This is a genomic window from Streptomyces sp. bgisy100 (assembly GCF_057709105.1).
Map to the genome: position 1 here is coordinate 56,016 of NZ_JBYITE010000004.1, position 112,720 is coordinate 168,735.

Annotated in this window: 100 protein-coding genes and 3 pseudogenes (1 of these 103 running past the window's edge); 35 read left to right on the plus strand and 68 right to left on the minus strand. The window is 71.4% G+C overall.

The genetic code is table 11. The annotated features are described in order from the left end of the window. Nucleotides 1-714: the end of a CocE/NonD family hydrolase gene (locus AC3EQ1_RS04270; protein WP_432092879.1), read on the plus strand. It extends 903 nt beyond the left edge of the window; the window shows 714 of its 1,617 coding nt (coding positions 904-1,617); the start codon falls outside the window, past its left edge; its stop codon occupies nt 712-714. A gap of 39 nt (nt 715-753) precedes the next feature. Here AC3EQ1_RS04270 and AC3EQ1_RS04275 read toward each other — a convergent pair whose 3' ends face one another. The 5 genes from AC3EQ1_RS04275 to AC3EQ1_RS04295 all read right to left on the minus strand — a co-directional run bounded on the left by AC3EQ1_RS04275 (nt 754) and on the right by AC3EQ1_RS04295 (nt 4,619). Next, nucleotides 754-1,611, minus strand: coding sequence for an amino acid ABC transporter permease (locus AC3EQ1_RS04275; protein WP_432092880.1), 858 nt, complete (start codon nt 1,609-1,611; stop codon nt 754-756). Beyond that, complete coding sequence (locus AC3EQ1_RS04280; RefSeq protein ID WP_432092881.1) at nt 1,608-2,252, minus strand: amino acid ABC transporter permease; 645 nt, start codon at nt 2,250-2,252, stop codon at nt 1,608-1,610. The genes AC3EQ1_RS04275 and AC3EQ1_RS04280 overlap by 4 nt, the downstream gene beginning before the upstream one ends. Before the next feature lie 12 nt (nt 2,253-2,264). Further along, nucleotides 2,265-3,176 (minus strand): glutamate ABC transporter substrate-binding protein, encoded by a 912-nt coding sequence (locus AC3EQ1_RS04285; RefSeq protein WP_432092882.1) that lies wholly within the window; start codon nt 3,174-3,176, stop codon nt 2,265-2,267. Nucleotides 3,177-3,195: 19 nt separating this feature from the next. After that, entirely contained in the window at nt 3,196-3,966 is a 771-nt protein-coding gene (locus AC3EQ1_RS04290; RefSeq protein WP_432092883.1) for an amino acid ABC transporter ATP-binding protein, read from the minus strand. A 212-nt stretch (nt 3,967-4,178) separates the two neighbouring features. After that, entirely contained in the window at nt 4,179-4,619 is a 441-nt protein-coding gene (locus tag AC3EQ1_RS04295) for a DUF6278 family protein (protein ID WP_432092884.1), read from the minus strand. A gap of 181 nt (nt 4,620-4,800) precedes the next feature. On the opposite strand from AC3EQ1_RS04295, the gene AC3EQ1_RS04300 reads away from it, so the two are divergent. Beyond that, nucleotides 4,801-6,609 carry an SGNH/GDSL hydrolase family protein gene (locus AC3EQ1_RS04300; RefSeq protein WP_432092885.1) on the plus strand — a complete coding sequence of 603 codons (1,809 nt, stop codon included), beginning with the start codon at nt 4,801-4,803 and terminating at the stop codon, nt 6,607-6,609. 78 nt (nt 6,610-6,687) lie between these two features. On the opposite strand, the gene AC3EQ1_RS04305 is transcribed toward AC3EQ1_RS04300, so the two are convergent. The 11 genes from AC3EQ1_RS04305 to AC3EQ1_RS04355 all read right to left on the minus strand — a co-directional run bounded on the left by AC3EQ1_RS04305 (nt 6,688) and on the right by AC3EQ1_RS04355 (nt 18,044). Further along, the gene (locus AC3EQ1_RS04305; protein ID WP_432092886.1) at nt 6,688-7,467 is read right to left on the minus strand and encodes an exodeoxyribonuclease III; all 780 of its coding nucleotides are present in this window, start codon (nt 7,465-7,467) and stop codon (nt 6,688-6,690) included. Between the two features lie 91 nt (nt 7,468-7,558). Next, complete coding sequence (locus AC3EQ1_RS04310) at nt 7,559-8,203, minus strand: MBL fold metallo-hydrolase (protein ID WP_432092887.1); 645 nt, start codon at nt 8,201-8,203, stop codon at nt 7,559-7,561. 41 nt (nt 8,204-8,244) lie between these two features. Then, nucleotides 8,245-9,609, minus strand: coding sequence for a bifunctional 3-oxoadipate enol-lactonase/4-carboxymuconolactone decarboxylase PcaDC (pcaDC, locus tag AC3EQ1_RS04315; RefSeq protein ID WP_432092888.1), 1,365 nt, complete (start codon nt 9,607-9,609; stop codon nt 8,245-8,247). Between the two features lie 373 nt (nt 9,610-9,982). After that, nucleotides 9,983-10,840 carry an alpha/beta hydrolase family protein gene (locus AC3EQ1_RS04320; RefSeq protein ID WP_432092889.1) on the minus strand — a complete coding sequence of 286 codons (858 nt, stop codon included), beginning with the start codon at nt 10,838-10,840 and terminating at the stop codon, nt 9,983-9,985. After that, complete coding sequence (locus tag AC3EQ1_RS04325) at nt 10,837-11,811, minus strand: VlmB-like protein (RefSeq protein ID WP_432092890.1); 975 nt, start codon at nt 11,809-11,811, stop codon at nt 10,837-10,839. Before AC3EQ1_RS04325 ends, AC3EQ1_RS04320 begins: the two co-directional genes overlap by 4 nt. A gap of 54 nt (nt 11,812-11,865) precedes the next feature. Then, entirely contained in the window at nt 11,866-12,858 is a 993-nt protein-coding gene (locus AC3EQ1_RS04330) for a phosphatidylglycerol lysyltransferase domain-containing protein (RefSeq protein WP_432092891.1), read from the minus strand. Further along, nucleotides 12,855-13,367, minus strand: a complete 513-nt coding sequence (locus AC3EQ1_RS04335; protein ID WP_432092892.1) for a hypothetical protein — start codon at nt 13,365-13,367, stop codon at nt 12,855-12,857. The genes AC3EQ1_RS04330 and AC3EQ1_RS04335 overlap by 4 nt, the downstream gene beginning before the upstream one ends. Beyond that, nucleotides 13,367-13,843 carry a type II toxin-antitoxin system RatA family toxin gene (locus AC3EQ1_RS04340; protein ID WP_432092893.1) on the minus strand — a complete coding sequence of 159 codons (477 nt, stop codon included), beginning with the start codon at nt 13,841-13,843 and terminating at the stop codon, nt 13,367-13,369. Before AC3EQ1_RS04340 ends, AC3EQ1_RS04335 begins: the two co-directional genes overlap by 1 nt. 14 nt (nt 13,844-13,857) lie before the next feature. Next, on the minus strand, nt 13,858-15,060 hold the full coding sequence (locus AC3EQ1_RS04345; RefSeq protein WP_432093033.1) for an aspartate aminotransferase family protein: 1,203 nt from the start codon (nt 15,058-15,060) through the stop codon (nt 13,858-13,860). Nucleotides 15,061-15,300: 240 nt separating this feature from the next. Next, nucleotides 15,301-16,440: an acyl-CoA dehydrogenase family protein gene (locus AC3EQ1_RS04350; protein ID WP_432092894.1), complete on the minus strand. Its 1,140-nt coding sequence runs from the start codon at nt 16,438-16,440 to the stop codon at nt 15,301-15,303. Further along, entirely contained in the window at nt 16,437-18,044 is a 1,608-nt protein-coding gene (locus AC3EQ1_RS04355) for an aldehyde dehydrogenase family protein (protein ID WP_432092895.1), read from the minus strand. Before AC3EQ1_RS04355 ends, AC3EQ1_RS04350 begins: the two co-directional genes overlap by 4 nt. A 345-nt stretch (nt 18,045-18,389) precedes the next feature. On the opposite strand from AC3EQ1_RS04355, the gene AC3EQ1_RS04360 reads away from it, so the two are divergent. After that, nucleotides 18,390-18,869 carry an SRPBCC family protein gene (locus tag AC3EQ1_RS04360; RefSeq protein WP_432092896.1) on the plus strand — a complete coding sequence of 160 codons (480 nt, stop codon included), beginning with the start codon at nt 18,390-18,392 and terminating at the stop codon, nt 18,867-18,869. Between the two features lie 79 nt (nt 18,870-18,948). Beyond that, entirely contained in the window at nt 18,949-19,581 is a 633-nt protein-coding gene (locus AC3EQ1_RS04365; protein WP_432092897.1) for a TetR family transcriptional regulator, read from the plus strand. A 29-nt stretch (nt 19,582-19,610) separates the two neighbouring features. Here AC3EQ1_RS04365 and AC3EQ1_RS04370 read toward each other — a convergent pair whose 3' ends face one another. Continuing rightward, complete coding sequence (locus AC3EQ1_RS04370; protein ID WP_432092898.1) at nt 19,611-20,408, minus strand: alpha/beta fold hydrolase; 798 nt, start codon at nt 20,406-20,408, stop codon at nt 19,611-19,613. A gap of 131 nt (nt 20,409-20,539) precedes the next feature. Here AC3EQ1_RS04370 and AC3EQ1_RS04375 point away from each other — a divergent pair, with 131 nt between their 5' ends. After that, complete coding sequence (locus tag AC3EQ1_RS04375) at nt 20,540-21,301, plus strand: SDR family NAD(P)-dependent oxidoreductase (RefSeq protein WP_432092899.1); 762 nt, start codon at nt 20,540-20,542, stop codon at nt 21,299-21,301. 67 nt (nt 21,302-21,368) lie between these two features. Here the strand turns inward: AC3EQ1_RS04375 and AC3EQ1_RS04380 are convergent, their stop codons facing one another. The 3 genes from AC3EQ1_RS04380 to AC3EQ1_RS04390 all read right to left on the minus strand — a co-directional run bounded on the left by AC3EQ1_RS04380 (nt 21,369) and on the right by AC3EQ1_RS04390 (nt 25,312). After that, complete coding sequence (locus AC3EQ1_RS04380; RefSeq protein WP_432092900.1) at nt 21,369-22,346, minus strand: zinc-binding dehydrogenase; 978 nt, start codon at nt 22,344-22,346, stop codon at nt 21,369-21,371. 2 nt (nt 22,347-22,348) lie between these two features. Beyond that, nucleotides 22,349-23,404, minus strand: a complete 1,056-nt coding sequence (locus AC3EQ1_RS04385; RefSeq protein WP_432092901.1) for a 3-oxoacyl-ACP synthase III family protein — start codon at nt 23,402-23,404, stop codon at nt 22,349-22,351. A gap of 927 nt (nt 23,405-24,331) precedes the next feature. Continuing rightward, on the minus strand, nt 24,332-25,312 hold the full coding sequence (locus AC3EQ1_RS04390) for a streptomycin biosynthesis protein (RefSeq protein WP_488187140.1): 981 nt from the start codon (nt 25,310-25,312) through the stop codon (nt 24,332-24,334). Between the two features lie 969 nt (nt 25,313-26,281). Between AC3EQ1_RS04390 and AC3EQ1_RS04395 the strand changes: the two genes are divergently transcribed. From AC3EQ1_RS04395 to AC3EQ1_RS04405, 3 genes are all read left to right on the plus strand, one after another. Continuing rightward, a complete protein-coding gene (locus AC3EQ1_RS04395) occupies nt 26,282-29,383 on the plus strand; it encodes a non-ribosomal peptide synthetase (protein WP_432092903.1) in 3,102 nt (1,033 codons plus the stop codon). Then, complete coding sequence (locus AC3EQ1_RS04400; RefSeq protein ID WP_432092904.1) at nt 29,380-32,229, plus strand: beta-ketoacyl synthase N-terminal-like domain-containing protein; 2,850 nt, start codon at nt 29,380-29,382, stop codon at nt 32,227-32,229. Before AC3EQ1_RS04395 ends, AC3EQ1_RS04400 begins: the two co-directional genes overlap by 4 nt. 257 nt (nt 32,230-32,486) lie before the next feature. Next, nucleotides 32,487-33,140, plus strand: coding sequence for a TetR/AcrR family transcriptional regulator (locus AC3EQ1_RS04405; RefSeq protein ID WP_432092905.1), 654 nt, complete (start codon nt 32,487-32,489; stop codon nt 33,138-33,140). Nucleotides 33,141-33,430: 290 nt separating this feature from the next. On the opposite strand, the gene AC3EQ1_RS04410 is transcribed toward AC3EQ1_RS04405, so the two are convergent. The 10 genes and pseudogenes from AC3EQ1_RS04410 to AC3EQ1_RS04455 all read right to left on the minus strand — a co-directional run bounded on the left by AC3EQ1_RS04410 (nt 33,431) and on the right by AC3EQ1_RS04455 (nt 45,545). Further along, complete coding sequence (locus AC3EQ1_RS04410) at nt 33,431-34,033, minus strand: hypothetical protein (protein WP_432092906.1); 603 nt, start codon at nt 34,031-34,033, stop codon at nt 33,431-33,433. Beyond that, on the minus strand, nt 34,030-35,169 hold the full coding sequence (locus AC3EQ1_RS04415; RefSeq protein ID WP_432092907.1) for an ROK family glucokinase: 1,140 nt from the start codon (nt 35,167-35,169) through the stop codon (nt 34,030-34,032). Before AC3EQ1_RS04415 ends, AC3EQ1_RS04410 begins: the two co-directional genes overlap by 4 nt. A gap of 167 nt (nt 35,170-35,336) precedes the next feature. Continuing rightward, nucleotides 35,337-36,149 (minus strand): ATP-binding cassette domain-containing protein, encoded by an 813-nt coding sequence (locus AC3EQ1_RS04420; RefSeq protein WP_432092908.1) that lies wholly within the window; start codon nt 36,147-36,149, stop codon nt 35,337-35,339. Between the two features lie 62 nt (nt 36,150-36,211). After that, nucleotides 36,212-37,258, minus strand: coding sequence for an ABC transporter permease (locus AC3EQ1_RS04425; protein ID WP_432092909.1), 1,047 nt, complete (start codon nt 37,256-37,258; stop codon nt 36,212-36,214). Further along, nucleotides 37,255-38,265 carry a sugar ABC transporter substrate-binding protein gene (locus AC3EQ1_RS04430; protein WP_432092910.1) on the minus strand — a complete coding sequence of 337 codons (1,011 nt, stop codon included), beginning with the start codon at nt 38,263-38,265 and terminating at the stop codon, nt 37,255-37,257. The genes AC3EQ1_RS04425 and AC3EQ1_RS04430 overlap by 4 nt, the downstream gene beginning before the upstream one ends. Before the next feature lie 991 nt (nt 38,266-39,256). Further along, complete coding sequence (locus AC3EQ1_RS04435; RefSeq protein WP_432093034.1) at nt 39,257-39,976, minus strand: GntR family transcriptional regulator; 720 nt, start codon at nt 39,974-39,976, stop codon at nt 39,257-39,259. A 406-nt stretch (nt 39,977-40,382) separates the two neighbouring features. After that, on the minus strand, nt 40,383-41,579 hold the full coding sequence (locus tag AC3EQ1_RS04440) for a cytochrome P450 family protein (RefSeq protein WP_432093035.1): 1,197 nt from the start codon (nt 41,577-41,579) through the stop codon (nt 40,383-40,385). 185 nt (nt 41,580-41,764) lie between these two features. Further along, nucleotides 41,765-42,406, minus strand: a complete 642-nt coding sequence (locus AC3EQ1_RS04445) for a bifunctional 4-hydroxy-2-oxoglutarate aldolase/2-dehydro-3-deoxy-phosphogluconate aldolase (protein ID WP_432092911.1) — start codon at nt 42,404-42,406, stop codon at nt 41,765-41,767. A gap of 855 nt (nt 42,407-43,261) precedes the next feature. Beyond that, a complete protein-coding gene (locus AC3EQ1_RS04450) occupies nt 43,262-43,870 on the minus strand; it encodes a response regulator (RefSeq protein WP_432093036.1) in 609 nt (202 codons plus the stop codon). 368 nt (nt 43,871-44,238) lie between these two features. Beyond that, nucleotides 44,239-45,545, minus strand: a pseudogene (locus AC3EQ1_RS04455) (sensor histidine kinase). Nucleotides 45,546-45,724: 179 nt separating this feature from the next. Here AC3EQ1_RS04455 and AC3EQ1_RS04460 point away from each other — a divergent pair. After that, on the plus strand, nt 45,725-45,940 hold the full coding sequence (locus AC3EQ1_RS04460) for a hypothetical protein (RefSeq protein WP_432092912.1): 216 nt from the start codon (nt 45,725-45,727) through the stop codon (nt 45,938-45,940). Nucleotides 45,941-46,127: 187 nt separating this feature from the next. Here AC3EQ1_RS04460 and AC3EQ1_RS04465 read toward each other — a convergent pair whose 3' ends face one another. After that, nucleotides 46,128-46,595, minus strand: coding sequence for a guanyl-specific ribonuclease (locus tag AC3EQ1_RS04465; RefSeq protein WP_432092913.1), 468 nt, complete (start codon nt 46,593-46,595; stop codon nt 46,128-46,130). 426 nt (nt 46,596-47,021) lie between these two features. Here AC3EQ1_RS04465 and AC3EQ1_RS04470 point away from each other — a divergent pair, with 426 nt between their 5' ends. Continuing rightward, nucleotides 47,022-47,711, plus strand: a complete 690-nt coding sequence (locus AC3EQ1_RS04470) for a formylglycine-generating enzyme family protein (RefSeq protein ID WP_432092914.1) — start codon at nt 47,022-47,024, stop codon at nt 47,709-47,711. A 312-nt stretch (nt 47,712-48,023) separates the two neighbouring features. On the opposite strand, the gene AC3EQ1_RS04475 is transcribed toward AC3EQ1_RS04470, so the two are convergent. Next, nucleotides 48,024-48,743, minus strand: coding sequence for a YqeB family protein (locus AC3EQ1_RS04475; RefSeq protein WP_432092915.1), 720 nt, complete (start codon nt 48,741-48,743; stop codon nt 48,024-48,026). A gap of 117 nt (nt 48,744-48,860) precedes the next feature. Here AC3EQ1_RS04475 and AC3EQ1_RS04480 point away from each other — a divergent pair, with 117 nt between their 5' ends. Next, nucleotides 48,861-49,487, plus strand: coding sequence for a TetR/AcrR family transcriptional regulator (locus tag AC3EQ1_RS04480; RefSeq protein WP_432092916.1), 627 nt, complete (start codon nt 48,861-48,863; stop codon nt 49,485-49,487). Here AC3EQ1_RS04480 and AC3EQ1_RS04485 read toward each other — a convergent pair. The 3 genes from AC3EQ1_RS04485 to allB all read right to left on the minus strand — a co-directional run bounded on the left by AC3EQ1_RS04485 (nt 49,415) and on the right by allB (nt 52,645). Continuing rightward, nucleotides 49,415-49,963: a helix-turn-helix domain-containing protein gene (locus AC3EQ1_RS04485; protein WP_432092917.1), complete on the minus strand. Its 549-nt coding sequence runs from the start codon at nt 49,961-49,963 to the stop codon at nt 49,415-49,417. The genes AC3EQ1_RS04480 and AC3EQ1_RS04485 overlap by 73 nt on opposite strands. A 166-nt stretch (nt 49,964-50,129) precedes the next feature. Continuing rightward, nucleotides 50,130-51,296, minus strand: coding sequence for an allantoicase (gene alc, locus AC3EQ1_RS04490; RefSeq protein WP_432092918.1), 1,167 nt, complete (start codon nt 51,294-51,296; stop codon nt 50,130-50,132). Next, the gene (gene allB / locus AC3EQ1_RS04495; RefSeq protein WP_432092919.1) at nt 51,293-52,645 is read right to left on the minus strand and encodes an allantoinase AllB; all 1,353 of its coding nucleotides are present in this window, start codon (nt 52,643-52,645) and stop codon (nt 51,293-51,295) included. The genes alc and allB overlap by 4 nt, the downstream gene beginning before the upstream one ends. A 711-nt stretch (nt 52,646-53,356) precedes the next feature. Here allB and AC3EQ1_RS04500 point away from each other — a divergent pair. Next, a complete protein-coding gene (locus tag AC3EQ1_RS04500; RefSeq protein WP_432092920.1) occupies nt 53,357-54,172 on the plus strand; it encodes an IclR family transcriptional regulator in 816 nt (271 codons plus the stop codon). 408 nt (nt 54,173-54,580) lie between these two features. Here AC3EQ1_RS04500 and AC3EQ1_RS04505 read toward each other — a convergent pair whose 3' ends face one another. Next, complete coding sequence (locus AC3EQ1_RS04505; protein WP_432092921.1) at nt 54,581-54,910, minus strand: DUF5955 family protein; 330 nt, start codon at nt 54,908-54,910, stop codon at nt 54,581-54,583. A 233-nt stretch (nt 54,911-55,143) separates the two neighbouring features. Between AC3EQ1_RS04505 and AC3EQ1_RS04510 the strand changes: the two genes are divergently transcribed. The 3 genes from AC3EQ1_RS04510 (at nt 55,144) to AC3EQ1_RS04520 (ending at nt 59,020) form a co-directional block, all read left to right on the plus strand. Continuing rightward, on the plus strand, nt 55,144-55,761 hold the full coding sequence (locus AC3EQ1_RS04510) for a nucleotidyltransferase family protein (protein ID WP_432092922.1): 618 nt from the start codon (nt 55,144-55,146) through the stop codon (nt 55,759-55,761). A gap of 313 nt (nt 55,762-56,074) precedes the next feature. Then, entirely contained in the window at nt 56,075-57,688 is a 1,614-nt protein-coding gene (gene aceB / locus AC3EQ1_RS04515; RefSeq protein WP_432092923.1) for a malate synthase A, read from the plus strand. 504 nt (nt 57,689-58,192) lie between these two features. Further along, entirely contained in the window at nt 58,193-59,020 is an 828-nt protein-coding gene (locus tag AC3EQ1_RS04520; RefSeq protein WP_432092924.1) for a chitosanase, read from the plus strand. A 44-nt stretch (nt 59,021-59,064) separates the two neighbouring features. Here the strand turns inward: AC3EQ1_RS04520 and AC3EQ1_RS04525 are convergent, their stop codons facing one another. The 7 genes from AC3EQ1_RS04525 to AC3EQ1_RS04555 form a co-directional block, all read right to left on the minus strand. Beyond that, on the minus strand, nt 59,065-60,480 hold the full coding sequence (locus tag AC3EQ1_RS04525) for a nucleobase:cation symporter-2 family protein (RefSeq protein ID WP_432092925.1): 1,416 nt from the start codon (nt 60,478-60,480) through the stop codon (nt 59,065-59,067). A 227-nt stretch (nt 60,481-60,707) separates the two neighbouring features. Continuing rightward, nucleotides 60,708-62,081 (minus strand): 8-oxoguanine deaminase, encoded by a 1,374-nt coding sequence (locus tag AC3EQ1_RS04530; protein WP_432092926.1) that lies wholly within the window; start codon nt 62,079-62,081, stop codon nt 60,708-60,710. A 212-nt stretch (nt 62,082-62,293) separates the two neighbouring features. Then, a complete protein-coding gene (gene pucL, locus AC3EQ1_RS04535) occupies nt 62,294-63,250 on the minus strand; it encodes a factor-independent urate hydroxylase (protein WP_432092927.1) in 957 nt (318 codons plus the stop codon). Nucleotides 63,251-63,257: 7 nt separating this feature from the next. Beyond that, nucleotides 63,258-63,683: a hydroxyisourate hydrolase gene (locus AC3EQ1_RS04540; protein WP_432092928.1), complete on the minus strand. Its 426-nt coding sequence runs from the start codon at nt 63,681-63,683 to the stop codon at nt 63,258-63,260. Further along, entirely contained in the window at nt 63,680-64,195 is a 516-nt protein-coding gene (uraD, locus tag AC3EQ1_RS04545) for a 2-oxo-4-hydroxy-4-carboxy-5-ureidoimidazoline decarboxylase (RefSeq protein WP_432092929.1), read from the minus strand. Before uraD ends, AC3EQ1_RS04540 begins: the two co-directional genes overlap by 4 nt. Nucleotides 64,196-64,451: 256 nt before the next feature. Next, entirely contained in the window at nt 64,452-64,832 is a 381-nt protein-coding gene (locus AC3EQ1_RS04550) for a helix-turn-helix domain-containing protein (protein WP_432092930.1), read from the minus strand. Further along, complete coding sequence (locus AC3EQ1_RS04555) at nt 64,829-65,080, minus strand: hypothetical protein (RefSeq protein ID WP_351513668.1); 252 nt, start codon at nt 65,078-65,080, stop codon at nt 64,829-64,831. The genes AC3EQ1_RS04550 and AC3EQ1_RS04555 overlap by 4 nt, the downstream gene beginning before the upstream one ends. Nucleotides 65,081-65,385: 305 nt before the next feature. Between AC3EQ1_RS04555 and AC3EQ1_RS04560 the strand changes: the two genes are divergently transcribed. The 3 genes from AC3EQ1_RS04560 (at nt 65,386) to gcl (ending at nt 69,256) form a co-directional block, all read left to right on the plus strand. After that, nucleotides 65,386-66,276, plus strand: coding sequence for a TIM barrel protein (locus AC3EQ1_RS04560; RefSeq protein WP_432092931.1), 891 nt, complete (start codon nt 65,386-65,388; stop codon nt 66,274-66,276). 240 nt (nt 66,277-66,516) lie between these two features. Further along, a complete protein-coding gene (locus tag AC3EQ1_RS04565) occupies nt 66,517-67,470 on the plus strand; it encodes a 2-hydroxy-3-oxopropionate reductase (protein WP_432092932.1) in 954 nt (317 codons plus the stop codon). Nucleotides 67,471-67,549: 79 nt separating this feature from the next. Continuing rightward, nucleotides 67,550-69,256, plus strand: a complete 1,707-nt coding sequence (gcl, locus tag AC3EQ1_RS04570; RefSeq protein WP_432093037.1) for a glyoxylate carboligase — start codon at nt 67,550-67,552, stop codon at nt 69,254-69,256. A gap of 266 nt (nt 69,257-69,522) precedes the next feature. Here the strand turns inward: gcl and AC3EQ1_RS04575 are convergent, their stop codons facing one another. Both AC3EQ1_RS04575 and AC3EQ1_RS04580 read right to left on the minus strand, forming a co-directional pair. Continuing rightward, the gene (locus AC3EQ1_RS04575; RefSeq protein WP_432092933.1) at nt 69,523-70,017 is read right to left on the minus strand and encodes a lamin tail domain-containing protein; all 495 of its coding nucleotides are present in this window, start codon (nt 70,015-70,017) and stop codon (nt 69,523-69,525) included. A gap of 420 nt (nt 70,018-70,437) precedes the next feature. Continuing rightward, the gene (locus AC3EQ1_RS04580) at nt 70,438-71,196 is read right to left on the minus strand and encodes a GntR family transcriptional regulator (protein ID WP_432092934.1); all 759 of its coding nucleotides are present in this window, start codon (nt 71,194-71,196) and stop codon (nt 70,438-70,440) included. 169 nt (nt 71,197-71,365) lie between these two features. On the opposite strand from AC3EQ1_RS04580, the gene AC3EQ1_RS04585 reads away from it, so the two are divergent. The 5 genes and pseudogenes from AC3EQ1_RS04585 to AC3EQ1_RS04605 all read left to right on the plus strand — a co-directional run bounded on the left by AC3EQ1_RS04585 (nt 71,366) and on the right by AC3EQ1_RS04605 (nt 73,860). Then, the gene (locus AC3EQ1_RS04585) at nt 71,366-71,806 is read left to right on the plus strand and encodes an ATP-binding protein (protein WP_432092935.1); all 441 of its coding nucleotides are present in this window, start codon (nt 71,366-71,368) and stop codon (nt 71,804-71,806) included. Nucleotides 71,807-72,062: 256 nt separating this feature from the next. Then, on the plus strand, nt 72,063-72,725 hold the full coding sequence (locus AC3EQ1_RS04590) for a hypothetical protein (protein ID WP_432092936.1): 663 nt from the start codon (nt 72,063-72,065) through the stop codon (nt 72,723-72,725). Between the two features lie 170 nt (nt 72,726-72,895). Continuing rightward, nucleotides 72,896-73,102 (plus strand): annotated as a pseudogene (locus tag AC3EQ1_RS04595) (transposase); the annotation flags it as partial. Nucleotides 73,103-73,121: 19 nt separating this feature from the next. Further along, nucleotides 73,122-73,349, plus strand: coding sequence for a hypothetical protein (locus tag AC3EQ1_RS04600; protein ID WP_432093044.1), 228 nt, complete (start codon nt 73,122-73,124; stop codon nt 73,347-73,349). 259 nt (nt 73,350-73,608) lie between these two features. Beyond that, nucleotides 73,609-73,860, plus strand: a complete 252-nt coding sequence (locus AC3EQ1_RS04605) for an SCO4226 family nickel-binding protein (RefSeq protein ID WP_432092937.1) — start codon at nt 73,609-73,611, stop codon at nt 73,858-73,860. 381 nt (nt 73,861-74,241) lie between these two features. On the opposite strand, the pseudogene AC3EQ1_RS04610 reads toward AC3EQ1_RS04605, so the two are convergent. Continuing rightward, a pseudogene (locus AC3EQ1_RS04610) lies at nt 74,242-74,793 on the minus strand (TerD family protein); the annotation flags it as partial. 112 nt (nt 74,794-74,905) lie between these two features. Here AC3EQ1_RS04610 and AC3EQ1_RS04615 point away from each other — a divergent pair. Next, nucleotides 74,906-76,363 carry a catalase gene (locus AC3EQ1_RS04615; protein ID WP_432092938.1) on the plus strand — a complete coding sequence of 486 codons (1,458 nt, stop codon included), beginning with the start codon at nt 74,906-74,908 and terminating at the stop codon, nt 76,361-76,363. A 305-nt stretch (nt 76,364-76,668) separates the two neighbouring features. Then, nucleotides 76,669-77,415 (plus strand): hypothetical protein, encoded by a 747-nt coding sequence (locus AC3EQ1_RS04620; protein WP_432092939.1) that lies wholly within the window; start codon nt 76,669-76,671, stop codon nt 77,413-77,415. Between the two features lie 98 nt (nt 77,416-77,513). On the opposite strand, the gene AC3EQ1_RS04625 is transcribed toward AC3EQ1_RS04620, so the two are convergent. Both AC3EQ1_RS04625 and AC3EQ1_RS04630 read right to left on the minus strand, forming a co-directional pair. Further along, nucleotides 77,514-79,136, minus strand: coding sequence for an AMP-binding protein (locus AC3EQ1_RS04625; RefSeq protein ID WP_432092940.1), 1,623 nt, complete (start codon nt 79,134-79,136; stop codon nt 77,514-77,516). Continuing rightward, nucleotides 79,133-80,806: an AMP-binding protein gene (locus AC3EQ1_RS04630; RefSeq protein ID WP_432092941.1), complete on the minus strand. Its 1,674-nt coding sequence runs from the start codon at nt 80,804-80,806 to the stop codon at nt 79,133-79,135. The genes AC3EQ1_RS04625 and AC3EQ1_RS04630 overlap by 4 nt, the downstream gene beginning before the upstream one ends. 90 nt (nt 80,807-80,896) lie before the next feature. Between AC3EQ1_RS04630 and AC3EQ1_RS04635 the strand changes: the two genes are divergently transcribed. Then, nucleotides 80,897-81,769 (plus strand): helix-turn-helix transcriptional regulator, encoded by an 873-nt coding sequence (locus AC3EQ1_RS04635; protein WP_432092942.1) that lies wholly within the window; start codon nt 80,897-80,899, stop codon nt 81,767-81,769. A gap of 190 nt (nt 81,770-81,959) precedes the next feature. On the opposite strand, the gene AC3EQ1_RS04640 is transcribed toward AC3EQ1_RS04635, so the two are convergent. Continuing rightward, nucleotides 81,960-83,093, minus strand: a complete 1,134-nt coding sequence (locus AC3EQ1_RS04640; RefSeq protein WP_432092943.1) for a winged helix DNA-binding domain-containing protein — start codon at nt 83,091-83,093, stop codon at nt 81,960-81,962. Nucleotides 83,094-83,280: 187 nt separating this feature from the next. Further along, the gene (locus AC3EQ1_RS04645) at nt 83,281-84,021 is read right to left on the minus strand and encodes a PP2C family protein-serine/threonine phosphatase (protein WP_432092944.1); all 741 of its coding nucleotides are present in this window, start codon (nt 84,019-84,021) and stop codon (nt 83,281-83,283) included. A gap of 593 nt (nt 84,022-84,614) precedes the next feature. Between AC3EQ1_RS04645 and AC3EQ1_RS04650 the strand changes: the two genes are divergently transcribed. Continuing rightward, nucleotides 84,615-85,781: a magnesium and cobalt transport protein CorA gene (locus AC3EQ1_RS04650; protein ID WP_432092945.1), complete on the plus strand. Its 1,167-nt coding sequence runs from the start codon at nt 84,615-84,617 to the stop codon at nt 85,779-85,781. Nucleotides 85,782-86,016: 235 nt separating this feature from the next. Here the strand turns inward: AC3EQ1_RS04650 and AC3EQ1_RS04655 are convergent, their stop codons facing one another. Beyond that, nucleotides 86,017-87,174 (minus strand): Dyp-type peroxidase, encoded by a 1,158-nt coding sequence (locus tag AC3EQ1_RS04655; RefSeq protein ID WP_432092946.1) that lies wholly within the window; start codon nt 87,172-87,174, stop codon nt 86,017-86,019. Nucleotides 87,175-87,394: 220 nt separating this feature from the next. Here AC3EQ1_RS04655 and AC3EQ1_RS04660 point away from each other — a divergent pair, with 220 nt between their 5' ends. Further along, nucleotides 87,395-88,606, plus strand: coding sequence for a right-handed parallel beta-helix repeat-containing protein (locus AC3EQ1_RS04660; RefSeq protein ID WP_488187141.1), 1,212 nt, complete (start codon nt 87,395-87,397; stop codon nt 88,604-88,606). 7 nt (nt 88,607-88,613) lie between these two features. Here the strand turns inward: AC3EQ1_RS04660 and AC3EQ1_RS04665 are convergent, their stop codons facing one another. Both AC3EQ1_RS04665 and AC3EQ1_RS04670 read right to left on the minus strand, forming a co-directional pair. Then, nucleotides 88,614-89,294: a hypothetical protein gene (locus tag AC3EQ1_RS04665; RefSeq protein WP_432093038.1), complete on the minus strand. Its 681-nt coding sequence runs from the start codon at nt 89,292-89,294 to the stop codon at nt 88,614-88,616. A 302-nt stretch (nt 89,295-89,596) separates the two neighbouring features. Further along, nucleotides 89,597-92,155 carry an SdrD B-like domain-containing protein gene (locus tag AC3EQ1_RS04670; protein WP_432092948.1) on the minus strand — a complete coding sequence of 853 codons (2,559 nt, stop codon included), beginning with the start codon at nt 92,153-92,155 and terminating at the stop codon, nt 89,597-89,599. A 1,230-nt stretch (nt 92,156-93,385) separates the two neighbouring features. Between AC3EQ1_RS04670 and AC3EQ1_RS04675 the strand changes: the two genes are divergently transcribed. Beyond that, nucleotides 93,386-93,937 (plus strand): hypothetical protein, encoded by a 552-nt coding sequence (locus AC3EQ1_RS04675; RefSeq protein WP_432092949.1) that lies wholly within the window; start codon nt 93,386-93,388, stop codon nt 93,935-93,937. A gap of 63 nt (nt 93,938-94,000) precedes the next feature. On the opposite strand, the gene AC3EQ1_RS04680 is transcribed toward AC3EQ1_RS04675, so the two are convergent. From AC3EQ1_RS04680 to AC3EQ1_RS04705, 6 genes are all read right to left on the minus strand, one after another. Continuing rightward, the gene (locus tag AC3EQ1_RS04680) at nt 94,001-94,645 is read right to left on the minus strand and encodes a TetR/AcrR family transcriptional regulator (RefSeq protein ID WP_432092950.1); all 645 of its coding nucleotides are present in this window, start codon (nt 94,643-94,645) and stop codon (nt 94,001-94,003) included. Then, the gene (locus tag AC3EQ1_RS04685; protein ID WP_432092951.1) at nt 94,642-95,322 is read right to left on the minus strand and encodes a DUF4166 domain-containing protein; all 681 of its coding nucleotides are present in this window, start codon (nt 95,320-95,322) and stop codon (nt 94,642-94,644) included. Before AC3EQ1_RS04685 ends, AC3EQ1_RS04680 begins: the two co-directional genes overlap by 4 nt. Next, on the minus strand, nt 95,319-96,044 hold the full coding sequence (locus AC3EQ1_RS04690; protein WP_432092952.1) for a hypothetical protein: 726 nt from the start codon (nt 96,042-96,044) through the stop codon (nt 95,319-95,321). Before AC3EQ1_RS04690 ends, AC3EQ1_RS04685 begins: the two co-directional genes overlap by 4 nt. 430 nt (nt 96,045-96,474) lie before the next feature. Continuing rightward, entirely contained in the window at nt 96,475-96,888 is a 414-nt protein-coding gene (locus AC3EQ1_RS04695) for a hypothetical protein (RefSeq protein ID WP_432093039.1), read from the minus strand. A gap of 573 nt (nt 96,889-97,461) precedes the next feature. Further along, the gene (locus AC3EQ1_RS04700; RefSeq protein ID WP_432092953.1) at nt 97,462-98,418 is read right to left on the minus strand and encodes an NAD(P)-dependent alcohol dehydrogenase; all 957 of its coding nucleotides are present in this window, start codon (nt 98,416-98,418) and stop codon (nt 97,462-97,464) included. 193 nt (nt 98,419-98,611) lie between these two features. After that, entirely contained in the window at nt 98,612-99,520 is a 909-nt protein-coding gene (locus tag AC3EQ1_RS04705) for an NADP-dependent oxidoreductase (protein WP_432092954.1), read from the minus strand. 174 nt (nt 99,521-99,694) lie between these two features. On the opposite strand from AC3EQ1_RS04705, the gene AC3EQ1_RS04710 reads away from it, so the two are divergent. Next, nucleotides 99,695-100,297 carry a TetR/AcrR family transcriptional regulator gene (locus tag AC3EQ1_RS04710; RefSeq protein WP_432092955.1) on the plus strand — a complete coding sequence of 201 codons (603 nt, stop codon included), beginning with the start codon at nt 99,695-99,697 and terminating at the stop codon, nt 100,295-100,297. A 204-nt stretch (nt 100,298-100,501) separates the two neighbouring features. Here the strand turns inward: AC3EQ1_RS04710 and AC3EQ1_RS04715 are convergent, their stop codons facing one another. The 4 genes from AC3EQ1_RS04715 to AC3EQ1_RS04730 form a co-directional block, all read right to left on the minus strand. Next, nucleotides 100,502-101,041, minus strand: coding sequence for a MarR family winged helix-turn-helix transcriptional regulator (locus tag AC3EQ1_RS04715; RefSeq protein WP_432092956.1), 540 nt, complete (start codon nt 101,039-101,041; stop codon nt 100,502-100,504). 672 nt (nt 101,042-101,713) lie between these two features. Further along, nucleotides 101,714-102,436 carry a DUF4142 domain-containing protein gene (locus AC3EQ1_RS04720; RefSeq protein ID WP_432092957.1) on the minus strand — a complete coding sequence of 241 codons (723 nt, stop codon included), beginning with the start codon at nt 102,434-102,436 and terminating at the stop codon, nt 101,714-101,716. A gap of 225 nt (nt 102,437-102,661) precedes the next feature. Further along, nucleotides 102,662-103,498, minus strand: coding sequence for an ABC transporter permease (locus tag AC3EQ1_RS04725; RefSeq protein WP_432092958.1), 837 nt, complete (start codon nt 103,496-103,498; stop codon nt 102,662-102,664). Then, nucleotides 103,495-104,463 (minus strand): ATP-binding cassette domain-containing protein, encoded by a 969-nt coding sequence (locus tag AC3EQ1_RS04730; RefSeq protein WP_432092959.1) that lies wholly within the window; start codon nt 104,461-104,463, stop codon nt 103,495-103,497. The genes AC3EQ1_RS04725 and AC3EQ1_RS04730 overlap by 4 nt, the downstream gene beginning before the upstream one ends. An 89-nt stretch (nt 104,464-104,552) precedes the next feature. On the opposite strand from AC3EQ1_RS04730, the gene AC3EQ1_RS04735 reads away from it, so the two are divergent. Beyond that, complete coding sequence (locus tag AC3EQ1_RS04735) at nt 104,553-105,290, plus strand: TetR/AcrR family transcriptional regulator (RefSeq protein WP_432092960.1); 738 nt, start codon at nt 104,553-104,555, stop codon at nt 105,288-105,290. Nucleotides 105,291-105,440: 150 nt separating this feature from the next. Then, nucleotides 105,441-105,935, plus strand: coding sequence for a hypothetical protein (locus tag AC3EQ1_RS04740; protein WP_432092961.1), 495 nt, complete (start codon nt 105,441-105,443; stop codon nt 105,933-105,935). 202 nt (nt 105,936-106,137) lie between these two features. Here AC3EQ1_RS04740 and AC3EQ1_RS04745 read toward each other — a convergent pair whose 3' ends face one another. Continuing rightward, entirely contained in the window at nt 106,138-106,734 is a 597-nt protein-coding gene (locus AC3EQ1_RS04745; protein ID WP_432093040.1) for a TetR/AcrR family transcriptional regulator, read from the minus strand. 166 nt (nt 106,735-106,900) lie between these two features. On the opposite strand from AC3EQ1_RS04745, the gene AC3EQ1_RS04750 reads away from it, so the two are divergent. Next, a complete protein-coding gene (locus AC3EQ1_RS04750) occupies nt 106,901-107,866 on the plus strand; it encodes an alpha/beta hydrolase family protein (RefSeq protein ID WP_432092962.1) in 966 nt (321 codons plus the stop codon). Between the two features lie 175 nt (nt 107,867-108,041). Here the strand turns inward: AC3EQ1_RS04750 and AC3EQ1_RS04755 are convergent, their stop codons facing one another. From AC3EQ1_RS04755 to AC3EQ1_RS04770, 4 genes are all read right to left on the minus strand, one after another. Beyond that, nucleotides 108,042-108,944 (minus strand): YwqG family protein, encoded by a 903-nt coding sequence (locus AC3EQ1_RS04755; RefSeq protein WP_432092963.1) that lies wholly within the window; start codon nt 108,942-108,944, stop codon nt 108,042-108,044. 213 nt (nt 108,945-109,157) lie between these two features. Beyond that, entirely contained in the window at nt 109,158-109,757 is a 600-nt protein-coding gene (locus AC3EQ1_RS04760) for a hypothetical protein (RefSeq protein WP_432092964.1), read from the minus strand. Nucleotides 109,758-109,988: 231 nt separating this feature from the next. Beyond that, entirely contained in the window at nt 109,989-110,741 is a 753-nt protein-coding gene (locus tag AC3EQ1_RS04765; protein WP_432092965.1) for an ABC transporter permease, read from the minus strand. Nucleotides 110,742-110,902: 161 nt separating this feature from the next. Further along, entirely contained in the window at nt 110,903-111,682 is a 780-nt protein-coding gene (locus tag AC3EQ1_RS04770; RefSeq protein WP_432092966.1) for an ABC transporter ATP-binding protein, read from the minus strand. Nucleotides 111,683-111,756: 74 nt separating this feature from the next. Here AC3EQ1_RS04770 and AC3EQ1_RS04775 point away from each other — a divergent pair, with 74 nt between their 5' ends. Beyond that, nucleotides 111,757-112,395 carry a TetR/AcrR family transcriptional regulator gene (locus tag AC3EQ1_RS04775; RefSeq protein WP_432092967.1) on the plus strand — a complete coding sequence of 213 codons (639 nt, stop codon included), beginning with the start codon at nt 111,757-111,759 and terminating at the stop codon, nt 112,393-112,395. Between the two features lie 2 nt (nt 112,396-112,397). After that, nucleotides 112,398-112,703 carry a DUF6204 family protein gene (locus AC3EQ1_RS04780; RefSeq protein ID WP_432092968.1) on the plus strand — a complete coding sequence of 102 codons (306 nt, stop codon included), beginning with the start codon at nt 112,398-112,400 and terminating at the stop codon, nt 112,701-112,703. Nucleotides 112,704-112,720: the final 17 nt, after the last annotated feature.

Here is a 112,720-nt window from a genome sequence, read left to right on the forward strand (position 1 = left end):
CACGCCACCGCCGAGGGGCTGGGCCTGCTCGGCCTGCCCAACGACACCTGGACGAACACCCGGCGCTGGTTCGACCACTACCTCCGGGGCGAGGACAACGGCATCGACAAGGAGCAGCCCGTCCAGCTCAAGTCCCGCTCCTCGGAGGGGTACGAGGGCTACCCGGACTGGAAGGCCGTGCCGTCCACGACCCGGCGGATCCCGCTGGAGGGCGACAAGCGGATCTTCGCGAACGTCGACTCCGGCGCCAACGGCGGCATCGCCATCCTTTCGAACGCCCTGGAGCAGTTCCTCAAGATCCCGCCGATGGCCTCGGTGCCGCTGCTGCCCCGCGCCTTCGCGTCCGTCTGGCAGTCCGAGCGGTACGACACCCCGCAGCGGATCCGGGGCACCGCGAAGCTGCACACCACGGTGACCAGCACGCACGAGAGCGGCACCGCCGTGGCCTACCTCTACGACGTGGGCCCGCTCGGCATGGGCAAGCTGGTCAGCCACGCCCCGTTCACCTTCCACGGGCGGACGCCTGGCACGCCGTTCGGGGTGGATCTGGACCTCTTCTCCACCGCGTACGACGTGAAGGCCGGGCACCGGCTCGCGGTGGTCGTCGACACCGTGGACCCGCTCTACATCGAGCACAACCCGAGCTGGGCGAAGCTCAGCTTCTCCTCCCCGGCCGAGGATCCCTCGTACCTCGAGGTGCCGCTGCGGAAGTAGTCCGGGCGGACGGACCGACGGCGGACGGGGCCGGCGGGGTCAGGGCTTGACGCCCGGCACCATCGGCCCCGGCTCCGCCTTCGCCACCTGCGCGCCCCGGGTCTTCACACTGCGCCGCTCCCGCTTGGCCACCCAGTTGGCGAACCAGGACAGCAGCATGCACATCCCGATGTAGATGGGCGAGATCACCAGCACCACGGGGATGAACGGCAGGTCGTAGTTGAGGTTGGTGGCGATCAGCTTGCCGGCCTGGAGGAACTCCTCGTAGGTGATGAGGAAGCCGAGGGAGGTGTCCTTCAGCGCCACCACGAGCTGGCTGATGATGGCCGGCAGCATCGCCCGCACCCCCTGCGGCACCAGGACGTGTGTCATGACCTGTGACTTGAGCATCCCCAGGGAGTAGGCCGCCTCGCGCTGTCCGCGGTCGACCGCGAGGACGCCGGCCCGGAACACCTCGGCCAGCACCGAGCCGTTGTAGAGGGTCAGTCCGGCGACGAGCGCGGGCAGCGGCTGGACCTTCAGCGCCACGAAGATGAAGAAGATCATCACCAGCACCGGCATGGCGCGGAAGAACTCCACGCACAGGGTCGCGGCCCAGCGGAGCGGCCGGTGCTCCGAGAGGCGGCCGGCGGCGAGGACCGCGCCGAGCGCGAGGGAGAGCACCGCCGCCAGGCCGAAGGCCTTGAGGGTATTGCCCAGGCCCTCCAGCAGCAGCCGCTGGATGCCCTCGTACTCGAAGGGGCGCCACTTCTCCGCCTCGAACTGGCCGGTGTCGACGAGGAGATAGCAGACCCAGGCGATGAGTCCGGCGATGACGAGGGACGCGGCGACGCCGTAGAGACGGTGCCGGCTGCGCGCCCTGGGCCCCGGGACGTCGTAGAGAACGGTATCGGTCACCGGGCCACTCCCCAGCGCTTCTCCAGCAGATGGAACAGGGCACTGATGGCGAGCGTGACGATCAGATAGCCGACGGCGATCCAGACGAACGCCCAGATGATGCTGTACCCCATCTCGTTGAGGGGCTTGTAGACCCCCAGCAGCTCGGTGACGCTGAACGACCCGGCGATCGCGGAGTTCTTGGCCAGAGCGATCAGCGTGGAACCGACCGGTGGGATGACGCTGCGGAAGGCCTGGGGCAGCACGATCAGGCCGAGGGCCTGGGGGAAGCTCATGCCCAGGCTGCGCGCCGCCTCCCCCTGGCCGACCGGGACGGTGTTGATGCCCGACCGCACGACCTCGCAGATGAAGGCCGAGGTGTAGCAGCCCAGGGCGAGGATCGCGAAGGTCTGGAAGGGCAGCACCACACCGAAGCGCGGGAGGCCCAGCAGCACCGCGAAGAACAGCAGGGTGAGCGGAGTGTTCCGCAGCACGGTCACCCAGGCGGTGCCGAAGGAGCGCAGCGACCGGACCGGCGCGACCCGGAACGCCGCCATGACGACGCCGAGGCCGAGGGCGAGCAGCGAGGCGAAGATCGTCAACTGCACGGTGCCCCAGAAGCCCTCGCCGTAGAGGGACCAGTTGTCGAGGAGAACGTCCATGGCCGGCCCGGCTCAGTTCGCCGGATAGCGGTCAATGGGCGGCGGCGCGGGCGCGGGGACCCCGGACTGGCCGAGTGTCGCCTGGTACGCCTTATTCCAGTTGCCGTTCTTCTCGTTGGCCTCCAGCGCGTCGTCGATCGCGAACCGCAGCGCGTTGTCGCTGCGGATCACGCCGATGCCGTACGGCTCCTTGGAGAAGGCCTTGCCGACGACCCGCAGCTCGTCGGGGACCTTGGCGGCGTAGCCGAGCAGGATGGTGTCGTCGGTGGTGACCGCGTCCACCTGCAGCGTCAGGAGGTTGTCGACGCAGACCGAGTAGGTGTCGTACGCGATGGCCTCGGCCTGCGGGTAGTCCTCCTGGATGCGCTGCAGCGGGGTCGAGCCGGAGGCCGAGCAGACCTTCTTGCCGGCCAGGTCCTGCGGACCGCGGATGGAGCGCTCGTCGGCGCGGACGAGCAGCCGCTGGCCCGCCACGTAGTACGGACCGGCGAAGCCGACCAGCTTCTTGCGCATGTCGTTGATGGTGTAGGTGCCGACGTAGTAGTCGATCTGCCCGTTCTGCAGGGCGGTCTCCCGGTTGGCGGAGGCGATGGTCCGGAAGTCGACCGTGTCGGGCGCGAAGCCCAGGGAGGCGGACGTCATCTTGGCGATCTCGATGTCGAAGCCCGAGTAGGCCCCGGTGGCGGGGTCCTTCTCGCCCAGGTAGGGCTGGTCGTCCTTGACGCCCACCACCAGGTTTCCGCGGGACTTCGCCTTCTTCCAGGTCGGGGAGGAGGGCAGGGAGAAGTTCTCGTCGACTTGGTAGACCGGCAGTTGGTCGGGCTGCGGGCCCTTGATCGGAGGGCTGCCCTCCTTGCCGCACCCGGCGGCGAGGAACGCCAGCCCTCCGAGGGCGAGTGCGGCGATCGTACGGTGCAGGCGCATCAGGTCCCCGTTTCCCTGCTCAGTGCTTGAGGATTTTGGACAGGAAGTCCTTGGCCCGGTCGCTCTCGGGCTCGGTGAAGAAGCCCTCGGGGGTGCGGTCCTCGACGATGCGGCCGTCGGCCATGAACACCACCCGGTTCGCGGCCGAGCGCGCGAAGCCCATCTCGTGGGTGATGACGACCATGGTCATGCCGTCCCGGGCGAGCTGCCGCATCACCTCCAGCACCTCGTTGATCATCTCCGGGTCGAGGGCCGAGGTGGGCTCGTCGAAGAGCATCACCTTCGGGTCCATCGCCAGCGCGCGGGCGATCGCGACGCGCTGCTGCTGGCCGCCCGAGAGCTGCGCGGGGTACTTCGGCGCCTGCGACGCCAGGCCCACCCGGTCGAGGAGTTCCCGGGCGCGCCGCTCGGCCTCGTCCTTGCGGCGTCCGCGCACCTTGGTGGGCGCCAGCATCACGTTCTCCAGCACCGTCTTGTGCGCGAAGAGGTTGAACGACTGGAACACCATCCCGACGTCGGCGCGCAGCTTCGCGAGGGCGCGCCCCTCCTCGGGCAACGGGCTGCCGTCCACGGTGATCCGGCCGGAGTCGATGGTCTCCAGCCGGTTGATGGTCCGGCACAGCGTCGATTTCCCGCCGCCGGAGGGGCCGATGACCACCACGACCTCACCGCGGTCCACGGTGAGGTCGATGTTCTGGAGGACGTGCAGCTGTCCGAAGTACTTGTTGACGTCGCGCAGCTCGATCAACGGATCGGCTGCGGAGACGGTCCCGGCTCCGTCGACCACCATGCCCGGCCCACCGCCTTTCCCCGGTTGTCGCGCGTGCAGCGCAAACTATCCAGCGAATTGCGGTGCTTCGCCCCGACACGCACCACTGCGGAAATAACCGTATTTTGCCCCTGGCGACGGGGGGTGGGGTGGCGCGGTGGGGTGGCGGGCGCGCCAGGTGACGCGCCCCGGGAGCGCGGAGCGTCCCCGGCGCGGCGTCCTGCGCGGCCCGGTCAGTCCTCCGAGGCCTCCGCGTAGATCTGGGACAGCTCGGGGGCGCCACTGACCGCCCAGTCCAGGCCCGCCTCCACCACATTGATCTCCCGGCCGGAGGGGAGCCGCACGACGGGCTGGCCGTTCGGCCACACCTGCCAGGCGGCCTCCGGCACGGTGCGGACGATCACCGTGCCGAGGTAGAGGCCGGCGTCGTTGCCGAGCCAGGGCAACTCCTCGGGGTCGTCGCGCCAGCGGGGCAGCAGTTGGTCGAGCGCTTCCAAGGACCGTGGGGAGTCGTCGAGTTCCAGTCCCGCGGACGCCGCCTGGTCACGGAGGAGTGCGCATTCGGAGAGGAGTTCGGCCACCCCTTCGGGATCGTCCTGGGAGGGGCCCAGGACGGCGACTCCGTGTGCCGCCCCGTGCCGCTTGCGCCAGTTGTCCAGGAAAGGGATGTGCATACCGTTCAGGGTGGCATCCCGACCGGGCACCGCACCACAGGGACGCGCGACCAGGTCCTGACCGTTCCGGTCGGGCGGGAATTCAACCGCAGTTCGGGCGGGGATCATTGACGCTCCGCAGTCGACTCCCTACGTTCATGCCGCACCCGTCGGACCAGCTCGGATGCGGGAGGGACCAGCCATGCCAGGCGGAGGACGCAGGACAGCTGCGGGAACGGTCGCGGGAGGCGTGCTGCTGGCGCTCGCCGCGGCCATCACGCCCGCGCTCGCCGAGACGCACCGTACGGAGCCGCTCCCCCTGGAGCGGCTCTTCGACAACCGGGCGGTCAGCGACGACGCCCGGCCCGGGGAGGCCGACTTCGACGGGGCCGGCCGGTCGCTGTCCGCGCAGGCGCTGGCCGCGGCGGGCTGGACCCCCGGGCGCCGGATCGGGCTCGACGGCGCCCGGCTGAGCTGGCCTCGGTCCGCCGCCGGGCGACCCGACAACGTCCGCGCCGACGGCCAGCAGGTGCGGCTGAGCGGTCGCGGCGACGCGGTGTCCTTCCTGGTCGCGGGGGTCGGCGGGACGGCGGTCGGCACCGGCACCGTGCACTACCGGGACGGCTCCCGCAGCACGTACACCCTCACCGCGCCCGACTGGCGCACCGGTCCGCTGAGCACCAAGGCGGTGGCCCTGCCGCACCTCAACACACCGGACGGGCCGCTCGCGGAGACCGCCCGGCTGTACGCGGTCGCCGTGCCGGTGGCCCGGGGCCGGGAGATCAGCTCCGTGACGCTTCCCGCGGACCCCGGCCCCGGCGCCGACCTGCACGTCTTCGCCGCGGCGGTGCGGGAACCGGCGGGCGGCTGGACGGGCAGCTGGTCGGCGCCCGCCTCGGGGTACACCGCGGTCGGGCCGTGGACGGACCGGACGCTGCGGCTCGTCGTGCACACCAGCACGGGCGGCCCCCGGGTCCGTATCCGGCTCGCCAACACCTTCGCGCGGACACCGGCCCGCATCGGGCACGCCTCGGTGGCGGTGCAGGGGTCCGGGGCCGCCGCGGCGGCCCGGCCGGTGCCGCTGCGCTTCGGCGGGCGGCCGGGCACCGCGATCCCCGCGGGCGCCGAGGCGTACAGCGACCCGCTCGGGTTCCGGGTGCCGCCGGATGCGAACCTGCTGGTCAGCATCCACCTTCCGGGCACCGTGACGGAGGTACCGGTGCACAGCCGGGCCAACCAGCGCTCGTTCCTCAGCGCTCCGGGCAGCGGCGACCGCACCGGGGACCTCGACGGCGGCACCTTCACCGAGTCGCTCACCACGTGGCCGCTGCTCACCGGGGTCGACACCGGGGGCGGGCCGGGTTCGGTGGTGACGCTCGGCGACTCCATCACCGATGGCGACAAGTCGACCGTGGACGCCAACCGGCGCTGGCCGGACGTGCTGGCCGGGCGGCTGCGGGAGCAGAGCGCCGTGCCCCGCTACGGGGTGCTCAACGCGGGGATCTCCGCGAACCGCGTGGTCACCGACCGGTACCCGGGCGACGGGGTGAGCACCGACACCGGCGGGGTGAGCGCCCAGCACCGGCTGGACCGCGATGTGCTCGCCGCGACCGGGGCGCGGACGGTCGTCGTCTTCCAGGGGATCAACGACGTCCGCTGGGGCACCCCGGCGGAGGAGGTCGTCGCCGGGCTGCGGGCGGTCGCGGAGCGGGCGCGGGCGCGGGGGCTGCGGGTGGTGGCGGCGACGATCGCGCCCTGCGAGGGCTACCCGGGCTGCTCGGCGGAGGTCGAGGCCCGGCGGGCGGCCGTCAACACCTGGCTGCGTCAGGAGGGCGCCCGGAACGGCGCCGGGGTGTTCGGCGCCGTGCTGGACTTCGACGCGGTGATCCGGGACCCCGCCCGGCCCACACGGATGCTGCCGGCGTACGACAGCGGCGACCATCTGCACCCCGGGGACGCGGGGCTGCGAGCGCTCGCCGAGTCGGTGGATCTGCGCACGCTGGTGCCCTGACCCCAACGGCCGGGACCTGCACCGGGGCCGGAACCGGGCCAGGGCCCTGACCGGCGGCGAGAGGTCCCGGCCCGGCGGCTACAGCTCCAGGTCCACGACCACCGGGGCGTGGTCGGAGGCGCCCTTGCCCTTGCGCTCCTCGCGGTCCACGTACGCGTCCTTCACCGCCCGGGTGAAGGGGCCGTTCGCGTACACCAGGTCGATGCGCATGCCGCGGTTCTTCGGGAAGCAGAGCTGGCGGTAGTCCCAGTAGGTGAACGGCACGTCGTACTTCAGCGGGCGCGGGACCACGTCCGACAGACCCGTCCCGCGCAGGGCGGCGAGCGCCTCGCGCTCGGCCGGGGTGACGTGCGTCAGTCCCTCGAAGACGGACGGGTCGTGGACGTCCTCGTCGGTGGGGGCGATGTTGTAGTCACCGAGGACCGCGAACGGCCGCTCCCCCGCCGCATCCTCCGAGACCGCCTTGGTCAGCGCCTCCAGCCAGGCCAGCTTGTACGCGTAGTGGGCGTGGTCGACCTCCCGGCCGTTCGGCACGTACACCGACCAGACGCGGACGCCGCCGCAGGTCGCGGAGAGGGCGCGGGGCTCCTGGGCGCCGTCGTAGTCGGGGCCGCCCGGGAGGCCGGGGCGGACGTCCTCCAGGCCGACCCGGGACAGCAGTGCCACGCCGTTCCACCGGCCGTCGGCGTTGACCGCGGCCTCGTAGCCCAGCTCCCGGAGCTGCTCGCGCGGGAACTGCTCGTCGGTGCACTTGGTCTCCTGGATGCACAGCACGTCGGTGCCGCTGCTCTCCAGCCAGGCCAGCAGCCGGGGGAGCCGGGCGGTGATCGAATTGACGTTCCAGGTCGCGATGCGCATGGACCCGAATGTACCGCCCGGCTCGGACAGCGGGCCCCGCCCGGCCCCGGGACGGGCGAGAGCCCCAGGGGCCCGCGGCCGGGACCGGGGTTCAGAGCGGGCTGCTCTCCCCCGGGGTCATCCGCCGGTGCTCCGTGCCGCCGACACCGGGACCGTCCGGGCCGAGCATCCGGTCGTAGACGGGCCGGGCGAGATCGGTCAGCAGCGCGTCGTGGATGTCGATCGCCCGCTGCGGCTTCACCTCGCGGACGTAGTCGATGACCTCGGACACCTTGTTCCACGGGGCGTGCACCGGCAGCATCAGCGTGTCCACCGGGCGGCCGGGGACGGTCAGCGCGTCTCCGGGGTGGAAGACCGATCCGTCCAGGAAATAGCCGACGTTGGTGACGCGGGGGATGTCGGGGTGGATCACGGCGTGCAGTTCGCCGTGCACCTCCACCTCGAAGCCCGCCGCGGTGAAGGTGTCACCGTGGCCGACGGTGTGCACCCGGCCCGGGAACGCCGCGGCGAGCTGGTCGGCGACGCTGCGCAGGGTCCAGATCTCGGCCGACGGCTCGGCCTCCAGGGCGGCGCGCAGCCGGCCCTCGTGGAAGTGGTCGAGGTGTTCGTGGGTCACCAGCACGGCGGTGGCCCCGACCGCCGCGTCCTCCTCGCTGAAGGCTCCGGGGTCGATGACGAGCACCTGGCCGTCCTTCTCCAGCCGGATGCAGGCGTGGCCCTTCTTGGTCAGCTCCATGGGTCCTCCCGGTCCACTGATCCGTTACGGGGCCCATATTGCTACGCCTCGGGGGTGGTCTCCTGCCGGATGACCTCCTGCGCCACCTTGAACGCGGAGTTGGCGGCCGGAACACCGCAGTAGACGGCGGTGTGCAGCAGAACTTCCCCGATCTCGGCGGGAGTCAGACCGTTGCGCAGCGCGGCGCGGGTGTGGAAGGCGAGTTCGTCGAGGTGACCGCCGGACACCAGGGCGGTCAGGGTGATGACGCTGCGGGTGCGGCGGTCGATGCCGGGTCTGGTCCACACCTCGCCCCAGGCGTAGCGCGTGATGAACTCCTGGAAGTCACCGGTGAAGGCGTCGGCGGCGGCCGCGGCGCGGTCGACGTGCGCGTCGCCCAGCACCGCGCGGCGGACCTGCATGCCCGCGTCGTAGGGGTCCGGGCGGGGGCCGGACGGCACCTGGGGCGGCGCCTCGGCGGCGATCTCGGCGACCGGGCCGGGCTGCGGGGTCGGAGCGGGGGCGGCCTGCGGCGCCGGAGTCGGTGCGGGCGTGGGTGTGGGCGCGGGCGTGGACGTGGACGAAGGCGTCGGGGCGGGCGTGGCGACGGGCTTGGGCACCGGCGCCATGATCGTCGTGGGCGAGTCCTGCCAGGAGGTCGTGAAGTGGCGCACCAGCAGGTCGGTGACGGCGCCGGGCTGCTCGACGGGCGCCAGGTGGGACGTGCCGGGGACCAGCGCGAGGCGGGCGTCGGGTATGCCGGCAACGAGGACCCGGGCGTCCGCGGGCGAGGTCACCTGGTCCTCGGCGCCCGCGAGGACCAGCGTCGGGACGGCGAGCCGGCCGAGGTCACCGCGGATGTCGAACGCGGCGAGGGCCTCGCAGCACGCGATGTAGCAGCCCGGGTCGGTGGTGCGCACCATCTGCACGGACCAGTCGACGATCGCCTGCTGGGCGGTGGCGAAGGCCGGGGTGAACCAGCGCTCCGGCACGGAGCGGGCGATGGGGTCCAGACCGTTGGTGCGGACGATCACGCCGCGCTGCCGGTACTCGTCCGCGGTGCCGAAGCGGCCCGCGGAGGAGACGAGCGCGAGGGCGGCGACGCGCCGGGGGTGCCGCAGGGCCACATCGGCACCGATGGCGCCGCCGATGGAGCAGCCCGCGTAGCCGAAGCGCTCGATGCCGAGCTCGTCCAGGGTGGCGAGGAGACGGTCGGCGAGGTCCGTCACGGCCGGTGCGGGGTAGGCGGGCGCGCCGCCGTGGCCGGGCAGGTCGAAGCGCAGGACACGCCAGTGCCGGGTCAGCTCGGGGACCTGCCGGTCCCACATGTGCCAGGTGGTGCCCAGGGCGGGGCCCAGCACCAGCACCGGGGCCTGTTCCGGCCCGTCAACGCGGTATTGCAGGGTCTTCGGCGTCGTCTCGCTCACCGGCTCACGTTCCCACATCTCACAAAATCTCACCGCCGGGGGTTGCGGTCTCCACCGGGCCACCCCAGACTTCCAGCTGCCGGACGAAGATCGTCCACGCCCGGCTTCCCGTACCCCGTCGCCTTCACGCGGGTATGTCCCACCCGAGGGGCCAGGATGTGATCCGGGACACCGCTCTTCGCGACGTACGTCAAATCTGACGCCCGCGTATCGTACAAGCGGCTCCTTCGAGGACCGTTCCCGTCCGTGATCTGTGCGCCGTGCTGCGTGGAAGCTGAAGCGGTCCGCCCGCTGCCCCGGGGTGACGGTCGGGAACAGCGGGCGGCAGCGCTCATCCGCACTCGGGCGGAGCCCGCCGGCGAACGGCCGGCGGTCATCCGGTGGGCGCGGCCGCCGCCCAGTCGCCGATCCGGTCGGCGATCGCCCCGGAGTCCCGCACCCATCGGAAGTGATCGAGCCGACGGCCTGCGCCGGTGCCGTGGTGGTGACGTTGCACGGTCGCCGCGGGCATCTTCGCGCAGAGGCGGTCCACGGCCGAACCCGGCGCCATGTCGTCTCCTTCGACCGACACGGCCAGCACCGGCAGAGTCAGCCCCGCGAGCAGGGACTCGTAGTCGACGTCGGCATCCGTCGGCTCGAAGCGGCCCGTGCGGCATATCCGGGCCCAGTCCCTCACCAGCACCGCCGACTGACGTCCGGCGAAGCCGAGGCGGTCGCCGGGCCAGTAGCCGAAGGCGGTACCGACACCGGCGACGAGATGGGTGGCCGCGAACACCCGCAGGGCACCGGCGCCCGGGAAGCCGCGGTGGTCGACCGACCCAGCGGCCACGAGCACCACACCGTCGACCGAGTCCGGGGCGGACGCCGCGTGCAGGACCGACACCTGACCACCGAGGCTGTGCCCCAGCGTGTAGCAGGGAATCCCGGCGTACCTCCGGCGCACCACCTCCAGCACCGCCGGCCAGTCCCGGGTCGCCAGCTCGTGATAGCCGTGACGGGCCGACCGGCCGACCCGCGGCCTGCTCCCTCCCTGCCCGCGCAGGTCGACACAGACCACGGCGAAGCCCTTGCGGACGAGTTCGGTGCAGAACGGCCCGTAGTACGAGCCCTTGACCCCGAGTGCGGGCCACAGCACCACCACCGCGGCCGGACCCTGTTCGGGCTCCATGAGCGTTGCGGCCAGCGTGACGTCCCGGCCCGGTACCGGAATGGCAAGCTCGGCCGACGTCATCGGGCCGTCTCCTCGAGGAGCATGTGTTCCAGGCGGACCTGTTGCGTCTCCTGTGACCAGCGTTCGGCGACGGTCAGCCGCTCCTCGGGCGTGGTGTCCACCAAGAGGCGTCCCGGCCAGACCTCGTACTGCCCGGCCGACGCACCGTGCTCCTGCAGTCCCTGCTGGAAGAGTGTCTCGCGCTTCATGAGCATCTCCTGCATGGGCAGCTTCTCCCACAGTTCACGGCCCCTGCCGATGACGTCGAGCAGCCGGTCCCGCTCCTCGGGACGGTCCGTCAGGTGACGCCGGATCACCGAACTGCCGACGGTGAGATGACGGATCTCGTCGACGTTCGCGGCCCGCTCGATCAGCGCGGCGGCGGGGTCGAAGCACCGCCACTTGCGTTCACTGAGCTCGGCGGCGGGGGCCAGAACGCCCTCCACCAGGATGGTGAGCACGAGCACGCCACCGTAGAAGTCGCCGTTGTCACGGAGCACGGTGAGGCCGAAGTCCTCCAGTGGGTCCAGCACCGCGGCACGGTCCGCCGCGGCCACCCGGTCCACGGTGGCGGCGAGTTCGTCCGCCGGGACGCCGATGCGCAGCAGGTGGTCGCGGAAGGCGCGGGCGTGCCTGGCCTCGTCGATCAGCTGGGTCGAGAAGAACTCGAGACATGCGTCGTCCGGCGCGTGGAAGACCAGCTGGGTCAGCGCCCTGGTCGCCTTGGCCTCGGCCAGGTGGCGGAAGGAGAACTCCGTGAGCAGGGCGTCCCGCAGCGGGCCGGGCTCCAGCACCGCAGGGGTCGGCTCGGGATCGGGAATCGTGCCGTCCCGCAACTGGCGCAGCATCCCGCCCGCGACATGGTCGAACCAGTAGACGAGGTCACAGGTCTCCGGTGTCAGTTCCAGGTTCCGGGCGCCCTCCAGGACACCGGGAGCCTCCCGGAGGTCGACCTCTGCGGGCAGGGCGGGCGAGACAGGGCTCGTGGTCATGATTGCTCCATCGGGGAGGGTGGTTCGGAGGCGGGATCTGCGGGGAGGGGCCGGTCAGAGGGCTCGGACGACCCGGAGAAGGTTCCAGACGGCTCCGGGAGTGGCGCCTCCCTCGAAGGCGGCGTACTCCGGTTCGATGACGTGGGGCGCCCACTTGAGCTTGAAGGCTTCCTGACTGCGCGCCGGGTAGACGGCCTTGCCGCGCTCCGCGAGCAGGGTGACGGCCCGGTCCAGCAGGCGACTGGCACAGGGCGGGCTGTGCTCGGGGGCCAGGCCGGCGAATGGGGTCAGGCCCAGGTGGAGCCAGGCCGCACCCTCGGACCGGAATCGCTGCAGGGCGGTGAGGTTGATCAGCTCGACGGTACCCACCGGGCTGCCGGGCAGCCGGCGGGTCAGGTCGTAGAGCCAGCCGGGGCGGGCGCCGTACGCCGGCGAATAGGTGATGTACCCGATGGTCTGCCCCCGGAGCCGGGCGACGAAGGTGCGCCGCAGCGGGGCTCCCGGGCCTCCGCGTTCGCCCACGAGGAAGTCGAGCTTCTTGACGTGGCGGCCCTTGTCCCGCAGCCACGCCTCGTCGATGGCCGCGAGTTCCGCATTCCGCGGAGAGGGGTTGCGCTCATCGACTTCGACGACCGTCACGCCGTCGCGCCGCGCACGGGAGGTGTTCTGGCGTGCCTTGGCCAGCGCTTTGCCGCGGGTGGTGAACTGCGTCAGGTCGATGCTGTAGGAGGTCCCCATCTGGTTGATCGCGAACCCGCGTTCCGCGTAGAGCGGGATGTCGGCCGCCCGGAGCTGGGCCACGGTCAGACGGGCGTCGAGGGCGGAGCGGAACTCCGTCAGCAGCTGGGCCCGGCTCTGCACCGGGGCGAAGGGACCACCGAACTGGACAACGTGCCGCCCTCTGGTCGTGTACGCGATCAGGCCGGGTGCCCGCACCCCGTGGAAGTGCCGCGTCCTCGCGTTGAGGGCGAGGAAGGCGCTGGGATGATCCGCGTGAACGCGGAGGGTTTCCGCCGCGGAGGGCTCGGCCACGGCCTGGAGGCTCATACCCGCTCCCCCGGCACCTGCGCCCCCCGCGTCCGCACGGGCTCCGGGCGGACGTACTGGACGGCGCGCTCGTCGGCGAGCCGCCGGGTGAAGCCGACGAACGCCGGGTGGGGGGCGGGCTCGAACGGCACGCTGAAGGGTTTGAGGAAGTTGCCGAGAAGTCCCCGGTCTCCGCAGAGGTGGAACGGGATGGCCAGCAGCGCCCACTCGGGCTCGACCAGCCACGCCCACAGGGCAGCGACGACACCGGCGGTGAGCCAGCTGTGCATGGTGTTGTACAGCACGTAATACGTCCGGGATATACGTCCTCCCTTGGCACGGTGGTGGGCCAGGGTGCCGGGGAGATATCCGATCACGTCGATGTACGCGAACAGCGCGATGGCGTGCAGCCACCGCACCTCGTCGTAGTGGGCTGCCAGCAGTCCTGCGGAGAGCAGGAAGCCCACCAGGTACTCGGCGCGCAGAAGCCGGTAGGTGGTCAGGGTCTCGAAGCGGTTGGCGTGATCCATCACGCCTCGACTCGGGGGCCGGGGACCGTGGCGGCTGCGGACTGAGCACCGTTCAGCAGCCCGTCGAGAATGGCCAGGATGTTCTCCCGCAGGACCCGTTCGGCCACTGGTTCGACGATGCCGGCCAGGCTGGGGAGTCCGAAGTCGAACGTCGCCTCGAACCGGACCAGGCATCCGTCACCGTCGGCCTCCACCTGCCACCGGCCGGTGAAGGACTCGAAATCACCACTGGTCTGTTCGAAGGTGATGGCCTGGTGATCGTCGTCGAAGGTGTCCGCCTCGGACCAGCTGAGCACACCGTTGCGGAAGTCCACCTCCCAGTCGCTGTGGAGCGGTTCGGGGGGCGTCCCGGGGTGGACGGTCACCTGACGGACGGCGGCTACGAGCGAGGGATACCGCTCGAAGTCCGCGATCCGTGCGTAGGCGTCCTGCGGCTGAACGCCCTCGAAGCCGACCTCCAACTGCACTGCTCTCATGTTCTGTTTCTCCTTCACTGGTGGGGCGGCTGGGACGGTTCTGTGACAGGGAGGGGGGCCCGGGCGCCGAGGGCACGCGCCGCCGCTTCGACGGCGGTCGCCAGGCGCTCGAGATCGCCTTCGGTGAGAATCGCGGGCGGGGTGAATCTGGCCACCGCGTGGGCGTTGAGTGAGTGGTTGACCACCACCCCGTGGTCCAGGAGGTCCAGAATGAACTCCCCGACCAGGCCGGCATCCCGGAACTCCACTGCGATCAGCAGGCCCCGGCCCCTGACCTCGCGCACCAGGTGCGGGCAGTGGGTGGTGAGGATGTCGGTCAGCAGGGCGAGGATGCGGGCGCCCGACCGCTGGGCCCGGCCGACCAGGCCCTCCTCCTCGATGACCTCGATCGAGGCTCGTGCGGCTGCCATCGCGACGGGAGCCGCGGAGAACGTCGACGTGTGCAGGAAAGGGTCGCGGTCGAACGCGGCGAATGCCTCGTCGGTGGCGATGGCGGCCGCCACCGGGACCACACCGCCGCTCAGCGCCTTGCCGACGAGCAGAACATCGGGGGTGACCTCCTCACGGTCGGCGCCCCACCAGGTGCCGAGGCGGCCGAGGCCGGTCATCACCTCGTCCACCACGAGGAAGGCACCGGTGCGGCGGCACAGCTGCTCCACCTGCTTGAGGTAGCCGTCCGGCGGAATCACCACGCCCGCCTCGCCCTGGACCGGCTCGACGACGACACAGGTGTCGGAGGCGTCGCTGCCCAGTGCCTCGGCGAGCGCAGCCGGGTCGCCGAAGGGTACGTGTACCGCGTCCGGCAGCAGCGGGCGGAACGGATCCTGGTAGAGCGGCTTCGCGGTCACCGTCAGCGCGCCCAGAGTCTTTCCGTGGAAACCGTTGACCATGGACACCAGCCGTCGGCGGCCCTGGCTCCTTGCCAGCTTCAGGGCGGTCTCGACCGCCTCGGCGCCGGAACCGGTGAAGTGCACCCGTTCGAGGCCGGGGGGTGCGACGCGGGCGAGGGCGGCCGCCGCATGCGCGGCGGAGGGTTCGAGCAGAAGTCTGGTGGAGAGCGGATGGGTGCGGACCTGTTGTTCCACGGCCCGGACCACCCGGGGGTGGCAGGCGCCGGCCAGAAAGACGCCGTAGCCACCGCAGTTGAGGAATTCACGGCCGTCCGAGGTCCGTACGACGGCTCCGGCGGAGGACGCCTCGATCTGGCCGCCGAACATCTCACCGAGCTTTCCGCGGCCGCGGCTGAGATGAGCACGATAGAGGGCTGCGATGTCGTCCGGACCGCTCCCGTCCGTGCGGGACGAGAACGCCGGATCCAAGGCCTGTACCACTGCCGAGCGGTCCTTCCTGATGATGGAGCGAAGACGGAGAAACGTGCGCAGATCGTCGGAGGTGCGGGCCGGCGACGTACGGCCGGCCTCGGCAGGGGTCCGAGGCCGGCCGCACGTGCCGGTCGGTCAGGACAGCCTGAGTGGCCGGCCCGCTTGATGGTCGAGAAGCGCCTGCGCGCTGCTGGACCGGGAGGGCGGGTGGAAGGCGAGCGCCCGGCTCACGGCGAGCAGGTAGCCGATGTCCGCCGAGGTGATGTAGGCCATGCCGCCGAGCAGTTCGGCCGCGCGGTCCGCGGTGTCCACCAGCAGGTCCTGGGCGGCGAACCGGGCCGTCAGGACAGCGGCGAGGTCGTCCTCCCCGACCTCGCCCTCCAGGGCGGCCCTGGCCCGGTTCTCCATCAGCGCGACAGCTGCCTCCAGCCCGGTGACCAGTGCCGCGCGGTCGGTGACACTGCCGCGTCCGCCGGACAGGGCCTGCTCGACCAGCCGCCCCACCACCCCGGTGTACGCCGATGTCACCAGCATCTCGAACCAGACGAAAGCGACGGTCTGCAGGGTGTCGAGGCCACCGCCGAGTTCCGCCTTCGGCTTGAGCATCAGCTCGTCGGGCACCTCCACCTCATCGAGCCGGAGTTCGTCGCTCTCGGCGCCCGCGAGGTAGGGACTGGTCCAGAACGGGTGCCGGGTGATCCCCGGGGAGGCCGCCGGAATGAGCGCCACCCCCAGTTCACTGCCCCCGTCCGGCAACGGCACCGTGACGCTGGCCGTGAGCAGGTCCATCGAGCGGGAGAGGCTGCAGGGCTTCTTCGACCCGGTCACGCGGTACCCGCCGTCGACCCGGTGGGCCGTCATGACGGCGCTGAGAATTCCCTGGCCCGCCCTGCCCTCGGCGAATCCGGACGCCACCAGCAGACGGTCCCGGGCGATGCCTTCGACGAGGAGCCACTCCAGGCCCCCGGCGTCGGCCGAGCCGACCAGGGCGACCAGGCTGGCCACCGAGAAGTTGTGCATCGTCGCGGCCACTGCGAGGGAGGGCGAGAGCGCGCCCAGCGCCCGGGCCACCCGGACCGCCTCCAGCGCGTTGGCACCAGCTCCGCTGTACTGGGCCGGCACCAGCAGGCCCGGTCCCCCCGCGCGGCGGAACGCCTCCAGCCCCGGGCTGGTATGCGACTCCAGTACGTCCAGCGGCACAGCGGACAGATCTGCCGTCAGTCCGGGCAGGAAGGTGTCGCAGGCCTCGCGGGCCAGGTCCATCGAGCGCGTCATACCGCTGTCTCCGCCTCGCTCATCGCGTCGAACACCGCGTCCCGCGGACGCACACCCTGCGCAACGCTCACGCCCTGCAGGCGCGAGGTGCGGAGCATGGGGTAGTTGGCCTCTCCGCCGGGCCCCCCGGTCATGCCGTTCCCTCCGTGGGACGGCAGAAGCCGCAGGAACCCGATGTGCGAGTCGTTGACCTTGAGCAGACCCGCGTTGCCGACACCGGCGACGAACCGCTCCACGACCGACTCGTCCCCGGTCCACAGCGAGTTGCGCAGCCCGTACTCATTGGCCTCGACGAAGTCGATGACGGAATCGAGGAGTTCGGCGTCGGGGGCGTGCTCGGGCACGATCACCGGCAGCAGGGGGAAGAAGGTCTCGTGGCGGACGGCATCGATGTCGGCCGCCGCCTTCAGACCGTCGACCCGCAGCACCGTGGGTTCGAGGAAGAGCCCGATGTCGTCGGCGCGGCCGTCCACGTCGATCCGGCGACCGCCGCAGACCAACTCGGCTCCACCGGCCAGCGCCTGCTCCAGGACGGTGAAGTAGGACTCGGGCCGCAGCACGGGGGACAGCAGGACACCGGGGGTCTCCGGGTAGCCCGGCCGCAGCTGTGCTGCTCGCACGCGCAGCCGCTCGAGCAGTTCGTCCGCGATCGCGGGGTGCACGACCGCACGGTTCGGCACCATGCAGATCTGCCCGGAGCCGTAGAACGCTTCCGCAAGCGCGTCGGCCGCGTGGTCCGGGTCGGCGTCGTGCCAGACGACGGCGGTGTCGTTGCCGGCCAGCTCCAGCACCGGCTTCTTTCCGTGTGCCACACAGTCGGCGCCGAAGGCGAGGCCCTTGTCGCTGCCCCCGAAGTACATGATGTCGTCGACCAGCGGGCTGTCCAGCCAGTGACCGAGGGTCTCACCGGCGTCCGCACAGATGATGTTGAGGACGCCCGGCGGGGCACCGACGCGCTCGAGTGCGGGGATCACCAACCGGTGCATGGCGTGCAGGACACCGAGCGGTGCACTGCGGGGGGCACGCACGACCAGGGCGTTGCCCGCCGCCAGGGCCCAGACACCGAGCATGGAGTTGGCGACGGTGGCGTTCTGCGGCGGATTGAGGCACACGACTCCGTCGGCGACCCGACGGATGGTCATCGTTCGGGGACCGACCACTTGCCGGCTCTCCATCTGTGCCGCCAGCCACTCCCTGGTCTCCGGACTGGTGTTGGCGAGCAGCCCGGTCAGCTCCCAGTGGGCGAGCGACCTCGGATGCCCCTCGGCGACCATCAGGTCGGTGATTTCCTCGTACTTCTCGAGGACGAGCGCCCGGAACTCCTCGACCATCCGCATACGGGTGGCCAGCGGGACCAGCCGCCATTCCCGTGCGGCGGCGGAGGCCGCGACCAGCGCGGCCTCCCTGTCGAGCGCATCAGCAGTCGAACATCGGCCCACCACCTGCTCGGGGGCCTGATCCGGGGACAAGGTCCCTTTCTCCAGACCGCGCTTGAGCGTCAGCGATCCGAAGAAGTCACGCAGCATTGCGGAGGACCGCACGGTGTACACCCAGTCGGTGCCGGGCCGGTCCTGGCCGGCTATGTACGACCCATAGCTCAGCATTACGTCACGCTCCATTGGTTCGAAAGGAGGGCCTTGTCCAGGGCAGGTGCCAGGGCGCACTGCGGGTCGAGGGGTCGCCGGAGTACATGGCAGACCGTGAGCCGGCCGTAGAAGGGGTTGCTCACGTGTCACGGTTGCGGCCTGTCAGAACGGGCCGTCTCGACTTAAGCTATGGATCGGTGGTCGCCGCGTCAAGCGTCATTCCTGTCCGCCCAACAGGCTTGCTACAGCGCCTAGTTGGCGCTAGGGGGCACCCCCGTGGCGGTGGGTACGCCGACCGGCCCTCCCTCTGCCTCGCACGGCAGGGGCCACCTGAAGAGTCAGCCCGCAGCGCAGGAGGTCCGCATGAACCGACAGTGGTCCGTCGAGGAGAGCCTTTGGATCGGCGCCCCTCCCCAGACCGTGTACAGCGCCGTCAGCGACGTACGGCGGATGGGAGAGTGGAGCCCCGAATGCAGGGCCGTCTGGGCGGGTCGCGGCCCTGTCGGCACGGGCATGTCCTTCATCGGATTCAACCGGCGGAAGGCGGCCCTGTGGTTCACCTCATGCCGGGTCACCAGCGCGGAGCCGGGCCGGGAGTTCTCTTTCCGGGTGAGCATCTTCGGGCTCCCCGTGGCGTTGTGGGGGTACCGCCTCGCACCGGCACCGGAGGGCGGCACGACCGTCACCGAGCACTGGCAGGACCTTCGCAGAGGGCGCGGGGCCCGGTTCACCGAGCTGTTGGGACTGCTCTTCACGGGCACGCGACCGGTCGACCGCGCGAGGGTCAACCGGATGGGCATGCGCACTACGCTGACCCGCCTGAAACTTGCCGTCGAGGGCTGAGTACGGCTGCCCCCGGCGTCGGCCGGGGGCAGCCGTACTCAGCTCACCTCCTGCCGACCTCCCAGCGAACAGGCCACATATGAACCAGGTCCCCGAGCCCGGCGCCGGCTCCGAACTGCGCGACAGGATCCTCGACGCCGCGTACCACTTGGTGACGACGGCGGGCTGGGCCAGGCTCCGCATGTCGCACATAGCCAAGGCCGCGGATGTCACCCGGGCCGCCGTGCACGACACCTTCCCGTCGCTCGACGCGGTGGGACGTGGGCTCATCGAGCGCGAGACGGAGCGCTTCCTGCACGGCATCGTCGCCGAGTTGAGCAAACACCGGGACGACCTGGGCAGGAGCACCGCCGCGGGTGTGGGTTTCGCCCTGCGCCTCGCCGCGGAGAATCCGCTGCTGAAGTCCCTCATCGCCAGTGACACGGGGCAGAACCGGGCACTTCTCACTCATCTCACGACCCGGTCCGAAGCAGTCTTCGACAGCGCGTACAACGTCGTCGCGGCCTATGTGGAAGAGGCATGGCCCGGTGTCACCCCCGAACGGCGGCGCCTCATGGTGGATGCCGTCGTCCGCATGACGATCAGCCACATCGTCGCCCCCTCGCTGCCGCCCTCGGCCGCCACGGACGACATCGCCGCGATCGCGGTGTACATCGCCGGAACACGGGGCGGCGACCCCGGCCCGCGGACGGCCGGCACCGTGCGGCCGTAGCCGTCCGGACAGCCACGAGTGGCGTTCACTCACCCGCGGGATCCGGCCATGGACAGCAGTTCCTCACAGGCCCGCTCCAGCACGCGCGCGAAGACCATCGGATCGGTGAGGGACAGCAGGTGCGGGCCCGGGACGTGTACGAGGCGGACGGGAGCGCCCGAACGACGAGCACTGTGCAGGAACTGCCGCTCCTGGACGCGGAAGAGAGGGTCGCCCAGCCCGTTGGCGAGGATCAGGGGCGTGGTGATGCCGGACACCACGCTCAGCATGTCCTGACGGGAGATGGCGGCCATGGCCTGCGTGAACCCATGCGGGGAGAGGCCACCTGACATGACCGCCCGGTAACTCTCGTCCGGCAGCGACCCGCGCAACAGCCGGCTGTGGACACGCTGGGACCGACGCGCCCCGAGCCAGCGCATCAGCTGCGCGGCACAGCGGTGCGGGCCCAGCAGCGGCCCGTCGGTGCGCAGCGTGGCTCCGTGGGCGAACAGACCGGCGGCGCCACCGTGCCGCCCCGCCCCGTAGGCGAGCGTGGCGAGCCCGCCCAGGGACGTGCCGGCGACGACCGGCTTACGGCCGGTGGCCCGGACGGCCTCGTCGACGGCGGAGGTGACCTGCCGGACCGCTCCCTCAACGGTGAACGGCCGGCCGGCCAGAGCGCCGTGACCCGGCAGGTCACAGGCGGTGATCCGGTACGTCTCCGCGAGTCGCGCGGCCACCGGGCTCCACATATGGGCCGACAGCCGGACTCCGTGAACGAGAACCAGCGGAAGGCCGTTGTCCGGCCCGGCGATCCACAGACCGGGTTCCCCTGCATGACGAAACACGATGCTTTCCCTTCGGAATTGCCGGAGGGCGACGGCCCCCGGCTGCACAGTAAATGTTCCGGAATTTGAGCTTATGATCGGGCGCCGCGGCACCGACGTACAAGAGCGCTCAATGGAGGGGACGAACACAGGTGGATATCGCTGGAAGCGTGGCCTTGGTGACCGGAGGCAGCTCGGGACTGGGACTGGCCACCGCCAGGAGACTGGTCCGGGCCGGGGCGAGCGTCGTCATCACCGGCCGGTCCTCCGAACGGGGCGCGGAGGTCGCGCGGGCCCTGGGTGACCGGGCGGTCTTCGTGGCCGCGGACGTCACGAGCGAGACGGAGACGAAAGCCGCCCTGGACGCAGCACGTGCGCTGGGTGACCTGCGTGCGGTCATCAGCTGCGCCGGTGTGGCGAGCGCCGTGAAAACCATGGGAAAGCGCGGACCGTTCCCACTCGCGGAATTCCAGCAGGTGCTCGCGGTGAATCTGATCGGCACTTTCAATGTGATACGCCTGGCGGCGCAGTACATGAGCGAAGCGGACGAAGTGCGCGGCGAACGCGGCGTCATCGTCGCTACGTCATCCGTCGCCGCATACGACGGACAGGCGGGGCAGGCGGCATACGCGGCCTCCAAAGCCGGCATCGTGGGAATGACGCTGCCGGTCGCCCGTGACCTCGCGCCCCTGAAGATACGCATGGCCACCATTGCCCCGGGGCTCTTCGACACACCGCTGCTGGGCGGCTTCTCCGAGGAGGCGAGGTCCACGCTCGGCGCACAGGTACCGCATCCGGCACGGCTGGGCGACCCCGACGAGTTCGCGGCCCTGGCTCTGCACATCGTGGAGAATCCTCTGCTCAACGGTGAGACCATCCGCCTCGACGGCGCCCTGCGCCTGTCCCCGCGCTGATCCGTCGCCGAGCCGGGCCCGGCCGCGAACGGTCGGGCCCGGCTCGGCAAGCAGGTCAGCGGGCAGGTCAGCCCGACAGCGGAGTGAGGACGGCCTTGCCGAAGACCTCCCCGTCCCGCAGGGCCCGGAACGCCTCGTGGGCCCGCTCCAGCGGCAGCACCCGGTCGATGACCGGGGCCAGCCGGTGCACGGCGCAGAAGCGTGCCAGGTCCCGCAGTTCGTCCCGGGTGCCGAGTGTGGAACCGACCACGGTCAGCTGGCGGAAGAAGATGTGCGCGAGGTCGGCGCCCGGCATGGATCCCGTCGTCGCACCGCTGACGACGACGTGCCCGCCCGGCCGCACACTGCGCAGCGAGTGTGCCCAGGTGGCCTCGCCGACGGTCTCCATCACGGCATCGACCCGTGCGGGCAGCCGTGCCCCGGCCGGGAAGACGGCGTCCGCGCCGAGGCGCAACGCACGCGCGCGGCGTTCCGGGCTGCGCCCGGTGACCCAGACGCGCAGTCCGGCGGCGGAGCCGAGCACGACCAGCGCCGTGGACACTCCCCCACCGGCGCCCTGGACCAGGACGGTGTCACCCGGCCCGACAGCCGCCCGGTGGAAGAGCATGCGGTAGGCGGTCAGCCAGGCTCCGGGCAGGCAGGCCGCCTCCTCGAACGACAGCTCCGGCGGCTTGGCCACCAGGTTGCGCCGGGGTACCACCACACGCTCCGCGAACGTGCCGTCGTGCTCGTCCCCGAGCAGGGTCCTGTCCGGGTCGAGCGTCTCGTCCCCCCGGCCGGCCGCGGGGTCACCGATCACCGAGTGAACGATGACCTCATTGCCCTGCTCGTCGATGCCGGCGGCGTCCGAGCCCAGCACGACCGGCAGACTCTGTGCACCGGAGCCGACGCCGCGCAGCGTCCACAGGTCGTGCTGGTTGAGTGTGGCGGCGCGGACCGTGACCGTCGTCCAGCCGTCCGGGACACAGGGCTCGGGCCACTCACCGACGTGAAGTCCGCTGAGCGGGTCCACCGGGTCGGAGCTCTTGGCGACCACTGCGAGCACCGCTATGCCTCACTGCTCGGATCGAAGTGACGGAGGCAGACCGATCCCCAGAGGAAGCCGGCACCGATGCCAGACATGATCATCAAGTCGCCGTGGCGCGCACGCTGCTCGACGGTTTCGTGAAGGACGGTGAACACACTGGCAGCCGCGGTGTTGCCGAACCGCTGAACGGTCGTCGGCACCCGGTCGGAGGGGATGCCGAGGGCCTTGGCGGCCTCGTTGATGATGTTGAGGTTCGCCTGGTGCAGCAGGACGTGCTGCACGTCCTCCAGATCGACTCCCGCGCGCTGCGCCGTTGCGCGGATGCTCTGCGGGAGTTTCTCGGTGGCCATGTTCCAGACGGCCTTGCCGTTCATCTTCAGGTACTGGGACCGGGCCTCGACGGTCTCCGGCCCGGTGGGCAGGCGCGATCCGCCTGCGGTGATCTCCACCTCGTAGGACAGTTCTCCGTCCGTGTGCCAGCCGAGGATCCCGAATCCGGGGGGCGTACGACCGAGCAGTGCAGCACCCGCCGCGTCACCGAGGAACACACGGGTGGCGCGGTCACGCGGGTCCGTGCCACGCGATCCTGCGTCGGCACCGATGACCAGGACGTAACGGAAGCCGGCGTTCTGCAGGAGGTGTGCCGCCGTCACGAGCGCGTACACGCCGCCGGAGCAGGCCGCCTGGGTGAGGTCCAGCGGCATCGCGCGATGCGCACCGATGGCCTCCGCGATGACCATGGCGGTCGACGGCAGTGGCTGGTCGGGCGTGAAGGTCGTGACCACGATGGCATCCACATCGGAGGCCTCGACCCCGGCACGGGCAAGTGCCTGACGGGCCGCCTCGATACCCATGTCCGACGTGGCGCGGGATTCCTCGAGGAACCGGCGCTCCTTGATTCCCGTCCGGGAAGTGATCCACTCATCGGAGGTGTCCAGGGTCCTGGTGAGTTCCTCATTGGTCACAACGGTCCGCGGTACGTAGAGCCCCGTACCGAGAACACCCACCGGGTGAGCCAGTCCGCTCCCCGTGACGACCGGGGCTCCGCCGCCCCGACCGGGCGTTTCGTCATTCATGTGTTTCCCCGTTTCTGTGGAATGAGCGCGTCCGATCAGGACGCCCGCCACGCGTCATGGCGGCTGTGCCCGGTCGTGGGCCACGTGTGTGCATGCATCCGGGAAAGAAGGTGCCGCTGAGGTGGTGCGACAGCCCAGGCCGATGTCGCTCTTGACGACCATCGCCTGACGGGCTCGTCCCAGGGGGCGGAGTGGCGGAATGCGTTTCTCGCCGGGGCCGTCACCATGCCCTGGCAATCGGCGGAAGGGATTCACCCACGCCCGGGATTCCGGGTTCCGCCGAAGGCACAGAACGACCTTCATATCCGGGTGGCGTCAACGCTGAGAATCCGTGACACACGGTGCGTTGATGCATCTCCCACGATAGTCCGCCGGTCTGCCCCGCACCATCGGCGTGGTGCCTGCACAGCGGCACCGTCGGATCGTGTGCCCGAAGCGAGGGCTCATGGCCCCGGGTTCGGTGCGCGCAGCGGTGCGAGGCCACCGGCACGCGGCGGAGGCCGGACGGGAGCGGCTGCCCGGCGAGGCGCACGGCCGGTGCCCCGGCGGGCCGCACCCAAGGCTCCACCTGGCGGTCGCACAGGGGCGCCGGCCTCCCGTCGATGCCCACGGGCGACCGGCCGGTACGAAGCGACCGCACGGAGCTCGAACCCGCCGTGGACCGCACGCACGGGCCGGTGCGGGCCGGCCCCGGCCGGCGCGCGTGGCGACGGACGGAGCCGGATGTATGTGCGACGTGCCGGTGTGCAACTGCGGACTCCGCACGGTTGCCCACCCGTCCGCCGGCCCGTGCAACTGCGGACTCCGCACGGTTGCCCACCCGTCCGCCGGCCCGTGCAACTGCGGACTCCGCACGGTTGCCCACCCGGGGGAACGGGCCGTCGCCCACCCGCAAGGACCGGCCCTCCGGTCCCCTGCGGGTGGGCGTCAGGCTTTGCGTTCCAGGCTGGCGGCGAAATCCGCCCAGGCCTCGGCGCAGACACGGGCCGCTTGGCTGACCATGCCGACGGAGTGACCCGGGACCGTATTGATCATCTCTTCCCAGTGCTGGGCCGGCAGTGTGCCGGTGCTCAGCAGACGCAGCAGGAGCCTGCCGCTCTCCGCATATCTGAGGGCAGGATCCTTCAACAGCACGGCGAGCAGGGCGGCGTGATCCTTGGTGCCGTCGGGCGACTGCCGTGGCTGCGGCAGTGCCGGGCGGCGTCTTCCGCCGGTGGCCGTGGCTGTTGCCGCCTGGGCCGCTTCGGGACTGCATCCGTAGCCCGCCTGCTGCTCCTCGGCGGGCCGCTGTCGTTTCATCGCAGGTTCCCGTTCCTCGGTTCCGGCAGAGGAAGGGCTGGGGAAGGACGCGACACTGCCCGCTTGCTTCAGCGCGGCCGGCACCGGGTCCTCGCCCCTTCCGAGGCGCGCCCGCACATCGCGCACCGTCCCGGGGGAGATGCCGGAGAGCTGGGCGATCTGCCGGAGAGACGCATTCGGCATCTCGGTGATCAACTGTGCGGCACGCAAGCGTCCGTGAGAGGCGTTCAGTGGCCGGACCCGGCCGTCCCGGCCCAGTCGCGTGGTCTGCTGCGCTCCGGCCTGGGCGACGCGGCGTATTTCGCCGACGGTCGCCGGGGACAGCCCCGTCGCCTCCGCAATGGCCCGGTCCGACCACTGGGCGTGGGATCTGACGATGCGGTTCGCGGCGGTCGTTCTGTCCCTGAGCGAGAGGGGGAGCCCGTGCCTGGTGTTCTCGCGTACGGAGATCAGGAAGGCGTCGCGCCGGTCCCCGTCGAAGAAGCGGGCCCGGATCATGTCCTCACCGCGTGCCACGGTCGCCCGCAGCCGGTGCAGGCCGTCCACCACCCGCATGGTCGGCCGGTGCACGATGATCGGTGGCAGCACGGCTCCCGAATGCGCCAGCATCCGCGTGTGCTCCTGGTCCTCCCCGCCCGTTCGCGGCGATTCGGCGGCCGTGAGCGCACTCACCGGCACGAGCTCGACGGCCGAGAGGCGGGACGGACGAGTCTCAGTCAGCGATCCTCCCCCGCTCCCTTCACGACTCGATATAACTGATTCGCCGCGGACACTCACCATTCCCCCTACAGTTGGCGCACCCAAAACGCCCCGAATTCAGCGGAAGCCGACAACACGGCACCTCACACCGCCTGTTCGGACCGGTCGGGAGCAACTGTAACCAGCGCTAACTGCACCGCAAGGCGGCTTTCGCCGGTCCCTCCGCCGCTCCGGAAAGACGCCGAGCGCACAGTGGGTTTAGCCGGGCGAACTCGCCTCTCGCCAAAGGAGTTTGCTTGACGGGCCGGGAAGGAGAGCTTACTGTGGGTCGAGTCGCACCGTTCCAGAAGCGCCCGGCCGCCACGGAGACTCCCCCGACCTGGGAGTTCACCGTTCCCTTGAAGTTCAAGACGGCGGGACTCGGCCACGGAACCTTTCACACGGAGCGACAACACGGCTGTACACGATTCGTATGTGCCGATTCGTTCTCAGCCGCCCGATCCGGACCGGCGCTCCGGAAAATCCATTTGAAGTACGTCCGCACAGGGCACCCGGATCGGTGCCAGTTAATTCCCGCGGCCGAAAAGCATTTAATGGGCGCCTTCGACAGACAGGAACGAAACAGGGGGAATTCGCATGCCCGAGGCCCGTTGTGCGCGGCAGTGCCCAGCTCCGTCCCGGGAGCCGCTGGACAGGCCGTAGGGCAACCGGGAGCCTCCGCACAGCGGGGCACTCGTCGCGCATCCGACGCAGGCGGGCTCCCGTCGGCTCTTCGCCGCTCGGCGTGACCTGCGGGCAGGCCGCAGCTCCGCCTCAACGGGCCGTTGGACCGGAGGTCGCTCCTCACGGCTCTGGAACATCCTTCATGGGGGACAACACATGCCTGAGCGCATCGGCAATTTGACAGTTGCACAGCAGAAGCTCTATTTGCAGGGGACGATCTTTCCTCAGGACACCTCGTACAACCTGGCGTACGCGTTCCGCATGACGGGTGACATCGACTCCGAGCGGCTGCGCCGGGCCGTCGAGTCGTTCCTCGACGCCAACGTCGCGTTCAACACCGTCTTCGTCGAGCGCGACGGGGAGGTCAAGGCCGTGTACGAGCCGGGCCACCACTACGAGGTCCCCCTCGTCCGCCACCCGGGGGACGCCACCGAACGTGTTCGTGAGCAGATGTCGAAGGCGTCCCGTCGTCACATCGCCCCCGACACATGGCCGCTGTACGAGTACCAGGTCGTCGAGGACGACCACGCTTCGTATCTGACGATCCTGATGTCGCACCTGCTCTGTGACGCCTTCGGCTTCTACAACCTCGGGCAGCAGATCGGGGCCCTCTACGCCGACCCGGCGGCACAGCCCGTGGGAGCCCCGTACAGCCCTCTGGACTTCCCCGATGACGCCGCGGCCTCCGAGGCGGCGAAGGACTTCTTCCGCTCGATGCTCGGCGGGCTCCCCGGCCTCGCGCTGGAACAGCTCGAGACCGACCGCAACGACGAGGGCGTTCTCGAGGGCTCCCATGTCCTGCTGCCGCTGGACCAGGACCTGAACAGCGCCATCGACAAGACCGTGGCGGAACTCGGGGTGCGCAAGTTCAGCTTCTTCCTGGGGATCCACATGCTGATGCTGAGCTGCCTCAGCGGAAGCCGGACCGTCACCACCGCGATCCCCCTGGCCAACCGCCGCAAGGACCCTCTTCAGCGCATCGCGTTCGGATACTTCGTCAACACGCTGCCGCTCGCCTGCGACCTCGACAGCTATGCCACGTTCGGCGAGCTGTGCCGGGACCTCGAGGGCCGCATGGGCTCGTTGATCGAGCACGAGGACTTCGACCTGACCGCCCATTCCGCCGAAGTCCTCCCCACTGGGCGCATGGGACTTCACACCCCCAGCAGCTCCTTCACCTACTACCGCGAGCAGCTCGCCTTCCGCATCGCGGACTGGACGGCCGAAAACCTTCAGCTGCACCGCCGCGACCTCGTCTCCCCGGTCGTCGCCCGGGTCGAGGACCTGGGGGACGCCTACGTCTACCACCTCGCCTACGCCGATGCCATGGCGCCGAGCGACCCGCAGGCCGTGTTGATGAGCCTGCTCCGTTCCGTGGCACTCGGCCACGACGTCGAGCTCTCCGAGGTCCGCGGCGTCGGTCCCGGCCACGCGCGAGCCATCGACTCCATGATCAACCGGCACGCCCGCTTCCCGACCGCCCCCTCGCTCCAGACGGTGTTCGAGGACCGGGCGGCGCAGTACCCTCACCGGATCGCGGTCGAGTACGGGACAGATCACCTCACCTACCGTGAACTCGACGAACGGGCCAACCGGATCGCCCGCCGGCTCCTCCTGACGGTCCGGGCCGGCCACGTCGCCGTCGCCCTCGACCGTGGCTGCGACCTGATTGCCGTGCTGTTGGCGGTTCTGAAGGCCGGCAAGACCTACGTCCCGCTGGATCCGGCTGCCCCGCACTCGCGGGTGCGGCACATCCTCGGCCAGTTCGAGGACCTGCCCGTGATCACCGGCCCGGGCATCTTCCGCGATCTCGACCACGACGGACGCATCCCCCTCGACGACCTCCTCACCGAGGCGTCCGGCCTCCCGGCCACCGCCCTGCCGGAACAGGACCTGCGACAGCACCCCGCCTACGTGATCTTCACTTCCGGATCCACGGGCAAGCCCAAGGGAGTGCAGGTCACCCACGCCAACGTCCTGCGCCTCTTCCTGGCAGGCGACGAGCACTTCCGGTTCACCGAGAACGACACATGGTGCCTGTTCCACTCCTACGCCTTCGACTTCGCGGTGTGGGAGATGTACGGGGCACTGCTCTACGGGGGACGTCTGGTCATCCCCACGGAGTCGGTGCGCAAGTCGCCGGAGCAGTTCGCGGAGTTCCTCGCCGACACCGCGGTGACGGTGCTCAACCAGACCCCGTCCGCCTTCCGGCAGCTCAGCCAGGTCCTCGGCCACCGGCACACGGACCGCATCCGCGTCCGCTACATCATCTTCGGCGGCGAGATGCTGCAGTTCCAGAGCCTCGACCGGTGGTTCGAGCTCTTCGGAGCCCGGGCCGAGCTGGTCAACATGTACGGCATCACGGAGACGACCGTGCATGTGACCCATCACCGGGTGACGCCGCAGGAAGTCGCCGAGCGCCGCCCGAGCACCATCGGCAGACCCCTGGCCGACCTCGCGATCCGGGTCGTCGATCAGCGGCTGGCTCCCGTGCCGGTCGGTGTCCCCGGTGAGATTCTGGTGTCGGGCGACGGCGTTTCCCTCGGCTACCTGGGGCAGCCGGAGCTCACCGACGAGAGATTCGTCGAACTGCCGGGTGAGCAGGGCCGCTTCTACCGTTCCGGAGACCTCGCCCGGGTACTGCCCGACGGCAATCTCGTCCATCTCGGGCGCATCGACCGGCAGGTCCAACTGCGCGGCTACCGCATCGAACTCGGTGAGGTGGAGACGGCGCTGCGCGGCATCGACGGCGTCGCGGACTGCGCCGTGCTCCTCGACGAACGGACTCCGGACCCGAAACTGGTCGCGTTCGTGGTACGGCCGCAGGGACGGAACGACCGGGACCTGCGCGCCCCCATGAAGGCACTGCTGCCGAGCTACATGCTGCCGTCACAGTACGTCCCCGTGCCGGTACTGCCGCTGACGCTCAACGGCAAGGTGGACATCGCAGCCCTGCCGTGGCCACAGCCCGAGGAGGACACCTCGCCGTCCCTCGCCGAGACGGACGGCAGCGCGACCCCCACGGCCGTCGCCGTCGCCCGGGTCTGGCGCGACGTACTCGGCTTCTCCGAATTCACCGCGGACGACCGCTTCTTCGATATCGGCGGTACCTCCGTGCAGGTGGCTCAGGTGTGCAAGCGCCTGCGCCGGGATGTGTCACCCGACCTCGAAATGATCGACCTGTTCGAGTACACGACGGTACGCGACCTGGCAGAGCACCTGGACACATTGACTCTCGCCGCCGGAGGTGCGGCATGACCAAGGAGTGCAGGAACACCATGACCCCCTCGTTCGCCGGTGCCGGCGATGCTCAGGAGCCCCTGGCCGTCGTCGGCATGGCCGTACGCCTGCCCGGCGCCCGCACCCTCGACGCGTTCTGGCAGAACCTGCTGGACGGCTCGTCGATGGTCACCGAGTTCACCGACGAAGAGCTGGCTTCCGCAGGGGTCAGCGAGCGGATGCGCGCCCACCCGAACCACGTGGCCCGTGGCGTGGTGCTCGAGGACATCGACCGTTTCGACGCCGATTTCTTCGACTTCACCCCTCAGGAAGCCCGGGTCACGGACCCGCAGCACCGCGTCTTCCTCGAGACGTGCTGGCGCGCGCTGGAGGACGCCGGGGTCTCGCCCAAGGCGTTCCCCGGAGCCATCGGCGTGTTCGCCTCGTCGACCATGAGCTCGTATCTCCTCCACAACATTCTCGGCAGCGACGAGGCGGCGGACACGGGCGATCTCAACTATCCCGTGCTGATCGGCAATGACAAGGACTTCCTGGCGTCCCGGGTCTCGTACAAGCTGGGACTCACCGGTCCCAGCATGACGGTCCAGTCGGCCTGTTCGAGTTCGCTGGTCGCCCTGCACCAGGCCGCCTCCTCCCTGCGGTCCCGGGAGAGCGATGTCGTGCTGGCCGGTGGTGTGAGCATCACGGTCCCGCAGCGCACCGGCCATCTGCACAAGGAAGGCGGCATCGGCTCGCCGGACGGACACTGCCGTCCGTTCGACGAGGCGGCTGCCGGCACGATCCGCGGGAACGGGGCCGGCGTGGTGGTCCTCAAACGGCTCTCGGACGCACTCCAGGACCGCGACCGGGTCTACGCGGTCCTCCGCGGGAGCGCGGTGAACAACGACGGTCCCGACAAGATCGGGTTCACCGCGCCCAGCGTCCGTGGGCAGGCGCGCGCCGTCTCCGCCGCCCTCACCGCGGCCGCGACGGACGCCGACGAGATCGGCTACGTCGAGGCGCACGGCACCGGGACCGCGGTCGGCGACCCCCTGGAGATCCGGGCGCTGTCCCAGGCCCACGACGCGACCAGGGAGTGCGCCCTGGGCAGCATCAAGGCCAACCTCGGGCACCTGGACGCTGCGGCAGGTGTCGTCGGCTTCATCAAGACCGCCCTGGTGCTGCACCACCAGGTGGTGCCACCGCAGATCAACTTCTCGGCCGTCAACCCCCACATCCCGCTGTCACGTTCCCGGTACGTCATCCACACCGAGGCCCATGTGCCGGCCGAGCCCATCACCGCGGCGGCCGTCAGCTCCTTCGGTATCGGTGGGACCAACGGGCACTGTGTCCTGGGAAGCCACACGCCGGAGACCCGCACGGAGCCACCGGCCCCCGGCACCTACGTCCTGGTGCTGTCGGCCAAGACCTCCGATGCCCTGGTCCGGCAGGCCGAGCAGTTGCGGGCCCACCTCGACACCTCCCGGCCACGCCTCGACGACCTGGCGTTCACGCTCGGCCTGGGCCGTGTGCACTGGCCGGAACGCCTGGCGGTGCAGGCCGGCTCGCTGGACGAGGCCCGCGCCGGGCTCGACGCCTTCCTCGACAGCGGCGCCCGCTCCGGGAACTCCTCCGCGCCCCACCCCTTCGTCACCGGCGCCAAGGCCGATCCCGAACTGCTGGGGGACCTCGGCGCGGCAAGGAAGATCTCCCTTCCGGCCTACCCCCTCGAGCCCACGAGCCACTGGATCGAGCCGGTCTCCCCCGGGCCCGCGACCGCGGCGCCCGAGCCGACGGCCACCCCGCCCGCCGAGGCGGCCGGGGACGGCGTCTTTCCCGAGTCGGAGCTGCAGGCGCAGGTCGTAGCAGCCCTGCAGAAGGTTCTGGGGGCCGACGACATCTCCCTGGACGACGACTTCTTCGACCTCGGCGGCGACTCGCTGGCCGCCGTCGACGCGGCGGGCATCCTCTTCGACACCTACCGCGTGGACATCGGGGTCGACACCTTCGCGGACCTGCGCACCCCCCGAGCGGTGAGCACCCATCTCGCACAGTTGCTCCAGGGGAACGGGACCTCTTCCCCCACGGTCCGGGTCCGCGACGGTGAGGGTGCCCACCTGTTCCTCATCTACCCGGCGGGCGGAACGAACTTCTGCTACTTCCGTCTCGCCGAGCATCTGAAGTTCGACGGGCCGCTCACCGCCTTCTCCTACCCTCAGGAGCTGGGCGACGGGCCGGTGACCATCCGCCGGCTCGCTGAGCTCTACATCCAGCACATGCGGGCCGTGCAGCCGTCCGGACCGTACCGGCTCGCCGGCTACTCGTTCGGCGGCAACCTCGCCGTCGAGGTCGCGCTGCAACTGCAGCGCGCCGGCGAGAAGGTATCGGGGCTCTACCTCTTCGACGCGCACCCGCCGGAGGCCTACGTCGGTGAGTCGCTCACCGAGGAGGAGTTCCTCGTCGCCCTCCCTCAGATGATCGCCTCCGTGATGCCGGAGGCCGGCATCGACCGGGACGCCCCTCCGCCGCGCACGATGAAGGAGGCCGTCGCGATGCTGACGACCCGCCCGGACTGGATCGCCTCCAACGAGGAGGAGTTCCTGCGGTTCGTGAACGTCTGGCGGCGCAACCACGAGGCGCTCAAGGGGTACTACCCGGACGGAAAGGTGGAAGGCCGGGTCGTGGTCTTCGACGCCCAGGAGCCGCACCCCGAGGAAGAGGTGGAGCTGTTGCGCATCAAGCTGCTCGGCAAGGAGTACTGGCGCGCGCACGTCGCCGGTGAGCTGGACATCGTTCCGGTCCCCGGCAACCACTACACCATGTTCACCGACGAGCAGCTCGTGCCGCACCTGACCGCGGCGTTCCAGGAGGAGCTGGAGCGGTAGCCGGAGTGACGCCGGCCGGGCGCCGTTCGTGACCGGCGGCTGGTGTTCCCTTCTGACGGAACACCAGCCGCCGGCGCGGACACGCAGGACCCGGTTCCCGCGCGCTCCGCCTCAGCGGGCCCCGAGGACGGGCCGGCACCCCCACATGAGGCTGACAGAACGAAGCGCATCGTTCTAACCTGATGAGACTCCGAGTCGTGGTGGTGTCCCCCAGCGAGCCCCGACTCGACTCTTCCGATCCCGAGGAACTGAGAAGCATGGGCCAGAAACGCACACTGACGCGGGTCGACAGCGCATCCGGTACGACGATGCGGGATTTGGAGGCTCGCAAGCGCATCCTGTCGGTCACCCACGAAATGCTCATCTCCCAGAGCTACATCAAGGTGACCATCGGCGGTGTGGCCACCAATGCAGGCGTCGGGAAGGCAACCATCTACCGCACCTGGCCGAACAAGCCCGCCCTCGTCCTCGACGTCCTGCGCGACCGGTTCCCCGAGGTTCCCACCGCCGATCTGGGCGACAGCAGGGCGGAGATGCTCGCCACGGCGAGAACCCTGGCCAAGCTGTTCGGCCTGCGGGAAGTACGAGCAGCGCTGCCCGGCCTCATCGCGGACACCACCGAAAGCCCCGGCCTCGAGGACACCCTGCGGGACAACCTCATAGGAGCGCGCAAAAAGCGATCGGCGGAGTGTCTCCACCGGGCCCTCGAACGCGGCGACCTGCCGGCCGGCACGGATGTGTCCATGGTCCTCGACTCCTGGGCGGGCCTGATGCTCTTCCGGTGCCTCTTCTTCGGCGACACGCTGGACGAAGCGGAGGTGGAACGCCTGGTCGACGCAACGCTCATGACACCCCCCAGGCTCCCCCACCCCCCGGCCGGCCCGATCGGTCCGGGCGACATCCTGCCGTAGCACCGCGCTTCCGGAACGGCCGGCGACGGCTGACGCGACGAGGCCGCCTCGTCCCGCGTTCCGGCCGGCCGGGGCTCGGTGTCGACGGTGGCGGCGCGGGCCGACCAGTGCGGAGCAACACCGGAAACCGCACCACGACGGCCCGGAAACGGTGTCCGCCACATCGAAGCGGCGGCCTGCGACGGGGGACGGGCCGGGCGCGGGGACGGCCGGGCTCGGGGACGGCCGGGGAAAGCCGGCTCAAGCGGTCCGGGCGTCATCCCGGCCGGCGTCCACCGTCCCGAACGGCGTCAGGGCGTCACGGTCGAGACCACGTACACCTTGGGGTGCGCCTTGTTGCGGAGGTCGACGGTGATGTCCTGCTGGGGCTGCGGCTGCGGCTGGTTGTGGTGGGTGCCGGCCCAGTCCTTCCCGGCGCCGAGGTTCCAGCCGACGGTCGCGGCGTCCTTGGTGCCGATGGTGACGCGGCCGCCCTTCAGCTCCTCGCGGCTGGAGCCGATGGTGCGCAGGAAGCGCTCCAGGCCGTCGTCGGACGTGACGAACTGCACGTACAGCTTGCTGACCTTCCACGAGTTGCTCTCGTAGAAGGCGACCTGGGCGGAGTACGGCTGGATCGGCACGTCGTAGATGCGGCGGGTGACCTTGGACGGCCAGCCCTTGGTGAGACCGGTGGCCGCCGCCTTGCCCTCCTTGTCCTTGCCGCTCTCCCGGCTCTGCTGGGCGGAGACCACGAGATAGCCCGCGGGAATGCCGACGAGCAGCACCACGATCAGCAGCGTGACGATCCGGCGGCGCAGGCTGGGGCCGGTGCCCAGCGGGGTCGCCCCGGCCGGGCTGTCGCCGCCGGCGGGCGGGGTCTGCCGGGGGACGGCGGGTCGCTCGGCGGAAGTCATCCTCGGCTCCCTCGTAGGCTCTGCGCATAGCGCTCGTAGCGTTCGTACCGCTCCACGCGGCGTCGGTTGGCGCGGCGGAAGCGGCGGGCGACCAGCCGGGCGAGGTCGGCGGCGCCGACGAGCCCCGCCTCGTTGCCGAGCTGCGCCTTCACGATCCGGGCCTCGGGGCGGTAGCCGCGGCCGGTGAGGTGGCGGCGGAAGGATTCCCGGGCCGGGCCGATGAGCAGGTCGTCCGCGGCGCTGACGCCGCCGCCGACCACGAAGCAGGACGGGTCGAGCGCGGCGGCGAGGTTGGCGATGCCGACGCCGAGCCACTGGCCGATGTCCTGGAGCAGCTCCACGCACATGGCGTCGCCCTGCCGGGCCAGGTCGGTGATGAGCGGGCCGGTGATGTCCCCGATGTGCCCGTCGACCTGCTCGATGATGTTGTAGGCGACCGGTGAGTCGGCGGCGGCGAGCTCGCGGGCCTCGCGGACCAGGGCGTTGCCGGAGCTGTACTGCTCCCAGCAGCCGCGGTTGCCGCAGGGGCAGCGGTGCCCGCCGGGGACGACCTGCATGTGGCCGAACTCGCCCGCGACGCCGTAGCGGCCCCGCTTGACCTTGCCGTCCTCCAGGATGGCACCGCCGATGCCGGTGCCGAGGGTGATCATGACGAGGTTGTCCTCGCCGCGTCCGGCGCCGAAGCGCCACTCGGCCCAGGCGGCGGTGTTGGCGTCGTTGTCCACCATCACCGGCACGGCGAGGCGGGCGGCGAGGGCGTCGCGCAGCGGCTCGTCGCGCCAGGAGAGGTGGGGGGCGAACAGCACCCGGGAGCGGTCGGCGTCGACCCAGCCGGCGGCGCCGATGCCCACCGCGTGGACGTCGTGCCGGTCGGAGAGGTCGAGGACCAGCTCGACGATGGTGTCCTCGACGACCTTGGGGCTCTTGGACTTGTCCGGGGTCTCGGTGCGCAGCTTCTCGAGGACGTTGCCGTCGGCGTCGACGACTCCGGCGGCCACCTTGGTGCCCCCGATGTCGATACCGACGGTCGGGACCCGCGGAGCGCTCAGGTGGGAGCGGCGCTCGCGCGTCCCGACGGTGCGGAGGACGGTGGCCCTGGCCGAGCCGCGGTGCGCGAGCTCGCGGTACGTGCTCATCTCGTCCCTTGGTTCGTGTGCGGTCGTTCGGTGCTGCTGGTGATTGTGCCAGGGGGCATGGGTCCGGGGCCTCCGGAGGGGAGGTCCCGGACCCGTGATCACACCGGGACGGACGCACACACATGAGGGGATGTGTCCGGCATGCTCCTTCCGTCGGCGTCGCCGGGTCAGGCCTGGTCGGCGGTGGCCGCGAGGTGGTCCGGGACGGGCGCCCGCTCCAGTTCGTGGCTGAGTTCCTCCAGCTCGGAGCCGCCTGCCATCTGGCGGGTGAGCTCATCCAGAGTGATCTTGTCCTTGGTGTGGCTGCCGGCCATCGCCCCCCGCTTGAGCAGCACGAAGCGGTCCCCGACGAGGTAGGCGTGGTGCGGGTTGTGGGTGATCAGCACCACTCCGAGACCGGCGTCACGGGCGGCCGCCACATACTTCAGGACGACGCCGGACTGCTTCACGCCGAGGGCGGCCGTGGGCTCGTCGAGCACCAGCACCTTGGCGCCGAAGTGCACGGCCCGGGCGATCGCCACGCACTGCCGCTCGCCGCCCGAGAGCGTGCCGATGGGCTGGTCGACGTCGCGCAGGTCGATGCCCATCCGGAGCAGGGCGCTGCGGGTGGTCTCGCGCATCGCCTGCACGTCGAGGCGGCGGAAGGGGCCCTTGCCCTTGGTGGGCTCGGAGCCGAGGAAGAAGTTCCGCCAGACCGGCATCAGGGGCACCACGGCCAGGTCCTGGTAGACGGTGGCGATGCCGCGGTCCAGGGCGTCCCGGGGCGAGGCGAGGGAGGTCGCCTCGCCGTCGACGGCCAGGGTGCCGGCGTCGTGCCGGTGCAGCCCCGCGATGATCTTGATCAGGGTCGACTTGCCGGCCCCGTTGTCGCCGAGGACGCAGGTGATCTCGCCGGCGTGGACCTCCAGCGAGACGTCCTGGAGGGCCTTGATGTTGCCGTAGAACTTGCTCACCTCGGTGAGCTCGACCAGGGCTGTCACCGTGCCTCCTCGCTCGGTGTCGTGCGTCGGGGCTGCCTCGCCGGCCTCGCTCGCTCGGGCGCTCACTTGGTGGCCTCCGCCCGCTTGCGGACCCAGGCGTTGAGCAGGGTGGCCAGGAGGAGCATGCCGCCGAGGAAGAACTTGAACCAGTCCGGGTTCCAGTTGGCGTAGACGATGCCCTTGTTGGTCATCCCGAAGATGAAGGCGCCGAAGGCCGAGCCGATGGCCGAGCCGTAGCCGCCGGTCATCAGACAGCCGCCGATGACGGCCGCGATGATGTACAGGAACTCGTTGCCGATGCCCTCGCCGGACTGCACCACGTCGTACGAGAAGAGCAGGTGCTGCCCGGAGATCCAGGCGCACAGGGCCACCGCCATGTACAGGCCGATCTTGGTGCGGCCGACCGGGACACCGACCGCGCGGGCGGCGGCGGCGCCACCGCCGGCGGCGAAGATCCAGTTGCCGACGCGGGTGCGCAGCAGGATCCAGGTGGCCACCGCGACCAGCGCGAACCACCAGAGGACGGTGACCTGCACGTCGACGTCGCCCACGGTCAGGTGGGAGGCGAAGACGGCCTTGGCGGAGGGGAAGCCCTCCATGTCACCGATCGTCTTGGTGGAGACGGTGCCGCTGATGAGTTTGGTGAAGCCCAGATTGAGGCCGATCAGCATCAGGAAGGTGCCGAGCGTGATGATGAAGCTGGGCAGTTTCGTCCGGACCAGCATGACGCCGTTGAAGAAGCCGATCGCCAGTGTGACCAGCAGGGACACCCCGACGCCGACCCAGACGTTGGCGGTCATCTGGTAGCTGAACATCGAGGAGATCAGCGCGGACGAGGTGACCATGACGCCGGTGGAGAGGTCGAACTCCCCGCCGATCATCAGCAGGGCCACCGGCACCGCCATGATCCCGAACGTGGACGAGGCGTAGAGGACGGTGCTCAGGCTGGGGGCCCGCAGAAAGCTCTCCGCGGCGACCGAGAAGAAGAGGAAGACCGCGACGGCGCCGACGACCGCGCCCAGCTCGGGCCGGCCCATCAGCCGGCGCAGCAGCGAGGTCTCCAGCAGCCGCTCGTCGGTGGTGGTGGGCGTGTTGACCAGGGCTGTCATCGGGTCCCCCGCTTCGTGTACCGCTCCAGGGCCGAGGCGTCCTTCTTGTGGATGATCTCCGGGCCGGTGAGGACCGGCTTTCCGCCGCCGAGGACGTCGGCGTTGTACTTCTTGAGCCAGAGCAGGTCCACGGCCTCGTAGCCCTGGAGATAGGGCTGCTGGTCGACGGCGAAGCCGAGGTCGTCGTCCTTGAGGGACTGGGCGACCTTGGCGTTGAGGTCGAAGGTGTCGATCTCGGCCTTGCTGCCGGCCTGCTCCTTGGCCTTGACGGCGGTGTCCGCGAACGGCGCGCCGAGGGTGACGACGGCGTCGACGTCCCGGTCGGCCTGGAGCTTCGCCTCGATGGAGGACTGGACCTCGGGCATGTTGGTGCCCTCGACGTAGAGGTTCTTCAGCTCGCCGTCGAAGGTCTTGCGGGCCCCGTCGCAGCGCTGTTCGTGACCCACGTTGCCCTGCTCGTGCAGCACGCAGAGGGCCTTCTTGCGGCCGCGCTTGTTGAGCTCCTCGCCGACCGCCTCACCGGCGATGGTCTCGTCCTGGCCTATGTGGGAGAGCGCGCCGAACTTCTTGGACTCGGCGGAGCCGGAGTTGACGGTCACCACGGGGATGCCGGCCTTCACGGCCTTGGTGACGACGTCCTTCATGGCATCCGGCTTGGCCAGGCTGACGATCAGGCCGTCCACCTTCTGGTCGATGGCCGCCTGGACGAGCTGGGCCTGCTGCTGCCCCTCCTTGTGGTGCGAGTAGAGGAACTTGATGTTGTCCTTGGCCGCCGCCTGCTGGGCACCGTTCTGCACGATGTCCCAGAAGGTGTCGCCGTCTCCCGAGTGGGTGACCATGGCGAAGGTCCAGCGGGGAGTGTTCACCGCCGCGCGCCCCTCGGTGGCCTGCGCCGCACGCTCCTCCGCGCGCTTGCCGCCCGTACTGCTGCACCCCACGAGGGTCGCGCCGAGCACCGCTGCCAGCACGGCACCTGTCGCGCGTACCCCTGTCCGAACCGTTGCCACGAAGACATGCCTCTCTCGCTGTGACCTGACTGTGTGAGCCGTGCCGGCTCCCCGACCGACGACCGTACGGCGGGACACTGCCGCGGGCCCTACCCGCCGGGCTCCGCGCCGCTCGTCGTCCTGCCTGTCGTCCTGTCCGTCGTCCTGCCTGTTGTGCTGCCCGATGTGCTGCTCGGCCTGCTGCTTGTGCTGTGGTGCGTGCTCCTCGGGGCGGCCGGACCGTGTGGATCCGGTCCCGGCCGCCCAAGTATCGGTCACCCCTGTTCGTGCCGGTTTCCTCGGGTGCCGCGGCGCCGGGTTCCCCGGGCGCGCATCCTCCGTGGTCCTGACGGCGGCGGGGGGAAACCGGGCACCGCGGACGGCCGCCGTCCGGACTCCGGGTCTGCGCGCCATGGTGGGTCCGCCTTCCCTCCTGAGCCGCCCGAGTGCGACTGGTGGAGTTCTAACGGCGTCCGCCACAGGCCGTCAATACTTTGTCCGAACATTCTTACGCGGGCGGGGTTCCTGGGTGGACAGAGGGGTGCGGGGCGGGAGAAATCGGGCTCGGGGGAGGCGGTGTGCTCGGGGGAGGCAGTGTGCTCGGGGGAGGCAGTGTGCTCGGGGGAGGCAGTGTGGCCTGGGGAGGCGGTGTGGCCTGGGGAGGCGGTGTGGCCGGGCGCCCCGGCCCTCGGGCCGAGGGTGGACGACCTCACGAGCACAGCGGCGGGCCGGGCTGGTGACACCGAGCCAGGGGGTGTTGGGGCGGGTGCTGTCGAGGCGGGCGGTGCCGGGGCGGGTGGCGCGGGGCTGAGTGGTGCCGGGGTGAGTGGCGCGGGGCCCGGCGACATCGAGCGGGTACGGCCGAGGCGCGTGACGCCCGGCCGAAGCGAGCGGCGCCCGGCCGAGTGGCACCGAGCCGGAAACGGCGCCGGGCAGGCCTCCGGGCCGCCTAAGGCGGATGAGCAGCCGGGCCGTCTCAGGGGCGGACGAGCAGCCGGGCCGCCTCACGGGCTCAGGGGCGGACGAGCAGCTGGAACTCGAAGGCGTAGCGGGAGGCGCGGTAGGTGTGCGAGCCGAACTCGACCGCCCGGCCGGTGTCGTCGAACGTCGTGCGCTCCATGGTGAGCAGCGGCGCCCCCTCCGGCTCCCCCAGCTGCTCGCCCTCGTCGGCGGTGGCCGCGCGCGCGCCGACCGCCTGCCGGGCACTGTGCAGGGTGATGCCCGCCTCCCGCATGAGGCGGTACAGGCCGGTCGACTCCAGGCGCACGGTGTCCAGGTCCAGCAGCCCGGCCGGAAGGTGGTTGCGCAGGTGGGCCATGGGTTCGCCGTGGGCCAGCCGCAGCCGCTCCACGAGGACCACCTCGGACCCCTCGGGCACCCCGAGGGCCGCGGCGACCTCGGCGCTCGCGGCTTCGGTGGTGTTCCGCAGCACGCGCGTGGCAGGGCGCTGACCGGCCGCCTCCAGGTCGTCGTAGAGGCTGCTCAGTTCGAGCGGGCGCTTGACCTGGCTGTGCACGACCTGAGTGCCGACGCCCCTGCGGCGCACCAGCAGGCCCTTGTCGACCAGCGACTGGATCGCCTGGCGGACGGTGGGCCGGGAGAGGCCGAGCCGACCGGCGAGCTCGATCTCATTGCCCAGCAGACTGCCCGGGGCGAGCCGGCCCTTCTCGATCGCCGCCTCGAGCTGCTGGGAGAGCTGGAAGTAGAGCGGGACCGGACTGCTGCGGTCCACGCTGAGCTGGAGAGACCCCGTCGGATCCGGCTGTTTCGCCACGGGGCGAGCGTAGTGGCCCGGACAGATGACGGGAAGTCGTGAAGTTCGATTGTCCGGACAAAAGGACAGGACTCCGGCGTCCAGGCCCCGTGCAGGCCCCTCCGGACCCCGGCGTGCGAGTACCCCACCCGCAGCCGTGACGGCCCCACAGCCGGTGGGCGTCACGGCCGGAGAACGGGGTTCCCGAACGGTCGGAGACCGGAGCCACGGCCGGCGAACAGGGTCCCCGAACAACCGGAGACCGGAGCCACGGCCGGAGATCGGCGCTTCCGGACGGCCCGGGAAACAGAGGTCCCGCGAACGGCCCGGGAACCGAGGTCCGGCAGCGGCCGGAGAACGAGGTTCCCGGGCGGCCGGCCCGCCGTCAGAACCGCACCGGCAGCCGGTGCGGCCCCCGGATCAGCAGCCCCTGCCGCCAGGTCAGCGCGGCCGGGTGGGCGTCCAGCTCCAGGCGCGGGCAGCGGTCCAGCAGCGAACGGATCGCGATGCGGGCCTCCAGCCGGGCCAGCGGCGCGCCCAGGCAGTAGTGGATGCCGTGGCCGAAGGCGACGTGCCCCCGTGCGTCGCGGCGGATGTCGAACCGCTCCGCGTCCGGGAACCGCGCCGGGTCGCGGTCGGCGTCGGCGAGGGCGACGAGGACGAGTTCGCCGCCGCCGGGGATCACGGTGCCGCCGATGTCCAGCGGTTCGGTGGTGAACCGGTACGTCGGGGTCTCGACCGGCCCGTCGTACCGCAGCATCTCCTCGACCGCGTTCTCCAGCAGCGAGTAGTCGGCCCGCAGCGCGGCCAGTTGGTCCGGGTGGCGGAGCAGCGCCAGCACGCCGTTGGAGATGAGGTTGACGGTGGTCTCGTGGCCGGCGACGAGCAGCAGCCAGACGGTGCCGAGCAGTTCGTCGGGCGAGAGCCGGTCGCCGTTCTCGTCGGTGGTGCGGATCAGCGCGCTCAGCAGGTCGTCACCGGGCTGCGCGCGCTTCCGCTCCAGCAGGTCGGTGAGGTAGTGGAAGGCCTGCGTCGCGGCCTCCTCGCTGCGGGCGCGGTCGGTGGAGGACAGCGCGTCGTTGGAGAAGCGGCGGAACTCCTCGCGGTCCAGGAAGGGCACCCCGAGCAGCTCGCAGATGACGGAGATCGGCAGGGGGAAGGAGAGTGAGTCGACCAGGTCGGCGCGGCCGGACGGCTCGGCCAGCATCGCGTCCAGCAGGCCGTCGGTGATCCGCTGGACGCCCGGCGCCAGCGCCTCGACCCGCCGTGGCGTGAACTCCTTGGCGACCAGCTTCCGCAGCCGGGTGTGCACGGGCGCGTCGGAGTTGAGCATGTGGGCGCCGGTGGGGAAGCGGGAGAAGTTCAGGGCCTGCGAGGCGTTCGTCCAGTGCTTGGAGAGTCTGGCGTCGGCCAGTGCCGCACGGCTCTCCGCATAGCCGACGACCAGCCAGGCGTCGGCGCCCTCGGGCATCCGGATCCGGTGCACGGGGCCGCGGGACCGCAGTTCGGCGTAGACCGGATACGGGTCCCGGGTGAAGTCCTCACCGAGCGCGGCGAGATCGACCGGAGCGTCCGTCGTCACGTTCTCCCCCTTCTTCTCCGTCAACTGATCACCACGCTAGGTGTCGAGTTCACCGGGCGGGGGGTCGTAATCCGGCCGATCCCCCACGCGCCGGGGGCACCGGGGAACGCGACCGCCGCGACAGGCTTCCGCAAGCGACCGGCTTCCGCAGCGACCGGCTCAGCGGCGGCCGAACGCGGTGCGGTCTACTCCGCGTCGGGGTACGGAGCAGCGTCGGCCAGGCGGGCCAGCAGGTCGGCCGCGCGCTTGGCGACCGCCGTCCGGTCTCCCTCGGACAGCGCGGACCCCAGCCCGCAGGCCGCCGCTCCCGCCGCGATCCACTCGGGTGCGCTCTCCACGCTCACCCCACCGGTGGGGAGCAGCGGTGCCTGCGGGAGTTCGGCCCGGACGTCCCGCAGCCAGCGGGGATCGCGCCCGGAGGCCGGGAACAGGTTGAGGGCGTCGGCACCCAGCTCCAGGGCGCGCATCATCTCGGACGGACTTGCGACACCGGGGAAGACCGGGATGCCGTACCGGTGGCCGGTGCGGATGACCTCCTCGTCCAGCCCCGGGGACACCAGGAACCGGGCACCGGCGTCGATGGCCATGCGGGCGGTCTGGGCGTCGAGGACCGTGCCCGCCCCGATCAGCGCGTCGTCGCCGACCTCCCGGGTGAGCGTGGTGACGACCTCCAGCGCGAAGGGCGTGTTGAGCGATATCTCCAGGCTGCTGATGCCGCCGGAGATGAGGGTGTCGGCGGTGGCGGCCGCCTGGTCGTAGCTCTCGGTCCGGACGATGGCGAAGACGCGCTGCGCCAGGGCGGCGCGGGTGATCTCCCAGCGGTACACGGCAGTCAGCCGCCTTTCTCGGTCGTGCGACGCACACGGTGGTGACGCTCACGGGTGGTGACAGACGGGTGGTGATGCAGACGGTGGTGATACAGGCGGTGGTGATGCAGACGGTGGCGATACAGACGGGTGGTACGGAGCCGGCCGGCGGTTCAGCGTCGGAGCGGGCGGCGGGCCCGGCGGGGAGCGCACGGGCGCCTGCGCGCAGCGGCGGACCTGGTGCGGGCGGGCCGGCCGGCGGCCCTGAACGGACCTTCCGCTTCCGGCCCGCTCGGCAGGGCGGAGCCGGCGTGCGGCAGATGGCTGATTGTCACCCTTGCCTCCCCCTGCCCGCCGTACGTCGCTTCTGACCGGAACCGTACCGGGCGGCGCCGACATGCCCTGCGCCGGGGCGGCAAGTTGGCACATGGGGCAGTACGGGGGACGTGCCGGGTGCGGCCGGGAAACGGTGAGCCTGCCCGAGGGTGCCGGGAAGGGGGCGCACGTCCGGCGCCGCCGACCGCCGTTGGCCGTCCCGGGTCGACCGGGCTCCACGTGGCCGTCCGGGGGCGGCGGGAGGCGACCGGAAGGCCTCCGGTTCGGCAGTCGCCCGGCCCGGACAGTGGCGAGACTCGGCTGTGAACAAGCTCGGCAGGGGACGGGGTGGGAGGTGGACGGGGTGGGAGGTGGACGGGCCGCTTGGTAGGTGAACAAGCTCGGCAGGGCCGGATGGGAAGCGGCCGGGCTGGTAGGTGGACGGGCTGGTAGGTGGTCAAGCGCGGCAGGGGACGGGGTGGGAGGCGGACCAGCTCGGCAATGGACGGGCGGGGAGGTGGACCAGCTTGGGTGGCGCCCGTGCTCGGCGGCCCGCCCGGTTCAGCCTTCGCCGTCCAGGAGCCCCGCGTCATGGGCCACCAGGGCGATCTGCACCCGGTTGTTGAGGTCGAGTTTGGTCAGGGTGCGGGACACATGGGCCTTGACGGTCGCCACGCCCATGTGGAGTCCGGCCGCGATCTCGGCGTTCGACCGGCCCTGCCCGACCGCGAGGGCCACCTCGCGCTCCCGGTCGTTCAGCCGGTCGAGCAGCTCGCGGGCCCGCGTACGGCGGCCGTCCCGGCCCGAGCCGGCCACGTGCGAGATCAGTTGCTGGGTCACCGCGGGCGACAGCACCGGCTCCCCCGCGGCCACCCGCCGTACGGCCGCCACGATCTCGGCCGGCGGGGTGTCCTTGAGCAGGAACCCGGCGGCCCCGGCCCGCAGTGCGCGCAGGACCTGTTCATCCGCGTGGAACGTCGTCAGCACCACCACCTCCGGCCCCTGTCCGGACCCACGCAGCGCCTCGGTCGCGGCCAGGCCGTCCACGGTCGGCATCCGGATGTCCATCAGCACGACGTCCGGTGCGAACCGGCGGACGAGCGACTGGACTTCGCTGCCGTCGGCGGCCTCCCCCACGATGTCGAGGTCGGGCACTCCGCCCAGCATCATCCGCAGCCCGGCGCGGACGAGCGCGTCGTCGTCGACGAGGAGCACCCGGATCGGTGCACCGGCGGGAGCGGGGCCGTCGGGCGACGCGACGGGCCCTCGGGCCGGGCCGGACCGGTCGCCTCCGGTGCCGTTGCGGGCCCGCCGGTCCTGGGCCGCCCCGGCCAGGGCGGACCCGTCCTGGACAGGTCTGTCCTGGGCAAGCCTGTCCTGGGCAAGCCTCTGTGCGGGGCCCGATAACGGTCCCGCTGCCGGAACGTCCGGGGAGCCGGCGGTCCGGTTCCCGGTGCCGGCACGGGCACCCGTACCGGCCCCGGGACGCGCACCGGCTCCGGCACGCGCACCGGCTCCGGACTCTGCTGCGGAAGGGTTCATACGGGCCACGGTAACCAGGCGTGAAGGCGGAAGTGACCTGTAGCCACCGGGCCGTGTTCGAGCCGCCCCCGGCCAGGGACGCCCGCTCCACCAGGCCGATGAGCCCCTGCCCCGCCCCGGGGATCGCCGCCGGGCCGTCCCCGCCGGTGTGCAGCGGATTGTGTATCTCGATGACGAGGCCCCTGCCCGGAGCCCCGTCCAGCGTCACCGTTGCCTCGGCACCCGGGGCGTGCTTGCGGACGTTGGTCAGCCCCTCCTGGGCGATCCGGTAGGCCGTGCGGCCCATGCCGTCCGGCACGGTGCCGGTGTCCCGGATCCGGTCGACCACCGTCACCCGGAGTCCGGCCTGCCGGGACTCCCCGAGCAGGCGCGGGATTTGGCCGAGGCCGGGCTGCGGCCGTTCATCCTCTCCGGTGACCTGCTTCACCACCGCGGTCCGAGGCACCGCCCCGCCGCCCGGGCCGGGTGACGCTCCGCCGACGGGCGCCCGCAGCACCCCGATCACCTCGCGCAGGTCCTGGAGAGCTTGGTGCGCGCTGCTGCGGATGACCCCCGCCGCGCGGGCCACCTCCGCGGGCGGTGCGTCGGGGCGGAACTCCAGAGCGCCCGCGTGCACGCTCAGCAACGACAGCCGGTGGGCGAGGACATCGTGCATCTCCCGGGCCATCGCCTCCCGCGCCAGCCGCTGCGCCTTCTCGGCGCGCAGCGCGGCCTCGCTCTCGGCCCGCCGGGCCCGTTCCCGCAGCGAGAGGACGAGTTGCCGGCGCGATCGGACGAACATCCCCCAGCCGATCACCGCGAACAGCACCACCGCACTGGTCACGGTGGATACGCCGAAGGCGAGTTCGGGATCGGGGCGCACCAGTGCGCCGACGGGCACCGAGACCAGGGCCGGCACGCCGATGGCGGCGACGGTCCGGAAAGGCCGGTGCACGGCGACGGTGAACAGCGCGACCAGTGCCGGCCCCGCGGCGCAGGGGGTGACCGCGGCCAGGGGCACCAGCACGGCGGCGAGCCAGGCCGGATTCCCTCTGCGCAGCCAGAGCGCGGCGCAGGACAGCAGCCCCAGGACCAGATCGGCGACCAGCACGCCGTCCGGGACCCCGGGGTCGTCGCTCAGGTCGTCGAACACCAGGAGCCCGAAGGCCACCACGGTGAAACAGCAGACGACGTCGACGGCCCAGTCACGGACGGTCCGGCGGCCGCGGTCCGCCTCCGGCTCGGCGCCGGCCACGGCGGACGGCAGCAGCCACGGGTAGTCATGCGCCCTCTTCACTGTCGTCCCCCTCTCCTGTCCGCCCATGAACGGCAATCTACTGTCGCCCTTCCCGCCGTTTCCGGCCCTCGGCGGAGGTTGCGACCAAAGACTGCGGGACCATCGACTTTCGTCACGGCCAGCCGGGGGCGGATGCCTCCTCCGGCGATCGGAACGCCGACTCACGGCCGATGTGGGGGCGTTGGGCGCCGGGAGAGCATCGCCGCATGAAGAAGGTGCTCGAAGCAGTGGGGTTCACCCTGGCGCTCTGGGGTGTCGTCGGACTCGTCCACGCCTGGACCGGGTGGTTCGCTCCGCCGGGTGTCGTGCGCGCGCTGGAGTTCTTCGACGGGTACGAGGTCCACGCCGAGGTCGCCCTGATCGTGCTGGGCGGGGTGGTGATGGTGACCGCGGACCGCATCGCGGCCCGAATACCGAGATGAGTGCGGGGGCGGGGGTGACTCCCGGCCGCCCTGTCTTCCCTGCCCTGGTTTGGGCAGGCCTGGCCAGGCCAGGGCAGGCGAGGCGAGGCGAGGCCACAACGTACGGGAGCCGTACGCCCCGTGGGGAGGGCGCACGGCTCCCGGTCAAACCGTGCTCAGCGGCCGGGGCCGCTCAGCAGTCGACGACTCAGCAGTCGAACTTCACCTTGTCGAACGAGCTGTAGTGGTCGGCGGTGTAGTAGTCCTCCTGCTTGGCCTCACCGGTGACGATGCGCCGGGCACCGCGGTCGGGGGAGCCGGGGGTCTCCACCGTGTACTCGTGGTAGTAGTCGCCGCCCTGGGCGGGCAGTTCACCCTCCCGGTTGGAGAAGACGGTGCCGTCCTTCGGGTACGGGAACGGGCCGCCCTTGTCGATGAGCTTCAGGGTGGTGTGGGCCTCGTCGGGCAGCTTCGAGTAACAGATGTCGCCGACCTCCTGCGCCCCGAGTTCCTTCGCGGAGACCGCGGAGGCGACGTGGGCCGGGGCGACGGAGTGCGTGGCCGTCGTGCCGGGCGTGGCGGAGGCCGAGGCCACAACGGCCGGGCCACCGATGAAGAGGGTCGAGGCGAGGGCGCCGAGGGCGCCGATCCTGACAATACGTGGGGGGATTCGCATACCTCAGGATGACGCGCGTAGAGGATGTCATGTCAACGCCAAGTGAGGGAAGTTTTCGGGGAGTTCACAGAATGGGGACAGTTGGAGAGCCCTTGTGAACATCCGTTTACCACGGCGAAACACCGGCCGCAGTCCGAGCCGATCAGCGCGACGCCCGGGTGGGCCGGTCCCGAACAGCACCGGCTCCGGCCGGAGCCCGGTCCCCAACAGCGCCTCATCCGGCATTGCATCCGGACCCGAACAGCGCCCATCCGGCATGCGCCCGGTCCCCAACAGCACCCAATCCGGCACGCGTCCGGCCCGAACAGCGCCATGCCCGGCACGCGTCCGGCCCCGATCAGCACCACGTCCTCGTGCGTCCACCCCCACGACGTCGTCCCCGACACCTGATCATCGGCGGACGGCTGCCGATAGGATCACCTCCCCATGGACACGGGTACCGGAAGTGACATGATCTCCGTCCCGCCGGGGCGGGTGACGCTGTCGGACCGGCGGACGCAGCGCAGTTGGCCCGTCGAGGTCGCGCCCTGCCTGCTGGGGGCCGTCCCGGTCACCCGGGCGCGCTACACCGGCATCAGCAGCGGGTCGGCGGACGCCGGCGAGGCGGACGGGCCGCCGGTCGAGGGAGTGTCCTGGGAGGACGCGGTCAGGTTCTGCAACGCCCTGTCCCAGCAAGAGGGGTTCACCCCCGCCTACCACCTACCCGCCGACGACGGAGACGTCGTCTGGAACCGGGCCGCCGACGGCTACCGGCTGCCGACCGAGGCCGAGTGGGAGCACGCCTGCCGCGCCGGGACGGCCGGACCGCGCTACGGCCCGCTCGACGACATCGCCTGGTACCGCGGCACCTCGGACGGACGGATCCGCGACGTCCGCGGCAAGCGGCCCAACCCGTGGGGCCTGTACGACATGCTCGGCAACGTCTGGGAGTGGTGCTGGGACCTCTACGACGCCGAGGTCTACGGCAGCTACCGGGTGCTGCGCGGCGGCGGCTGGTTCGACGAGCAGTGGAGCTGCCGGGCCTCCGTGCGCCGCCGCAGCCACCCGACGTTCCGCGTCGACGACGTCGGTTTCCGCGTCGCGCGGTCCCTCGGGGCCGGTCCACTCACCGTGTAGCGGCCCCTTGGGACCGGTCCGCGGCCCGTGTAACGGTCCCGGGACCGGCCCGCTCACCGTGCAGCTGTCCCCGGGCGCCGACCCACTCACCGTGCAGCGGCCCCTCGGGACCGGTCCGCGGCCCGTGTAACGGTCCCGGGACCGGCCCGCTCACCGTGCAACTGTCCCCCGGCGCCGACCCACTCACCGTGCAGCGGCCCCTCGGGACCGGTCCGCGGCCCCGTGCAGCGGTCCCCCGGGGCCGGTCCGCGCCTCGCGTGACGGCGGGCAGCGCACCGGCCCCGCCCGGAGCCCACGGGCGGCACCGGGCCGTCAGCCGGCGGCCCGGCCCGCCTCGCGGACGGTCCTCCAGTACTGACGGCGCTTCTCGTCCCGCACCACGACGCCGAGCCGGGCCAGTTCCTCACGGAGCTCCCGGACGTCGTCGTCGGAGGAGCCGTTCTTATCCAGGCTCTTCTGACGGGCCGTGAGGAGGGCGTTCGCCCCCTCCGGGAGTCCGGGCGTGTCCGGGACCCAGCGGCGGAACTCGGCCCGGTGCGGATCCGCGTCCACCCACCCGTAGTCGTGCCCGGTGAAGGCGGCGGCGACCCGGCCTCCGTCCAGATCGCACTCCTGCCGGGTGAGTTCGCCGCCCTCGTGACCGAGCAGCACGAGCTGCTTGCCGTCCCGGAACACCGCGGCGACGGCGTCGCGCGGAAACGTCTGATCACGCCCCTTGCGGGTGAGCACGACGCACTCGTCCGACAGCCGGATCACCAACTGCTCGTGCTGGGCGATCAGTCCGAGGGCGAGCCCCGCCACCGCCCCCACGGCGGACGGCACCGCAACGGGGACGGAGCCCACGAGCCGGACCGGCCCCTGCATCGGCACCCAGGGCAACGTCAGTAGCCAGTCGGCCAAGAGGCCGACGAGCCATCCGACGCCCGCCCCCGCGAGCGCCAGACCGGCACAGAGCAGTACGCTGCGCCAACCGGGCGCGCCGAGCACGGTGATCCGTCCGCCCTGCGGGTCCCTCTCGGGCTTTCTGCGCATGACCATGTTCCCCCCTCATCGTCACTGTTCCCCGAATCATAGACCGAGCGCTCGGTCTATGATTGACGATCGATCGATGGCCGCAAGGCGCCGGGAAGCAACCGAAGGAAGCCGCGCATGAGGACAGTCGACCCGGCCAGACACCGCGCACGACGCCGGCAGATCGTCGACGCCGCCACCGGTCTCTTCGCCGCCAAGGGCTTCGAGCGCACCACCACGGCGGAGATCTGCCGGGCCGCCGGCATGAGTGCGGGCAACGTCTTCCACTACTTCCCCACCAAACGCGCGATCTTCCACGCCGTCTTCGAGGACGACGAGCGGGACGGGGTGATCAAGGCCGAGCGGCTCGCCGCCGCCCGCGCGGCCGACGACCCGTGGACCGCGCTCCTCGACACCGTGGACCTGCTCGCCGCCCCGGCCACGGAGCCGCTGGTCCCCGCCCTCGTCATGGAGGCGCTGATCCAGGCGCACCGGGACCCCGAGCTCGAAGCGCTGCTGAGCAGGGACAACGACGAGGAGCGGCGCACCGTCACCGCCCTGCTGCGGAACGCCGCCGCGGCCGGGCTGACCGACCCCGGCCTGGACCCGGACGACACGGCGGCATGGGTCATGGCACTCATTGCCGCCCTCTACACCAGCGCCGCCACCGACCCGTCGTTCCGCCCGGCCGATCAGCTCCCCACCCTGCGGCTGATCATCCAGCGCTTTCTGCGGCCCGGCGGCGCTCCGGAGCGGGAGCGCTGAACCACCGCTCCCGGGGCGGCAGGGCGGAAGGCGGGGCCGGTGGAACCGATCGGCTCACCGGACGCCGTTCCCGCCGCCCGGTGACGCTCGCCCGACGTCTCCGTCGTCACCCGGCGCCCCCGGCCGGAGAGTTCACTCCGCCCGGTCCGCGAGGCGGGGCGGAGGGTGAGCGCGGCGCTGCAGAGCTGCACGCCCCGCGTCGTGCGCGGGTCGACACCGGTCAGTTCGAGGGCCCGGGTCAGCCGGTTGTCGACGGTGTCGGGGTGCACGCCGAGGCTCTCGGCGGTGCGCCGCCGGTCCGAGTCACCGTCGAGGAACGCCCGCACCGTGTCCGTCGGACCCGGGTGGCCGTCCAGAGCTTCGAGGAGGGCGGTGAGCGCCGCCGCGCTGCGGGGGCAGCGACTGGGCTGTTCACCCCGGGCAGCGGTAACGCGTCGTCGTAGCGCCGATGGCCGTCGACGACAGTTGACGGCCACTGACGGCCGCCGGCTCCCCCGGCGGGTCCCCGGCGTCCGGAACAGCCGCCCGCCGCCGAGCGGCAGGCCCCGCCACCGGGGTCGGTTCCGTCAGCGGGGATCCGTTCCGCCACCCGGGTCCGCTTCCGTGAGCCGGGCTCCGGTCCGCCGCCCCGGGCCGGGTCCGTCAGCCGCCGAGCTTCCGGTGGCGGGCGGCCAGGCGGGCCGCGCCCTCCTCCGTCAGCGAGCCGTGCAGCCGCAGCCGGGCGACACCGCCGTCGGGGAAGATGTCGATCCGCACATGGGTGGCGGCCGGTGCCGTCCTCTCCAGCACGAAGCGGTGCAGGGTGTCGGGCTGGAGCCGGGTGCGGGGCAGGAGTTCGGTCCAGCCGTCGGCCGCGTGGTCCGCCGGGTCGCCGCCGGTGGTGGCGTCGAGCGCGTACAGCGCGGCCCAGCCCGCGGCGTTGCCCTTCAGACACGCCGTGTCGATCTCGACCGCCCGGATGCGGGCCTGCTCGGTGAGCGCGTACCGCACCCAGTCGTGGCCCTTGTCCCGACGGCGGCGGGTCTCCCAGCCGTCGTCCATCCGGTGGGAGCGCCCCGGCTGGATGGTGTGGGCGGGCGGCGAGTAGAAGCGGTCGGAGGCGTCCTGCACCGCTCCGCCGTGCTCCAGCGCCACCACGTCGAAGGTGCCGAGTGCGGCGAGCCAGGCCAGGTCGGGGGCGACCTCGCCGTGCACGCGCAGCCGGGCGATGCCGCCGTCGGGGTGCTGCTTGACCCGCAGGTGGGTGAAGCGCTGCCCGGCGTCGACGGGGAAGCCGTTCGCCGCGTGGCCGCCGACGGCCGTCCGCGGGACGAGTTCGGTCCACGTCACCTCGGGGGCCAGCAGCTCCTCGGGGGACGGTGTGCCGGGGACGGCGGTGGCCTCGATGCTCACCGCCTGCGGGTAGTTGCCGCGGAAGTGGGCGGTGTCGACGACGATGCCGTGGATGACGCCCGGGGCGCCGAGCCGTACCAGGGCCCAGTCGTGGTCCGCGTCGACCGGGTGCGGCCGCCCGGCTCCGGCACCGCGCCGGCGGCGGGTCTCCCAGCCGTCCATGATCTTGCCCTTGTGCCCGAAGTGCTCCGGATCGAAGCGTGCGGGGCCGTGGTTGAGCAGATTCTCGCGCTCGGCGAAGAACTCGTCGTTGGCGGCGACGACGCTCGCGCCCAGCCGGCGGTCGGCGAGGTCGGTGAGCCCGGTGAAGGGGAAGTCGGCGGTCCGGTAGTCGGCGTACGGGTCACCGCCGCCGTACGGGCGGGCGTCGCCGGTGAAGCGGGCCGTCGCGGCCGATGCGGGCTGTTCGGCGGTCATGCGGATCGCTGCCTTTCGAGAAGTCGGCCGGTGGGTTCGGTGACGGTGCCGTGGTCGGCGATGCGCCGGCCGCGCAGCCAGCTGGAGCGCACGACACCGTGCAGGGTGCGTCCCGCGTAGGCGGTGACCGGGTTGCGGTGGTGCAGGTCCGCCGGATCCACGGTGAAGGTCTCCTCCGGCGCGAGGACGGCGAAGTCGGCGTCCCGGCCGGGCTCGACGGCGCCCTTGTGGTGCAGTCCCGCCAGCTGAGCCGGGCCGGTGCACATCCAGCGGACCACGTCCTCCAGGCTGCGTCCGCGCTGCCGCGCCGTGGTCCAGATCGCGGGCAGCCCCAGCTGGAGGGAGGAGATGCCGCCCCAGGCCTCGGCGAAGTCGCCGGTGTCGAACCGCTTCAGGTCGGGGGTGCACGGCGAGTGGTCGGAGACGATCGCGTCGATCGTCCCGTCGGCCAGCCCCTGCCACAGCGCGTCCTGGTTGGCGGCCTCCCGGATGGGCGGACAGCACTTGAACTCGGTGGCGCCGTCCGGGACTTCCTCCGCGGTGAGGGTGAGGAAGTGCGGGCAGGTCTCGGCCGTGATCCGGACGCCGTCGCGCCGGGCGTCGGCGATCAGCGGGAGCGCGTCCGCGGAGGAGAGGTGGAGGACGTGGACCCGTGCTCCGGTGCGCCGCGCGAGCCGGATGAGCCCGTCGATGGCGGTGTTCTCGGCGTCGCGCGGCCGGGAGGCGAGGAAGTCGGCGTAGCGGGGGCCGGGTTGCCGGGGCGCGCCGTCGATGAGGTGCGGATCCTCGGCGTGGACGATCAGCAGCCCGTCGAAGCTCGCCAGCTCCGCCATGGCCCGCTCCAGCTCGTCCGGGCCGAGCGGGGGGAACTCGTCGACGCCGGAGTGCAGCAGAAAGCACTTGAAGCCGAACACTCCGGCGTCGTGCAACGGCCGCAGGTCCTTGACGTTGCCGGGCACCGCGCCGCCCCAGAAGCCGACGTCCACATGAGCCTTGGCCCGCGCCACCGTCCGCTTGACGTCGAGGTGGCCGACCGAGGTGGTCGGCGGGATGCTGTTGAGCGGCATGTCGACGAGCGTGGTGACGCCGCCGGCCGCGGCGGCGCGGGTGGCGGAGGCGAAGCCCTCCCACTCGGTGCGGCCGGGGTCGTTCACATGCACATGGGTGTCGACGAGCCCGGGGAGGAGCACATCGTCACCGAAGTCCTCCACCCGGGCGCCGGCGGGCGGCGCGGTGTCGTACGGCAGGACGGCGGCGATCCGGCCGTCGGCGACGGTGACGGCAGCGGCCCTCGTCCCGTCCGGGGTGATGACACGGCGCGAACGCAGAACCAGCTCCACCTCGGGCACCCGGGCCCCTCCTCACGCTCGCTGTGGCTGCGGACTCCGCTCCGGCGGGCGGGCCCGGTACGCGGGATGCGCAGGCCGCCGCCCGGGGCGCGGAAGGCGGCCACGGGCAGCGGAATTCAACTTTCTGTTGAAGGAGTCTTCACTTCCGCGTACCGGCCCGTCAAGACCCTCCCCGCCCGCGGCAGCCGACGCGCCGCACCTCGCCGGGCACTTTCCCGTCCGGCGGGGCGGTCCGGTCCACCCCCTTCCCCGCACAGCCTGGCTTCCGTAAAGTGGAAGTTCGACTCCGCAAAACAGAATGAGCGATCCCGTCGGCTCGCACCGCCGCGGGCCCGGACCGACCCCGCGCGACGGGCGGGAGGGCACTCGCGGGACCCGGAGACGGGCCGACGGGGACCATCCGAAACGGCCACCCGGGCGACGGCCGGGACTCAAGGCCCGGACGGCCCCGGCGCGGCCGCCGGGAGGACGAGGCCGGGCCGTCGGGCGAGGGCTCGTGACCGGCGGGAACGCAGTGCCGAGACCGGTGTGGAGCCAGGCGGCGGCCGGTAGGCTGCCGTACCAGCCAGTCAGCCCGACAGCCCGCCAGACACACGAAGCCGTCCAGCACGAAGCCGTCCGCCCCGGAAGCGATTCGCCTCGCCCGAAGGCGGTCCCGTCCCGCAAGCCGTTCCGCCTCGAAAGCCGCTTCATCTCGAAAGGAAGGGCGCCGTGCCGCCGTCCAGCGACAGCACCTCCGCAGCAGCCAAGTCCGCGACCACGGGCGGGGTGCAGTCCCTCGAGCGCGCCTTCGACCTGCTGGAGCGGATGGCCGACGCCGGCGGCGAAGTGGGGCTGAGCGAGCTCTCGCACACCAGCGGACTGCCGCTCCCCACCATCCACCGTCTGATGCGCACCCTGGTGGCCTGCGGATACGTCCGCCAGCAGGCCAACCGCCGCTATGCGCTCGGCCCGCGTCTGATCCGCCTGGGCGAGAGCGCGTCCCGGCTGCTCGGCACCTGGGCACGGCCCTATCTGGCGCGGCTGGTCGAGGAGACCGGCGAGACCGCCAACATGGCGCTGCTCGACGGCGACGAGGTGGTGTACGTGGCCCAGGTGCCGTCACGGCACTCGATGCGGATGTTCACCGAGGTCGGCCGCCGGGTGCTGCCGCACTCCACCGGGGTCGGCAAGGCGCTGCTGGCGGACGTCGCCCCCGATGAGGTGCGGGCGCTGCTGAGCCGTACGGGCATGCCGGCCGCGACCGAGAAGACCATCACCACCCCGGAGGGCTTCCTCGACGCGCTCCGCCAGGTCCGCGAGGCGGGCTACGCGGTGGACGACAACGAGCAGGAGATCGGCGTGCGGTGCCTGGCCGTCCGCGTACCGGACTCCCCCACGGCCGCCGCGATCTCGATCTCGGGACCGGCCGGGCGGGTGACCGAGGCGGCGACGGAGAAGATCGTGCCCGTCCTGCAGGAGGTGGCGGCCGCGCTGTCGGTCGCCCTCACCGCCACGGGCAACGGGAACGGCTCGGCTCCGTCCTGAACGGCTGACGCCCCACGGGGCGGAGCCGTTGTGGGCGGGCTCCCGCCGACGGGCCGAAGCCTGCGCGGGGGCTCCCGCCCACGGGCCGAGCCCCGACGGAGCCGCCGGGCGGCGGAGGCGCGGGGCTACGGAGGCCCGGGGCTACGGAGGCCCGGGGCTACGGAGGCCGTGGTCGGCCGGGCGATCGACTCGGTGGCCGAGGGCGACGGGGACGGGGACGGGGACTTGCCCAAGGGCGACCGACTCCGCACCAGGCCGGGCGACGGGGCCGGGGACGGCCCCGGGAACGCGGCAGCCGCCGGCAAAGGTGCGGCGGCTGCGGACCGGCGGACCGGCGGACCGGCGGACCGGCGGACCGGGGAAAAGAGACCGGGAACAGACGCGAACGGACAGCCGGGGTACGGCCGTTCAGTCGCCCGTCCGCTGGCGCGGCAGGTCCCCGAAGGTGTCGATCACCTCGCGCATGTCGGCCAGGGCAGGACCGAGCGCGCTCACCGAGCCCAGGGCCCCAGCGACGAGCAGCAGCGAACGCCGCAGCCGGGGCACCTCCGGCGCACCGGCACACACCATGGCGTCCAGCGCGGCGAGTTCGTCCTCGGCGACGGCACGGTCGGAGAGGTCGGCCGGATGACCGGCGAGTTCACGGCGGAGCCGGGACACGGCCGCACGCAGTTCGGCGACCCGCGGGTCGCCCGTACCCGCGTCCTGGCCTCCGCCCGCAGGCGGTCTGTGCTCCACTGCTACGGCACCCTTCACCGCCGCGGTGCCCGTCGGCGTGCCGCGGACCGTCCTCATGCCTCGCAACCGATGTCGCCCCCTCATGAGTGCTGCCGTCGGCCCCGGATACATCCCCCCGGACGGGAGAGGCCGCGGATCAGTTAACGCCACTCTCCGCACCGAGCGCCACACGGAGGGCGAAATTCAGCCCATGGGGTTGAAAGGCGGAACATCTGCTGCGGTATGCAAGGGACATGACTGCCTCCCCGTTGGTTCCGGGCTCCCGTCCGCGCGTCGCCGGACTGCTGCTGGCCGCCGGCGGCGGCCGGCGGCTGGGCGGACACCCCAAGGCGCTGCTGGAACACCACGGGCGCCCCCTGGTGGAGCACGCCGCCGGTGTGCTGCGGGAGGCCGGCTGCGGCCCCGTGCACGTGGTGCTGGGCGCGGCGGCCGACGCGGTGCGGACGCGGGCCCGGCTCCCCGGCTGCGTCCTGGTGGAGAACCCCGCGTGGACCGAGGGCATGGGGTCCTCACTGCGGGCCGGTCTCGCCTCCCTCGCCGGAACCACGACGGAGGCCGTGGTCGTGACCCTGGTGGACCAGCCGGGGATCGGCCCGGAGGCGGTGGCCCGCGTCCTGGCGGCGCACGGCTCCCGCTCGGATCTGGTGACCGCGGCCTACGGCGAGCGGCGCGGCCACCCCGTCCTGATCGGCGCCGACCGCTGGCCCGCAGTGATCGCGAGCGCGGTCGGCGACCGCGGCGCGCGGGCGTATCTCCGGCAGCACGAGGGGGAGATCACCCGGGTCGACTGCGCGGACATCGCGGTGCCGGACGACATCGACACGCCGGAGGATCTCGGGCTCCTCGGCTGAGGCTCTCTCCGGCCGGGCCCCGGCGTCTCCCGTCCGCCCGTCCGCCCACCGTCCGCCCGTCATTCCGTCCGAGCCGTTCCCCGACCGGCATGGCACCCGGAGCCATTCGGGGGCTGTTCGAGGGCCGAAAAAATGTCTCGACGTCAACAGACCTTGTACTTCCACTATGAGAAAACTATTCTCCACTGGTCAGAAGTACCCTGCACCCAGACGGCTCCGGTTTCACGCGTCCCGGGCCCGGCGGCACTCCGTGCCCCCGGGGGACGTCTCTCCCGCGCCGTCCGGTCACCGCCCGCTGAATGGAGTGACACCGATGCCCGCACCAGCGCCGTCCTCACCGGTCGTCGTCGAGGCCCAGCCCGTGGAGCGTCAGGGAGAGGTTCTGACGGATGCGGCGCTCGCCTTCCTGGCCGAGCTGCACCGCCGGTTCACGCCCCGGCGCGACGAACTCCTCGCCCTCCGCCGGGACCGCCGCGCGGAGATCGCCCGGACCAGCAGCCTGGACTTCCTGCCCGAGACCGCCGGGGTCCGCGAGGGCGACTGGCAGGTCGCCCCGGCTCCCGCCGCGCTGGAGGACCGGCGGGTGGAGATCACCGGACCCACGGACCGCAAGATGACCATCAACGCGCTGAATTCGGGCGCCCGGGTCTGGCTGGCCGACTTCGAGGACGCCTCGGCTCCCACCTGGGAGAACGTCATCCACGGTCAGCTCAACCTGACCGACGCCTACGAGCGCCGGATCGACTTCACCAGCCCCGAGGGCAAGTCGTACGCCCTGCGGCCCGCCGACGAGCTCGCCACCGTGGTGATGCGCCCCCGCGGCTGGCACCTGGACGAGCGTCATCTGCTGGTCGACGGCCGCGCGGTGCCCGGCGCCCTGGTCGACTTCGGGCTCTACTTCTTCCGCAACGCCCAGCGGCTGATCGACCTGGGCAAGGGCCCGTACTTCTACCTGCCGAAGACCGAGTCGCACCTCGAGGCGCGCCTCTGGAACGAGATCTTCGTCTTCGCCCAGGACTACGTGGGGATCCCGCAGGGCACCGTCCGGGCGACCGTGCTGATCGAGACGATCACCGCCGCGTACGAGATGGAGGAGATCCTCTACGAACTGCGCGACCACGCCGCCGGGCTCAACGCGGGCCGCTGGGACTACCTCTTCTCCATCGTCAAGAACTTCCGTGACGGCGGGACCCGCTTCGTGCTCCCGGACCGCAACGCGGTGACCATGACGGCGCCGTTCATGCGGGCGTACACCGAACTGCTGGTCCGCACCTGCCACAAGCGCGGGGCGCACGCCATCGGCGGCATGGCCGCGTTCATCCCGTCCCGCCGGGACACCGAGGTCAACAAGGTCGCCTTTCAGAAGGTCAAGGCCGACAAGGACCGCGAGGCGCGGGACGGCTTCGACGGCTCCTGGGTGGCGCACCCGGACCTGGTGCCGGTGGCCCGGGAGTCGTTCGACGCGGTGCTCGGCGACCGGCCGAACCAGAAGGACCGGCTGCGGGAGGACGTCCGGGTGACGGCCGAGCAGCTCATCGACGTCGCCTCGCTGGACGCCCGGCCGACGTACGAGGGCCTGCGCAACGCCGTGCAGGTGGGCATCCGGTACATCGAGGCGTGGCTGCGCGGTCTCGGGGCCGTCGCGATCTTCAACCTGATGGAGGACGCGGCGACCGCGGAGATCTCCCGCTCGCAGATCTGGCAGTGGATCAACGCGGGGGTGGTCTTCGAGAACGGTGAGAAGGCCACGGCGGAGCTTGCGCGGCGGGTCGCCGCGGAGGAACTGGCGGCGATCCGGGACGAGATCGGCGCGGAGGCGTTCGCGGCGGGGCGCTGGCAGGAGGCGCACGATCTGCTGCTCCGGGTTTCGCTGGACGAGGACTACGCGGAGTTTCTGACGCTGCCGGCTTACGAGTTGCTGGGGTAGGGGGCGGCTGACGGGTCGCCGTGCGGCGCGCGCTCGGGGATCCTGCGGTTCGTTTCGGCGAGTGTCCGGTTTGTCGGGTGCGGGTGGTCTTGGGTTTCGGGGGTGGGTGCTCCGGGGCGGGGGGTTCCGGAACGTATATTTACGGCCCTGGGGGCCACAAATACACGGAAGCTTCCGGAACCCCCCACCCCTGCGCCCCCACCCCCTTGCCTTCACCCGGCCCTGTGGCCCCGCTGCCGTCATGTCCGGACCGGGCCGGGGGCACCGCGCCTCTGCTTTTGCCCGGCGTCCGTGGCCCTCGTGGACGGGCCCGGCCCGTCTTTGCCCATGGGGAACGTCCAGTCCATCGCCTGCGGATCCACGCGTGGACGTCCGAACGGCCTCGGCCTGCTCCGTTCGGCGTGCGGCCGGTGGCTGGATCGTGGGTTGTCGGGGTCGTGTGCTCGTCGGGAGACGAGAATGCCGGTGCGGACGGATTCGTGGCATCGGAGGAGCACAGTGCGCATGGCCCGGGGCGGCAGGGGGCGCAAGGTCTCGTGGACGGCTCTCGGGCTGGTGGTGCTCGCGGTGCCCGTTGTGGCGGTGGCGGTGTCCTCCGGGCCCGAGCCGCCACGGGCGTCGGCGCCTGTGGTGCGGGCCGGGCTGGACGATCCGGGGAAGAAGGAGATCGCCATGCGGCTGGTGTCCAGTGCGGAGAACTCCTCGCTGGACTGGCGGGCCCAGTACGCGTACATCGAGGACATCGGGGACGGGCGCGGCTATACCGCGGGCATCATCGGGTTCTGTTCCGGCACCGGGGACCTGCTGAAGGTGGTGCGGGCGTACACCGACGCCCGGCCGGGCAACAGGCTCGCCCGGTATCTGCCCGCCCTGCGGCAGGTCGTGGGCAGCGCCTCGCACGAGGGGCTGGATCCCGGGTTCCCGCGGGCGTGGCGTGCGGCGGCGAAGGATCCGGCGTTCCGCCGGGCGCAGGACGAGGAGCGCGACCGGGACTACTTCGGTCCCGCGGTGCGGCGGGCGAAGGCCGACGGGGTGGGTGTGCTGGGCCAGTTCGCCTACTACGACACGGCGGTGGTGCACGGTGCGCGCGGTCTGCGTGCGGTTCGGGAGAAGGCCGTGCGCGGGGCGGAGCCGCCGGCCCGGGGCGGTGACGAGGTGCGCTATCTGCACGCCTTCCTCGATGCCCGGGTCGCCGCGATGCGGGAGGAGAAGGCGCACCGGGACACCAGCCGGGTCGACACCGCCCAGCGGGTCTTCCTGGAGCGGGGCAATCTCGCGCTGGACACGCCGCTGGACTGGAAGGTCTACGGCGACCGGTACCACCTCGACTGACGGACCGTGGGTGGGTGCCGGGCGCCGGGGCCCGGCACCCGGGGTCAGGCGGCCACCGTCGGTTCCGGCGCGGGGGCGTCCGTGCCGGTGGGGTCGGGGCTCCGGTCCCTGCTGCCCAGGTGGTTGAAGAGCAGGTTGAGGACGATCGCCACGATGCAGCCGGTGCTGATGCCGGAGTCCAGGATGACCAGCAGGTCGTCCGGGAAGGCGTGGTAGAAGTCCGGCGCGGCGATGGGGATCAGTCCGACACCGACCGACGCGGCCACGATCAGCGCGTTCTCGCCCGTGTCCAGGGCGGCCGTGGCCAGGGTCTGCATTCCGCTGGCGGCGACCGAGCCGAACAGCACGATGCCGGCGCCGCCCAGGACCGGCAGCGGCACGAGCGCGATGACGGAGGCCGCGACGGGGCACAGGCCGAGCAGGATCAGGATGCCGCCCGCGGTCGCCACGACGTACCGGCTGCGCACCCGGGTCATCGCCACCAGGCCGATGTTCTGGGCGAAGGCGCTGCACGCGAAGCCGTTGAAGACCGGGCTGAGGGCGGTGCCGAGGGCGTCGGCGCGCAGGCCGCCCTCGATGGTCCGCTCGTCGGCCGGGCGGTCCACGATCCGGCCGAGGGCCAGCATGTCCGCGGTCGACTCGGTCATGCAGACCAGCATCACGATGGCCATGGAGACGATCGCCGCGGTGTCGAACTGCGGTGCCCCGAAGTGGAACGGGACCGGGAAGCCGATCAGTCCGGCGTTCTTCAGGGCGCCGAAGTCGGTCATGCCGAAGGGGATCGCGAGGAGCGTTCCGGCGACCAGGCCGAGCAGGATGGCGATCTGCTGGAGGAAGCCGCGCAGCACCCGGCGGAGCAGCAGCACGATCGCGAAGGTCAGGGCGGCGAGGCCGATGGCCCGCGGGGAGCCGTAGTCGTCGGCGGCCGGATTGCCGCCCTGGGACCAGTTGAAGGCGACCGGCAGCAGCGACACCCCGATCAGGGTGATGACGGTGCCGGTGACCACCGGTGGGAAGAACCGGACGAGTTTGCAGAACCAGGGGGCGAGGAGGAAGCCCAGGACGCCGGCGACCATCACCGCGCCGAAGATGACCGGCAGGGCGTCGTCGGGGCTGTGGGCCTTGCCGATGGCGATCATCGGGGTGACGCCGGCGAAGGAGACGCCGTTGACGAAGGGCAGCCGGGCGCCGACCTTCCAGAAGCCGATGGTCTGGAGGAGGGTGGCCAGGCCCGCGGTGAAGAGGCTGGCGCCCACCAGGAAGGCGGTCTCGGTGGCGGTCAGGCCGACGGCGGGCCCGAGGATCATCGGCGGGGCCACCACGCCCGCGTACATCGCGGCCACGTGCTGGAGGCCGCTGGTGAACATCCTCAGCGGCGGAAGGGTTCGGTCGACCGGGTGCGTGGCCGGGTCGGGCTGCGGGGAGCGGGTGGTCCTGGGGAGCCTGGGCGCTGCGGCCACGGGGGTTCCTCCTGTCGATTTTCGTGTCGCGGACGACACGGCTTTCCGGGAGGCCTTGCGGGTGCGGTGTGTGGGGGTGCGGGGCGGGGCCGCTGGTGGTGCGGGCGGGGCGGGGCCGGCGTACTCGGGGACGCGGAGCCCCGCGTCCCCGAGTACGGCCTGCCACGGCTCCCGCTCGGTGCCGTGGCCGCCGGCCGGGAGCCGTCCCTCCCGGCCGGACGTCGGGTTCAGCCCTCCGCGGCGATCCGCGCGAGCCGCCGGGCCTCGTCGCGCGCGGTGCGGGCGATGTCGTCCTCGTCGGCGGTGGTGAGCCGGCTGTCCTCGACGACGGGCCGGCCGTTGACGAGGAGAAGGGTGAGCGGTGCGGCGGCGCCGAGGACGAGGGCCGCGACCGGGTCGGCGATCGTGGAGTGGCCGAGGCCGTCCAGCTTCCACAGCGCCAGGTCGGCGAGCTTCCCGGGCTCCAGGGAGCCGATCTCCTGTTCCCGGCCGAGGACCTGGGCGCCGCCGTAGGTGCCCAGCCGCAGGGCCTGACGGACGTTCAGGGCCTTCTCGCCGCCGGCGAGGCGGTGGACGAGGAGGGCGTTGCGCAGTTCGGTGTGGAGTTCGCCGGACTCGTTGGAGGCGGTGCCGTCCACCCCGAGGCCGACCGGCACCCCGGCCCGGAGCATGTCGGGGACACGGGCGGTGCCCGCGGCGAGGCGGGCGTTGGAGGACGGGCAGTGGGCGACGCCGGTGCCGGTGCGGGCGAACGCCGCGAGGTCGGTGTCGTTCATGTGGACGCAGTGCGCCATCCACACGTCGTCGCCGAGCCAGCCGGTGGACTCGAAGTAGTCGGTGGGCCCCATCCCGAACAGCTCCTTGCAGAACTGTTCCTCCTCGACGGTCTCCGAGCCGTGGGTGTGCAGCCGGACGCCCTTGCGGCGGGCCAGGGCGGCCGCCTCGCGCAGCAGTTCGGTGGAGACGGAGAACGGCGAGCAGGGGGCGACGCCGATGCGCAGCATCGAGTCGAACGAGGGGTCGTGGTGGGTGTCGATCGCCTCCTCGGTGGCGATCAGGGCGGCCTCGGTGGTCTCGACGGCGAAGTCCGGGGGCAGGCCGCCGTCGGAGGCACCGCGGTCCATGGAGCCGCGGGTGGGGCTGAACCGTACGCCCAGCTCGCGGGCGGCCCGGATCTCGGCGCCGAGCAGGTCACCGGCGCCGCGGGGGAAGACGTAGTGGTGGTCCATGGCGGTGGTGACGCCGCCGCGCACCATCATGGCGAGCGAACCGCGGGCGGCGGCGTACACCATCTCCTCGTCGATCCGCGCCCACGTCGGGTACAGGGTGACCAGCCAGTCGAAGAGGTTGGAGTCCTGGGCGAGGCCGCGGGTGAGCCACTGGTAGAAGTGGTGGTGGGTGTTGACCAGGCCCGGGGTGAGCAGGTGTCCGGTGCCGTCGACACGGCGCACCACGTCCCGCAGATCGTCGGGGGCTCTGCCGGCGCCCACCGATTCGATGCGGTTCCCGGCGACGACGACATGGCCCGAGGCGTGTTCGGTGTCGTGCGCGTCCACGGTGGCGATGGCGCAGTTCTCGATGACGGTGCGCGGGGCTGCCATGGCGGTTCCTCGTTCTTCCGTTGGTGGACGGGCCCGGGGGCCGAGCGGGGTGACGACCGGGTCCGTGGTGCCCGGGCGGCCGGTTCGGGACCGTCCGGGCGGTGGGGTGCGCAGGTGCCCCCGCTCCCCTCCGTGATCCCCGGGAAGGGATCCCGGGGACCGACGCCGGCGCGTACGTCGGAGGGTCCCGCCGCGGGCGGCGGGGCCGTGGGCTAGAGGTTGGTCAGGTCGGTCGGGATCCGCGGTTCGACGCCGTCCCGCAGGACGGTCGCCTCGATGAGCCCGTAGGGGCGGTCCGCGGCGAAGTAGACGGCTCCGTCCTTGGCGTCGTTCTCCAGCCCGAACGGCTCCAGATCGACCTGGAAGTGGTGCTTGTTGGGGAGCGAGAGCCGGATCTCGTCGATCTCGGTCCGGCTGCTGATGACGCGTGACCCCATCTGGTAGAGGGTCTGCTGGAGGGAGAGGCTGTAGGTCTCCGCGAACGCCTCCAGCAGATGCTTCCGGGCCCGGTCGTAGGAGGTGTTCCAGTCGGGCATCCGGTCGTCTTCGGCGGCCCAGCGGTAGCGCCAGCGGGCGTGCACGTCCGTGGCGAGGATGCGGTCGTACGCCTCCGGCAGGGTGGTGTACTCGTCCTTCACATAGCCCCAGAACTCCGAGTTGGTGGAGTTGAGGACGGTGAGGTCCTTCAGGCCGCCGATGACCTCCCAGGACGTTCCGTCGTAGGTGATCTGGGCGGTGCGGGTCTCCTGGCCCTTGCGGATGAAGGAGTGCCGCACCTCGTCGGCGCCGATGAAGCGGGAGTTGGCGTCGGAGGGGGCGATCCGCTCCCAGGCGTACTCCTCGATGCGGATGCGCGCCCGGTGGATCGGCTCCTGGCTGGTCACGAAGTGCCGGGCCAGATGGATGCCGAACTGCTCGGCCGACTCGATGCCGTGCTCCTTGGCGAAGGCGAACACGGTGTTCTTGGTCGTGTCGGTGGGGAGCACGTTGGCATTGCTGCCCGAGTAGTGGACCTCGTCCATGTCCCCGGAGAGGGAGACCGAGACGTTGAGATCCTTGATGTGGTGGGTGTCCCCATCCCGCACGATCTTGACGACGCGGTTCTCCGCCTTGCCGTACTGGTTCTGGCCGAGAACCACGGGCCTGGCGGGCGGCTGGTTCGGTGACATGTCGGTGCTAGCTCCCTCGGTATACGGAGTAGCCGAACGGGTTGAGCAGCAGCGGCACGTGGTAGTGCTCGCCCGGTTCGACGGCGAACGTGATCGCCACCTCCGGGAAGAAGGCTCCGCTGTCCCTTGCGCGGGGGGCGTCCTGCTGTTCCTCGGCTGGCCGGTCGTGACGGTGCTGGTGGCTGTGGTGGTCGCTGGTGCGGTGGGTGAAGTACGGCTCGACCGCGAAGAAGAGCCGTACCCGGGTGGTGCCCTCCGGCAGGGCCGGAAGATCCTTGCAGCGCCCGTCCGCGTCGGTGACGGAGGTGCCGTGGACGGTCCATGCGGCGCTCTCGCCGGAGACGGACAGCTCGACGGCCACTCCGGCGGCCGGGCGGCCGATGCTGGTGTCCAGGATGTGGGTGGACACGGAGGTGGTGGTGCCCTCGCTCATGCCGCGGCCCCTCCTTCTGCGAGACGGGTCAGCCGGATGCGGTTGATCTTCCCCAGTTCCTGCCGGACGATCTCCCGCTCCCGCTCCGGCGCGTTGCCGCTGCGGCCGCGGAGGGCGTCCCGCATCTGCTCCCCGGTGAGGCCGGTGGCGCAGATCAGGAAGACGTGCCCGAACTTCTCCTGGTAGGCCAGGTTGAGTTCGAGCATCTCGGCCTTGAGCCGGTCGGACGCGCCGGACATCCCGCTCTGCTCGCGGGCGGAGGCGGGGTCGCCGGGCTTCGGTCGCCCGATCGGCGGATGTCCGGCCATGGCTTCGGCTAGATCCTCCGCGGTGAGCCCGGCCATGGCGGCGTCGCTCGCGGCGAGCAGGGCGTCGACGCCGGCGTACGGGCGGCCGTCGAGAACCCGGCTCCCCCACGCCGTACTGGCGCACACCTCGTGCAGGGCGGCGCGGGCGGCACCGGCCTCCGCGGTGTTGAACCGGGCGAGACCCGGTGGCGAAGTCGACGTCACGGGTGCCTCCGTGGCCTGGGCTGGACGGGCTCCGCCCGCGGCTGGTGCCGGACGGGCTTCGCCTAGCTAACGCCTTCCCGCAACATCACGTCAACACTTTGTTGAAGCTATCTTGTGAACGGTGTGTTACGCGCGGCGCAGTGCCGCGCGGCCGGGGCGTGCGGCACGGCCCCCGCAGCCCCGGGGCCCGTCACCCCGCACACCCGGGGCCCGTTCAGCCGTCACCCTTGGCCGCTCAGCCGCCGCTCTTGGCCGCTCAGCCGTCGCCCTTCGCCGCGTTCTCACGGTTCAAGTAGTTATAGACCGTGAACCGGCTGACCCCGAGGGCACCGGCCACCGTCTCCACGCCGTGCCGCACGGAGAACGCGCCGCGCGCCTCCAGCACCCGGACCACCGACTGCTTCGTCTTGCGGTCGAGCTGGGCCAGCGGCACCCCGTGGCGCCGCTCCAGATCCGCCAGGATGTGGTCGAGCGAGTCGGACAGGTGGGGCAGCCGCACGGCCAGGACGTCCCGGCCCTCCCAGGCGAGGACGACGTCGTCCCCCCGGGCGCGCTCGGGCTCCACCATCTCGCCGCCCATGGCGTCGACCAGCGGCTTGACCGCAGCGATGAAGGGGTGGTCCGCGGCCTCGGTCACGCGTCACCCTCCCCGACCACGTTCACCTGCAGGGAGACCCGGGTGGCACCCGCCTCCAGGGACTTGCGCAGCAGGGTGTCGACCGCGCTCAGCACCGCCCCGGACGCCCCCTCGGCGGTGTTGCCGAACGGGCCGACGTCGACGGCGTCCAGCTCGGCGGACTGGACGACCTCCCGCGCGACCACCGCATGGGGCGGCGCCTCGTCGAGGTCGAACGGCTCGGTGGTGAATTCAACCCTGAGTCTCACGCCCCTCAACCTACTGCGCCGCCCCCGGGCCGCGACATCTCCGGACGGGGACGTGCCCGGACCGTGACACCGGGCCTGCCGCGCCGGTCGGCCGCCCGCCGCCGGGACACCTCCGGCCGGGTGCGGACGGTCGAGCACGGGCGGTCGACACGGGCGGTCGGGCACGGGCGGCGGGGAACCCGGCCGCGCCTCTTGACAGTCCCGGTGAGCCCTGGGCACGCTTCCATCAAGCAGAAACTAGATTCCACATTATGGAATTACGATGATGGGAATCGGTCACCCGAGACGGAAGTGAGGCAGGTGTCATGGCTCTTCCGGAGACCGGCGGCACGGACCGGCGCGACCAGCACGACCGGCACCACTGGCGCGACTGGCGCTTCGATGTGAACCTCTCGATCCTCTTCACCGAGCTGCCGCTGCTGGAACGGCCGGCGGCGGCCGCCGCGGCCGGGTTCACCGCGGTCGAACTCTGGTGGCCGTGGACCGGCACCCCCACGCCGGAGCAGGCGGAGCTCGACGCCCTGCGGGCGGCACTGCACCGGGCCGGCACCCGGCTCGTCGGCCTGAACTTCTACGCGGGCCGGCTGCCCGGGCCGGACCGGGGCGCGCTGTCGGTCCCCGGCGAGGAGTCCGACCGCTTCCGCGCGAACATCGATGTCGCCGCCGACTTCGCCGGATCCGTCGGCTGCCGGGCGCTCAACGCCCTGTACGGCAACCGGACCGACGGCGTGGACCCGCAGGTGCAGGACGCCCTGGCGCTGGAGAACCTGACCCTGGCCGCCCGCGCCGCCGACCGGGTGGGCGCGACGCTGCTGATCGAGACGCTGAACCGGGCCGAGTCACCGCGGTACCCCCTGCAGACCGCCGACGCCTCCGTCGAGCTCGCGGACCGGGTGAACGCCGCCACCGGGCTCGGCAACGCCGCGTTCCTGATGGACCTCTACCACCTGTCCCGGAACGGCGAGGACCTGTACGAGGTCATCCGCCGCCACGCCGGACGGACCGGGCACGTGCAGATCGCCGACACCCCGGGCCGCGGCGCGCCCGGGACCGGCGAGCTGGACCTGGCCGGAGCGCTGAACGCCCTCCGTGCGGCGGGGTACAACGGCTGGATCGGCCTCGAGTACCGGGGCGAGGGCCCGGAGGCGTTCGCCTGGCTGCCGGCGGACCGCCGCGCGGCGCCGGCCGGACGCTGATCCGGCCGCTGCCCCCGGCCCGGACCCCGTTCCCACCCGTTCGGCACTGCCCAACCGTTCGGCACCGCCCGCCCGTTCGAAACTGCCGTCCCGTTCGCCCCTGCATTCCCCGGCCCTGCCCACCCGTTCGGCACTGCTCTCCCGGTCCTGCCCCGACCGCAGCCCGGCCGCCCGCACCCCGAAGGCCCCCGAAAGCCCCCGAAGCGGCACCTCCCGCACGTTCCCAGAGAGGCACCCCTCATGGCCCAGGACTCCCCGCGCACCGCGCTCCCGCCGGACACCGGCACCGCTCCCCGTAACGACGCCCTTCCGCGCATCGCCTGGATAGGCCTCGGCATCATGGGTTCCCCGATGGCGGAGAACCTGGTCAAGGCCGGCTACCCGGTCACCGGGTTCACCCTGGAGCAGGAGAAGCTGGACCGGCTCGTCGCGAACGGCGGCACGTCCGCCGCTTCCGTAGCCGAGGCCGTCCGGGACGCCGATGTGGTGATCACGATGGTCCCGGCGTCCCCGCAGGTCGAGGCGGTCGCCTACGGCGAGGACGGCATCCTGGCGAACGCCCGCCGCGGCGCCCTGCTGATCGACATGTCCTCGATCACCCCGCAGACCTCCGTCGACCTGGCCGCGGCCGCGGCGCCGCAGGGCATCGACGTCCTCGACGCCCCCGTCTCCGGCGGCGAGGCGGGAGCCGTGGAAGCGGCGCTGTCGATCATGGTGGGCGGCGAGCGGGCCGTCTTCGACCGGGCGCGGCCGATCCTCGAAGCGCTCGGCCGGACGATCGTGCTGTGCGGCCCGCACGGCTCCGGACAGACCGTCAAGGCCGCCAACCAGCTGATCGTGGCGGTCAACATCGAGGCCGTCGCCGAGGCCGTGGTGTTCCTGGAGAAGTCGGGGGTGGACCTCCCGGCGGCGCTCGACGTGCTGGGCGGCGGCCTGGCCGGGTCCACCGTGCTGGACCGCAAACGGGCCAACTTCCTGGACCGGGACTTCACTCCGGGCTTCCGGATCGACCTGCATCACAAGGACATGGGCATCGTCACCGACGCGGCGCGCGCCGTCGGGGCGGCGCTGCCGGCCGGCTCGCTGGTGGCCGGGCTGGTCGCCTCGCTGCGCGCCCAGGGCGACGGCGGGCTCGACCACTCCGCCCTGCTGCGGGGCGTCGAGCGGCTGTCCGGACCGCGGGCCGGGGGCTGACGCCATGACCGCGGAGACGATCGCGCAGCACACCGCCGACGGCGCGGCGCCCCGGCCCCCGTACACCGGGGCGGCACGGATGCCGGCCATGGAGGCGGCGGTCCACATCATGCAGGACGAGGGCGTCGACATCGCGTTCGGCTGCCCCGGCGCCGCCATCCTGCCGCTGTACAAGGCGATGGAACAGGTCGGCGGGATCGAGCATCTGATCGTCCGCCACGAAGAGGGCGCGACCCACATGGCCGACGGCTGGGCCCGGACCAACGGCCGGGTGGGCGTCGCCCTCGCCACCTCGGGGCCGGGCGCCACCAACTTCGTCACCGGCCTCTACACCGCGCAGGCGGACTCGATCCCGCTGCTCTGCGTCACCGGTCAGGCGGTCTCCCCCAAGCTGCACCAGGAGGCCTTCCAGGCGGTCGACATCGTGGAGATCGCCCGTCCGGTCACCAAGTGGGCCGTGCAGATCAAGGAGGCGGCGCAGGTCCCCTGGGCGTTCCGGGAGGCGTTCCGCATCGCCCGGGAGGGCCGTCCGGGCCCGGTGCTCATCGACATCCCGGTGGACATCGCCCGGCAGGAGATCGCCTACGACGCCTCACTCGACACCGCGCTGCCCGTACCGGCCGTCCCGCCGCACCCGCCGCGCGTCGAGGCCGCCCTCGACCTGCTGCTGGCGGCCCGGCGTCCGCTGGTCCTCGCGGGCGGCGGAGTGATCCTGGCCGAGGCGTCGGCGGAGCTGCGGGAACTCGTCGAGTATCTGCGGGTGCCGTTCCAGGTCACGCTGATGGGCAAGGGCGTCATCGAGGACGACCACGAGCTGAACCTGGGCACCACCGGCATCCAGACCTCGCAGCGGTACGCCAACGCCTCGTTCCTGGAGTCGGACTTCGTGCTGGCGGTCGGGGCCCGGTTCGGCGACCGGCACACCGGCGCGGACCTCTCCGTCTACCGCGGCGACCGGACCTTCGTGCAGGTGGACATCGAACCGCGCCAGCTGGGCCGGGTGTTCGAGCCGGACCTGGGCATCGTCTCCGACGCGCGGCTCTTCCTGCGCGCCCTGCTGGACGCCGCGCGACGGCGCCGGGAGCGGGCGGACGTCCGGGCCTGGGTGGCGCGGTGCCAGGAGCTCAAACGGACGCTGGTGCGCAAGGAGGACTTCGACTCGGTCCCGGTCAAGGCCCCGCGGATCTACCGGGAGATCAACGAGATCTTCGACGAGCACACCTACTTCGTCACCGCGATCGGCCTGTACCAGATCTGGGGCGGCCAGCATCAGAAGGCCCATCTGCCGCGCCACTACCAGGTGTGCGGCCAGGCCGGTCCGCTCGGCTGGGAGATCCCGGCCGCGATCGGGGTCCGCAAGGCGCTGGACGGCATGGGCCGGCCGGACGCCGAAGTCGTGGGCATCGTCGGCGACTACGGCTTCCAGTACATGGTCGAGGAGCTGGCGGTCGCGGCGCAGTACCGGGTGCCGTACGTCCTGATCATGCTGAACAACGAGTACCTGGGGCTGATCCGGCAGGCCTCCATCGGCTACGGGATGAACTACCAGGTCGACATCCACTACGACGAGTACGGCACGGACAACGTCCGGCTCATGGAGGCGTACGGCTGCTCCGGCCGCCGCGTCGCCGATCCGGCCGACATCCGCCCGGCGATCGAATGGGCCCGCCGGGAAGCCGTCGCGACCTCCCGTCCGGTGCTGGTGGAGATCCTCATCGAGCGCGAGGCGAACACCCCGCACGGCCCGGACATCGACGCGGTGCGGGAGTTCGAACCGGAGCCCTGACCGGGCTCGCCCTCAGTCCCGGGCGGCGGCGCCGACACCCTGTCCTGTCGCGCCAGGCGCCGCCGCCCGGAACCCTCGGTCCACCCTTGCCGCCCGTCTACCCCGCCCTGCGGGCGGCACCCCGGGCACCGGTTCGCGGTGCGGGGCCCCGCCGCCACGTGGGAAGCGGGGCCCCGCACGGACGGCTCAGGGGCTCAGGGCTCAGGGGCTCAGGGGCTCAGGGGCTCACGACCCCAGAGAAGCCCGGGAGCCCAGGAATTGATCCCTCAGGAGTGGTAACCGATGTAGCCGTTGCCGTCGCGGTCGGATCCGCTCCGGGTGTAGGAGTGGACGTCCGCCCGGCTGCCCGAGGGCTTGTACAGGTAGATCGTGTCGCGGTCGTTGTTCCACAGGAAGTTGCAGTTGTCGCGGTAGACCACGTTCCGCGCGTCGGAGTCGCTGCCGTGGCCGCCGCGGAGCTTCACGTAGTCACCGGGCTGCAGGTAGTGGTTCGCGGTGAAGGTGAAGCGGTTCCCGGTGGCGTCCTTCACGACGTACCCCTTGAGGTTCACGGTCGCCGAGGACGAGTAGTTCTTGACCGTCAGGTACTCCTCGTCGGTGTTGCCGGACGAGCAGCTGTTGGAGTCCCGGCCGGGCGCGTCGTACTGGACGCCACGCACCTTCAACGCCGAGCTGTACTCCGCGGCCTGCGCCGGAACGGCGGCGAGAACGGCCATCGCGCCGGCGGCGACGGCTGCGGCTATGACGGGAAACTTGCGCATGAGAGATCCCCCTCCATTGGTGATGGAACTGTGTTGCATGTGGAGGACTCGCAACGGGATGCGATGGTTGCACGGTGAACTAAATTGGCCGCAGCTGATCAGAAGTGATCACTGAGGGGCGGAGAAGGGCACGGGATCCGGGGCATGGACAGCACCTGAGGGCGCGGCAGTCACGGGCAGCCGGGACCACGGGGCCGACTGATCCGCCCGAACGCCCCACGCAGGGAGGCCAGAGCTTCGGTGACCCGCGCACGACCGGCCGACAACACACCCGGACGGAGCCGGAAGCAAACCACCAGGGTTGGGCGCTCGCGCACTGCGGCGCCCGAAAAGCCGCGCCCGGCCAAGGGAAACGGGACCCGACACCGGCGCGGAGAGTCGCACGCCGCCGCCCCTCGGCCCGCGCCGAGGGAGGACGGATCACCCGTCGAAGTCGTACTCGAGAACGTACGAGGCCGAGTCGAGGGCCATCTCGTTGACCTCCACCGCTCGGCCGTCAGCGGTGAAAGCCGTCCGGGAGATCAGGAACACCGGTGTACCCATGGACAGTTCGAGGCCGTCGGCCTCGTCGGCGGAGGGCATCCGGGAGCGGATCTCCTCCCGGAAGTGCACCGGCTTGTGACCGAGGTCGGCGAGACGCGCATAGATGCCACCCGGGCCGGTGTCCTGCCGAGTGATCGCCGAGCCGGAGACCAGGGCCGCCGGGAGGTACGAGACCGCGAGAAGAACCGGCTTGCCGTCGAGGACGTACCGCCGACTCCTGACGCAGACGGCATCTCCCTCCTCCAGCCCGAGCACCGCAGCGACCCGAGCCGGCGCAGGCTGCTCGTCGACGGAGGCCCGGTCGACGGCGACGGTGCGTCCATCGTCGTCGGCCGACCACAGCGAGCGCCCATTACCCCAGGCCTCCTCAGCGAGGCGCTGAATACCGTGCCGCCGCAGCGGACGGAACGACCGAACGAAGACCCCGGCGCCCTTGCGCGCTTCGGCGAGCCCCTCGTTCTGCAGCACCCCGAGAGCCTGCCGTGCAGTCATCCGGGCCACCTCGTAGGTCGCCATTAGGTCGTTCTCACCGGGGAGCCGATCGCCCGGTCCGTAGCGACCCGCATGGATCGCCTGCTTCAGGTCGTCGGCGATCCGCTGATACTTCGGCCGGCTGCCCGCACCCCGATTGGCCATCAGGCGCCCCTCCTTTCTTCTCTAGACACCCTAAGGGGCTCTCGCTTCGCCCGCGTGTACGGACGGTTCACCCCTACACCTGAAATCCGCACATTCAGCCTTGACATCTCTAGAGATGAAGCTCTTCACTGAACATCTCTAGAGATGTTGCCAACTCGGGAGGGACTCCGTGCAGCAAGCCACTTCTCTCGCCATCCCGCCCCCTGTCCGAATCTGGGGCCTCACTTGCCCGGGCTTTCCCGAAGAGGTCCGCCGTGCCCGCCGCTGGGCCCTCGATATCCTCGGCGACTGCCCCAAGTCCGACAACGCCGAACTGATCGTCAGCGAACTGGCGACCAACGCACTGATCCACACCGCGAGCCGGAGCGACGTCTTTCACGTCGCCCTCATCCGCTCCGCCCACGTCCTCGCGATCTCCGTTACCGACAGGGGAGGAACCGACAGCAGCCCCCGGGTCGAACACCCTGACGGCGATTCCCTTCATGGCCGAGGACTCGGCATCGTTGCCTTACTCGCCACTCACGTTCATGTCGAAGGCGACCGGACCGGCCGCACCATCACTGCCGAAATCCGTCTGCCACCGGCGCCCCCGGGAGCGCAATGGCCGTGAGCGGGGAGCACCACGCCCTTCAAGGGCCGCTCCGGCACCGGACCGCCCGCAGCATGTGGCGCTCCGCGCACGCTGCGAGCGGTGGTCCGCATGGGCTAACAGGCGCGCGCGCTCCCTCGGCGGGCGGCACTGTGTGAGTGAGCTCTGAGCGGCCACCGCCGGGCCGGGGTGACTCGTGCCCAGGGCGACGGAGGCGACGCCGAGCGGCCCGCACGAGAGCCGGACGAGGACAGCACCACCGGAGCTGGGAGGATTCATGCGGGACAAGCCGCTGAGGAGCGTCGGCGCGCGGTTGTTCCGCAAGCGTCGCGACGCCTCGTCCCACGGCTCACGGAAGCGGTCCGGGCCGGATGAAACCGTGCTCGACATCGCCCTGGTCGACGCCTTCATCGCCGGCACGCTGGACCCGCAGGGTGAGGCGACCCTGGCTCAGCAGGTGGCGGGGCTCATGCCGTTCCACTGGGACCTGCCGAACAAGATCGCGGAGGCGCTGGCGCGGCTCACCGACCATCTCGACGGCCCCCGCGCGCTGCTCGCCTGGCTGGACCGGCACCCCGGCCGGCCGCGGCTCGCGGCACGCCTCTACGTGCTCGTCGAACTGCTCGACCAGTACAGCGCGCGGCCGGCCGTCGTGACGGCGGTGCGCGAGGTGCGGGAGCAGACGCCGTACCCGCCGGGCCTGGAGCACCACCTGGTCCCGCCCACCGACGACGAGACCCTGGCCGGCCTCGGGTCCGCCATCGAGTCGCTGCTCGGCGACGACCGCCCCGAGGACGCCGTCGCGCTGGCAAGGGCCACGGTGGCGATGGTCCAGCAGGCCGCACCCCGAGCCGCGGAACTCGACCACGAGGTGCGGGACCTGGGCGAACTGATGGAACACGTGGAGCAGGACATCCTCGCGGCGGGCGACGACTCGTGAGGAGCCGAGCGCTCGTCGGCCGCGACCGACGAGCGCTCGGCTCCGCGAGGTATTCCCGGCCACCCCCTCAGAGGGCGGTATACGAGTCGATAGGTGATTTGCCCGCACCTGAACGTGTGGGACTGCGGCATCCCCGCCGGTCGGCGGGCTGGGGCGTGCTGGACTGAATCGTGAGCGAGCGCAAGCCTTGCAAGACCGACCTGTCCGACGGGCAGCGGGTGCTGATCGAGCCGGTGATCGCCGCGTGGAAGGCCGCACACCGCTCGGTCAGCGGCCACCGGGGCCGGTACGAGATACGGGAGATCGTCAACGCGCTCCTGCACCAGGGCCGCACCGGCTGCCGGTGGGACCTGCTTCCGCACGATCTGCCGCCGCGCGCGGTGATGTACTGCTTCAGTGCCACCGGCCCCGAAGCTGGCCGGCCATCCGGCCTACCGGCAGATCATGGCGGTGTTCACCGAGGCCGACGCCCCGCTGCGGGCACGCCAGGTGCGCGAGGCGATGGACCTGGAGATCGCGCCCAACAACATCAACAACAACACCCGCCTGAAACCCAAGCGGCTGACCGAGCGCGGGATCCTGGCCGAGACCGAGCGGGGCTTGTTCACCCAGCCGCGGCCGTAGCCGCCCGGCGACGTCGCGGACCAGCCCGCTCACCCCTCCCGAAAGGGCGAAAAAACGGGCATCAGCCCTCGTAACCCTATGACAGATCTCGTACACGGTGAGGGCCTCGGCGCGATGGGGCCCTTTGTGTGCTGGACACGCTCACCGGGCTCGGTTCCGAATCACGCTCGCCGTGCTGGTCGTGCCGTACGGGCGCAGTATGGAAGGAGGAGGAGAGCAGGTCGGAGCGCTCCGGGAAGCGGAAGGAGGTGCGAGGCCCGTGACACGGTTCATGGATATCCACCACGGAATGCAGGGCATCACGGCCGAACAGCTGCAACAGGGCCACGAGGCCGCTGCCGCGGGCGAGCGGGAAGAAGGAGTCCACTTCGAACACGCCTGGGCGGATCCCGATTCCGGCACAGTCTACTGCCTCAGCGAGGGCCCCTCGCCCGAGGCGGTCCGCCGCGCGCACGAGCGCGGGGGCGCTGACACGCCGGACGAGATTCATGCGGTACCGCTGATGGTGTGAGCCATGGTGCGCACAGCCCCGGTCCCCTGCCCGCGGGGTCGCGGGCAGCGGACCGGGGCCCTCACCGAGCAATGATCAACCTTTGTGTGTGAGGACGTTGATGAGCAGACGTGTCGCCTGGTTGCGGAGAAACCGCAGGCAGGGGGGCCTGTTCACAACACCTACTTCCCCTGGTCTGGCGGGCCCGTTTTTCAGCCCTGAACAGAGGAGTGCACGCCCCAACGGAGCTGCGGCTGAGCGGTTGCTAGTGGTCGTCGTTGGTCGTTGCTCGTCGTCGCTGGGCTTGTTCACCCAGCGGCGGCCGTAGCCGCCCGGCGGCGCCGCCAGCTCGCTTACCCCTCCGGCATGGGCGAAACGGACACCGACTCTCGTACCGCCCCCTCACACCGGCACCGCCGCCCGTTGCCCGGACGGAGCCCGGCGCGGTGCCGGCTGGCCCAGGTGGACCACCACGGTGGCGTAGAAGCGGTGCACGGCGTCGTCGACGCTGCGGATGAAGCCGGATTCGGCGTTCCCCCGGCCGCTCCCCATGCCCTTGAAAGGGGAGAGCCGGAAGCCGGCGATCGAGGCGCCGTTCTTCGGGAGCATGTCCGCCGGCTCCGGGCGCAGCCGTTCCAGCGTGCCCCGGGGACCGCTCGCCTCCCCCTCGACGAGGGTTTCGACGTGGACGTCGGCGGGCGCGTCCGCGAGGCGCTGGATGAGCCGCTTCGCCCAGGTCAGGGGGTATCCCTGGGTGGGTGCCGGGATCTCGATGGAGGTGCGCAGCCTGGTGGTGCGCAGGTCGGCGCTGATGGCGAGTACGCCCGGGGTGCCCTCGATGCGCAGCTCGGACTGGAGCCGCCCCTCACGGCAGAGCCGGTCGGCGAGGCGGGTGCGCCGCTCGCCCGGGTCGGTTCCGCGTTTGGCGCGCTGGACGGGGAGTACCCCCACCCCGCATGCAGGCGCCACACCGCCACCTTTCAACAAACTGTTGACGTTCGCTCGAAGGGCTCCCTACGCTCCAGACGCGGAAGTCGAATTCCGCGCTCCCGGACGGAAGGTCACCATGCCGAAGCCCACGCTGACGACGGAATCCGGCGCCCCCGTCGCCGACAACCAGAACTCCGCCACCGCCGGCGCAGGCGGTCCGCTCCTCCTCCAGGACCAGCACCTGCTGGAGAAGCTCGCCCGCTTCAACCGCGAGCGGATACCGGAGCGCGTCGTCCACGCCCGGGGGTCCGGTGCCCACGGCCACTTCGAGGTGACCGACGACGTCACCGGCTTCACCCGGGCCGGCTTCCTGAGCGAGGTCGGCAAGCGCACCGAGGTGTTCGCCCGCTTCTCCACCGTCGCCGACAGCCTCGGCGGGGCGGACGCGGTACGGGACCCGCGCGGCTTCGCGCTGAAGTTCTACACCGAGGAGGGCAACTACGACCTCGTCGGCAACAACACCCCGGTCTTCTTCATCAAGGACCCGCTGAAGTTCCCGGACTTCATCCACTCGCAGAAGCGCGACCCGTTCACCGGCAGCCAGGAGCCGGACAACGTCTGGGACTTCTGGGCGCACTCCCCCGAGGCCACCCACCAGGTCACCTGGCTGATGGGCGACCGCGGCATCCCGGCCTCGTACCGCCACATGAACGGCTACGGCTCGCACACCTACCAGTGGACGAACGCCGAGGGCGAGGCGTTCTTCGTCAAGTACCACTTCAGGACCGACCAGGGCATCCGCTGCCTCTCCAACGAGCAGGCGGCCGAGCAGGTGGGCCGGGACGCCGACTCCCACCAGCGCGATCTGCTCCAGGCCATCGAGCGCGGCATGCACCCGTCCTGGACGCTGTACGTGCAGGTCATGCCGGCCGCCGAGGCCGCGGACTACCGCTTCAACCCGTTCGACCTCACCAAAGTGTGGCCGCACGCCGACGTCCCGCTGCGGAAGGTGGGCCGGCTGGTGCTGAACCGCAATCCGGAGAACGTCTTCGCCGAGGTCGAGCAGGCCGCCTTCTCCCCCAACAACTTCGTGCCGGGCATCGGGCCCTCGCCGGACAAGATGCTCCAGGGCCGGCTGTTCGCCTACGCGGACGCGCACCGCTACCGGCTCGGCGTCAACCACACCCAGCTGGCCGTCAACGCGCCCCGGGCCACCACGGCCCACAACTACGGCCGGGACGGGCTGATGGCGGTCGACGCCGGCGGCCGCTTCGCGAAGAACTACGAGCCGAACTCGTACGGCGGGCCGGTGGAGACCGGTCGGGCGCTGTCCGCCCCGCTCCCGGTGTCCGGGCACACCGGGACCCACGCGGCGCCGTCGCACAGCAAGGACGACGACTTCTTCCAGGCCGGTGAGCTGTACCGGCTCATGTCGGAGGAGGAGCGGGAGCGCCTGGTGGCCACCATCGCGGGCGGGCTGTCCCAGGTCACCCGGGAGGACGTGATCGAGCGGAACCTGGCCCACTTCCGCGCCGCCGACCCGGACTACGGCAAGCGGGTCGAGGCGGCGGTGCAGCGGCTGCGCGACAGCTGACGGGGCATACGGTCGCCGGCCGGGAGGGGCCGGTGGGCGGAACGGGAGGTCGGGCACGCCCACCGGGGGGACGGAAGATGCGGCGGCGCTTCCACCGGTTGGCGGGACGTACCGGTGGGCGGAACGTGCGGTCGGACGTATCCCCGGCCGGGCACCCGGAGCGCCCCGCCCGCGGGGTGCCGATCCGGACGCCGGCCACGGGACGTCCCGGCCGCGAACAAATCCGCCGACTCCCTCCCAACCCGGCACGCTTTGATGGACGATGGAGCGAACATCCCTCCTACGGATCTGTGCTGGAGCCGAACATGGCAGAGAGCGTGCCGGTGCGCTGCCCCGCGTGCCGCCGCGAGCACTCGTTCACCCCGCCCGCCTTCCCCTGTCCCTGCGGCACCCCGGTGACCCTCACCCTGCAGACGGAGGCCCCGGCGGAACCGATGGAGCACCACACCTGGGAGGAGTCCTGGGTGACGGCCCGCTGTCCGTCCTGCGGCCGGGAGGACCAGTGGCCGCACCCCGAACTGGGGTGCCCCTGCGGCTGTGTGCTGCGGCTGCCGGTGGCGCCGCCACCGGAGCCGTCCGACACCGGGCCGCGGAGCTCCGCCGCGGGCGCCCGGCACCCCGGGTCCGGGTCACCGGCGCGGACCCAGCCGCCGTCCTCGGCCGTACTGCGGCCCGCGTTCCGGCCGGTGACGATCCGCACCAGCCGGGACGCCGTGACCGCCGCGGCCGAGTACCTGAAATGGCTGGGCTTCCGGGAGGTGCTGGAGGCCGACGACCGGCCGACGTCCGGGGTCTCCGTACGCGGCAGGGGCGTGGTCGCGCAGGTCGATCCCACGACCCGGCCGTCCACGCTCCGCGATGTCGAGTGCCTGTGGCTGAACGGTCTCACCGACTCGGCCGAGAGCGTCTTCTTCTCCCTCGCCGGCTACCGCCGCGAGGCCCGCGCCCGCGCCGACGACCTGCACATCCCGCTCTTCGTCATGGATCTCACGGGCACCCCGCAGCCGGTCAACGACGCGGCGGACGACCTGATCCGCATGGGAGCGCAGTAGGCCGCGTCCATGCTCCTCGGCGCCGCGGCCGGTGTCCGGCGGCCCCTCGGCGGGCCCGCCGGACATCGCTCATGGTGCAAGGCCCCCTGAGGCCGCCGCTACGCGCCCGTCGGCCGCTCCGCGAACCGCTCCCGCAGCTCGATCTTGCGCACCTTGCCGCTGACCGTCATCGGGAAGGTGTCGAGCAGCTGGAGATGGCGCGGCACCTTGTAGTGGGCGAGCCGCCCCCGGCAGTAGTCGGCGAGTTCGTCGAGCGTCAGCGGCCGGGCGGCGTCCCGGAGCACGACACAGGCCAGGATCTCCTCGCCGTACTTCTCGTCCGGCACCCCCACCACCTGCACATCGGCGATCTTCGGATGGCCGTGCAGGAACTCCTCGATCTCCCGCGGGTAGACGTTCTCCCCACCCCGGATGATCATGTCCTTGATCCGGCCGACGATCGTGAGGTAACCGTCCTCGCGCATCACCGCGAGGTCGCCGGTGTGCATCCAGCGGCCCGCGTCGATCACCTCGGCCGTGCGCTCCGGCTCCTCCCAGTAGCCCAGCATCACCGAGTAGCCGCGGGTGCACAGCTCCCCCGGTGTGCCACGCGGCACGGTCACCCCGGTCGACGGGTCGATCACCTTGACCTCGATGTGCGGCAGCACCCGGCCGACCGTTCCGGTGCGCCGCTCCAGATCGTCCTCGCGCCGGGTCTGGGTGGACACCGGGGAGGTCTCGGTCATGCCGTAGCAGATGGACACCTCCGCCATGTGCATCTCGGCGACCACCCGCTTCATCACCTCGACCGGGCACGGCGATCCGGCCATGATCCCGGTGCGCAGCGAGGACAGGTCGTAGGACGCGAAGCCGGGCAGCCCGAGTTCGGCGATGAACATCGTCGGCACGCCGTAGAGCGAGGTGCAGCGTTCACGCTCGACGGCGCGGAGCGTGGCCTCCGGGTCGAAGACGGGGGCCGGGATGACGATGCATGCGGCGTGACTGGTGGCCGCGAGGTTGCCCATGACCATGCCGAAGCAGTGGTAGAAGGGGACGGGCAGACAGATCCGGTCCTGTTCGGTGTAGCCGACCGTCTCCCCCACCCAGTAGCCGTTGTTGAGGATGTTGTGGTGGGAGAGCGTGGCGCCCTTCGGGAAGCCGGTGGTACCCGAGGTGTACTGGATGTTGACCGGGTCGTCGCAGCTCAGCTCCGCGGCGCGGGCGGCCAGTCGCTCCCGCGGCACCTCCCGGCCCGCGGCGAGCAGTTCGTCCCAGGACGGGGTGCCGATGAAGACGACGTCCCGGAGGGCCGGGCAGTCGCCGCGCACCTCCTCGACCATGGCGCGGTAGTCGCTGTGCTTGTACGCGACGGAGGAGACCAGGACGTCGACACCGGCCTGGTTCAGTACGTACGCCAGCTCGTGCACCCGGTAGGCGGGGTTGATGTTGACCATGACGGCGCCGATGCGGGCCGTCGCGTACTGCACCAGCACCCACTCGGGGCAGTTGACGGCCCAGATGCCGACCCGGTCGCCCTTGGCGACGCCCTTCGCGAGCAGACCGAGCGCCACCTCGTCGACGTCCCGGCCGAACTCGGCGTAGGTCCACCGCCGTCCCGAGGCGACGTCGGCGAGCGCCTCGCGGTCGGGGTGGGCGGCGACGGCGCGGTCCAGGTTCACGCCGATGGTGTCGCCGAGGAGCGGTCCGGTGCCGGTGCCGCTGGTGTAGGAGAGTTCGGTCATGCGGTGTCCTCTTCGGTGTACTCGGTGGTGCCGCCCCCGGCCGTACGTTCCCGCAGCTCGATGCGGCGGATCTTGCCGGAGACAGTCTTGGGGAGGTCGGCGAACTCGATCCGGCGGATCCGCTTGTACGGCGCCAGGGCCGCCCGGGAGTGCGCGAAGAGGGCCCGGGCGGTCTCCGGGCCGGGCTTCCACCCCTCGGCGAGCACGATGTACGCCTTGGGGACGGCGGCGCGCAGCGGGTCGGGCGCCGGGACGACCGCGGCCTCGGCGACGGCCTCGTGCTCCAGCAGGGCGCTCTCCAGCTCGAAGGGGGAGATCTTGTAGTCGCTGGCCTTGAAGACGTCGTCGCTCCGGCCCACATAGGTGATGTGGCCGTCCTCGTCGCGGGAGCCGATGTCGCCGGTGCGGTAGTAACCGGCCGCCATCGCCTCGGCGGTGCGCTCCGGGTCGCCGTGGTAGCCGGTCATCAGCCCGACGGGCCGGGCGGAGAGGTCGAGACAGATTTCGCCCTCGCTGCCGGGCTCGCCGGTGACCGGGTCCAGCAGCGCCACGGTGAAGCCCGGGGTGGGCCGGCCCATGGAGCCGGTCTTCAGCGGCTGGCCGGGGGTGTTGGCCACCTGCACGGCGGTCTCGGTCTGGCCGAAGCCGTCCCGGATGGTGACGCCCCATGCCGCACGGACCCGTTCGATCACCTCGGGGTTGAGCGGCTCACCGGCGGCGACAACCTCCCGCGGCGGGGTGCGCAACAGCCCCAGATCGGCCTGGATGAGCATCCGCCACACGGTGGGCGGGGCGCAGAAGCTGGTGACGCCGGCCCGGTCCATCTCGGCCATCAGCCGGGCGGCGTCGAACCGCGTGTAGTTGTGGAGGAAGACGGTCGCCTCGGCGTTCCAGGGGGCGAAGAGGTTGCTCCAGGCGTGCTTCGCCCAGCCCGGCGAGGAGATGTTGAGGTGCACGTCGCCGGGTCGCAGCCCGATCCAGTACATCGTCGCGAGATGGCCCACGGGGTAGGAGGTGTGGGTGTGTTCGACCAGCTTGGGCCGGGCGGTGGTGCCGGAGGTGAAGTAGAGCATCAAAGTGTCGTCGGCGAGGGTCGGCCCGTCCGGCTCGAACACCTCGGACGCGGTGGACGCCTCGTCGTAGTCGGCCCAGCCGGGGGCACCGGCGCCGACCCGGATCCGGGTGTAGTCGCCCGGCACCTCGTCGAACTTGGCGGTGTCCTCGGCTCGGACCACCACGTGCGCGGCCCGGCCGCGGTCGATCCGGTCCCGCAGGTCCGCCGGGCCGAGCAGCGGGGTCGCCGGGATGACCACGGCCCGCAGCTTCATCGCGGCGAGCGCGGTCTCCCACAGTTCGGTCTGGTTGCCGAGCATGACGACGATCCGGTCGCCGGCCCGGACGCCCAGCCCGCGCAGCCAGTTCGCCACCCGGTTCGACCGGGCTGCCAGCGCCGCAAAGGAGAGACGGGATTCCGAGCCGTCCTCCTCGACGATGTGCAGCGCGGGACGGTCGTTGTTCTCCGCGATCCGGTCGAACCAGTCCAGCGCCCAGTTGAACCGCTCCGGCCGGGGCCAGCGGAACCCCGCATACGCCGTTCCGTAGTCCTCCCGGTGCCGCAACAGGAAGTCCCGCGCCCTCCGGAACTCCTCCGTCGCACTGGTTGCCGCCATGTGCCCTCCTCATTGCCGGCCGAATGACTAGCATCGTGTATTCAGTGACCTGGGTCTCACTACCCCCGGACGGGGGTGAAGGGGTTGGCCGTGGTGCAGACGGGCGAAGCAGTCGACGTACGAGCAGCGCTGCTCAGGCTGCGCTGCTCCAGTGGCCTGCCGGTGGTGTTCGGCGGCCTCCTGGAGGATCGCGGGCGGCTGCGGATCCGCCAGCTGAACGGGACGGAGACGGATGCGCTGCGCGGGCTGAGCGTCGCCACCGGCAACGGCATCGGCGGGAAGACGCTCGCCCTGACCCGGCCCACGGCCGTCGCCGACTACCCCTCGTCCCGGACGATCAGCCATGAGTACGACGCGGCGGTGGCGGAGGAGGGCCTGCGGGCGGTGCTCGCGGTGCCCGTGGTGGTGCGCCATCGGGTGCGCGGGGTGCTGTACGGCGCGCTCCGCGAGCGGATGCCGCTCGGCGACCGGACCATCGCGACGGCCATGGAGGCCGCCCGGGGCCTGGAACGCGCCCTGGCCGAACGGGACGAGGCGCAGCGGCTGCTGGCCGTCCACCCCCGCCCGGCCGACCCGCGCCGGGCGCCGGCCGGCGCGGATCCCGGTCCCGTCGCCTGGGAGGAGGTCCGCGCGGCCCACGGCGACCTGCGGGCCCTGGCGGCGCGGGTGGCCGACCCGGCGCTGCGGGAGGAGATCCTCAGCGCCTGCGGCCGACTGGCCACGGCGGCCGGCGGCGCCCCGTGCGACGCGGACGGCCCCGCGCCCGGGATCCGGCTGGCGCCGCGCGAGCTCGACGTCCTGGCCTGCGTGGCCTCCGGGGCGACCAACGCGGGGGCGGCGGAGCGGCTGGGGCTGCGCCCGGAGACGGTGAAGGGCTATCTGCGGTCGGCGATGCGCAAGTTGGGCGCCCGCACCCGGCTGGAGGCAGTCGTCACGGCCCGCCGGGCGGGGCTGCTGCCGTAGCCGGTCGGGGCTGTGCCGTAGGCCGCCCTGGCCGGGGGCCGGGGCGGCGGCAGGGGCAGGGCAGCGTCTGATCGGGGACGGGACCGTGGTGGACAGGACGCGGTGGACGGGACTGTGGCGCACGGGACCGCGGTGGACGAGGCCGCGGTAGACGGGACCGCGGTGGACGAGGCCGCCGTGGACGGGACCCTCAATGCGGGGCGAGCCGGATGTCGTGGGAGGCGTCGGGGGCGGCGAAGTCCAGCAGCCGGGAGCCCTCCGCCCCGATGGCCTCCCGCTCGGCCCGGGACAGCGGCTCGAACGGCTCGACGGCCAGGGCCGCGGTGTCGCCGTTCCGGTCGATCCGCCAGACGGCGCGGATGAATCCGTCCACGAGGACCGGGCTGAAGGCCTGGTTGCCCTGCCAGATCCGCTTCCGGTAGGCGTCCGCGATCACCCGGGTGCGGTCGTGGTGCGAGAGGAAGAGGTTGTCGTACTCCGGGAGGAAGCGGACCGGTGCCGGGGTCCCGGGATCCGGCAGCGCGCCGTCCTGCACGTCGAAGAGTTCCACGCCGTGCTCGTCCCGGAAGGTCCGCAGCCGCGGCCGCAGCCCGTCGACGACCCCCCGGAGCCGGGTGAGCCCGGACCAGACCTGCACGTCCCGCACCGAAGCCGGGCCGAACGCCGTCAGACACCGCAGCACCAGCGCCTCCACCCCCTGCGCCGTCGGCTCTCCGGGCTCCTCCCCCAGCCACTGCCGCACCGTGGTGTGCCGGGCGAGCCCGCCGCGGCCCCACAGCCCCCGCGGCGGCACCTGCACCAGGGGCAGGGCGGTGCGGGCGGCCATCGACAGCGCCAGGGGTTCCCGCTCGGGCCAGAGCTCGGCCAGCGCGGTGCCCAGCTCGCCGAAGGTCAGCGGCCGTTCCTCGACCAGGGCCCGGGCGGCCTCCGCGAGCCGCGTCAGGTCCACGCCCGCCATCCGCTTGCCGAAGGTGCCCCGGTAGCGGCGGTCCTGCATCTCCTGGAGAACGGGCCGGAAGGCGAGGCAGTCGCGGGCGGTGACCAGGTGCAGGGTGGACCGCTGGAGCGAGATCCGGACGGTGCGTCGGCCGGCCAGGAGCTCCGACAGCGCCTCCGGGCGGAACCCGGCCAGCCGGGCCCACAGGGCGTAGTACGGCACCTTGGGCACCTGCGCGTGCACACCCGCGAGGTGTTCCACCGCCTCCTCCGCGGACAGCTCCGCCCGGCGCAGCAGCAGCTGCCGGTCCAGCAGGGCACGGTTGAGCGCGCGGGGGCCGAGTACGGGTGCTGTGGCGGCGGCGGAGGGTGCGGCGTCGGTCGGCATGGCTCCACGCTAGGCGGCCATGCGGTCAGCTCCGGTCCGCTTGGGCGAGGTGATGCCCGCCTGCATCGGAAGCCGCCTGCCGGAGGTGGACGCGCTGGGCGGGGCGCAGCATGCGGCGACTCACCCGGCAGACGGGAGGCAGCGTGCGGCGACTCACCCGGCAGGCGGGAGGCAGTGTGCCGCGGCGCTACTCGCCGATGCGGACGAGGGCGAGCGTGACGTTGTCCGGTCCGCCGGCGTCCATGGCTGCCTTCCAGAGTTCGTAGGCGGCTCTGCCGTCCGCGTGCACCCGGAGGATCCCGCCGAGCTCCTCGTCCGGCACCGGATCGGTCAGCCCGTCCGAGCAGATGAGCCAGCGGTCGCCGGTGGACAGCGGTGTGCCGGACACATGCGGGTCGACGGGGCTGAAGTCGGGCGTGCCGCCGAGGGTCTGGGTGACCACGGTCGAGCTGCGCTCGCCGGGTGCCAGAGGAGGGTTGTCGTCGAGGGTCAGCTCCCGTACCTCCTCCGCACCGACCCCGTACACCCGGCTGTCGCCGATGTTGAAGACGACGGCCCGGTCCCGGGTCAGCACCAGGCCCGCCACGGTGGTGCCCATCATGATCAGGTCGGGGTCACCGTCGGCGGCCGCGTACACCGCCCGGTTGCAGTCCTCCAGGGCGTCCCGGACGGTCTCCTCGCTGTCCAGCGCCGGACCGACCCGGGACAGCCTGCGCACCACCATGGCGCTGGCGACCTCGCCCGCCGGATGCCCGCCGAGTCCGTCGGCGACCGCCACGACCAGCGGGTTTCCCAGCGGGAAGAGCAGGGTCTGCGGGCTCTCGGTGACGGTGCTGCACAGCGTCCAGGGCCCGACGACCAGGCTGTCCTCATTGCTGTCGCGCAGCAGCCCCGCGTGACTCAGCGCGCTCACCACGATGTAGGCCATGGATGTCCTCGTCTTCCGGACGGGATCTCCCGGAGGGCTCCGTGGTCTCCGGCCTGCCTCCCGGAGGGCTCCTTACTGTGTGCCGCGCGGGCCTGGCGCGGGCTGCCGTGTCCAGCGCGGGCCCCTCGAACCGGGCCTGCACCCGCGTCCGGGGCCTCCTGCACGGGAGCCGATACCCCAGGTACGGGGCCAGGGCGTCACGGCGTCCCGCCCGGCTTCCCGACCGTCCCGGACGGGCCGTCCCGTCTTCGGGACGGGCCCCGGGGACGGCAGCGCCCGCCCGCCTGCCGCGTACCTCCATTGTGCTGCCGGTCCCGACGACGGGCCCGGCGGCAGCCGCGCCTCCGGCCCGCTCCCCCTCACCCGTGCGAGGTTCGCCCGCGGCTTTCGCGCCGTATATCCTGCCTGGTGGCTCAGTGACATGCGAGCGAGGCAGGAGGTGGGGCTGTGATGCGCAGCGAACCCCCCAGTCGTACGCCGTGGAGCACCGGCCCGTCCCTGCGCTGCCTGTCCCGGCGCTAGCGGAGAGCCGGGAACGGTGCGCGCGGTGCGACCCGATGCCGACCCTGCCGTTCCCCACCGAAGGGACCCCCATGTCCGAGCGCCGCCCTCGCCCCCTGCTTCCCGGGCGGAAGCACTCCTGGCTGCGTCCCTCCTCGGCCCGGCCCGCGGACGGGCCCCCGTCCGCACCCGCGCCCGCGCCGGCTCGGACCGGCACCGAGGGCATGGGCAACGGGGAGAGCAGCGTGGTGCACGCCGCGCTGTACCGGGACGGCCGGCGCGTCAGCACTCCGGCGTCCCTCGCCGAAACGTTCCGCGAGCTGCGCGAGCAGCAGGACGGCATGGCGTGGATCGGACTGCACCGGCCGACGGAGTCCGAGCTGCTGTCGCTCGCCGAGGAATTCGATCTCCACCCGCTGGCGGTCGAGGACGCCCTGGAGGCCCATCAGCGTCCGAAGCTGGAGCGGTACGGCGACACGCTCTTCGTGGTGCTGCGCGCCGCCCGCTACCTGGACGACCCCGAGGACATCGACTTCGGTGAGCTGCATGTGTTCGTGGGCGCGGACTTCGTCATCACGGTGCGGCACGGCGCGGCGCCGGACCTCTCCGGGGTGCGCCGCCGGATGGAGGAGACGCCCGAACTGCTGAGCCTGGGCCCGGAGGCGGTGCTGTACGCGATCCTCGACGCGGTGGTCGACGGGTACGTCCCGGTGGTCGCGGGGGTGCAGAACGACCTCGACGAGATCGAGACCGAAGTCTTCCTCGGCAAGCCGGAAGTGTCCCGCCGGATCTACGAACTGGCCCGCGAGATGGTCGAGTTCCAGCGGGCCACCCGCCCCCTGGTGGGCATGCTCAACGGCCTGATGGCGGGATTCGCGAAGTACGGCACCGACGAGGAACTGCAGCGTTACCTCCGGGACGTCGCCGACCACGTCACCCACACCAGCGAGCGGGTGGACAGCTTCCGCCAGGCGCTCGCCGACATCCTCACGGTCAACGCGACCCTCGTGGGACAGCAGCAGAACGCGGAGATGCGGGCCCTGGCGGAGGCCGGGTTCGAACAGAACGAAGAGATCAAGAAGATCTCGGCGTGGGCGGCCATCCTCTTCGCACCCACCCTGGTGGGAACGATCTACGGCATGAACTTCGACCACATGCCGGAGTTGCACTGGGTGTTCGGCTACCCCTTCGCCATCGCGCTGATGGGAGTGGTGTGCATCAGTCTGTACGTCATCTTCAAGCGGCGGGGCTGGCTCTGAGTCATCGTCCGCATGAGCGGATGCCCTGCAAGACCCATCCACGTCATGGCAGACCTGCCGCCCGAATGCGGCCGGGCATGGCGCCCGGCCGGGCAGTGGTCGGGCCTCTGATCAGCGTCTCCGACGGCACCCCTCGGGCCCGGTGCCCCCAGGTCATCCCATCGACGGGGGCAACAGTCGAACCGGACCCGGAGACCGGCGGCCCTCTTGCAGGACCGCGAGAAAGATGACGGGGTCAGGCGAACAGCTGGGAACCGAGTGGGCGTTGCCGGTCGAAGCCAGGGAGGATCAGGAAGGTCGCGCTCGCGGTTGTGGTGGTGAATTGCAGCAGTGCGTCGGAGGTGTCCATGTGGGTGAGGGTGGCGGTGAAGGTCCGCAGGTCGTTCTGGAAGCTGATGAAGAGCAGGCCGGGGGCGGGCTCGTCGGTGCTGTAGGAGCGGCGGAGCATGAGGCCGGCACCGACCACGGAGGGGTTCGCCCTGCGTACGTGGGCGTCTGCGGGGACGAGATAGCGTCCGTCCGGTGTCTTGGCGCCGAGTTGCGGGTCCGAGGCGACGGTGCCGCCGGAGAGGGGGGCGCCGCCGGCCCGGCGCCGCCCGAAGACCGCTTCCTGCTCGGCTACGGACAGGGCGGCGAACCGGGGCAGGTCGAGTTCCATGCGCCGCAGTACGGCAAGGGTGCCGCCGGCGACCGCAGGGGGCCCGGCCAGCCACAGGTCGCGTTGTTGTTCGGCGGTCGTGTGCGGACCCACGATGCCGTCGATGAAACCGAGCGGGTTCCGTGGCGCGGTGAGGCCGTTGCCGACGGGCACGTTCGTACCGCGGCGTGCGGACTGCCGCCAGCGTTCGTGGATGCGGTCACCGGCCTGGTCCACCAGCGCGGCGGCGACGACCGGCAGGAGCAGCGCGTCGCCGGCGCAGATCTGCATCAGCAGGTCACCGCCGCGTGCCCGCGGGGCGATCCGCTCGCGGGAGAATCGCGGGAGGTCGGCCGCTCCGGGCAGCGAGGCACCGGCCGTGCGGACCAGTCGGGGGCCCACGCCGACGGTCACGGTGAGGTCGCCCGGTGGCAGGCCCAGCAGCCGCGGATCGTTCCCCGCGACGAGTGTGCGGATGGCCCGGCCCAGGTCGGCCAGTAACGGGCCGGGAGCCACGGTGGCACCGAGGTCGGCCACCACGGCCAGCAGGTTGGGCTGGGCCGGCTGAGGGAGCGTGATGCCTGCCTGATGCCGGCCCGTCGCCACCACTGGCGTCGGCGTGGCCGGTGCGGTGGGGGCGTGCCGGCCCGGCGGGGCGGAGTCCGATGCGCACCCGGCGGTCAGGCCGGCGGCCACCATGGTGCCGGAGACATCGAGGAACGCGCGGCGCGACGGACGGTGATCAGCTCGATGCATGGGGTGCAGAGTGCCATATCCGCATCGTGTGCGCGGGTCGATCTCGCCTATTAGGGCGTGGAATTGGGCGTTCTGCCAGACTGCGATCATGCCTCGATTAGCTTTTCGCGTGGTGGCGGCGGTACTGGGCACGCTGGCACTGGTGGTCGGCTGCGGCGGCGGTGGGGATGACGGATCAAGCAAAGGCCGTCGACCGACCGGTGCGCATGTGACGATCCGCGTGCCTGCCGATGCCCCGACGATCTCGGATGCGGTGTCCTTGGCTCGGCCCGGTGATCTGGTGCTGGTCGCTCCTGGCGTGTACCACGAGTCGGTGAGGATCGACACGGCTCGCATCACTCTTCGCGGCGCGTCCCGGGACAGGGTCGTCATCGACGGGCGGTTGCGGCAGCCGAACGGTGTCGTCGTCGCGGCGCCCGGAGTGGCCGTGGAGAACCTGACGGTGGAGAACAACACGCAGAACGGCGTGCTGGTCACCGGTTCGGCGGCGGCGGCCGCGGGTCTGCCGGGGCAGAGCGGCGGCTACGACACCGGCGATGAGCCGGTCACCTTCCTGAAGTCGTTCCTGGTCTCGCATGTGACCGCGACCCGCAACGGTCTGTACGGCATCTACGCGTTCTCCGCGCAGGACGGAGTCATCGAGCACTCGTACGCGTCGGGCGGGGCCGACTCGGGGATCTATGTCGGGCAGTGCAAGCCGTGTCGCGTCGTGGTGCGGGACAATGTCGCCGAACTCAACGCGGTCGGTTACGAAGGCACCAACGCCGGCGGCGACCTGTATGTGGTCCGCAACCGTCTTGTCGGCAACCGGGTCGGTCTGACCACCAACTCCGACCACCAGGAGAAGCTGCTCCCGCAGCGGGGCGCCGTCATCGCGGGCAATCTGATCGCCGCCAACCAGCAGCGGGCCACCCCGCAGCAGGCCGACGGCGGGTGGGGCACCGGCATCGGCGTCGACGGCGGCAGCGACAACCGGTTCGTCCGCAACCGCATCGCCGACAACAGCAACGCCGGGCTGGTGATCACCGCAACCGCCGACATCCCGTCGGTCGGCAACCGGATCGTGGACAACACGTTCACCCGCAACGGCGTCGACGTCGGCTGGACGTTCCCCACCGCCACGCGGGGACGGGGCAACTGCCTGCGTGGCAACGATCTGCGCACCACGGTGCCCGCCCGGCTCGCGACAGCCGCGGCCTGTCCGCTGCCCGCCAAGTCGCCCTCGCCGGCCGGCAGGTGGGCGATGCGGACGGCACCCGGTGGCATCCCGTTCACCGAGGTCGCGGCGCCTGATCGACAGCCGCAGTTCCCTCACGCCACCACTACGGGCGCCACCGCCGTCCCAGCCGTTCCGGCCCTGCCGGACGTGGCCGGCGTCCCGCTGCCGCCGGCGTCCCTGCTCGCCACGGACGCGCGGGTGCCGACGTCCTGAACAGCGGCTACCGCGTCGGGGTGACCCCGGGCACCGGCTTGACCGGAACGTAACCGTGAGTGTCGAAATCGATGACCACCGGCTGCGACCCGGAACCCACGCTGATGCGGACCCGGTACATGGTGCCGTCCGAGCCGACCCAGTAGCGCACCCGGTCCGCCGTACCGGAGCGGTCGCGGGAGGACGGCCCGGTCATGACGTCCACCCGATGCCCGTCCACCTGGTCCCGTCCCAGCCAGGCGGCGCCGTTCTGCGGCAGCAGTTCGGCGTTGTCCGGCCGGTCGATGCCGAGGCCGAGTGCGATGGCCAGCGAACTGTCCAGCGAGCTGCCGGACGACTGCAGGGGACGGCTGTACCAGCCCGAGCGGGGCGGCGACGCGGGCGCGTGCGCCGGGGCGTTCGCCATCGGGTGGACGAACACCGCGGTGGCCGTCCACTCGATCAGCCCGTCGCTGGATGTGTCGCGCCCGGTGCCGTGCACCACGCCATAACCGATCTTGCGTCGGTAGTCGACGGACCCGGTGACGATCAGTCCTCCGGCGGTGCCCGGCACGGTGATCGTCAGCGCGCGGCCGTGCGCCTCGTAGTTGCGGAACCGCGTCATCGCCAGCCGGTTCACCTCACCCGACGTCAGTGCGCGCGGACCGGTGGGGCCGGAACCGCCGTCGGCGACCAGGAACGCGGCCACCGCGACGGCCGCTGCGCCGATGACGGCTGCCGCCCAGCGGGCCCGCAGCCTTCGGCGCCGGTCAGCCGCACGGCCTGGTCGGGTTTGCCGGCTTCTCACGCTCCGCACGCGATTCCACGCTGACACTCTGCTGATTCACCCTCTCCATCACCACACCGCCCGGCCGCCGTGCGGTCGCGGCGACGCTCGGCAGTCCGGTGACGGACGACTTGAAGGCCGGCCCTCGTGGACCGGCCGAGGCGTGATCTGCCTGACCGCGCCATACGGATCGCGGGCAGGCAGATCACTGTTGTTCGCTTCGTTCAGTGTTTCCGGGCGCGACGCTTCCGGCTCACGAGCGCGAGGGCCAGACCCGCACCCACCAGCAGACCGACGAGGGCGATCACCTGTGGCAGCCCGGACATACCGGTGTTCGCCAGGGGACCCTTGCTCCCGCCGGTCGGGGCCGGGTCAGCAGGCGGCGCGCCTGACGGCGGCAAGGCCGGGACCGGTGGTGAGGTCGGGGCCGGGGTCGGTGGTGAGGTCGGGGGCGCGGTATCGGTCGGGGATGGGGTCGGGGTCGCGGTATCGGTCGGAGTCGGAGTCGGAGTCGGCGTTGCCTTCGGGATGTACACCCCGGCGTCGATCGTGTGATCGACGCCGCCCGGCTTGTCCGGCGCCGTGACAGGCGCGGAACCGCTGCACAATGGCCCGGTGGTCGGCGGTGTCACATTGGAGTCATGCGCACGTTTGGCACCGGCTCGCGGGAGCGTGAACCGCAGCTCGCTCGCCGGGGGCCGGCCGGGCACCGTGCCGGTGTCCGCGGTGCACACGTCGAACTGCACCGTGTACTTCGCGCCCGGCGTGAGCTCGTACTCGGCGCCGACACCACCGAAGTAGTACTCACCGGCGGCATCGGTCCTGGTCGTGGCGACCTGTTCGCCGTCCGCGTCCAGCAGGTTGATCGTCGCCCCCGGCAGCAGCACGTGGCCCGGGTCCTGGATCCCGTTGTGGTCGCCGTCGAACCACACGACGTTGCCGATCTGGATCGGCGCGTTCGCCGCCGCGTAGGCGATGTCACCGAGCCCGCCGGCCTTGCCGAACCCGCCCTGTTCCCGGCTGACGAACTGGAACCCGTTGGCGGTCGGGTTGTTGCCCGGGCCCTGGCCGGTCGTGATGTCGTGGTACCCGGTCCCTGAGGTCGCGACGTCGACGACCGGGTCGAACTCCGTGCTGACGACCCACTGCTGCTGCGGGATATAGGCCACCGACCCCAGCGCGGTCTCCTGGTGTGCGTTGGCGTAGAAGTCGCCCGGGAAGTATTCGACGACATCGGCGGGCTGGCCGCCATTGTTGGCGGGGGTGGCGTGGTTGGGGCAGCTCCCGGTGCCCTCCCACTCGAATTCTCCGGTGGGAGTGGCACAGACCATGGTGATGTCACCACCGGACATGGCGATTTCCGCCGTGTCGTTCCCCGGGCGTGGGTCCAGCCCTCCCCAACTGAGCACGTCCATGAACCGGTCGCGGAAACCCAGGATCATCGAGCCGTCCCGGGCGAAGGCGAGGGAGGCCAGCTCCGGCTGCGGATCGATGAAGACGCCGCCCGCCTTCCGGTCGTCCCACGTGTCCAGGCCGGTGTTCCACGGGTTCCAGTGGGTGGCCTTGTCGCCGGAACCGAAGACGCTGCCGCGTTTGTCCGTGAGCGGGTGGTTCAGCACCGTGGTGAACCGCTTGCCGTCGTAGGTGGAGACGAGGGCTTTCAGGTCCGCGCGCTGCCGCGTGCTCTCCGCGCTGCACACGCCGCCCACGTACAGCGTGTTGTTGTGGACCTGGAGACCGAACGGCCGCCAGTCGCCGGGGCTCGCGCACCCCGGGTCCGGGATCGGGACCGTCGCCTCGGGCTCCGAGGCGGTGGCCCCTGTCGCGTCGAAGCTCACCAGGCTGCGGGTCCGCAGGTTCACCGCGTACAGCGTGGAGCCGTCCTCCGACAGGGCCAGGCCACCGATGCTCTCCTTGCCCGGCGCGTCGGTGAACCCGGCATCCTTGATCATGTTGGCGGTGTCGTGCTGCGTCACCGCGGCGTCCGGCACCCGCGCGAACAGCTGTGGCGTACCCGAGCCGTTGGCCGGCACCGTGTAGATCGCGCCGGCGCCCTCCGGCCCGTAGGGGGCGTAACGGCGGGCGAACGCGCTCTGGAACAGCCGGGTCCGGTGCTTGTCGTACGCCAACCCGAACGTCGTGCCCACCTGGTCCTGCGTGGCCAGTGTGTCCGGGCACGCCACATCGGTGGGACACGTGCCCCGGGTCTTCGTCCCGAACGCCACCAACGCCCGGTTGTCCGTCCCGTTGGCACCGTTGTGGACCGGTACGAAATACCGCGAGTCCGGCAGTGCATAGTCGGCCGGATCCCACACCCCCGTCACCACCGAGGCGTTCTTTCCGTCCGACACATCCACGAACGACGTGAAGCTGTTGAAGTGGTTCTCCGCCGTCGACGCGGGCGCCGCCCGCAGATAGTCGCTGTACGGTGCCGGGACGCTGACGTCGACGCGGTACCGGCCGCCTTTCAGCACCGTCGACTGCGCCACCACGACCTTTCCGGTGGCATCGGTGACGCCCGTGACAACGTGCCCGGCAGGGTCGGAGATCTCCACCTTCATGCCCCGCTGGGGCACGTCCATCGTGGTGTTGACCACGCCGGTGCCGAAGAAATCGCGCAGCACCTCAACCGTCAGCGTGCCGTCTGCGGTCGAAGCGGCGGCCGGGCCGGCCGTCGCCCCTACGGCGCCGCCTGCCAGCAGGAGAACGGATAACCCTATGCGCGCCAGCCGCCCCGCAAGCCTGCGGGCCGACCGGCGTGAGTCTCTGCCGACTCGGTTCATGGCACCACACTCCACACTTCTCTTGTCGTGAAAACGAAGCACCCGCTTCTCGCCGCACGCCCACTGGCCCCGGACGCGCGGCTGCCGGCCGCGAACGCCGCGGAAAAGAAAAAGGGTCCACCGCTGTTGCGTGGACACCTTTGCGCTGATCGTTCGAGGGCATTGCGGGCGAGCCATAACTGCCGTGGGCCAGGAAAAGCGAACGCGCGTTCAGAGCCTTGAGCAGGACCGCACCGGGTTGCGTCTTTTTGCAGCTCAACCACGGCACTCCTGCCCTCACCGCCGACCTCACCGACCGCCATCGCGAGCAGCGCGCGATATCTTATCCGCTGGAGTCTCGCCGTCACCAGTAGAGCCCCTGGAATCCATCGGGATCCGCCCCCCGAGCGCCCGGAGATTGGCGATCGGAAGTATGTGCGACAGCGACGCAATGGCCGGATCCGGGTAATGGTCGGATCCGGTCCCGTTGGGTGCGTTCAGCCCGGGTGACGCGTCCGGGACGTACGCGTCACACAGGGGCGCTGTGCAGCCGATTGGTCCACGGTTCGCCTGCTGCATGATTGTCGGGATGTCATACTTACTAATAGGGATCCGAACGCGAATGGATCACGGATTTCCCCACAACAGGTACGGGACGTCCTGCCAGGGCACCGTACCCACGCCCCGCCCGCCACCGCGACAGGATCCATCGGCCCGAACAGACGTCGAGCTGTGGCATGAGCTGACCGCGATATTCCTTGAGAGCGGCATGGCGCGTGGCTGTCGGGTTTCCCGAATCGGATCCACTCGTGATCCCGGCTCAACCTCGCCCGCCAACCATGGTGCTCAAAATCGCCAAGTACAGCACTCGGTCACAACGGGCTGAGCACTGCCAGGGAGCAGCCCCGCCGCCTGCCGGCTTCCGGGGTCTGGCCGGCGTAACGCTGAGGGGCCCGTCGGCGGGTGCGCACGCCGGCTCTCCGGCTCGTCGAACTCCGGCCGGGCCTGTCGAGGTTGCCGCGTGTGCAGCGACGAAGTCTCAGCGCCATTCAGTAGACGCACTGCCAAGACAGCGGGGACTCACAGCTAACGACAGCCAGCCGGGCCGGCGCAAAGCTGGGCGGAGAGACAGCGGCAGCCGGGGACTGTGCACGGGCGCAGCGAGCATTTGCGCGCCTCGACGTCTTGTCTCCACTGATACCTGGTGGTCGGCCAGTGCCCGCTACGCAGCGCCGATGAAAGGAATAGAATATGGACCGGACCAAGAAGATCCTCGTCGCAATTGCCGTTGCCGCCATGGCGGGCAGTGCCACAACCCCGGCCGTGGCCGGGGAAGGGCAGAACGCTCGGGCTGCCGAAGTGACTCCCGCCGGGGGGAGGGGAAAGTGTGATCACTACAACTCCAGCTCCCGGCCGTTCCGTCGCGCCCCCAACGTAGCTGTTGGCGTGTCGGTAAATGTGTGCATCTCCAAGACGGGTGGAAACCCGGGTACTTACTACGCGACTACTCGCACCAACTGGTACGGAGGATTCCTCATCCCCGGGGTCAAGCGATTCGATGAGTTCTCAGTTCATCTACGACTCGAAAAGAACAATGGCAACAAGCAGACCATTGTCTGTGACCTCACGCGGGACATCAATACACACAAGTGGAGCAACGGAACAGCGCGAAAGTGCATGCAGGACGGATATGTCGGATCAGCCGGCGGTTGGTCGAGCGACGGATACGTTGTGTATGACTACGACGGTGACGGAAAGGGCGACCGCAAGTGGCAGCTCAAGGGGTCCCCTGCGATCAACTGAGTGAGCTGTCCTGCACCGTTCGGCCGGCCGGACGAGCGCGCTCCCTGAGAGGCGGGGCCGCTGTCAGCCTTGAGTGCGTCGGGCGGTGCTGCGCCGGATGCGTGCCCGTACGGCCCGTTGGGCGACCGGGCCCAGTTCCTCCAGGACGGCGACCAGCCCGGAGAGCTGCTCCAGTGCGTCCAGGGCCGCCAGCGCACCCTCCGGGTCCACGCCCTCGTACAGCTCCAGGCCGACGAAACCCGCCGCGAGGGCCCGGGAAAGGCCGGTGACGTCCACGAAGTCGGCGATCGGCGTGCCGGTCAGCACCCGCCTCAGCACCTGTTCGATCTCCTCGATCCACAGGGCGAGGCCGGCGGCGGTCGCGGGGGCGAGCCGGGGCTGGGTCTGGGCTCCGGCCAACAGCTGGGCGAGGACGGCGACATGGCCGCCGGCCCGCTCCTCGGTGTGCAGCTCCCGCCCCAGCTCCAGGAGTTCGGCGAGGCTGCCGACCCGGGCCAGGCGTTCGCGGTAGCGCACCACGCGCTGCTCGGCGCCGTACCGGCAGGCGGCGGCGAGGAGTTCGTCGACGCTGCCGAAGTGATAGAAGACCAAGGCCTGGTTGACTCCGGCGGTGGCGGCGATGCTGCGGGCCGAGGTCTTGGCGATGCCCTGCTCGGTGAGCGTCCGCAGCGCACCGGCGAGCAGTTTCGTACGGGTGTCGGCGCTCATGTTCGGGCCTCCTCGCGCAGGGGCCGCAGCCCGGCGCGCACTCCACGCTCGGCGATGTTCACGAACTCGGCGGAGAAGGACCCCTCGTAGCCGAAGAGGGGACCGAACCGCCGGTTGCCGACCCGCACCTGGATCCGGAAGCGCCCGGCCGCCTCATCGTACGACTCGCGCACCACGGCATCGCCCCCGATCAGGTCCGGTACCCGGACGTCGACCGGCCCTTCCCGGAAGCGGTGTTCGCCGGAGCGGATGACCAGGGATCCGCTGTCGTCCACCGTGAAGTGCAGGTCGGTGGCGAGGTGCTGGTGGGTGCCGAGGTAGTCGACGACGCAGCCGCGCTCGGGGCTGAAGACCATGGTGGCGTCGAAGCGGCGGGGGCGGCGCGGGAAGGAGAAGGTCCGGACGAAGGTGACGGTCTCCCGGCCGAAGGAGTCCGTGTACGGGACGTTCTCGATGACGAAGGGGATGTCCCGGCCGGCCTGCGGGACGAGGATGTGGCGGCTGCCGCCGAGGGCCAGGAAGGGCCGGACGAAGCTGCGGCCGTGCCAGATACGGTCCATCGTGCCCCGTCCGGTACACGCCTCCCCGCTGTCGAGCCCGACCGAGAAGCGCCGCCGGATCTTCGGGTGGAGCCGGTCGAAGTCGGCGCCCAGGGCGCGCTGGAATATCGAGGTCACGACTGCTCCAGGGTGGCGAGAAGGGCGGTCGGGGCGGCAGCGCTCCCACTGCGTCCGGCCCGTTCCGGCGGCCGGCGCAGACAGCGGCGGGCGGCGGGGGTGACGGGCAGGGGCGGCAGCAGCAGCGCGGCGCCTGCCACGGCGAGGACGGGGACCACGGCCGCGGCGGCGGGCACCACAGCCGCGGTGACGAGGACGGCGGCGATACGGACGAACAGCTCCGCGAGGGCGTGGCGCAACGACTGCTCGGGGGTGATCCCGCGTTCGCACCACAGCCGCAGCCGGTCGAAGGACCAAGCGGTGGCCCAGCCCATCAGCGGCCGGAAGAGGAGCCGGTCGGCGGCCCGGCCGAAGCGGCCCCAGCGCGGCCGGTAGTCGTATCCGGTGAGGAACCGCAGCTCCGCACCGTCCGGGACGTACCGCCAGTACCCGCGCCCCTCCTCGATGAGCGACAGCGGGTGCGCGGAGGAGAAGCGGAGGGCCGATGTCCGGGTGCCGTCGGGCCGGTTCCGCTCACCGGCCGAGACGCCGGTGCCGTCGACCGTGAGCAGCGGCAGGACGCGGGTGGCGTAGCGGAAGCGCTGCGGCTCCCCCGGCGCGCACGGCAGATAGTCGATCTCGCTGAACCTCAGGTCCCAGCGCTGGTGCCGGTCCGGTGACTGGCTGCGGTCCCACACCTCGTCGATCCCGGCGCGGATGCGCGCCTCCACGTACAACCTCATACGACTTCCCCGTCCCAGACGTTTTGAGCGACTGCTCAAAACGCAGCGTAGAGCGTTTTGAGCAGTCGCTCAAGGCGGGTGTCCGGGAGGGAGATTGCTTGCACGGGGCCGGAGGACGAGCACGGAGCGCGGGGTGCGGGGTGCGGCGCTTCGGGGCCGCTGTGCCGTTCGCGCCATCGGGCCTTGACCGGCCTGGTCAGGGCCTCGCTGAACGGCGTCGGACCCCGGCTGGACGATCAGGCCGTGCTGATTGCGGCCAACGATCCCGGCCGTGCAGGGAAACGCCCGTGGAAGCCTGCTGTCGGGGACGATGCAGGCCAGTCTGTGCCGGGGGAACGCTCACATGGCCCTGGAGCGGTCGGACGGGCACCCGTATCGACGCTCAGGGGGCACGGGAAACCTGCGCCCCCTGAGCCCGGCGGAAGCACGGTCAGAGGCGTCGCAGCCATGCGGCTGCGCCATGGCCGACCGCGAGGTAAATCAGCGCGGGAAGAGCGTAGTTGAAGAAAACACGCAGCCCTTCCGCCTCCATGACGAAGATGTCCTGAGACCAGCCGGCGAGCCAGTCGGCCACACCGTGCACGAAGCCGACGAAGACATTCACCTGATTCGCTTCGAGCAGATACAGCAGGATCCACAGCCCGAGGAAAGCCGCAGCGATATCCGCGAGGCTGTGAATGATCAAGGCGAGTCGGTCCGCTCCGAGGCCTCGCCGGTTTCCTCCCCCACTCCTACTTGCATCGGAGGCCGCGTCCGGAACGGCGTTGTACGGACCGGCCGGGGCCGGGGCGTAGGGCGAGGGTGAATTGCCGTGTTGCGGGGGCTCCGCCTGGGCATACGGCAGCGGAGGCGTATCACCGGTATCCGGCGAGTTCCATCCGTCATGGTAGGGAGAGTTTCGACCGGAGCCGTATGGGCGATTTTGCGGTATGCCTTCATTGGGATAATTCACGGTCTCACGCATTTCCTGTCGGACGATTCCGAAACTCTCTTCACCGCTTTGTCACATCGATGCCCTCGGGCCGCCACCTCGCAAACGACGAGTCAATGGCGCGGGCGGCCGACTGGGCACCACCCGCGCCACGCGCGACAACTTGAGACGGCGGGGGGGGGACCGCAGACATCAAGGAATCGCGCGGCCGACAGCAATCGGCACTCTCCACTGCGGCGCGCCGGGCGAAAGTGTCACACCCGGCTCCGACCGCCTCACTGCAGACACTCCGAAGCCCCGAGGGCACGACGGGGGGCGTGGGGTCATCCGTGCCGCTCGGCCGTGACGGTGCACTTGCCGCGAATGCCGTCGCCCACCATGCCCGGCTCGCATACCGTGGCGTACCGGGCCCGGATACCCTCATGCTCATCCTGCGGAAGGTGCGACCGCTGCGGCGTAAAGAGGGCACGTCGCCCCGTGCCCCGGTCACGTGCCGGACACCGTCACCACCTGCTTGCCCACCACACCGCCCCGTTCGAACGCCTGGTGCGCCGCGGCGATGTCGGTCAGCGGATACACGCTGTCGACCACGGGCCGCAGCCCGCCGGAGGCCACGTGACCGGCCAGGGCGCGCAGCACCGCAGCGTCGGGGTCGGAGCTCAAGGTGCGGATGCGGCGGGAGCCGTGCACGGTCGAGGCGGCGATCGCGGCCACGGAGGAGGCCGACAGGGCGATGGTGGCCATCCTGCCGTCGCGGGTCAGCCGGCGCCGGTAGCCGTGCAGTTCGGAGCCGACCGTGTCCAGGATGACGTCGAAGGGGCCGATGCCGTCCGGTGCGGTGACGCCGTAGTCGAAGACCTCGTCGGCCCCCAGAGCGCGCAGCGGCTCGGCATGGCGGGCGCGGGCCAGCGCGGTGACGTGACCACCCATCGCGTGGGCGAGCTGCACGGCCGCCGTGCCGACTCCGCCGGCAGCACCGCGGACCAGGAGCCGCTCGCCGCTGGTGAAGCGCAGGGTGTCGCGCAGCGCGGTCAGCGCGGTGGTCCCGGCGACGACGAGGGAGGCCGCCTCCACCGAGGAGATGCCTGCCGGAGCGGGCCCGATGCGATCCGCGCCGACCACGACGTACTCGGCGGCCGGGCCGACGGTGCGCCGCTTCAGCGGGGGCACCGTGCCCCACACACGGTCCCCCACCCGGTGGTCGCGGACATCGGCACCGGTCGCGGCGACGACACCGGCGAAGTCCAGTCCCACACCGATCGGGAACCGGCGCCCGGTCACGATCCGCAGTCCCCCCGCGCGAACAATGGTGTCGAGCCCGTTCACGCCGGACGCCTCGACCGCCACCAGCACCTCACCCGGTCCGGGCGCGGGGCGGTCGACGTCGTTGATCCGCAGGACGGTCGGTGCGTCTCCGTAACCGGTGATCTGGGCGGCCTTCATGGGGTTCTCCTATCGGTTGTTGCCGGTCAGGGCGTTAGTGGTGGTGTGTTCGGCACAGGCCGGGCGGGCGTGCGGCCGGGCTCACGGGCCGGGCGGTCACGGGCTGAGCGTTCTCGGGCGGAGCGTTTTTGGGCCGAGCGTTCACGGGCTCGGCCGAGGTGGGCGGCTCGGGCCGGGCAGGCGAGGGCCCGGGTCAGGGCAGGAGGACGACCTTGCCCCGGGTGCGGCGGGCTTCGATGTCGGCGTGGGCGCAAGCGGCCTCGGCGAGCGGGTAGCTGTGCCCCACGGGCACGTCGAGGCTGCCGGCGGCGATCAGATCGGCCAGTCGCGGCAGGGCCTCGGGGAAACGGTCGGCCGGGTCCATGCCGGTGAACCGCACGCCGTGCTCGGCGAAGGACGGGTCGGCAATGGTGATCACCCGGTCCGCGTCGCCGGTCAGGGCGACGGAGTCGGCGAGGACGCCCGCGCCCGAGGTGTCGAACACGGCGTCCACACCGTCCGGGGCGGCGGCGCGCACCCGTTCCACCCAGCCGTCGCCGTAGCGCACGGCGACGGCGCCGAGGCCGATGGCCCGCTCGATGTCCCGCTCGGCGGCAGTACCGATCACGGTGATACCGCGGGCGGCGGCCACCTGTACGGCGATGGCGCCCACGCTGCCGCCGGCGCCGTGGACGAGCAGCGTCCGCCCCGGCCGCACGCCGAGGTGCTCGATCGCCCGCCAGGCGGCCTCGCCGACCGTCACCACCGCGGCCGCGGTCTCGAAGGACACCGCCGCGGGCTTGGTGACGGGCCGGTCGAGGAGTGCGTACTGGCTGTAGCCACCGGCGGAGGCGACACCGAAGACCTCGTCGCCGACCGACGCCGTGGCGCCCTCGCCGACGCGGTCGACGACACCGGCCACGTCCCAGCCGGGGACCGCCGGGAAGCCGACCGGGAAGACGCCCTGCATCAGCCCGGCGCGTATTCGCAGGTCGATGGGGTTGACGGCGGCTGCCCGCACGCGGATGCGGACCTGGCCGGGGCCCGGTTCGGGGGTGGCGACCCGGGACCGGGTGAGGACTTCGGGTCCGCCGTACTCGGAGTAGGTCATGGCAGTGGACATCAGGCACTTCCTGGGATCGGGAGCCGCACCGATGCGAATCATCCAGTGCGTGTGATTCCGTTGTATCACACACGCTGGATGATTCATACGGGGTGGACGATCACCCCGGGCCGGACGATCGGCGATGTGGATTGAATCACACGACACGTATGATTCTTCGCTAGAATGGGCCCCATGCAGGAGCCTCTCCACCGCCGCCGGCCGACCCCGAGCAACCCGCGCGTCCAGCGCACCCGCACCCGCGTGCTGTCCGTCGCACGCGATCTGCTGCCCCAGGCCGGACCGGCCGGGCTGACGTACGCGCTGCTGGCCGAGCGCGCCGACGTCACCCGCCAGACCCTCTACCGCCACTGGCCCAACCGGGCCGCCCTGCTCTTCGACCTGATCCTGGAGGGCCCCGACCTCGGCAACTACCCCGAGCCGGGCGGCGATGTACGCGTCGTGGCCACCGACTGGCTGAAGAGCCTGCGCGACGGCATCAGCGAACCGGCCGTCCGCACCGCGGTGCTGGCCGTCACCGCCCAGGCCGACCACGACCCCGCCAGCGCCCAGGCTCTGACGCGCATCGGCCAGGACCGCCGCGCGGCCCTGAACCGGCTGCTGGAGCCGTCAGGGATCCAGATCGACGAGACCGAGCACACCCTGCTCTACGGGCCCGTCCTCGCCCGCCTCTTCTTCGACCGCGATCAGGTGACCGACACGTTCATCGACACGCTCGTCGCCCAGTGGGTCACCACGCTCGAACAGCGGCGACAGCCGGAGACTCAGCGGGACTGACGAGGCCGGTGCACCGCGCCCCGGCTTCTCCTCGGTGTGCGTCCCCGGGTTCCTCGCGTCCCCGGGGCCCGGTTCCCGTCGCGTTCCCGCATCCCGTCGCAAGCCCGGAATCCCGCAGTCCCGTCGGCCGCCATCAGGTACGCGCACGGTTCCAGGCGCCCTGGAACCGGAACCGGACGGCGGAGGGCCCGGGAGGGCCGCCCCTCAGCCCCGCTCGACCGACCAGCCGAGGGGATACAGGTCACGGCCCGAGTCGCGGACGGCGGGCTCGTCGCCGGCGTCGGTGAAGGCCGTCAAGGCTTCGACGAGGGCCACCCTTTGGGCAGGGGCCATGCGCGCGATGGTCCGTGCGATCTCGTCGCGCCGCCTGGTCATGACCTGGTCGACGACCGTCCGCCCCTCCTCGGTCAGTTGCAACAGGCTCTCCCGCCGGTTGCTCGGATTGACCTGGCGGTCGGCCAGCCCCGCCGCGGTGAGCCGGTCCATCATGCGCATGGCGGTGGACGGGTTGACTCCCAGGCTCTCGGCCAGGACGACGAGCTTGGCCGCGCCGTGCGTCGCGAGCACGACGAGGAGCCGGAACTGCGGGAGCGTCAGCCGGTCCTCGACGGCCGCGAGCGATCGGGCCGACATGGCGACGAGCAGCCGGGAGGCCGTCATCACCGCTTGCGTCACCGCGTCCACATCGTCGAGGTCCCGTGCAAGATCGTCGAGGTCCTGTGCGGGGCGTTCTGCATCGGCCATGCTCTCTTTTCTACCCGATGCCCCACCCGGTGCCGACGCCGCTCGCACACCTCCCCCGAGGCCCGGGTACCCGGCCGAGATGCCCTGGCACATGACCGAACGGGCCCGGCGCTCAAGGGACCGGGCAGCGGCGGACCGGTGGGCGGGCGATATGAATCCTGTGGCGGCGAGGCGTTCCGGGCCCGGCAGCGGATGGGACCGGCAGGCGGACGCGACCGTGGAGTCCAGGCCTTCGCGGAGTCGGAGGTCTTCGCGGAGTCCTCGGTGTCGCGGAGTCCTGGGTGTAGTGGCGGCGACACCCACTGCGCGCCCCGAGACCGGTAGCGGCACCGACGAACGCCCCGGCCACAGAGGGACGAGGACGGCCGTCACGATCCGGAGCCGTGTCGCTTCTCCACGGACAAGTCCTGCTCCGAACAGTGCGGCACCGTAGGCGCATGCGGCGAACGGCTCCGCAAGAGATGCCCGACAAGCGCCGGAAGCGGCGCACCGTGCCAGTGCCGCACCCTCCCCGGGCTCGCCTGTCCGGCGAGCCCTTCACCACCTCATCATTGCACAGTGCAAAAGTCCAGACGTGGGGCAGCCGAAGAGTGGCGACGACTGCCGAGCCCCCGTCAACAGCGCGCTCCGGAACGGTCCGAGCACCGTCGGCCACTCCGGCCTCGGAGCGACCTACTCCGGCCTCGGGGCGACGGCCTTCTCGACCTCCCTGAAGGTGGATTCGCTCACGAGACCGGTGTCCTCCAGCACCTCCATGTGGTCCATGACGGTCTGGTTCGCCTGCCGGGCATGACGGCGGATCAGGTCGTTCTGGGTCGCTGCCCGCACCTCGGCGATGGTGGCGAAGATCTTGCCGTGGGACGCGCGGAGCAGATTCGCGAACAGCCGGTCGAACTCCGCCCCGTGTGCCTTCTTGAGCTGGTCGACCCAGCCCTGCTGCTCGGCGGAGGCCTCCTCGGGCAGTCCCACACCCAGGATCTCGGCGTCCTCCCGGACCAGTTGGTCCAACTTGCTGTGCCCGTCGAGCAGGTGCAGCCCGGCCCGCTTCACCGCCTCACTCTCGCCGTGGCTCTGCGCCAGTCGACCGGCCGGAATCTCCCACAGTCCCGCCTGGCGCACCTTGACCAGGAACGTCTTGTCGACCTGGGTGACGGGCTGCGGCCCCGACGCGGCCCGGCCGGCCGCGGAGCCCGCCTCCGTCCCGGCCCCGTGGCCCGCACCGTGCGGCGAGGCGCTGCCGACGCCCACGGTTCCGTCCGCGGAGGTCTCGCTCGCGTCGCTCTGCTGAAGGGTGAACACGGAGAGGACGGCGAGTGCTGTGGCCGCGACGGCCGACGTGATGACGATCGTGCGCGTTTTGCCCTTCGGCTGGGCATCGCGACGGTGGTGGTACATGGTGCCTCCCTCGACACATCTGCTGACGTTGTCGCGGGAGGGGCGGCTGGCACGGCGCGCTTCCCTGCAGTACGGACGCGACCGGCGCAGTGTTCAGGCGTGGCACGCATGCATCGGATCCGGGAATCCGGAGCCACGAGCCCGAAGCCGGGACCCGAAGCCCGCGGCTCGGAGCCACGCACGCCGAGCCCGAAGCCCGGGCCCCGGATCCCCGGCCGGGTCATCTCACCGGCTCAGCCGCTGGAACCGCCGCACCGCCAGAGGCAGGAAGACCGCGGTGATCACCAGTGGCCACACCACTGCCATGAGCACCGCGTGCTGCTCGACCCACGTGTCGCCCCCGGCGCCCGGGTTCCCGAAGAGCTCGCGGGTTGCGGCGACCGTGGACGAGACGGGGTTCCAGGCCGCCACCGGGGCCAGCCAGGCCGGCATCAGCGAAGGCGCCACATAGACACTGGAGATCATGGTGAGGGGGAAGACAACGGCGTACAGGCCGCCCGCCGCCTCCGCGTCGGGCACCACGAGGCCGCACCACACACCCACCCAGATCAGACTGAAGCGCAGGAGCAGCAGCAGCCCGAAGGCCGCGGCCGTCGCCGCGAGCCCACCGTCGGAGCGCCAGCCGATCGCGAGGGCGGTGGCGGCGAGGATGGCGAGTTCCGCGGCGGCCACGACCAGATCGGCCACCCCCTGCCCCGACGCCACCGCCGAAGGGGCCATCGGCATGGACCGAAAGCGATCGGTGACCCCCTTGGCCGAGTCCGCCACCACGGCCATCGCGGTGCTCATGAAGCCGAACACCATGGTCGTGGCGAACATCCCCGGCATGAGGAACGGCCGGTAGTCGCCGCCGTCCGGCACCTGCATGGCGCCGCCGAAGACGAAGCCGTACAGCAGCACGGAGACGATGGGGAAGCCGAGTCGCCAGAGAATCGCGACCGGCTGACGGCGGTAGTGCAGCATGCCGCGACGTACGACATTCCCGCAGTCGACGAGCGCCCAGCGGCTCCGCTCGTACAGACTCTCCGCCCGCGGGACGGTCGGTTCGACAGCTGTGGTCATCGGGCAGCCTCCGTGCGGTGTCCGGTCAGGCGCAGGAAGACATCGTCGAGACTCGGCCTGCGCAGTCCGAGGTCCTCGACCTGAACACCCTCGTCACGCAGGGTCCGCGCGACCTCCGTCAGCGCGGCCACCCGGTCGTCGACGGGTGCGTGCACCCGGCGCTCCCGCTCGACCGTTTCGGGCTCGGCGCCGGGGACGGCGACGCGGGCGATCACCGCGGCCACCCGCCTCAGGTCGCGGGCGTGGGCCGTGACGACCTCGATGCGGTCGCCGCCCACCGTGTTCTTCAGTCCGCCGGGAGTGTCATCGGCGATGGCCCTCCCCCGGTCCATCACGGTGATGTGCGCGGCGAGCCGGTCGGCCTCGTCCAGGTACTGCGTGGTCAGCAGTACGGTCGTGCCGCCCGCGACCAAGGTCCTCACGGTGTCCCAGACTTCGCCCCGGGCCCGCGGGTCGAGTCCGGTCGTCGGTTCGTCGAGGAAGAGCACCTCGGGGGTCAGGATCATCGACACGGCGAGGTCGAGCCGGCGCCGCATCCCGCCGCTGTACTCGTCCACCCCCTTGTCGCCCGCCTCCGTGAGGCCGAACTCCTCGAGCAGTTGACCCGCCCGGTGCCCGGCGCGCCGGCCGCCGAGCCGGAAGAGCCTCCCGAACACTTCCAGGTTCTGCCGCCCGGTGAGGCTCTCGTCCAGGGCGGCGTACTGCCCGGTGAGACCGATGCGCCGCCGCACTCCCTGCGGGTCGCGCGCAGGATCGACCCCCGCCACGGTCACCCGGCCGCCGTCCAGCCGGACCAGGGTCGCCAGGATCCGGACCGCGGTGGTCTTGCCCGCGCCGTTGGGGCCGAGCAGTCCGTGCACCGTGCCCCGGCGCACCGCCAGGTCGAAACCGTCGAGGGCGCAGGTCTCTCCGTAGCGCTTCCGCAGGCCGTCGGCCCATACCGCGTACTCCTGTTGTCCGTTCATGTCCGTCACCCCTTCAAGAAACTGAGTACACCGTACCCTTTTCAGCGTACGGTGTACTCGATTTTGGGGCGGAGGCATAGGGTGAACCCATGACGCGCAGCAGCCTCGAACTCCTGTGGGGCACCGGCGACCGCCCCAGCCGCGGCCCCAAACCGGGCCTCAGCCTCGACCGGATCGTCACCGCCGCCGTCGAAGTCGCCGACGCGGAGGGCCTGGCGGCCGTCTCGATGCGCCGCGTCTCCACCGAACTCGGCGTCGGCACGATGTCGCTGTACCGGTACGTCCCCGGCAAGGCGGAGCTCCTCGATCTGATGCTCGACCGTGTCCAGGCCGAGTCCCTCGCCACGGATCCACCACGGGCCGCCGACTGGCGCGCGACCGTCGGCCTCCTGGCCCGCAGCCATCGGGAGCTCTTCCACCGGCACACCTGGCTGATCGAGGTCAACGAGGCCCGTTCCGCCCTCGGCCCCAGCACCCTGCGCGGGCTGGAAATCTGCCTGACCGGCCTCCGGAGCATGGGCCTGAGCGACCCCGAGACGATTTCGGTGATCATCGCGGTGCAGAGCTTCGCCACGGGCATCGCCCGGATGGAGATCCAGTCGGCGCAGGCCGCCGAGGAGACCGGCGTGAGCCACGAGGAATTCTGGGAAGGGCAGCGGCCGTTCCTGGAACGGGCCATGCACAGCGGGCAGTTCCCGCACATGGCCACCCTGTCCGAGGACACGTTCTCCCAGGAGTTCGACCACTTCGGCTTCGGACTCGAGCGCCTCATGGACGGCCTGGAGGTCCTTGTCGCACGGCGAGCCGCGGAGAACGACGCGAGATGAACACGGCCGGCCGGCCGAGCCTCATGTGATCAGCAACGGACCGCGTCCGGCACGGCAGCCGTCATGACCGGTGGCGTCCGACAACGCGGCGCGTCCGGTCCGGGAACCGGGAAGGGACCGGGGCCGGAACCGGAAGGAGGAGGTGACGGGATGCCCGACAGCGGCGGCGAACAGCACCGTCACTTCGAGGCCGCCAGCGGCAACGGAGCCGCACACACCGGCACCGCCGAGGACCGCGAAGCCCAGGTGCGCACCGCCTTCGCAGGGTTGCTGCAGATCCGGACCATGATGAACACCGAGGCCGCGGAGCCTCATGCGCTTCCCGCCCCGTGGGAACGGCACCGGCCCGTCCAGGCCGTGGCTCTCGCTCTGGAGGCCGCGGGCATCCCGCCGTCGGCGACCGGCCCCGACGGCAGCCGTACCGCCGCCGGGTACTGCGTCGACGAGGCCGGCACGCCGGGCACGGTCCGCGTGGAATGGCTCGGCCCGCCGGGCAGCGGCGCGGCGCAGCACCAGCAGGCCGAGCTGAAGCGGTGCGCCGAGGTCCTGCGCCCACTGGGATGGGAAGTCCTGGAGTACCGGGGCCGCGGCCGGCAGCGCTTCCTGGAAGTGGAACCCCTTCCGCTGTCGCGGTCAGGTGCTTGACCAGGCCGAAGACGCTGGTGCCGGAGGGCACTCCAGGCGTCCGCCCCTGCCCGTCGATCGGCGGGCGACGCTTCGCGTGAAGGCTGCCCGGTCACAACAGAAGACCGAAAGACACAAGGCAAGGAGCGCCCATTCCTTGCCACACCGCCGCACATCGCGTGGAAGCCGGGGAGGGGCCAGGTCTCGATGTCGCTCGCCGGCGTCAGCAGGCCTGAGGTTGCTGAAGCCCCTGGAGGAGGAGGGCGATCAGGCGTCGGGGGTCGTACCGGGGGTCGTTGTCGCGTCCGATGCAGAGGTTGCCGATGCCGCGCATCAGCTCGTAGGGCTGCGTACCGGGCCTGATATCGCCGGCCTCGACCGCGGCGTCGAGCAGTCGGGCGCAGACGGGCAGCAGGCGGTCGAGGAAGTAGGCGTGCAGCGCGGCGAAGCGGTCACTCTCGGACTGCAGGGCGTCGGCGAGTCCGTGCTTGGTGACCAGGAAGTCGACGAACAGGTCGATCCACTGGCGCAGTGCGTCGACCGGGGAGTCGGCGCTCGTCAGCAGACGGGGGCCTGCCTCGGCGCAGGCCTCGATCTGGTGGCGGTAGACGGCGGTGACCAGATCCGCCCGGGTCGGGAAGTGGCGGTAGACCGTGGCCATCCCGACGCCTGCCCGGGCCGCGATCCGACGGATCGGCGCGTCGACGCCGTCGGTGACGAAGACCTCGGCGGCGGCGGTGAGCACCGTCTGCCGGTTGCGCTGGGCGTCGGACCGCTTGCTTCGGGACGACGACTCTCCTGCGGGGCCCTCGGCGGCCATCACGTTCTCCTTCGACACCGCTTGACAAAACGGATCACCGCTCCGGATATTAAACGGAGCAGTGTTCCGTTTCAGCTTAGCCGAAACGGGGCGCCCCTGACCGCCTTGCCCACCCCTCGGACGCAGGACCGGGTGGGCAAGGCGCCACCGAAAGGGAACCCACATCGTGAGCACCTCCACCGCCACCAGCGCCGACGCCTTGGGCGCGCCCGTCCCGGTCCTGTCCTTCAGCCCCGTAGTCCTCTCCGTGCCCGGACGTCCCGTGGACCTCCAGGTGCGCGTCTCCGCCCCCGCGACCGGAACCGGCCTCCCCGTCGTCCTCCTCTCCCACGGCCACGGCCCCTCGAACAACCTCTCCTCGCTCAACGGCTACGCGCCGCTCGCCGACTTCTGGGCGGCGCACGGATTCGTCGTCGTCCAGCCCACCCATCTCACCTCCAGGACACTGAGCCACCTGGTCGCCAATGCTCCCGGCGCACCGTTCTTCTGGCGTTCCCGCGCCGAGGACATGACACATGTCCTCGACCGGCTCGACGTCATCGAGAACGCCGTGCCGCAACTCGCCGGACGGATCGACCACGCCAAGGTCGCCCTCGCCGGGCACTCGCTCGGCGGCTTCACCGCCGCCCTCCTGCTGGGCGCCGGGCTCACCGATCCCGACACCGGGAACGTGGTGCGCCTCGTCGAGCCCCGGATCAAGGCGGGCGTACTGCTCGCCGCGCCCGGCAGGGGCGGCGACGTCCTCAATGGGCCCATGGCCGAGCAGTGGCCCGTCATCGGGGCCGTCGACTTCTCCACCATGACCACACCCGCGCTGGTCGTCGCCGGCGACAAGGACGACTCCCGGCACTTCACGGACATGGGACCGGACTGGCACGCGGACCCCTACACCCTCGCCCCCGGCCCCAAGGCCCTGCTCACCCTGTTCGACGCGGAGCACGGACTCGGCGGAATCTCCGGATACGACGCCGCCGAGACCACCGACGAGAACCCCGAGCGAGTGGCCGCCCTCGCCCGGCTCACCGCGGCCTACCTCCACACCCGGCTCCACCCCGGCGCCCCCACGTGGCAGACCACGTGCGAGGCACTGACGACCGGCCCCGACCGGGTAGGACGAGTCGAGGTCAAGTAGGCGCCTGGCCTCCGCTCCAGCCACGGACACATCCGCCAACGGGCGGTCCCACCGCCATCGGCCGACTCGCCTCATCGGGTCGCGCAGGGGCCGCAGCCCCGCACCCGGCACGCAGCCCCTCACCCGGCAAGCAGGCGGTGCACGGTCCGCAGGCGGTGCGCGGTCCCCCCAGGAGTCAGCTGCACTGCCACGTGAACATCGCCCGGTCGAAGCGGCGTCGGGCCAGGTCCTCGGGGCGTATGAGCCAGTAGAGGACGCCGCAGTCGCCCCACATCATGCCGGCGTCGTCGTCCGAGTCGAACTGGGCGAGCAGCACCCAGCGCAGGGCCTCCTCCTGGATGCGCGGGTCGGTCCACGGCGGGCTGCCGAGCACGCCGTGGGCGACGTCGGACTCCACCTCGTCCTGGACCGGGTGCGCATGGCCGCCGATGCGGTGCTCCGCGCCCTCGAAGTGATCATCCAATGCCTCCTGGAAGTCCTCGTCCCACACCGGGTGGTCGTCGGGCATCGGCGCGAACTCCCGGTACACAGCGGGGTGCCAGGGGTACGGCTCCGTCGTCTCGGCCCTTGCCGTCAGCGGTATCGCGGTGAACGGCTCGATCCCCTCCGGCGCCGGCCGCTCGGTGACGGACACACCCGCCGGTATGTACAGCACACGCGCACCCGCCCAGCTGTCGGGCTCAGCGGGCGCCACCACCGCGGTGCCGTCGTCCAGTTGCCCGTCGAAGTAGAAGAAAGCCAGCGTGCCATCGGTCGGCAGGGTGATGTCGAGACCGGCGGAGGGGAGCGCGGCACAGTCGAGCGATGCGACGAAGGAGAGGGCGCCGTTCCCCTCCCACGTGGGCCACTCCTCGTTCTCCGGGAGCTCCGGCAGGCCACCGAGCCGGCCGACGACGGACGCCGCGCCCTGGCCGTTGCCCGTACCCGTACCCGTGCTCGTGCCCGTGCCGGTGGCCGTTCCCGCGGCCTTGTCGAGGCGCAGGCTCGGCCGCAGCAGGCCGATCCACCGCTCGGCGATCTCGTGGGGCAGATGCTCGCGGGCGAGCGCGTGCAGCGGGTCGGTGGTGCCGTGTGTCATGGGGACGATGATGCAGGCCCCCACTGACATCGGGCCGTTACTGCCATCGGACCGTTACTGCCATCAGCCGCTACTGACAACCGACCGATACTGACGCGGGCGGATCCGGACAACAGCCCATTCACGTCCGGGTCTTCACACCATGGCCGCCCCCGCCCGCGCCCCGGTCCCCGAACGGGGAACCGGAGGCGGGCGGGGGCGGCCGTCGGGTGTCTACTCCGCGATGTCGATGTGCATGTTGAAGGTCCGCCCGGCGATCCGCACCAGGAGGTTGCCCTGTACGCCGCGGGTGTCGAGGGTGTCCCCGACGTTGCCCTTGCCCGCCTTGGCCTTGTCCTGCGGTTCGAAGCTCTGGAAGTTGGTGAAGACACCGTCGCCGGTGGCGAAGCCCGCCGCCTTGTCCCACTGACCCTGCAGGGTCTCGTAAGCGGTGGTGCTCATGGGCTTGGCGACCAGGCCCAGGTTGACCCGCTGCCCGCCCACATAGGCGTCGGCGCACAGTTCGAGGATCTTCGGGATCTGGGTGGCCTTCAGCACCTTGTCCTGCTTGACCGCGGCCAGCAGCCCGTCGGCGTCGGCGCTCAGCTTGCGCTGCCGGGCCTCCCGCGCGGCGGTCGAGGTGATCTCGATCTGATCGCTGTCGATCGCCTTGTGGGCCTGCTCGAACCCGTACGCCTTGTCGCAGGCGATGTCGATCGTGGTGCTCCACTGCTTCGCGCTGAGCCACTCACGGTCGAACCCGACCGACGCGCAGTACGCGATGAGGTCCGCTTCCGCTTCCTCCGTGCTCTTGGCGTACTTCCCCTTGGGCATGGCGCTTCCCCCCGGTTCCCCAGTGTCGTTCCGGTTGTCGGTCCGACGGCCACCAAGGTCCCATGACGGGCCGTCACTGTCACCCGGTTCCACCCATTCCGATCCCTTCGGCACCGTATGAGCAGCATTCGCCCTGGTGGAAGTCATACCGAACTGGTGTCCACTCAGTGGCAGTTGCCCGACAACCTCCGGATTTCCGTAGGGTGCGCCCCGGGCTCGGAGCCCCTTTCCTCACCCCCGGGCGCGGCCGAAGAGGCGCGCGCCGCCGAGCAGGCAGACGGCGGCCAGGGCGAGGGTGACGGCGGCACCGGCGGCCACGGTGCCGTTGGCATAGTGCCCGAGGAAGGCCTGGCGCACCGCGTCGGCGGTGTAGCGGAGCGGTACGGCGCGGGAGACGCCGTTCAGCCAGCCGGGGGCGAGGGTCATCGGCAGCAGCAGGCCGGAGAGCAGCATGACCGGCATCACCGCCGTGTTGACGACGGCGGCGAACTCCGGCGCCGTCCGGATGTTCATGGCCAGGCCGTAGGAGAGGGCGGACATCGCCGCCGCGAGCACCGCGACGAAGAGCAGCCCGATGAGGACGCCGGGCAGCGGGGCGCGGAGGCCGAACGCCAGGCCGATCAGCACGAGGAGCACGGACTGCGCGAGGAGCTGGACGACGTCGCGCAGGGTGCGGCCCAGCAGCAGGGCCATGGGGCTCACCGGGGTGACGCGCATCCGGTCGATCACCCCGAGGTTGCGGTCCATCAGCAGCCCGAGGCCGACGTAGGAGCCGCCCAGCAGGGCGAGCTGGACGAGCACACCGGGCACGAACGCCTGCCAGGAGGAGCCGCTGGTGCCCAGGTCGACCTCGGTCAGCAGGGGCCCGAACAGGGCGAGGAAGAGCAACGGTTGGAGCATGCCGAAGAACAGGCTGGTCCGGGAGCGGAGCGTGGCGCGCAGGTAGCGGCCGAAGATGATGCCGGTGTCGGCGAGCAGGGTCATGACGGGAACCTCGGGTCGGCTGCGGAGTCCGGCGGTGGACCGCGGATCCGGCAGGTGGACGGTTCGGGGCGGCGGATGGGCCGCGGAGACGGCGGACGGGCCGCGGAAGCAACGGGTGGGACGTCAGAGGAGGACCGGCCGCGGAAGCAGCGGGTGACGCGTCAGAGGGTGACGGGTTCGTCGGCCGCCGTCCGGCCGGTGATGGCCAGGAAGGCGTCCTGGAGCGTGGCGGCGGGGCCGCCCGCGTAGCGGGTCTTGAGGTCGGTGGAGGTGCCCTCCGCGACAACGGCTCCGGCGTCCACGACGACGATGCGGTCGGCGAGGGCGTCGGCCTCGTCCAGGTAGTGCGTGGTGAGGAAGACCGTGGCGCCGTGGGCGGAGCGGATGCGCCGGACCAGGTCCCAGAGTTCGGCGCGGCTGCGCGGGTCGAGTCCGGTGGTGGGCTCGTCGAGGAAGAGCACTTCGGGCCGGTTGACCAGGCCGAGCGCGATCTCGACCCGCCGCCGCTGGCCGCCGGAGAGCGCTGCCGTGGGCCGGTCGAGCAGGTCCAGCAGGTCCAGTTCGCGGGCGAGTTCCTCGGTGCGCTGTCGCACCACGGACCTGGACAGCCGGTGCAGCCTGCCCTGGGTCGTCAGTTCCTCGCGCACGGTGCAGGCGGGGTCCAGGCCGCCGGACTGCGCGACGTAGCCGATCCGGCGGCGTACGCCCGCGGGGTCGCCGAGCAGGTCGAGTCCGGCGACCTCGGCCTCGCCCCCGGTGGGCGGCAGGAGGGTGGCGAGCATGCGCACGGTGGTGGTCTTGCCCGCGCCGTTGCGGCCGAGGAAGCCGAGGATCTCGCCGCGGTCGACGGTCAGGTCGAGGCCCCGGACCGCGGGTACGGGGCCGGTCTTGAGCCGGAACGTCCGGGTGAGGCCCCGGGTCCGGATGACAGGTGAGGACATGTCATCGATAAAAGCACAGCCCACTGAAAACTTGCAATGGACTTAAAGTTTGGCGTGCAGTTAGACTTCCGGCCATGACCGAAGGGCTGCGGGAACGCAAGAAGCGGCAGACGCGGAAGCGCATCTCCGAGACGGCCGTCGGCCTGTTCGTGGAGCGCGGATTCGAGCACGTCACGATCGCCGAGGTCGCCGAGGCGGCGGAGGTGTCCGTGAACACCGTCTACAACTACTTCCAGGCCAAGGAGGACCTCGTCCTGCCGCCGGACCAGGCCTCTCCGGAGCGGCTCGCCGACATGGTGCGGCACCGCGCCCCCGGCGAGTCCGCCGCCGGCGCGGTGCTGAGCACGCTGCGCGACGAGGTGCACCGCCGGGACCGCAGCCTCGGCCTGACCGCGGGGTTCGGCCGGGTCTACGCCATGATGCGGGCCGCCCCCACGCTCACCGCCCGGCTGGAGGAGCTCGGCCGGCAGATGACCGACGCGCTCGCTCTCGTCCTGGCCGAGGAGACCGGTGCCGGACCGGACGACCCCACGCCCCGGGTGGCGGCCGCCCAACTCGGCGCCCTGCACGCGCTGATCTTCGCCGAGATCGGCCGGCTCACCTCGGCGGGCGCAGGCCCCGACGCGATCGCCGCGGCGGTGCTGCGCCTGCTGGACGTCAGTGAGGACCTGCTCGGCGAACGCCTTTTGGGCTTCGCCGCACGAGAGGAGTGACCGTGTTCCGAGTGACCATCCGCGGAACCTTCGACGGGCTGAGCGAGGCGGGCCGGGCCGGTCTGCTCGCCGACGCGGACGCGTTCCGGGCCGCCTTCACCGAGGCGGGCACCTTCACGTACGACCGGGGTCTGTCGGCCTTCACCTTCCGGTGCGAGCTCCCCGCCGGCCCCGACGACGGCGAGGAGGAGGCGACCCGGCGGGCCGTCACGGCGCTGGAGGCCCACGGGTATCCGCACCGGATCCTGCGCGTGGCGGTGACGGACATGCGGGAGATCAAGGTCCGCCGCAAGGGGCGGGCGCGGTAGCCGGGCGGCTGGAGCCC

Excerpts from the sequence above, each read along its gene's own strand:
- AC3EQ1_RS04320 (WP_432092889.1), bottom strand. The coding sequence starts at position 10,840 with ATGACGTCGGCCGAGCTTGCCATTCCGGTACCGGGCCGGGACGTCACG.
- AC3EQ1_RS04300 (WP_432092885.1), top strand. The coding sequence starts at position 4,801 with ATGCCAGGCGGAGGACGCAGGACAGCTGCGGGAACGGTCGCGGGAGGC.
- AC3EQ1_RS04285 (WP_432092882.1), bottom strand. The coding sequence starts at position 3,176 with ATGCGCCTGCACCGTACGATCGCCGCACTCGCCCTCGGAGGGCTGGCG.
- AC3EQ1_RS04475 (WP_432092915.1), bottom strand. The coding sequence starts at position 48,743 with ATGCGCAGAAAGCCCGAGAGGGACCCGCAGGGCGGACGGATCACCGTG.
- AC3EQ1_RS04700 (WP_432092953.1), bottom strand. The coding sequence starts at position 98,418 with ATGAAGGCCGCCCAGATCACCGGTTACGGAGACGCACCGACCGTCCTG.
- AC3EQ1_RS04340 (WP_432092893.1), bottom strand. The coding sequence starts at position 13,843 with ATGAGAGCAGTGCAGTTGGAGGTCGGCTTCGAGGGCGTTCAGCCGCAG.
- AC3EQ1_RS04290 (WP_432092883.1), bottom strand. The coding sequence starts at position 3,966 with ATGGTGGTCGACGGAGCCGGGACCGTCTCCGCAGCCGATCCGTTGATC.
- AC3EQ1_RS04650 (WP_432092945.1), top strand. The coding sequence starts at position 84,615 with ATGTCCGAGCGCCGCCCTCGCCCCCTGCTTCCCGGGCGGAAGCACTCC.
- AC3EQ1_RS04310 (WP_432092887.1), bottom strand. The coding sequence starts at position 8,203 with ATGGAGCTGACCAAGAAGGGCCACGCCTGCATCCGGCTGGAGAAGGAC.
- AC3EQ1_RS04510 (WP_432092922.1), top strand. The coding sequence starts at position 55,144 with ATGACTGCCTCCCCGTTGGTTCCGGGCTCCCGTCCGCGCGTCGCCGGA.
- AC3EQ1_RS04540 (WP_432092928.1), bottom strand. The coding sequence starts at position 63,683 with ATGAGCGAGGGCACCACCACCTCCGTGTCCACCCACATCCTGGACACC.
- AC3EQ1_RS04385 (WP_432092901.1), bottom strand. The coding sequence starts at position 23,404 with ATGAATGACGAAACGCCCGGTCGGGGCGGCGGAGCCCCGGTCGTCACG.
- AC3EQ1_RS04630 (WP_432092941.1), bottom strand. The coding sequence starts at position 80,806 with ATGGCGGCAACCAGTGCGACGGAGGAGTTCCGGAGGGCGCGGGACTTC.
- AC3EQ1_RS04670 (WP_432092948.1), bottom strand. The coding sequence starts at position 92,155 with ATGAACCGAGTCGGCAGAGACTCACGCCGGTCGGCCCGCAGGCTTGCG.
- AC3EQ1_RS04620 (WP_432092939.1), top strand. The coding sequence starts at position 76,669 with ATGGCAGAGAGCGTGCCGGTGCGCTGCCCCGCGTGCCGCCGCGAGCAC.
- AC3EQ1_RS04705 (WP_432092954.1), bottom strand. The coding sequence starts at position 99,520 with ATGTCCACTGCCATGACCTACTCCGAGTACGGCGGACCCGAAGTCCTC.
- AC3EQ1_RS04755 (WP_432092963.1), bottom strand. The coding sequence starts at position 108,944 with ATGACACACGGCACCACCGACCCGCTGCACGCGCTCGCCCGCGAGCAT.
- AC3EQ1_RS04305 (WP_432092886.1), bottom strand. The coding sequence starts at position 7,467 with ATGCGCATCGCGACCTGGAACGTCAATTCGATCACCGCCCGGCTCCCC.
- AC3EQ1_RS04565 (WP_432092932.1), top strand. The coding sequence starts at position 66,517 with ATGGCCCAGGACTCCCCGCGCACCGCGCTCCCGCCGGACACCGGCACC.
- AC3EQ1_RS04625 (WP_432092940.1), bottom strand. The coding sequence starts at position 79,136 with ATGACCGAACTCTCCTACACCAGCGGCACCGGCACCGGACCGCTCCTC.
- AC3EQ1_RS04280 (WP_432092881.1), bottom strand. The coding sequence starts at position 2,252 with ATGGACGTTCTCCTCGACAACTGGTCCCTCTACGGCGAGGGCTTCTGG.
- AC3EQ1_RS04645 (WP_432092944.1), bottom strand. The coding sequence starts at position 84,021 with ATGGCCTACATCGTGGTGAGCGCGCTGAGTCACGCGGGGCTGCTGCGC.
- AC3EQ1_RS04460 (WP_432092912.1), top strand. The coding sequence starts at position 45,725 with ATGAAGAAGGTGCTCGAAGCAGTGGGGTTCACCCTGGCGCTCTGGGGT.
- AC3EQ1_RS04530 (WP_432092926.1), bottom strand. The coding sequence starts at position 62,081 with ATGGCAGCCCCGCGCACCGTCATCGAGAACTGCGCCATCGCCACCGTG.
- alc (WP_432092918.1), bottom strand. The coding sequence starts at position 51,296 with ATGACCGCCGAACAGCCCGCATCGGCCGCGACGGCCCGCTTCACCGGC.
- AC3EQ1_RS04725 (WP_432092958.1), bottom strand. The coding sequence starts at position 103,498 with ATGACCACAGCTGTCGAACCGACCGTCCCGCGGGCGGAGAGTCTGTAC.
- AC3EQ1_RS04410 (WP_432092906.1), bottom strand. The coding sequence starts at position 34,033 with ATGACTTCCGCCGAGCGACCCGCCGTCCCCCGGCAGACCCCGCCCGCC.
- AC3EQ1_RS04450 (WP_432093036.1), bottom strand. The coding sequence starts at position 43,870 with ATGATGCTGGGCGGAGTGCCCGACCTCGACATCGTGGGGGAGGCCGCC.
- AC3EQ1_RS04740 (WP_432092961.1), top strand. The coding sequence starts at position 105,441 with ATGCCCGACAGCGGCGGCGAACAGCACCGTCACTTCGAGGCCGCCAGC.
- pucL (WP_432092927.1), bottom strand. The coding sequence starts at position 63,250 with ATGTCACCGAACCAGCCGCCCGCCAGGCCCGTGGTTCTCGGCCAGAAC.
- AC3EQ1_RS04325 (WP_432092890.1), bottom strand. The coding sequence starts at position 11,811 with ATGACCACGAGCCCTGTCTCGCCCGCCCTGCCCGCAGAGGTCGACCTC.
- AC3EQ1_RS04730 (WP_432092959.1), bottom strand. The coding sequence starts at position 104,463 with ATGAACGGACAACAGGAGTACGCGGTATGGGCCGACGGCCTGCGGAAG.
- aceB (WP_432092923.1), top strand. The coding sequence starts at position 56,075 with ATGCCCGCACCAGCGCCGTCCTCACCGGTCGTCGTCGAGGCCCAGCCC.
- AC3EQ1_RS04770 (WP_432092966.1), bottom strand. The coding sequence starts at position 111,682 with ATGTCCTCACCTGTCATCCGGACCCGGGGCCTCACCCGGACGTTCCGG.
- AC3EQ1_RS04720 (WP_432092957.1), bottom strand. The coding sequence starts at position 102,436 with ATGTACCACCACCGTCGCGATGCCCAGCCGAAGGGCAAAACGCGCACG.
- AC3EQ1_RS04520 (WP_432092924.1), top strand. The coding sequence starts at position 58,193 with ATGGCCCGGGGCGGCAGGGGGCGCAAGGTCTCGTGGACGGCTCTCGGG.
- AC3EQ1_RS04765 (WP_432092965.1), bottom strand. The coding sequence starts at position 110,741 with ATGACCCTGCTCGCCGACACCGGCATCATCTTCGGCCGCTACCTGCGC.
- AC3EQ1_RS04710 (WP_432092955.1), top strand. The coding sequence starts at position 99,695 with ATGCAGGAGCCTCTCCACCGCCGCCGGCCGACCCCGAGCAACCCGCGC.
- AC3EQ1_RS04680 (WP_432092950.1), bottom strand. The coding sequence starts at position 94,645 with ATGAGCGCCGACACCCGTACGAAACTGCTCGCCGGTGCGCTGCGGACG.
- AC3EQ1_RS04400 (WP_432092904.1), top strand. The coding sequence starts at position 29,380 with ATGACCAAGGAGTGCAGGAACACCATGACCCCCTCGTTCGCCGGTGCC.
- AC3EQ1_RS04480 (WP_432092916.1), top strand. The coding sequence starts at position 48,861 with ATGAGGACAGTCGACCCGGCCAGACACCGCGCACGACGCCGGCAGATC.
- AC3EQ1_RS04350 (WP_432092894.1), bottom strand. The coding sequence starts at position 16,440 with ATGACGCGCTCGATGGACCTGGCCCGCGAGGCCTGCGACACCTTCCTG.
- AC3EQ1_RS04735 (WP_432092960.1), top strand. The coding sequence starts at position 104,553 with ATGACGCGCAGCAGCCTCGAACTCCTGTGGGGCACCGGCGACCGCCCC.
- AC3EQ1_RS04675 (WP_432092949.1), top strand. The coding sequence starts at position 93,386 with ATGGACCGGACCAAGAAGATCCTCGTCGCAATTGCCGTTGCCGCCATG.
- AC3EQ1_RS04560 (WP_432092931.1), top strand. The coding sequence starts at position 65,386 with ATGGCTCTTCCGGAGACCGGCGGCACGGACCGGCGCGACCAGCACGAC.
- AC3EQ1_RS04355 (WP_432092895.1), bottom strand. The coding sequence starts at position 18,044 with ATGCTGAGCTATGGGTCGTACATAGCCGGCCAGGACCGGCCCGGCACC.
- AC3EQ1_RS04345 (WP_432093033.1), bottom strand. The coding sequence starts at position 15,060 with ATGTTCGGCGGCCAGATCGAGGCGTCCTCCGCCGGAGCCGTCGTACGG.
- AC3EQ1_RS04590 (WP_432092936.1), top strand. The coding sequence starts at position 72,063 with ATGCGGGACAAGCCGCTGAGGAGCGTCGGCGCGCGGTTGTTCCGCAAG.
- AC3EQ1_RS04405 (WP_432092905.1), top strand. The coding sequence starts at position 32,487 with ATGGGCCAGAAACGCACACTGACGCGGGTCGACAGCGCATCCGGTACG.
- AC3EQ1_RS04690 (WP_432092952.1), bottom strand. The coding sequence starts at position 96,044 with ATGAGGTTGTACGTGGAGGCGCGCATCCGCGCCGGGATCGACGAGGTG.
- AC3EQ1_RS04465 (WP_432092913.1), bottom strand. The coding sequence starts at position 46,595 with ATGCGAATCCCCCCACGTATTGTCAGGATCGGCGCCCTCGGCGCCCTC.
- AC3EQ1_RS04390 (WP_488187140.1), bottom strand. The coding sequence starts at position 25,312 with ATGCTGGCGCATTCGGGAGCCGTGCTGCCACCGATCATCGTGCACCGG.
- AC3EQ1_RS04745 (WP_432093040.1), bottom strand. The coding sequence starts at position 106,734 with ATGGCCGCCGAGGGCCCCGCAGGAGAGTCGTCGTCCCGAAGCAAGCGG.
- AC3EQ1_RS04295 (WP_432092884.1), bottom strand. The coding sequence starts at position 4,619 with ATGCACATCCCTTTCCTGGACAACTGGCGCAAGCGGCACGGGGCGGCA.
- gcl (WP_432093037.1), top strand. The coding sequence starts at position 67,550 with ATGCCGGCCATGGAGGCGGCGGTCCACATCATGCAGGACGAGGGCGTC.
- AC3EQ1_RS04395 (WP_432092903.1), top strand. The coding sequence starts at position 26,282 with ATGCCTGAGCGCATCGGCAATTTGACAGTTGCACAGCAGAAGCTCTAT.
- AC3EQ1_RS04415 (WP_432092907.1), bottom strand. The coding sequence starts at position 35,169 with ATGAGCACGTACCGCGAGCTCGCGCACCGCGGCTCGGCCAGGGCCACC.
- AC3EQ1_RS04365 (WP_432092897.1), top strand. The coding sequence starts at position 18,949 with ATGAACCAGGTCCCCGAGCCCGGCGCCGGCTCCGAACTGCGCGACAGG.
- AC3EQ1_RS04470 (WP_432092914.1), top strand. The coding sequence starts at position 47,022 with ATGGACACGGGTACCGGAAGTGACATGATCTCCGTCCCGCCGGGGCGG.
- AC3EQ1_RS04575 (WP_432092933.1), bottom strand. The coding sequence starts at position 70,017 with ATGCGCAAGTTTCCCGTCATAGCCGCAGCCGTCGCCGCCGGCGCGATG.
- AC3EQ1_RS04330 (WP_432092891.1), bottom strand. The coding sequence starts at position 12,858 with ATGAGCCTCCAGGCCGTGGCCGAGCCCTCCGCGGCGGAAACCCTCCGC.
- AC3EQ1_RS04360 (WP_432092896.1), top strand. The coding sequence starts at position 18,390 with ATGAACCGACAGTGGTCCGTCGAGGAGAGCCTTTGGATCGGCGCCCCT.
- AC3EQ1_RS04580 (WP_432092934.1), bottom strand. The coding sequence starts at position 71,196 with ATGGCCAATCGGGGTGCGGGCAGCCGGCCGAAGTATCAGCGGATCGCC.
- AC3EQ1_RS04655 (WP_432092946.1), bottom strand. The coding sequence starts at position 87,174 with ATGCATCGAGCTGATCACCGTCCGTCGCGCCGCGCGTTCCTCGATGTC.
- AC3EQ1_RS04615 (WP_432092938.1), top strand. The coding sequence starts at position 74,906 with ATGCCGAAGCCCACGCTGACGACGGAATCCGGCGCCCCCGTCGCCGAC.
- AC3EQ1_RS04640 (WP_432092943.1), bottom strand. The coding sequence starts at position 83,093 with ATGCCGACCGACGCCGCACCCTCCGCCGCCGCCACAGCACCCGTACTC.
- AC3EQ1_RS04425 (WP_432092909.1), bottom strand. The coding sequence starts at position 37,258 with ATGACAGCCCTGGTCAACACGCCCACCACCACCGACGAGCGGCTGCTG.
- AC3EQ1_RS04715 (WP_432092956.1), bottom strand. The coding sequence starts at position 101,041 with ATGGCCGATGCAGAACGCCCCGCACAGGACCTCGACGATCTTGCACGG.
- AC3EQ1_RS04335 (WP_432092892.1), bottom strand. The coding sequence starts at position 13,367 with ATGGATCACGCCAACCGCTTCGAGACCCTGACCACCTACCGGCTTCTG.
- AC3EQ1_RS04775 (WP_432092967.1), top strand. The coding sequence starts at position 111,757 with ATGACCGAAGGGCTGCGGGAACGCAAGAAGCGGCAGACGCGGAAGCGC.
- AC3EQ1_RS04760 (WP_432092964.1), bottom strand. The coding sequence starts at position 109,757 with ATGCCCAAGGGGAAGTACGCCAAGAGCACGGAGGAAGCGGAAGCGGAC.